Source organism: Streptomyces sp. NPDC101110, from assembly GCF_044759525.1.
Classification (GTDB): Bacteria; Actinomycetota; Actinomycetes; order Streptomycetales; family Streptomycetaceae; genus Streptomyces.
In genome coordinates this window covers 531095-646437 of the sequence record NZ_JBIVZM010000002.1, presented here as the reverse complement: position 1 = coordinate 646437, position 115343 = coordinate 531095, and the positions used below count along the sequence as shown (strand labels likewise).

General features: G+C 71.8%; 95 protein-coding genes, 4 pseudogenes and 1 riboswitch (1 of these 100 cut by a window edge). Of the genes and pseudogenes, 59 read left to right on the top strand and 40 right to left on the bottom strand.

Annotation, left to right across the window (positions count from 1 at the left end):
* A protein-coding gene (locus ACIQU3_RS06230; RefSeq protein ID WP_403923537.1) for an amino acid adenylation domain-containing protein crosses the window boundary here: on the top strand, window positions 1–3719 show its 3' portion. It extends 12064 nt beyond the left edge of the window; 3719 of the gene's 15783 nt are visible here — the last part of the coding sequence; the start codon falls outside the window, past its left edge; it ends in the stop codon at window positions 3717–3719.
* 170 nt (window positions 3720–3889) lie between these two features.
* Here ACIQU3_RS06230 and ACIQU3_RS06225 read toward each other — a convergent pair whose 3' ends face one another.
* The gene (locus ACIQU3_RS06225) at window positions 3890–6316 is read right to left on the bottom strand and encodes an ABC transporter permease (RefSeq protein WP_403923535.1); all 2427 of its coding nucleotides are present in this window, start codon (window positions 6314–6316) and stop codon (window positions 3890–3892) included.
* The gene (locus ACIQU3_RS06220; RefSeq protein WP_234850007.1) at window positions 6313–7005 is read right to left on the bottom strand and encodes an ABC transporter ATP-binding protein; all 693 of its coding nucleotides are present in this window, start codon (window positions 7003–7005) and stop codon (window positions 6313–6315) included. Before ACIQU3_RS06220 ends, ACIQU3_RS06225 begins: the two co-directional genes overlap by 4 nt.
* A gap of 221 nt (window positions 7006–7226) precedes the next feature.
* On the opposite strand from ACIQU3_RS06220, the gene ACIQU3_RS06215 reads away from it, so the two are divergent.
* From ACIQU3_RS06215 to ACIQU3_RS06195, 5 genes are all read left to right on the top strand, one after another.
* Complete coding sequence (locus ACIQU3_RS06215; RefSeq protein WP_403923533.1) at window positions 7227–8522, top strand: histidine kinase; 1296 nt, start codon at window positions 7227–7229, stop codon at window positions 8520–8522.
* On the top strand, window positions 8519–9205 hold the full coding sequence (locus tag ACIQU3_RS06210) for a response regulator (protein WP_403743054.1): 687 nt from the start codon (window positions 8519–8521) through the stop codon (window positions 9203–9205). The genes ACIQU3_RS06215 and ACIQU3_RS06210 overlap by 4 nt, the downstream gene beginning before the upstream one ends.
* A gap of 533 nt (window positions 9206–9738) precedes the next feature.
* Window positions 9739–10674, top strand: coding sequence for a transcriptional regulator (locus ACIQU3_RS06205; protein ID WP_403923531.1), 936 nt, complete (start codon window positions 9739–9741; stop codon window positions 10672–10674).
* Window positions 10675–10848: 174 nt separating this feature from the next.
* Window positions 10849–11277 carry a peptidoglycan-binding protein gene (locus tag ACIQU3_RS06200; protein WP_403743060.1) on the top strand — a complete coding sequence of 143 codons (429 nt, stop codon included), beginning with the start codon at window positions 10849–10851 and terminating at the stop codon, window positions 11275–11277.
* A gap of 296 nt (window positions 11278–11573) precedes the next feature.
* The gene (locus ACIQU3_RS06195; protein WP_403923567.1) at window positions 11574–12512 is read left to right on the top strand and encodes a hypothetical protein; all 939 of its coding nucleotides are present in this window, start codon (window positions 11574–11576) and stop codon (window positions 12510–12512) included.
* Here ACIQU3_RS06195 and ACIQU3_RS06190 read toward each other — a convergent pair.
* Entirely contained in the window at window positions 12491–13774 is a 1284-nt protein-coding gene (locus ACIQU3_RS06190) for an MFS transporter (RefSeq protein ID WP_403923530.1), read from the bottom strand. The two genes, ACIQU3_RS06195 and ACIQU3_RS06190, sit on opposite strands and share 22 nt — an antisense overlap.
* A gap of 169 nt (window positions 13775–13943) precedes the next feature.
* On the opposite strand from ACIQU3_RS06190, the gene ACIQU3_RS06185 reads away from it, so the two are divergent.
* Window positions 13944–15995, top strand: a complete 2052-nt coding sequence (locus ACIQU3_RS06185) for a phosphocholine-specific phospholipase C (protein ID WP_403743070.1) — start codon at window positions 13944–13946, stop codon at window positions 15993–15995.
* Here the strand turns inward: ACIQU3_RS06185 and ACIQU3_RS06180 are convergent.
* Window positions 15985–16965, bottom strand: a complete 981-nt coding sequence (locus ACIQU3_RS06180) for a hypothetical protein (RefSeq protein ID WP_403923527.1) — start codon at window positions 16963–16965, stop codon at window positions 15985–15987. The genes ACIQU3_RS06185 and ACIQU3_RS06180 overlap by 11 nt on opposite strands.
* Complete coding sequence (locus tag ACIQU3_RS06175; protein ID WP_403743076.1) at window positions 16962–17765, bottom strand: phosphatase PAP2 family protein; 804 nt, start codon at window positions 17763–17765, stop codon at window positions 16962–16964. Before ACIQU3_RS06175 ends, ACIQU3_RS06180 begins: the two co-directional genes overlap by 4 nt.
* 165 nt (window positions 17766–17930) lie before the next feature.
* Between ACIQU3_RS06175 and ACIQU3_RS06170 the strand changes: the two genes are divergently transcribed.
* The gene (locus ACIQU3_RS06170; protein WP_403743079.1) at window positions 17931–18539 is read left to right on the top strand and encodes a TetR/AcrR family transcriptional regulator; all 609 of its coding nucleotides are present in this window, start codon (window positions 17931–17933) and stop codon (window positions 18537–18539) included.
* 152 nt (window positions 18540–18691) lie between these two features.
* Here ACIQU3_RS06170 and ACIQU3_RS06165 read toward each other — a convergent pair whose 3' ends face one another.
* Window positions 18692–20026, bottom strand: coding sequence for a DUF2510 domain-containing protein (locus ACIQU3_RS06165; protein ID WP_403923525.1), 1335 nt, complete (start codon window positions 20024–20026; stop codon window positions 18692–18694).
* 484 nt (window positions 20027–20510) lie between these two features.
* On the opposite strand from ACIQU3_RS06165, the gene ACIQU3_RS06160 reads away from it, so the two are divergent.
* A complete protein-coding gene (locus ACIQU3_RS06160) occupies window positions 20511–23195 on the top strand; it encodes an ATP-binding protein (protein WP_403923523.1) in 2685 nt (894 codons plus the stop codon).
* Between the two features lie 105 nt (window positions 23196–23300).
* On the opposite strand, the gene pcaD is transcribed toward ACIQU3_RS06160, so the two are convergent.
* The 7 genes and pseudogenes from pcaD to ACIQU3_RS06125 form a co-directional block, all read right to left on the bottom strand.
* Entirely contained in the window at window positions 23301–24419 is a 1119-nt protein-coding gene (pcaD, locus tag ACIQU3_RS06155; RefSeq protein ID WP_403923521.1) for a 3-oxoadipate enol-lactonase, read from the bottom strand.
* Entirely contained in the window at window positions 24416–25711 is a 1296-nt protein-coding gene (gene pcaB / locus ACIQU3_RS06150; RefSeq protein ID WP_403923519.1) for a 3-carboxy-cis,cis-muconate cycloisomerase, read from the bottom strand. The genes pcaD and pcaB overlap by 4 nt, the downstream gene beginning before the upstream one ends.
* Complete coding sequence (gene pcaG, locus ACIQU3_RS06145; RefSeq protein WP_403743092.1) at window positions 25708–26313, bottom strand: protocatechuate 3,4-dioxygenase subunit alpha; 606 nt, start codon at window positions 26311–26313, stop codon at window positions 25708–25710. The genes pcaB and pcaG overlap by 4 nt, the downstream gene beginning before the upstream one ends.
* A gap of 6 nt (window positions 26314–26319) precedes the next feature.
* Window positions 26320–27093: a protocatechuate 3,4-dioxygenase subunit beta gene (gene pcaH / locus ACIQU3_RS06140; RefSeq protein WP_403743095.1), complete on the bottom strand. Its 774-nt coding sequence runs from the start codon at window positions 27091–27093 to the stop codon at window positions 26320–26322.
* A gap of 139 nt (window positions 27094–27232) precedes the next feature.
* Window positions 27233–27661 (bottom strand): annotated as a pseudogene (locus tag ACIQU3_RS06135) (3-oxoadipyl-CoA thiolase); the annotation flags it as partial.
* 51 nt (window positions 27662–27712) lie between these two features.
* On the bottom strand, window positions 27713–28357 hold the full coding sequence (locus ACIQU3_RS06130) for a CoA transferase subunit B (protein WP_403743097.1): 645 nt from the start codon (window positions 28355–28357) through the stop codon (window positions 27713–27715).
* Window positions 28357–29112 carry a CoA transferase subunit A gene (locus ACIQU3_RS06125; protein WP_403743100.1) on the bottom strand — a complete coding sequence of 252 codons (756 nt, stop codon included), beginning with the start codon at window positions 29110–29112 and terminating at the stop codon, window positions 28357–28359. The genes ACIQU3_RS06130 and ACIQU3_RS06125 overlap by 1 nt, the downstream gene beginning before the upstream one ends.
* Window positions 29113–29318: 206 nt before the next feature.
* Here ACIQU3_RS06125 and ACIQU3_RS06120 point away from each other — a divergent pair, with 206 nt between their 5' ends.
* A complete protein-coding gene (locus ACIQU3_RS06120; RefSeq protein ID WP_403743104.1) occupies window positions 29319–29783 on the top strand; it encodes a MarR family winged helix-turn-helix transcriptional regulator in 465 nt (154 codons plus the stop codon).
* 26 nt (window positions 29784–29809) lie between these two features.
* On the opposite strand, the gene ACIQU3_RS06115 is transcribed toward ACIQU3_RS06120, so the two are convergent.
* Window positions 29810–30772, bottom strand: coding sequence for a DUF3048 domain-containing protein (locus tag ACIQU3_RS06115; protein ID WP_403743107.1), 963 nt, complete (start codon window positions 30770–30772; stop codon window positions 29810–29812).
* Between the two features lie 205 nt (window positions 30773–30977).
* Here ACIQU3_RS06115 and ACIQU3_RS06110 point away from each other — a divergent pair, with 205 nt between their 5' ends.
* Window positions 30978–32168: a zinc-dependent alcohol dehydrogenase gene (locus tag ACIQU3_RS06110; protein ID WP_403743110.1), complete on the top strand. Its 1191-nt coding sequence runs from the start codon at window positions 30978–30980 to the stop codon at window positions 32166–32168.
* Window positions 32169–32172: 4 nt separating this feature from the next.
* Here the strand turns inward: ACIQU3_RS06110 and ACIQU3_RS06105 are convergent, their stop codons facing one another.
* Window positions 32173–33237 carry an ATP-dependent DNA ligase gene (locus tag ACIQU3_RS06105; RefSeq protein WP_403923517.1) on the bottom strand — a complete coding sequence of 355 codons (1065 nt, stop codon included), beginning with the start codon at window positions 33235–33237 and terminating at the stop codon, window positions 32173–32175.
* Window positions 33238–33311: 74 nt separating this feature from the next.
* Between ACIQU3_RS06105 and ligD the strand changes: the two genes are divergently transcribed.
* Window positions 33312–34343 carry a non-homologous end-joining DNA ligase gene (gene ligD, locus ACIQU3_RS06100; protein ID WP_403743117.1) on the top strand — a complete coding sequence of 344 codons (1032 nt, stop codon included), beginning with the start codon at window positions 33312–33314 and terminating at the stop codon, window positions 34341–34343.
* Here the strand turns inward: ligD and ACIQU3_RS06095 are convergent.
* Window positions 34330–36519, bottom strand: coding sequence for an OmpL47-type beta-barrel domain-containing protein (locus tag ACIQU3_RS06095; RefSeq protein WP_403923515.1), 2190 nt, complete (start codon window positions 36517–36519; stop codon window positions 34330–34332). The genes ligD and ACIQU3_RS06095 overlap by 14 nt on opposite strands.
* Window positions 36519–38999, bottom strand: a complete 2481-nt coding sequence (locus ACIQU3_RS06090) for a ThuA domain-containing protein (protein ID WP_403923513.1) — start codon at window positions 38997–38999, stop codon at window positions 36519–36521. The genes ACIQU3_RS06095 and ACIQU3_RS06090 overlap by 1 nt, the downstream gene beginning before the upstream one ends.
* A 187-nt stretch (window positions 39000–39186) precedes the next feature.
* On the opposite strand from ACIQU3_RS06090, the gene ACIQU3_RS06085 reads away from it, so the two are divergent.
* The gene (locus tag ACIQU3_RS06085; RefSeq protein ID WP_403743129.1) at window positions 39187–40230 is read left to right on the top strand and encodes a multicopper oxidase domain-containing protein; all 1044 of its coding nucleotides are present in this window, start codon (window positions 39187–39189) and stop codon (window positions 40228–40230) included.
* 89 nt (window positions 40231–40319) lie between these two features.
* Window positions 40320–41357: a LacI family DNA-binding transcriptional regulator gene (locus ACIQU3_RS06080; protein ID WP_403743134.1), complete on the top strand. Its 1038-nt coding sequence runs from the start codon at window positions 40320–40322 to the stop codon at window positions 41355–41357.
* Between the two features lie 71 nt (window positions 41358–41428).
* Here ACIQU3_RS06080 and ACIQU3_RS06075 read toward each other — a convergent pair whose 3' ends face one another.
* Window positions 41429–42214 (bottom strand): VOC family protein, encoded by a 786-nt coding sequence (locus ACIQU3_RS06075; RefSeq protein WP_403743138.1) that lies wholly within the window; start codon window positions 42212–42214, stop codon window positions 41429–41431.
* Between the two features lie 224 nt (window positions 42215–42438).
* On the opposite strand from ACIQU3_RS06075, the gene ACIQU3_RS06070 reads away from it, so the two are divergent.
* Complete coding sequence (locus ACIQU3_RS06070) at window positions 42439–42684, top strand: WhiB family transcriptional regulator (protein ID WP_366712892.1); 246 nt, start codon at window positions 42439–42441, stop codon at window positions 42682–42684.
* 177 nt (window positions 42685–42861) lie between these two features.
* Here ACIQU3_RS06070 and ACIQU3_RS06065 read toward each other — a convergent pair whose 3' ends face one another.
* From ACIQU3_RS06065 to ACIQU3_RS06050, 4 genes are all read right to left on the bottom strand, one after another.
* A complete protein-coding gene (locus tag ACIQU3_RS06065) occupies window positions 42862–43839 on the bottom strand; it encodes an acyl-ACP desaturase (protein ID WP_403743141.1) in 978 nt (325 codons plus the stop codon).
* A gap of 193 nt (window positions 43840–44032) precedes the next feature.
* Window positions 44033–44809 carry a dimethylargininase gene (gene ddaH / locus ACIQU3_RS06060; protein ID WP_403743144.1) on the bottom strand — a complete coding sequence of 259 codons (777 nt, stop codon included), beginning with the start codon at window positions 44807–44809 and terminating at the stop codon, window positions 44033–44035.
* Window positions 44810–45043: 234 nt separating this feature from the next.
* On the bottom strand, window positions 45044–47320 hold the full coding sequence (locus tag ACIQU3_RS06055; protein ID WP_403923511.1) for an ATP-binding cassette domain-containing protein: 2277 nt from the start codon (window positions 47318–47320) through the stop codon (window positions 45044–45046).
* A 10-nt stretch (window positions 47321–47330) separates the two neighbouring features.
* On the bottom strand, window positions 47331–48956 hold the full coding sequence (locus ACIQU3_RS06050) for an ABC-F family ATP-binding cassette domain-containing protein (RefSeq protein ID WP_403923509.1): 1626 nt from the start codon (window positions 48954–48956) through the stop codon (window positions 47331–47333).
* A gap of 308 nt (window positions 48957–49264) precedes the next feature.
* Between ACIQU3_RS06050 and ACIQU3_RS06045 the strand changes: the two genes are divergently transcribed.
* Window positions 49265–49951, top strand: coding sequence for a GPP34 family phosphoprotein (locus ACIQU3_RS06045; RefSeq protein ID WP_403923507.1), 687 nt, complete (start codon window positions 49265–49267; stop codon window positions 49949–49951).
* A gap of 53 nt (window positions 49952–50004) precedes the next feature.
* Here the strand turns inward: ACIQU3_RS06045 and ACIQU3_RS06040 are convergent, their stop codons facing one another.
* Window positions 50005–50421, bottom strand: a complete 417-nt coding sequence (locus tag ACIQU3_RS06040) for an SsgA family sporulation/cell division regulator (protein ID WP_234850588.1) — start codon at window positions 50419–50421, stop codon at window positions 50005–50007.
* A 297-nt stretch (window positions 50422–50718) separates the two neighbouring features.
* On the opposite strand from ACIQU3_RS06040, the gene ACIQU3_RS06035 reads away from it, so the two are divergent.
* The gene (locus tag ACIQU3_RS06035; RefSeq protein ID WP_403923505.1) at window positions 50719–51765 is read left to right on the top strand and encodes a WD40/YVTN/BNR-like repeat-containing protein; all 1047 of its coding nucleotides are present in this window, start codon (window positions 50719–50721) and stop codon (window positions 51763–51765) included.
* Window positions 51766–51835: 70 nt separating this feature from the next.
* Entirely contained in the window at window positions 51836–52159 is a 324-nt protein-coding gene (locus tag ACIQU3_RS06030) for a plasmid stabilization protein (protein WP_403923503.1), read from the top strand.
* Window positions 52160–52169: 10 nt separating this feature from the next.
* Here ACIQU3_RS06030 and ACIQU3_RS06025 read toward each other — a convergent pair whose 3' ends face one another.
* Window positions 52170–52463, bottom strand: a complete 294-nt coding sequence (locus ACIQU3_RS06025; protein ID WP_366712900.1) for a YciI family protein — start codon at window positions 52461–52463, stop codon at window positions 52170–52172.
* A 63-nt stretch (window positions 52464–52526) separates the two neighbouring features.
* Here ACIQU3_RS06025 and ACIQU3_RS06020 point away from each other — a divergent pair, with 63 nt between their 5' ends.
* On the top strand, window positions 52527–53219 hold the full coding sequence (locus tag ACIQU3_RS06020; RefSeq protein ID WP_403923501.1) for an endonuclease V: 693 nt from the start codon (window positions 52527–52529) through the stop codon (window positions 53217–53219).
* An 89-nt stretch (window positions 53220–53308) separates the two neighbouring features.
* Window positions 53309–53455, top strand: a complete 147-nt coding sequence (gene mmpA / locus ACIQU3_RS06015; protein ID WP_403923499.1) for a morphogenic membrane protein MmpA — start codon at window positions 53309–53311, stop codon at window positions 53453–53455.
* Between the two features lie 3 nt (window positions 53456–53458).
* Here the strand turns inward: mmpA and ACIQU3_RS06010 are convergent, their stop codons facing one another.
* The gene (locus ACIQU3_RS06010) at window positions 53459–54637 is read right to left on the bottom strand and encodes a saccharopine dehydrogenase family protein (protein WP_403923497.1); all 1179 of its coding nucleotides are present in this window, start codon (window positions 54635–54637) and stop codon (window positions 53459–53461) included.
* A gap of 91 nt (window positions 54638–54728) precedes the next feature.
* Between ACIQU3_RS06010 and ACIQU3_RS06005 the strand changes: the two genes are divergently transcribed.
* The 4 genes from ACIQU3_RS06005 to ACIQU3_RS05990 all read left to right on the top strand — a co-directional run bounded on the left by ACIQU3_RS06005 (window position 54729) and on the right by ACIQU3_RS05990 (window position 59811).
* Entirely contained in the window at window positions 54729–55109 is a 381-nt protein-coding gene (locus tag ACIQU3_RS06005) for an MmcQ/YjbR family DNA-binding protein (protein WP_403743179.1), read from the top strand.
* A 109-nt stretch (window positions 55110–55218) separates the two neighbouring features.
* Complete coding sequence (locus tag ACIQU3_RS06000) at window positions 55219–56364, top strand: CaiB/BaiF CoA transferase family protein (protein WP_403923495.1); 1146 nt, start codon at window positions 55219–55221, stop codon at window positions 56362–56364.
* A gap of 11 nt (window positions 56365–56375) precedes the next feature.
* Entirely contained in the window at window positions 56376–57590 is a 1215-nt protein-coding gene (locus ACIQU3_RS05995) for an acetyl-CoA C-acetyltransferase (RefSeq protein ID WP_403923493.1), read from the top strand.
* 34 nt (window positions 57591–57624) lie between these two features.
* Complete coding sequence (locus tag ACIQU3_RS05990; RefSeq protein WP_403923491.1) at window positions 57625–59811, top strand: 3-hydroxyacyl-CoA dehydrogenase NAD-binding domain-containing protein; 2187 nt, start codon at window positions 57625–57627, stop codon at window positions 59809–59811.
* On the opposite strand, the gene ACIQU3_RS05985 is transcribed toward ACIQU3_RS05990, so the two are convergent.
* Window positions 59797–60519, bottom strand: a complete 723-nt coding sequence (locus tag ACIQU3_RS05985; RefSeq protein ID WP_403923489.1) for a MerR family transcriptional regulator — start codon at window positions 60517–60519, stop codon at window positions 59797–59799. The two genes, ACIQU3_RS05990 and ACIQU3_RS05985, sit on opposite strands and share 15 nt — an antisense overlap.
* Before the next feature lie 218 nt (window positions 60520–60737).
* On the opposite strand from ACIQU3_RS05985, the gene ACIQU3_RS05980 reads away from it, so the two are divergent.
* Window positions 60738–62204 (top strand): amino acid permease, encoded by a 1467-nt coding sequence (locus ACIQU3_RS05980; RefSeq protein ID WP_403923487.1) that lies wholly within the window; start codon window positions 60738–60740, stop codon window positions 62202–62204.
* Between the two features lie 28 nt (window positions 62205–62232).
* On the opposite strand, the gene ACIQU3_RS05975 is transcribed toward ACIQU3_RS05980, so the two are convergent.
* Window positions 62233–63120, bottom strand: coding sequence for an arginase family protein (locus ACIQU3_RS05975; protein ID WP_403743204.1), 888 nt, complete (start codon window positions 63118–63120; stop codon window positions 62233–62235).
* A 149-nt stretch (window positions 63121–63269) separates the two neighbouring features.
* Complete coding sequence (locus ACIQU3_RS05970) at window positions 63270–64763, bottom strand: M1 family metallopeptidase (RefSeq protein WP_403743206.1); 1494 nt, start codon at window positions 64761–64763, stop codon at window positions 63270–63272.
* Window positions 64764–64974: 211 nt separating this feature from the next.
* Between ACIQU3_RS05970 and ACIQU3_RS05965 the strand changes: the two genes are divergently transcribed.
* The 4 genes from ACIQU3_RS05965 to ACIQU3_RS05950 all read left to right on the top strand — a co-directional run bounded on the left by ACIQU3_RS05965 (window position 64975) and on the right by ACIQU3_RS05950 (window position 70458).
* Entirely contained in the window at window positions 64975–66939 is a 1965-nt protein-coding gene (locus ACIQU3_RS05965; RefSeq protein WP_403743209.1) for a Xaa-Pro dipeptidyl-peptidase, read from the top strand.
* Window positions 66936–68210 carry a M14 family metallocarboxypeptidase gene (locus ACIQU3_RS05960; protein ID WP_403743212.1) on the top strand — a complete coding sequence of 425 codons (1275 nt, stop codon included), beginning with the start codon at window positions 66936–66938 and terminating at the stop codon, window positions 68208–68210. The genes ACIQU3_RS05965 and ACIQU3_RS05960 overlap by 4 nt, the downstream gene beginning before the upstream one ends.
* 83 nt (window positions 68211–68293) lie before the next feature.
* Entirely contained in the window at window positions 68294–70018 is a 1725-nt protein-coding gene (locus ACIQU3_RS05955; protein WP_403743215.1) for a BCCT family transporter, read from the top strand.
* 128 nt (window positions 70019–70146) lie between these two features.
* Window positions 70147–70458: a hypothetical protein gene (locus ACIQU3_RS05950; RefSeq protein ID WP_403923486.1), complete on the top strand. Its 312-nt coding sequence runs from the start codon at window positions 70147–70149 to the stop codon at window positions 70456–70458.
* Here ACIQU3_RS05950 and ACIQU3_RS05945 read toward each other — a convergent pair.
* Entirely contained in the window at window positions 70383–71333 is a 951-nt protein-coding gene (locus ACIQU3_RS05945; protein ID WP_403743218.1) for an NAD(P)/FAD-dependent oxidoreductase, read from the bottom strand. The genes ACIQU3_RS05950 and ACIQU3_RS05945 overlap by 76 nt on opposite strands.
* Window positions 71334–71399: 66 nt before the next feature.
* Here ACIQU3_RS05945 and ACIQU3_RS05940 point away from each other — a divergent pair, with 66 nt between their 5' ends.
* Both ACIQU3_RS05940 and ACIQU3_RS05935 read left to right on the top strand, forming a co-directional pair.
* Window positions 71400–72422 carry an oxidoreductase gene (locus tag ACIQU3_RS05940; protein WP_403743220.1) on the top strand — a complete coding sequence of 341 codons (1023 nt, stop codon included), beginning with the start codon at window positions 71400–71402 and terminating at the stop codon, window positions 72420–72422.
* Window positions 72423–72524: 102 nt separating this feature from the next.
* Entirely contained in the window at window positions 72525–74165 is a 1641-nt protein-coding gene (locus ACIQU3_RS05935) for an ABC-F family ATP-binding cassette domain-containing protein (protein ID WP_403743222.1), read from the top strand.
* Here ACIQU3_RS05935 and ACIQU3_RS05930 read toward each other — a convergent pair.
* From ACIQU3_RS05930 to ACIQU3_RS05915, 4 genes are all read right to left on the bottom strand, one after another.
* On the bottom strand, window positions 74162–74710 hold the full coding sequence (locus ACIQU3_RS05930) for a putative glycolipid-binding domain-containing protein (RefSeq protein WP_403743224.1): 549 nt from the start codon (window positions 74708–74710) through the stop codon (window positions 74162–74164). The genes ACIQU3_RS05935 and ACIQU3_RS05930 overlap by 4 nt on opposite strands.
* A gap of 138 nt (window positions 74711–74848) precedes the next feature.
* Window positions 74849–77251, bottom strand: a complete 2403-nt coding sequence (locus tag ACIQU3_RS05925) for a Tex family protein (protein WP_403743229.1) — start codon at window positions 77249–77251, stop codon at window positions 74849–74851.
* A 99-nt stretch (window positions 77252–77350) separates the two neighbouring features.
* Entirely contained in the window at window positions 77351–77476 is a 126-nt protein-coding gene (locus ACIQU3_RS05920) for an LPFR motif small protein (protein WP_267889763.1), read from the bottom strand.
* A 73-nt stretch (window positions 77477–77549) separates the two neighbouring features.
* Complete coding sequence (locus tag ACIQU3_RS05915) at window positions 77550–78419, bottom strand: hypothetical protein (RefSeq protein WP_403743232.1); 870 nt, start codon at window positions 78417–78419, stop codon at window positions 77550–77552.
* A 114-nt stretch (window positions 78420–78533) separates the two neighbouring features.
* Between ACIQU3_RS05915 and ACIQU3_RS05910 the strand changes: the two genes are divergently transcribed.
* Together ACIQU3_RS05910 and ACIQU3_RS05905 are read left to right on the top strand one after the other, a co-directional pair.
* Entirely contained in the window at window positions 78534–79493 is a 960-nt protein-coding gene (locus tag ACIQU3_RS05910; protein ID WP_403743235.1) for a GlxA family transcriptional regulator, read from the top strand.
* Between the two features lie 31 nt (window positions 79494–79524).
* Entirely contained in the window at window positions 79525–80160 is a 636-nt protein-coding gene (locus ACIQU3_RS05905) for a DJ-1/PfpI family protein (protein WP_403743238.1), read from the top strand.
* Here the strand turns inward: ACIQU3_RS05905 and ACIQU3_RS05900 are convergent.
* A complete protein-coding gene (locus tag ACIQU3_RS05900) occupies window positions 80147–80902 on the bottom strand; it encodes an enoyl-CoA hydratase/isomerase family protein (RefSeq protein WP_403743240.1) in 756 nt (251 codons plus the stop codon). The two genes, ACIQU3_RS05905 and ACIQU3_RS05900, sit on opposite strands and share 14 nt — an antisense overlap.
* Before the next feature lie 217 nt (window positions 80903–81119).
* Between ACIQU3_RS05900 and ACIQU3_RS05895 the strand changes: the two genes are divergently transcribed.
* The gene (locus tag ACIQU3_RS05895) at window positions 81120–81626 is read left to right on the top strand and encodes an ATP-binding protein (protein ID WP_403743308.1); all 507 of its coding nucleotides are present in this window, start codon (window positions 81120–81122) and stop codon (window positions 81624–81626) included.
* Between the two features lie 21 nt (window positions 81627–81647).
* Here the strand turns inward: ACIQU3_RS05895 and idi are convergent, their stop codons facing one another.
* From idi to galE, 3 genes are all read right to left on the bottom strand, one after another.
* Window positions 81648–82241 (bottom strand): isopentenyl-diphosphate Delta-isomerase, encoded by a 594-nt coding sequence (gene idi / locus ACIQU3_RS05890; RefSeq protein ID WP_403743243.1) that lies wholly within the window; start codon window positions 82239–82241, stop codon window positions 81648–81650.
* 326 nt (window positions 82242–82567) lie between these two features.
* Entirely contained in the window at window positions 82568–83503 is a 936-nt protein-coding gene (locus ACIQU3_RS05885; RefSeq protein ID WP_403743247.1) for a cation diffusion facilitator family transporter, read from the bottom strand.
* Window positions 83504–83632: 129 nt separating this feature from the next.
* Window positions 83633–84622: a UDP-glucose 4-epimerase GalE gene (galE, locus tag ACIQU3_RS05880; protein ID WP_403923484.1), complete on the bottom strand. Its 990-nt coding sequence runs from the start codon at window positions 84620–84622 to the stop codon at window positions 83633–83635.
* Window positions 84623–84900: 278 nt separating this feature from the next.
* Here galE and ACIQU3_RS05875 point away from each other — a divergent pair, with 278 nt between their 5' ends.
* The 20 genes and pseudogenes from ACIQU3_RS05875 (at window position 84901) to ACIQU3_RS05780 (ending at window position 105985) form a co-directional block, all read left to right on the top strand.
* Entirely contained in the window at window positions 84901–86715 is a 1815-nt protein-coding gene (locus ACIQU3_RS05875) for a DUF5941 domain-containing protein (RefSeq protein WP_403923482.1), read from the top strand.
* Window positions 86712–87464, top strand: a complete 753-nt coding sequence (locus ACIQU3_RS05870; protein ID WP_403743256.1) for a sugar phosphate nucleotidyltransferase — start codon at window positions 86712–86714, stop codon at window positions 87462–87464. The genes ACIQU3_RS05875 and ACIQU3_RS05870 overlap by 4 nt, the downstream gene beginning before the upstream one ends.
* The gene (locus ACIQU3_RS05865) at window positions 87452–88513 is read left to right on the top strand and encodes an iron-containing alcohol dehydrogenase family protein (RefSeq protein ID WP_403743259.1); all 1062 of its coding nucleotides are present in this window, start codon (window positions 87452–87454) and stop codon (window positions 88511–88513) included. Before ACIQU3_RS05870 ends, ACIQU3_RS05865 begins: the two co-directional genes overlap by 13 nt.
* Window positions 88491–89270, top strand: coding sequence for a CDP-alcohol phosphatidyltransferase family protein (locus tag ACIQU3_RS05860; RefSeq protein WP_403743262.1), 780 nt, complete (start codon window positions 88491–88493; stop codon window positions 89268–89270). The genes ACIQU3_RS05865 and ACIQU3_RS05860 overlap by 23 nt, the downstream gene beginning before the upstream one ends.
* Window positions 89271–89275: 5 nt before the next feature.
* Entirely contained in the window at window positions 89276–90148 is an 873-nt protein-coding gene (locus ACIQU3_RS05855) for a glycosyltransferase family 2 protein (protein WP_403923480.1), read from the top strand.
* 105 nt (window positions 90149–90253) lie between these two features.
* The gene (locus ACIQU3_RS05850) at window positions 90254–91183 is read left to right on the top strand and encodes an ABC transporter permease (protein ID WP_366712951.1); all 930 of its coding nucleotides are present in this window, start codon (window positions 90254–90256) and stop codon (window positions 91181–91183) included.
* The gene (locus ACIQU3_RS05845; RefSeq protein WP_403743265.1) at window positions 91176–91955 is read left to right on the top strand and encodes an ABC transporter ATP-binding protein; all 780 of its coding nucleotides are present in this window, start codon (window positions 91176–91178) and stop codon (window positions 91953–91955) included. The genes ACIQU3_RS05850 and ACIQU3_RS05845 overlap by 8 nt, the downstream gene beginning before the upstream one ends.
* A 360-nt stretch (window positions 91956–92315) precedes the next feature.
* On the top strand, window positions 92316–93218 hold the full coding sequence (gene hpnC / locus ACIQU3_RS05840) for a squalene synthase HpnC (protein WP_403923478.1): 903 nt from the start codon (window positions 92316–92318) through the stop codon (window positions 93216–93218).
* Complete coding sequence (gene hpnD, locus ACIQU3_RS05835; RefSeq protein WP_403743271.1) at window positions 93215–94165, top strand: presqualene diphosphate synthase HpnD; 951 nt, start codon at window positions 93215–93217, stop codon at window positions 94163–94165. The genes hpnC and hpnD overlap by 4 nt, the downstream gene beginning before the upstream one ends.
* Window positions 94162–94236 (top strand): annotated as a pseudogene (locus tag ACIQU3_RS05830) (DUF6380 family protein); the annotation flags it as partial. The gene hpnD and the pseudogene ACIQU3_RS05830, both read left to right, overlap by 4 nt.
* A pseudogene (hpnE, locus tag ACIQU3_RS05825) lies at window positions 94215–95705 on the top strand (hydroxysqualene dehydroxylase HpnE); the annotation flags it as partial. The pseudogenes ACIQU3_RS05830 and hpnE, both read left to right, overlap by 22 nt.
* A 65-nt stretch (window positions 95706–95770) precedes the next feature.
* Window positions 95771–96838 (top strand): polyprenyl synthetase family protein, encoded by a 1068-nt coding sequence (locus tag ACIQU3_RS05820; RefSeq protein WP_403923476.1) that lies wholly within the window; start codon window positions 95771–95773, stop codon window positions 96836–96838.
* Window positions 96839–96962: 124 nt separating this feature from the next.
* Window positions 96963–98993: a squalene--hopene cyclase gene (shc, locus tag ACIQU3_RS05815; protein ID WP_403923474.1), complete on the top strand. Its 2031-nt coding sequence runs from the start codon at window positions 96963–96965 to the stop codon at window positions 98991–98993.
* Window positions 98993–99634: a 1-hydroxy-2-methyl-2-butenyl 4-diphosphate reductase gene (locus tag ACIQU3_RS05810; RefSeq protein ID WP_403743280.1), complete on the top strand. Its 642-nt coding sequence runs from the start codon at window positions 98993–98995 to the stop codon at window positions 99632–99634. The genes shc and ACIQU3_RS05810 overlap by 1 nt, the downstream gene beginning before the upstream one ends.
* A gap of 5 nt (window positions 99635–99639) precedes the next feature.
* Entirely contained in the window at window positions 99640–100662 is a 1023-nt protein-coding gene (gene hpnH, locus ACIQU3_RS05805) for an adenosyl-hopene transferase HpnH (RefSeq protein ID WP_403743283.1), read from the top strand.
* 4 nt (window positions 100663–100666) lie between these two features.
* Window positions 100667–101824: a flavodoxin-dependent (E)-4-hydroxy-3-methylbut-2-enyl-diphosphate synthase gene (gene ispG, locus ACIQU3_RS05800; RefSeq protein WP_403923472.1), complete on the top strand. Its 1158-nt coding sequence runs from the start codon at window positions 100667–100669 to the stop codon at window positions 101822–101824.
* A gap of 28 nt (window positions 101825–101852) precedes the next feature.
* Complete coding sequence (gene dxs / locus ACIQU3_RS05795; RefSeq protein ID WP_403743288.1) at window positions 101853–103748, top strand: 1-deoxy-D-xylulose-5-phosphate synthase; 1896 nt, start codon at window positions 101853–101855, stop codon at window positions 103746–103748.
* Window positions 103745–105160 (top strand): aspartate aminotransferase family protein, encoded by a 1416-nt coding sequence (locus ACIQU3_RS05790; protein WP_403923470.1) that lies wholly within the window; start codon window positions 103745–103747, stop codon window positions 105158–105160. The genes dxs and ACIQU3_RS05790 overlap by 4 nt, the downstream gene beginning before the upstream one ends.
* A gap of 64 nt (window positions 105161–105224) precedes the next feature.
* Complete coding sequence (locus ACIQU3_RS05785; protein ID WP_403923468.1) at window positions 105225–105869, top strand: helix-turn-helix domain-containing protein; 645 nt, start codon at window positions 105225–105227, stop codon at window positions 105867–105869.
* Window positions 105866–105985 (top strand): DUF6126 family protein, encoded by a 120-nt coding sequence (locus ACIQU3_RS05780; protein WP_234846817.1) that lies wholly within the window; start codon window positions 105866–105868, stop codon window positions 105983–105985. Before ACIQU3_RS05785 ends, ACIQU3_RS05780 begins: the two co-directional genes overlap by 4 nt.
* A gap of 16 nt (window positions 105986–106001) precedes the next feature.
* On the opposite strand, the gene ACIQU3_RS05775 is transcribed toward ACIQU3_RS05780, so the two are convergent.
* A complete protein-coding gene (locus ACIQU3_RS05775; RefSeq protein WP_403923466.1) occupies window positions 106002–106799 on the bottom strand; it encodes a tyrosine-protein phosphatase in 798 nt (265 codons plus the stop codon).
* Between the two features lie 179 nt (window positions 106800–106978).
* On the opposite strand from ACIQU3_RS05775, the gene ACIQU3_RS05770 reads away from it, so the two are divergent.
* From ACIQU3_RS05770 to ACIQU3_RS05755, 4 genes and pseudogenes are all read left to right on the top strand, one after another.
* Entirely contained in the window at window positions 106979–109054 is a 2076-nt protein-coding gene (locus tag ACIQU3_RS05770; RefSeq protein ID WP_403923565.1) for an alpha-galactosidase, read from the top strand.
* 314 nt (window positions 109055–109368) lie between these two features.
* Window positions 109369–109523: riboswitch (cyclic di-AMP (ydaO/yuaA leader) on the top strand.
* A 4-nt stretch (window positions 109524–109527) separates the two neighbouring features.
* Complete coding sequence (locus ACIQU3_RS05765) at window positions 109528–110442, top strand: peptidoglycan DD-metalloendopeptidase family protein (protein WP_403923464.1); 915 nt, start codon at window positions 109528–109530, stop codon at window positions 110440–110442.
* A gap of 107 nt (window positions 110443–110549) precedes the next feature.
* Window positions 110550–110872, top strand: a pseudogene (locus ACIQU3_RS05760) (DUF6250 domain-containing protein); the annotation flags it as partial.
* Between the two features lie 163 nt (window positions 110873–111035).
* Window positions 111036–111821, top strand: a complete 786-nt coding sequence (locus ACIQU3_RS05755; RefSeq protein WP_403743317.1) for an SGNH/GDSL hydrolase family protein — start codon at window positions 111036–111038, stop codon at window positions 111819–111821.
* Window positions 111822–111906: 85 nt separating this feature from the next.
* Here the strand turns inward: ACIQU3_RS05755 and ACIQU3_RS05750 are convergent, their stop codons facing one another.
* On the bottom strand, window positions 111907–112542 hold the full coding sequence (locus tag ACIQU3_RS05750; protein WP_403743302.1) for a TetR/AcrR family transcriptional regulator: 636 nt from the start codon (window positions 112540–112542) through the stop codon (window positions 111907–111909).
* Window positions 112543–112640: 98 nt separating this feature from the next.
* Complete coding sequence (locus ACIQU3_RS05745; protein ID WP_403743304.1) at window positions 112641–113819, bottom strand: Glu/Leu/Phe/Val dehydrogenase dimerization domain-containing protein; 1179 nt, start codon at window positions 113817–113819, stop codon at window positions 112641–112643.
* A gap of 140 nt (window positions 113820–113959) precedes the next feature.
* On the opposite strand from ACIQU3_RS05745, the gene ACIQU3_RS05740 reads away from it, so the two are divergent.
* The gene (locus ACIQU3_RS05740) at window positions 113960–115225 is read left to right on the top strand and encodes an MBL fold metallo-hydrolase (protein WP_403923463.1); all 1266 of its coding nucleotides are present in this window, start codon (window positions 113960–113962) and stop codon (window positions 115223–115225) included.
* Window positions 115226–115343 lie beyond the last annotated feature (118 nt).

The window sequence follows — 115343 nt, the reverse complement described above, 5'->3', positions numbered from 1 at the left end:
TCGTCACCGACGAGACGGAAGAAGAAGATCTGCCCGCAGTCATAAGGGATTTCACTGCGACCCGTCTGCCCGAGTACTTGGTGCCCGCGGCCGTGGTGGTCCTCGATGCCCTGCCGTTGACCGGTAACGGGAAGCTGGACCGCAAGGCCCTGCCTGCCCCCGACTACGCGGCGGCGGCGACGGCCGGTACGGGACGGCCGCCGGCCACCGTGCAGGAGGAGATCCTCTGCCAGGCCTTCGCCCAGGTCCTGGGCCTGCCCGCGGTCGGCGTCGACGACGACTTCTTCACCCTGGGCGGGCACTCCCTGCTGGCCGTCTCGCTGGTCGAGCAGCTGCGCGGCCGGGGCGTGTCCATCTCCGTCCGCGCACTGTTCCAGACCCCCACCCCCGCAGGCCTGGCCGCCGTCGCGGCGCCGGACACGATCGACGTTCCGGAGAACCGCATCCCGCTCGGCGCCGAACACATCACCCCGGACATGCTCCCGCTCGTCGAGCTGTCCGAAGCGGAGCTGGCTCACATCGTCGAACAGATACCGGGCGGTGCGGCCAACATCGCTGATGTGTATCCCCTGGCGCCTCTGCAGGAAGGCATCCTCTTCCACCACCTGGTCGCCGATCAGGAGGGCGGCGACGTCTATGTGCTGCCGATCGTGCTCGAGTTGGAGTCACGCGAGCGGCTGGACGCGTTCCTCGGGGCGTTGCAGCGGGTGGTGGACCGGCACGACATCTACCGGACCGCGATCCTGTGGCGGGAACTGCGCGAGCCGGTCCAGGTGGTGCTGCGCGAAGTGGAGTTGCCCGTCGGGGAGCTCGTGGCCGATCCCGAAGACGGCGACATGGTAAGGCAGTTGCTGGCGCACGCCGGGGGCCGGATGGACCTGGGCAGCGCTCCGCTGATCCGTGCGCACATCACCTCCCGGCCGGGCAGCGACCGATGGGTGTGCCTCATCCGGATCCACCAGACCGTCCGGGACCACACGAGTCAGGAAGCCCTGCTGAGAGAGCTGGGCGCCTTCTTGTCGGGCCGGGGTGACACGCTTCCCGAAGCTCTTCCGTTCCGGGACTTCGTGGCGCAGGCCCGGCTGGGGGTGCCGAGGGAGGAGCACGAGCGGTACTTCAGCGACCTGCTCGGGGACGTCGAGGAGACCACGGCCCCGTACGGTCTGCTCGACGTCCACGGCGACGGCACCGACGCGGACCGCGCCCGGTGGTCCGTCGACGAGGAACTGGCGGGCCGGGTACGCGAGACGGCGAAGTCGCTCGGTGTCAGCCCGGCCACGGTGTTCCACCTCGCGTGGGCCCGGGTCCTCGCCACGGTCAGCGGCCGGGACGACGTGGTGTTCGGCACCGTCCTCTTCGGCCGAATGAACGCCGGAGCCGGAGCCGACCGCGTCCAGGGGCCCTTCATCAACACCCTGCCCGTGCGGGTACGCGTGGGATCGTCGAAGGTGACCGACGTACTGCTCGGACTGCGCGATCAGCTGGCCGAGTTGCTGGTGCACGAGCACGCTCCGCTGGCGCTGGCCCAGCGGGCCGGCGGTGTGCCCGGCGGCAGCCCGCTGTTCACCTCGATCTTCAACTACCGGCACCATCAGGCCGCCGCCCACGCAGCGGAACGGGGCAGCGGCACCATGCCGGACGGGGTGAGCCTGCTGCTCACCCGGGAACGCACCAACTACCCCGTCGCCGTGGCGGTGGACGACCTCGGCACGGGGTTCGCCCTCACCGTCGACGCGGTGGCCTCCGTGGACGCCGACGCCCTGTGCTCCATGCTGCACACCACCGTCGGCAACCTGGTGACCGCGCTGGAACAGGCCCCCGACACGCGGTTCGTCGCCGTCGAGGCGGTACCCGCGCACGAACTGCGGCGGGTGCTGACGGAGTGGAACGACACCGGCACGCCGGTCGTCGCGGTGACCGCGCCGGAACTGTTCGAGGCGCAGGCGGCCAGGACTCCCGACGCGGTGGCGGTCGTGGCCGGTACGACCGAGGTGTCGTACGCGGAACTCGACACGCGGGCCAACCGCCTGGCGCACCTCCTGCGGGACCACGGGGTGGGGCCGGAGTCCGTGGTGGGCCTGTGCCTGCCGCGGGGCGTGGAGGCGGTGGCCGCGATCCTCGGCGTGTGGAAGGCAGGGGCGGCGTATCTGCCCCTGGATCCGGAGTACCCGGGGGAGCGGCTGGCGTTCATGCTCTCGGACAGCGGGGCCGATGCCGTCGTCGGGCGGAGCGACCTGACGGGGCGCTTCTCCGCCCCGGGGCCTCGGGTGCTGAACCTGGACGATCCCGGGGTGGCGACCGCACTGGAGACAGCTCCGGTGACCGCTCCCCGGGTGGCCGCAACGCCCGAGCGGATGGCCTATGTGATCTATACGTCCGGTTCGACGGGGCGGCCCAAGGGAGTGGCCGTGTCGCATGCCGGACTGGCGAACCTGGCGGCCGCGCAGACGGACCGGTTCGCCGTGGACGGATCGAGCCGCCTGCTGCAGTTCGCGTCGATGAGCTTCGACGCGGCGGTGTCGGACGTGGTCGTGGCGTTGTCGTCCGGGGCCTGCCTCGTCGTGGCCGGGGCGGACGAACTGCTGCCCGGGCCGGGGCTGGCGCGAGTTCTGTCCCGGCACGCGGTGACGCACGTGACGCTGCCGCCGGCGGTGCTGGCCGAGATGACTCCCGAAGACCTGGCACCCGTGACGACCCTGGTCTCGGCCGGTGAGGCGCTAAGCAGGGAACTGGTGGGACGCTGGGCCCCGGGGCGGCGGCTCGTCAACGCGTACGGGCCGACCGAGACGACGGTGTGCGCGACCATGTCACGGCCGCTGGCGGTCGGCGACGCCCCGGACATCGGCGGCCCGATCAGCGGCGTGCGGGCGTTCGTCCTGGACGACCGGCTCGCCCCCGTGCCGGTCGGGGTGGCGGGCGAACTGTACGTCGCGGGCTCCAACCTGGCCCGCGGGTACGTGGGGCGGCCCGACCTGACGGCCGAGCGGTTCGTGGCCTCGCCGTACACCGGGCCCGGAGAGCGGATGTACCGGACGGGTGACCGGGTGCGCTGGACGGCCGACGGGCGGCTGGTGTTCGCCGGGCGGGCCGACGCGCAGGTGAAGGTCCGTGGCTTCCGGGTGGAGCCGGAGGAGATCGCGTCCGTACTGACCAGCCACCCAGCGCTGGCCCGCGCCGCGGTGACCCTGCGCGCGGACGCCGCGGGCGAAGGGCGTCTGGTGGCCTACGTCGTGCCCGCGGGCGACCGGTCGGACGCCGATGACGGCGTGCTCGGCCGGATGGCGCGCGAGCACGTCGCGCAGGCTCTGCCGCAGTACATGGTGCCCTCGGCGGTGGTGGTCCTCGACGCGCTTCCGCTGACGGTCAACGGCAAGCTGGACCGCGCGGCGTTGCCGGAGCCGGATGCCGCCGCGTCGGCCGGTGCCGACCGGGAACCGGCCTCGGAACAGGAGCGGATCCTCTGCGAGGCCTTCGCACGGGTGCTGGGCCTGCCGACGGTCGGTGCGGACGACGACTTCTTCGCCCTCGGCGGTCATTCGCTGCTGGCCACGCGTCTGGTCAGCCGCGTGCGTACGGTGCTGGGCGAGGAACTGCCGATCCGTACCGTCTTCACCTCGCCCACGCCGGCCGCGCTCGCGGGCTGGCTCGCCGAGCAGGGTGACCGGCGGCCCGGGGTCAGGCCCGCGCTGCGGCGCATGCGCAGGCCCGGCGGCGCGTGAGCCGTCGCAGGGCCACCCGGTGACGGCCGGGCCTGCGCCGATGAGCGCAGGCCCGGCCCGTTCGGTGGCGCATCCGGGCGACCGCGTACGGCTCCGGGTGGTGCGCATGAGGACAGCCCGGCCCTTCACCGGGCCGGGCTGTCCTTTCCTGCCGTGTGTCGCGTCCGGCGTCACTCGGTCCGCAGGGCCGTGGCCGTACGGGCCCTGGCCGCCCACCCGGCCGGGATCATCGCGCCCAGCATCGCCAGCACGACGCCGCCCAGCCCCAGCAGGAGCAGCTCGAGGGGCCCGTACACGTCGAGGACCGGCGACGGCATACCGGTGCCCACGGCGCGCCCCATCACCGGCATGACGACGCCGTGCAGCAGGTACCCGGCCGGCACGCCCAGCAGCCCGCCGACCACGCCGATCGCGGACACCGAGGCCAGCACGAGGGCCACCGTCTGCCGCGGCGACATGCCGATCGCCTTGCAGACGCCCAGGTCGTGGACGCGTTCGCGGGTGTCCAGGACGACGGAGTTGAGCACGCCGAGACCGGCCACGGCGATCAGCATGAGGGTGAGCAGCACGGCCATCGCGTCCATGATGAGGATGACGCCGCTCTGCTCCGACTCCACGACGGTCGTGGCGTCACCGCCCATCGGCTGCACCACCGCCGCGAGCTTCCGGGCGAACTCGTCTGCCGAGACACCGGACTTCACGTCGACGAGGAACGTCTCGGGCTGCGCCGACGGGAAGTTGGCCATGTCCGCGTGGACCTCCAGCTCATTGCCGGAGGTGTCGAAGGACTCGCCCACGATCCGCAGGTCGGCGCTCTCCTTCTCGAACGTCATCCGCACCGTGTCGCCGACCTTGGTGCTGGTCCGCTCCAGGAAGCGCGTGGGCACGACGACCTGGCCCTTCCCGGTGATCCAGTGCCCCGAGAGCATCTCGTAGCTGCCGGAGCGCGAGTCGCCCTCGTAGAGGCTGGCCTCCACCGCGCCGGAGACCCCGGCCACGGCGACCTCCGTCTGGAGCTTGCCGTAGTACGACTCCAGCCCCGCCTCGGACTTGACGGCGGCCCGCACCTTCGCCGGGTCGGCCACCTTGGGCTTGGACGAACCGGCCGCCGGGCTGGGGGCGACGGGAGACGGGCTCGCCGGGGCACCGCCCTCCACGGGAGGCGGTGGCGGCGGGGGAGCGACGTTGTTCAACTTGACCGTCGTGACCGTCACCGCGGCGCGGCTCTCGGGATCCTGCGACTTGCCGACCTCGTTGAGGGACGAGGTCAGCCCCACCGCGAACGTGGCCGCGACGGTGCCGAACGCCACCGCGAGCAGCATCGCGAGGGCACGCACAGGATGCGTGAAGGGAGTGGCGAGCCCGTACGTCACCGGCCGGGGCAGCGGCAGTCGTCCCATGGCCCGGTGCGCCCACTGCCCGCGGCCCGGGCGCGGCGCCCGGCCGACGGCGATGGCCTCGACCGTGTTCAGCCGTCCGGCCCGCCGTGCGGGGATCAGCGCCGCCAGCCCGACCACGAGCAGCGCGGCGGCCGGTACGGCGACGTCCACCCACCAGGCCACCGACAGTGAGACGTTGCCGTACACCGACTCCGTGTCCGCCAGCAGCGGGACCGCCAGCAGGTTGCCCAGCACGACACCCAGGGCGATACCGACCGTGGCCGGGATCAGCGCCTGGGCCACATACGCGCGGACGACCTCACGGGGCGTGAAGCCGATGGCCTTGAGAATGCCGATCCTGCGCAGACTCGTGCCGACCGCACCACTGATCACACTGCTGACGATGATCACCGACATGACGATGCCGAGCACGCCGAAGGCCATCACGAACGGGACGGTCGCCGCCGCGCCCTGATCCGCGGCGCGCTTGGTGTCCAGCCAGGACTGCGTGCCCAGCAGGGCCCCCGAGTCGACAGCGGAGGCGAGCTTCGCCCGGTCGGCGAGGATCTGCTGCTTCGTGCTCGCGGAGTCGAAGCGGTAGAGCATCTGGGTCGTGAGGGGGTTGCCCAGCGCCGCCAGCGCGTCGACCTGCGCCGAGGTCGCCCACGCGTCGGCGGACTTGCCGACCGACACGGCGAACCCGACGACCGACAGCGTCGGGGCGTTCGGGGTGTCCGACGCCTTGAGGGTGGAGCCGATGTCGACGGAGGGGCCCTGGAAGGACGCGTCGACCACGATCTCGCCGGGCTTCTGCGCCCACCGGCCGGACTTCAGCTCCACGCGGTCGACGTCGGCGTCCGCCCCGGACCGCCCGACCACGGTCAGCGTCGGCATCCGGAAGCCCGACCGGTCCACCGGGCGGAACGCCGTGGACGCGTAGGGCCCCGCGCTCGCCGTGACGCCGGACAGCTTCTTGGTGCGTTCCAGCTGCGCCGCACTCGCCCTGCTCGGATCGAACTGCGCGGTGATGTGCGCGCCCTGCTGTTTCTTGAAGGCGTCGTCGAAGGGGGCGGCCGCGGCGACCATCAGGGCCCCTGCCACCACGGCCGAGGCCACGGCCATCATCGTGGCCACGGCGATCACCAGGGTCTGCACCCGCCGCCGGCCGACGCCGGAGCGTACGACCCGGCCCAGCGCGCCGTTACCGAAGAGGCTCATCGGACGGCCTGCGCATACGTGTCGAGGGCGAGGTGACCGTCCACCAGGTGGATCGTGCGGCTGGCGCACGCCTCCGCCAGCGCCAGGTCGTGCGTCACCAGCACGATGGTCTGGCCGCCGCGGTGCAGATCGATCAGCAGCTTGCGGACCTCCGCGCCCGAGGCGGAGTCCAGCGCACCCGTGGGCTCGTCGGCCAGCAACAGCTCGGGACGGTTGATCAGCGCCCGGGCGACACCGACGCGCTGGCGCTCACCTCCGGACAGCCGGCCGGGGTAGGCGCGTGCGTGCTTCTGGATGCCCAGCATCTCCATGAGCTCACCCGCGCGGGCCGCTGCCGCGCGCCGGCTGGTCCCGGTCAGCTGGGCCGGGAGCTGGATGTTGTCGGTGACGGTGAGGTCGTCGAGGAGATTGAAGAACTGGAAGGCGATGCCGATGTGCTCGCGACGGAACTTGGCGAGGGCGTGCTCGCTCAACTGGTCGATCCGCCGCCCCGCGACGAGTACGGAACCCTCGGTCGGCTTGTCCAGGCCGGCGATGAGGTTCAGCAGCGTGGACTTGCCGCTGCCGGAAGGGCCCGTCACGGCAAGGGCCTCGCCCTTGGCGACGCTGAGCGTGAGCGGTCCGAGCGCCGGCGCACCGGCGGTGTCGTAGCGCTTCGCCACACCTTCCAGCTCGATCACTTGATTCATGCGGGTGGTCCGTCCTTACGATCGCGAGAGGCACATGCCGTTGCCGACTCTGTGAACCTAGAGGCTGCCGCCCTCGCGACGCGTCGGCCGCGGAACCAACATCGGCCCCTCCCAGCGGATGATTCGGCTCGGGAGTCCTACCTGAGGAGTAGGCCTCGAAGACAATGCCCTGATCAGACAGGTGGACGCGGACCGGGCGGCGAGCGCCCCACAATGGACGGATGGAGACGCAAGACCGGCGCCGCCGGCTTCACCAGCTCATCGACGCGCTGCGCCCCGAGGCGAAGTCCGCCCCGCAGTCGAAGCGGGCGGTGCGCGTGGACGTGGTGCTGGCGGTGGTGCTGACCGCCGTTGCTCTGTTCGTGGCGGTGCGGTACCCCGGCAACGGGCCGGTGGATGTGAACCCCCCAAAGATCGACACCGGGACCGGCGTGCCGGCGCCGCCCTCGCCCGGACCGGATCAGGCGCCCGCGGAGGAAGACGCTGCGCCCGTCCCCTGGGCCATGGTCATCCTGTCGACGCTGCCGCTCGGACTGAGGCGCCTGTACCCGCTGTCCACGTTCGTGACGGTGCTGGTCGCGGCGCTGGCCATCGGTGGCTCCGCCTCCTGGATCACCGTCCTGACCTGTGTCGTCGGTGCCTACAGCGCCGTCGTGTACAGCCGTTACCGGATACTGGCCATCGCCGTCCTGGTGATGGCCGCCGCACTGTCCGGTTACGCGTTCCGCAACGCCGATCCCCTGCTCCCCGGCTGGTCCAGCCCGGGATTCGTGCTGCTGGTGGCCGGGATGCTGGCCAGTCTCGTCCGGTTCCTGCAGCTGCGGCTGGCGTCCAGCCGGGACCGGGTCACCGAGTTGCAGCAGGAGCGGGAGGAGGCCATGCGCCGGGCCGTCGCGGAGGAGCGGGCGCGTATTGCCGCCGAACTGCACGACGTCGTGACCCACAATGTCAGCGTGATGGTGATCCAGGCGGGCGCGGCCCGCAAAGTGATGGACGTGGTCCCCGAGCAGTCCAAGGAGGCGTTGTTGGCCGTCGAGGCCGGCGGCAGGGCCGCCATGGCCGAACTGCGGCATGTGATGGGCCTGTTGGCGGCTCCGGACCACGAAAGACCCGACGGCCTGGAGCCGCAGCCGGGGCTGGCGCAGCTCGACGCGCTGGTCGCCCGGGTGCGTGCCGCCGGGACGCCCGTGAGCGTCGGCGTGTCGCTGCCGAAGGAACCGCTGCCCTCGGGGGTCGACCTGGCGGCGTACCGGGTCGTGCAGGAGGCCTTGACCAACACGATCAAGCACGCACGCGGCGCGGAGGCGTCCGTCGCCATCGGATACACCGACGACTGTCTGGAGATCGAGGTCACGGACACCGGAGGCGTGAAGGACGCCCCGCCGGTGGAGAGCAACGGCCGCGGCCACATGGGGCTGCGGGAGCGGCTGGCCGTGTACGACGGCGAACTGACGGCCGGTCCGACGCCGAGCGGCGGCTACCGGGTCGCCGCCCGCATCCCGCGGAGCGCGGCATGAGCGGGGAGCGGCCGCCGCTGCGCGCCGTCATCGCAGACGACCAGGCCCTCGTGCGCACCGGTTTCAAAATGATCCTCGCCGCGGACGGCATCGAGGTGGCGGCCGAGGCGGCGGACGGGGCAGAGGCCGTCTCAGCGGTGCGCCGCACACGGCCCGACGTCGTCCTCATGGACATCCGGATGCCGGTGATGGACGGCATCGAGGCCACCCGGCGCATCCTCGGCGGTGACGGTCCGCCGGAGACGCGGGTCATCATCCTCACCACGTACGACCTCGACCAGTACGTCTATGCCGCGCTCACGGCCGGGGCCAGTGGCTTCCTGCTCAAGGACGTCACCCCCGAACGCCTGGTGTCCGCCTTGCGCATGGTGCAGTCCGGTGACGCCCTCCTCGCGCCGACGATCACCCGCCGGCTGATCGAGCGCTTCGCCGTGCCCGAAGAACCCCAGACCGTCGCGCCGCACCGCGACCTGTCCGGTCTGACGCCGCGTGAACTGGAGGTGCTCCGCCTCCTGGCCACGGGACTCAGCAACGCAGAGTTGGCCGAGCGGCTGTTCCTGAGCCCCACCACCGTCAAGAGCCATGTCGGCCGCATCCTGTCCAAGCTCGACCTGCGCGATCGCGTCCAGGCCGTCGTCTTCGCCTACGAGACGGGCCTGATCGCCCCGGGCGGGGGCAACTAAGGCCCGTCGTTTGGATCATGCCGCTCGAGCGACAGGCGGCCCCGGCGCCGTGACCCGAGGCGCCCACGGGAACTGACGAGCTGTCATGAGCGTTGAGATGAACGGGTCATGACGGATCCTGTGAATGTCGCGTTCCTCTAACAGAGGGCTCGACAATGACCAGAGTGACGCGTGAGCATTGGTGGTGAAGGCGCGGGCGACATCTCAGAACGGGGGGAGATGCACGGAATTCCAGATTCCGCCGATGGGGTGTGCCCGGGCCCCGGGCCGGGCCGTATACCGGTCCGTTCCGGTCGTGCGGACCGGTGGTGCTGAGCCGACCGGTCGCGGCGTAAGTCAGATTCTGTGAGCTGTCAGTCAACGGGGTGGACAGAATGAATCAGATGATCGACGTCTCTCACTATTCCTCGGCCGCGGACTTAACCGGAGCGGCCGGAACCGGAGTCGTCGCCCGCGACGCCGGCCCGACGGCGTCCCCCGGGCCTGAGGAGGCGAGCCCGCCGGCGGTGCAGGACATTCCCATCACTTCGATCATGCCGGGCGTCTCCCTGCGCTCGTGCGGGCCGGACGCGGAACACGTGGCCCGCCTGGCGGAGGTGGAAGAGCCTCTGCCGCCCATCCTCGTCGACCGCCGCACGCTGCACGTCATCGACGGGATGCACCGCCTGATGGCCGCCTTCGTCAGAGGGCGGCGGACCATCAGAGTGGAGTTCTTCGAGGGCAGCGCCGACGAGGCGTTCCTGCGTGCCGTGCAGGCGAACGTGACCCACGGCCTGCCGCTCTCGCAGGCCGACCGGCGGGCCGCGGCGGCGAAGATCGTCAGGTCCCACCCGCACCTGTCGGACCGGGCGGTCGCGCGTGCCTCCGGCCTCGGGGCCAAGACCGTGGCCGCCATCCGCAGGCAGCACGACGGCGTGCTGCACCTGCACGCGCGAGTGGGCAGGGACGGCAAGGTCCGTCCGCTCAGCAGCGACGAGGGGCGCAGGCGTGCGGCGGAGCTGATCGGCGAGCGCCCGGACGCCTCGCTGCGGGAGATCGCGCGTCTGGCAGGGCTCTCACCGGCGACCGTGAGCGATGTCCGAAGACGGTTGCGGGCCGGCCAGGATCCGGTCGTCGGACGCGGACACAAGACCCGTCAGGCCAAGGCGGCCCAGCCCGCCGGCGTGGTGTGCCCACTGCCCGCCGGGCGGGCTGACGACCGGGATGACGGCGACCCCCAGGACGTCCTGGAGAAGCTGTTGCGCGACCCCTCCCTGCGTCACAAGGAGGAGGGGCGGAACCTGCTGCGCCTGCTGCACCAGAACGCCGTCGGCATGCAGCAGTGGACCGAGCTCACCGCGGCGGTCCCGCCGCACTGCGGTGCCCTGGTGATGAACCTGGCCCGCCAGTACGCCGAGACCTGGTCGCAGTTCGCGCGGAACCTCGATGCGCAGTTGCAGGAGCCGGGCAGGCGGAGCGTGGGCGGGTAAGGGGACGTCGAGCGGGTCCGTTCCGGACCCGGGTGGGTGTGTGCTGAGGGGCGCTGACGGGCTACGGCCTTGTTCAGGCGCCCCTCTGGTTTCCGCTGGTTTCCGCGTCAAAAAGTGAAAACGCAACGGAATTCTCGACTTCGCTATGGCAGCTGATGCATTTATCGTGGATGTATGGAAAAGACAACGGAGTTCTATACCGTCAAACGTGGTGACACCCTCATCAAGATCGCGTCCACGTTCCATGTGACGCTGGACCAGATTCTCGAATGGAATCCCCAGATCGAAAATCCGGACATCATCTTCCCCGGCCAGAAGATTCGCGTCTCGGCGCCGGAGATGCACGGAGAGTACGAACCGTTCCCGGGTGCCGACTTCTTCCAGTCCTCCGTGACCAGTCCCGTCATCGAGGCCATGGGCTACCGCCTCATCGAGGAGGGCTGCTCGGCGTACGCCGGCGGACCCGACTCGCAATGGAGCGAGGCCGACCGGAAGTCGTACTCGAAGTGGCAGCACAAGCTCGGCTTCTCGGGCCACGACGCCGATGGCACACCGGGTCGCAGATCCTGGGACCGGCTGCACGTACCCGCCGTGTACGAGTGACCGGCACCGAGAGCAGGACCGCCCGCCCGCGCCGGCGGATCACGAGGAGAGCGCACGCCGGCCCGCCCCGGACCGCTTGGCGCGCACGGGCCCGAGCACGTATCGCCTATCTCGAGGCGGAACTGGAACACGAGAACACCCGGCGGGCCCGCGGAGACCGGACCGCGCTCATCGAGGGAATGCGCGGGCATCTCGACAAAGCCCGCGCGGCCGCGGACGAGGATTTCGGATGGCGGAAACCGTGGTCGGGATCGGCGGCCCGTGAGGGGGTGTGCTCGAATATCCGCAACGCCGAGGTGTTGTTGATTCAACTGGTTTCCGCCCAAGAAGCCGCGGGCCGCGCCAGTGAGGTCATGGCGCTGGTCAAGGATCACCTGGCCGCTGACGACCCACGCCGGGTGCGGCTCGCCCTGAGGCTGCGTTCCATCATCTCCGGCGACGTGACCCCGAGTGACCGGGATCTGATGGGCCGGGCGCTCGACGCCGCGTACAGCAGCCTGGACGACGAACTGGCGCGGGTGCGCAGCCTGCGCAACACCCTCTGGGTCGCGACGGTCCTCGTGATGATCGGGGTGGTGAACCTGGCCCTCTACGGGTGGTTCTCGCCCAGTTCGCTGAGCCTGTGCTTCTCGCCCTCGGGCGGCTCCGGAGGCACGGTCACCGTCGTGTGCCCCACCGCCGAGTACCACAACGAGCCGGCCGACACGGACCCGAGCCGACTGGCCGGTGCCACGGACATCCTCACCGTCGAGATCGCCGGCCTCGCCGGTGCCGCCCTCACCGTCATCGCCTCGCTGCGCCGCATCCGGGGCACCGACTCGCCGTACATGCTGCCCCTGGCGTCGGCGGTGCTGAAGCTGCCCACCGGCGCCCTGTCGGCCTTCCTCGGGTTGCTGCTGATCCGCGGCGCCTTCGTCCCCGGGCTCAGCGACCTGGACAGCCGGGCGCAGGTCCTCGCCTGGGCCGCGGCCTTCGGCGCCGCACAGCACCTGGTGACCCGGCTCGTCGACGACCGCGCCCAGATGACGCTGTCGGAGGTGGGCAGGACCACCGACGCCGTGGTCGACCCCGAGCGGGTCGCCGTGAAGGAGGGTGTGCCGGCCTCCGCCGCCGGGTCACCCAACGGTGCGGGACCGCACGACGAGCCGCACGACGAACCGCACGAGGACGACGGCAAGGACGGTGAGCAGCCGGTCCCCGACGGCGTACCCCCTCACCGCCGCAGCGGTGCGTGAGCCGTCTCCGGCAGCCGCAGGTACACCACCGACGACACCAGACAGATCACCGCGACGTACCAGGGGAACAGCCCCGCGTGTCCCTGCTCCTTGAACAGCGTGCCCACGTACGGCGCCGTGCCGCCGAAGAGGGCCACCGTCAGCGAGTACGGGAAGCCGATGCCCGCCGCGCGGACCCGGGGTGGGAAGATCTCGGCGTTCACGGCCGCGCTGATCGAGGTGAAGCCGGTCAGCAGCACCATGCCCGCGCACTGCACGAGCAGCAGCACGGCGAACGACTCGCGCAGGGCGTGCAGCAGCGGCACCGTGAGCAGCGCGAAGCCCAAGCCGAAGAAGAGCAGCAGGGAGCGGCGGCCGAAGCGGTCCGAGAGCAGGCCGCCGAGCGGTTGCAGCAGGGCGAAGAAGGCCAGTGAGATCGTGCCCGCGAGCAGCGCGTCCGACTTCTCGATGCCCGCGTTGAGTTCGGCGTACGTCGGCAGGTACGACGTCCACGTGTAGTAGGCGATCGTGCCGCCCGCCGTGATGCCGCCGATGAGGAGCGACTCGCGCGGGTGCCGGCGCAGCGCCTCGAACAGGCCCGGGCGCGGGGCCTGCTGCTGTTCGGCGCTGCGGGTCTCCTGTGCGCCCTGCCGGATCCAGAAACCGACCAGGCTCAGTACGGCCCCGAGCGCGAACGGCACGCGCCAGCCCCAGCCGTTCATCTGCCCGTCGCTCAGCGTGTCCACCAGCAGGGTGGCGATGCCGGAGGCGACCAGCTGCCCCACCGTCGTCGACACGTACTGGAAGCTGGAGAACAGCCCCCGCCGGCCGGGACCCGCCGACTCCACCAGAAAGGTCGTCGAAGCCGCGAACTCGCCCCCCACGGACAGGCCCTGGAGCAGCCGCGCCAGCACCAGGATCACCGGCGCGAGCACGCCCACCGCGGCGTACGTCGGGGTCAGCCCGACCAGCAGACTGCTGCCGCCCATCAGCAGGATCGTGACCGTGAGGGCGGCTCGCCGCCCGTGCCGGTCCGCGACGGCGCCCATCAGCAGTCCGCCCACCGGCCGCATGAAGAAGCCGACCGCGAACACCGCGAACGTGGACAGCAGCGGTACCAGCGAGTTGTCCGCGCTCTTCGGGAAGACCTGGGCGGCTATGTAGGTGGCCAGAAACGTGTAGGCGTACCAGTCGTACCACTCGACCGCGTTGCCCACGGAGGCGGCGAGGAGCTGGCGAACGGGCCGTTTCGTCGGCGGGGAAACCGTCTGCGTCTCTGTCACGCCCCTCACCCTCCCCTGGCAACGCCCCGGCACACCCTCCGTACCGGCGACTTTCACATGAGTGTCACGCGCCCCTTCCTTGGTGTTTGGTGTCCCTGAAACACTCCTTCCGCGCAGATTCCGTCACGCTCCGGCCATCCCGCACCTCAGGATGAGAGGTCTGTCCTTCATGTCCGAAGTCAACCGGCGCCGCTTCCTCCAACTCGCGGGCGCCACCACGGCCTTCAGTGCCCTGTCCGCCAGCATCCAGCGCGCCGCCGCCCTGCCGGCGAACCACCGCACCGGGTCGATCGAGGACGTCGAGCACATCGTCGTCCTCATGCAGGAGAACCGTTCCTTCGACCACTACTTCGGCACCCTGAGAGGCGTCCGCGGCTTCGGCGACCCCCGGCCGGTCACCCTCGACAACGGCAAACCCGTCTGGCACCAGGAGAAGGACGGCAAGGAGATCCTGCCGTTCCACCCGGACGCCGACGACCTCGGCATGCAGTTCCTGGAGGGCCTGCCGCACTCCTGGCCCGACGGCCATCAGGCCTACGACGGCGGCAAGTACGACCGCTGGGTGCCCGCGAAGGGCACCACCACCATGGCGTACCTGACCCGTGAGGACATCCCCTTCCACTACGCCCTCGCCGACTCGTTCACCGTCTGCGACGCCTACCACTGCTCGTTCATCGGCTCCACCGACCCCAACCGCTACTACATGTGGTCGGGGTACACGGGCAACGACGGCACCGGCGGCGGCCCGGTCCTCGGCAACGACGAACTCGGCTACGGCTGGACGACGTACCCCGAACGCCTGGAGCAGGCCGGCATCTCCTGGAAGATCTACCAGGACATCGGCGACGGCCTCGACGCGAAGGGCTCGTGGGGCTGGATCCAGGACGCCTACCGCGGCAACTACGGCGACAACTCGCTGCTGTACTTCGACAAGTACCGCGACGCCAAGCCCGGCGACCCCTGGTACGACAAAGCCCGCACCGGCACGAACGCCAAGGCCGGCGACGGCTACTTCGACGTGCTGAAGGCGGACGTGAAGGCCGGCAAACTGCCCCAGATCTCCTGGATCGCCGCCCCCGAGGCCTTCTCCGAGCACTCCAACTGGCCGTCGAACTACGGCGCCTGGTACATCGCGCAGGTCCTGGACGCCCTCACCTCCAACCCGGAGGTCTGGTCGAAGACGGCCCTGTTCATCACCTACGACGAGAACGACGGCTTCTTCGACCACGTGGTGCCTCCGCTGCCCCCCAAGGACGCCTCCCGTGGCCTGTCCACCGTCGACGTCTCCCTCGACCTCTTCCCGGGCGACGCCAAGAACACGGCCGGCCCCTACGGACTCGGCCCCCGGGTCCCGATGCTGGTCGTCTCCCCGTGGAGCAGGGGCGGCTACGTCTGCTCCGAGACCCTCGACCACACGTCGATCCTGCGGTTCATGGAGCGCCGCTTCGGTGTGCGCGAGACCAACATCTCGCCGTGGCGCCGGGCCGTCTGCGGCGACCTGACCTCCGCGTTCGACTTCTCCCGCAAGGACACCCGCCCGGCCCCGCTGCCCGGCACCGAGGCCTACGAGCCGCAGGACCGCGAGCGCCACCCGGACTACAGGCCCGTCCCGCCGGCCGACCCGCGCATGCCGCGGCAGGAACGCGGACTGCGCCGTACCCGGCCGCTGAAGTACGCCCCGCACGTGGACGCCTCGGTCGACGCCGCGGCCGGGAAGCTCACCCTCACCCTCGCCTCCGGCGCGAAGTCCGGCGGCGCCTTCCACGTCACGTCGGGCAACCGCACCGACGGCCCCTGGACGTACACCACCGAGGCCGGCAAGACCCTCTCCGACACGTGGAACTCGGCGTACTCCGGGGGCTCCTACGACCTGACCGTGCACGGCCCGAACGGCTTCGTGCGCGTCTTCAAAGGCTCGAACAGGACGACCGGCTGCGAGGTCACGGCCCGCCACACCGGTGACGACATCGAGCTGACCTTCACCAACAAGGGATCCGGAACGGCCCGCCTGAAGATCTCCGACGGCTACGGCGGCCGGCCCTCGACGGTCACCGTCCGCCCCGGCGCCAAGGTGTGCCGGACCGTCGATCTCGCCGCCGGCCGCCGCTGGTACGACCTGACCGTCACCACCGAGGGCGACAAGGCGTTCCTGCGGCGGTTCGCGGGGCACGTGGAGAACGGGCAGCCGGGGGTCAGCGACCCGGCGATCGTCACCGGGTAGCGGGAGCGAGGTGCCCCGGATCGTGCGGCCGGGGCACCAGCACGGGTTCGGTCGTGGCCGAGCCGGGCTCCAGCGCCAGGACGGCGGCCACCGGATGGTCGTCCTCCACCGCACGGTGGTCGTCCACCGCATGGTCGTCGTTCATCGGGGCGGCCGTGGGTGCCCGGGTGAGCAGCACCACGCCCCAGGACGACAGGCCCGCCCCGGCGAGCGCGAGCAGCACGCCCGCCGGACCCCCCTGGAGGCGTTCGCCCAGCAACGACAGGCCGATCACCGCGGCGGCCAGGGGATTCGACAGGGTCACCATCGCGAGGGGACCGCCCAGCCCGCCCCGGTACGCGGTCTGCGACAGCAGCAGCCCGCCGGCCGCGAACGCCGCCACGAGCAGGGCCACAGCGACCACCTGGACGCTCAGCACCGGCCCGGACCGGTCCGTCGCGGCCACCGTCACCGTCTGCGTGAGGGCCGAGGCGACCCCGGAGGCGAGACCGGACGCGGACGCGTGCCGCAGCCCGGGGCGGGTGCCCGGCCGGGACAGCACGCCGATGAGCGCCGCCGCGGCACCCGCGACCGCCAGTGCCTCGGGAACGCTCAGCACGTCGTCCGGCTCCGGACCGGACGCCGTCACCAGGATGGCGCCCAGCCCCAGCAGCGTCAGCGCGGTGCCCCTCCACTCGACCGCGCCGACCCGGCGTCCCGCCAGCCGCGCCCCCATCGGCACCGCCGCGATCAGGGTGAGCGCGCCGAGCGGCTGGACCACGGTCAGCGGGCCGTACCGGAGGGCGACGACGTGCAGGAGCGCGGCCGACGCGTTCAGCCCGGCCGACCACCACCAGGCGCCGGTGCCCAGCAGCCGCAGCGTGCCCGCGCCCCGGGAACGGGACGCCAGCCGCTCCTGGGTGACCGCGGCGGCGGCGTAGGCGACGGCGGAGACCAGGGACAGGGCGGCGGCGATCACCACGGCGCTCATCGGCCGGCCCCTGCGAATGCCCGCTCGTCCCGCTGCGCCGGTACGAGGCTGCCCTGCGCAGGCGTGGCCGTGCTCGCGGTGCGGGGCGGCAGGTGAACGAGCGCGAGAGCGAGCCCGAGCAGGGCCGCCGCCACGAGTGCGTCGAGCCAGTAGTGGTTGGCGGTGCCGACGATCACCAGCAGGGTCAGCAGCGGATGCACCAGCCAGAGCCACCGCCATCGGGAGCGCGTCGCGACGATCAGCCCGACCGCCACCATCAGCGCCCAGCCGAAGTGCAGGGACGGCATCGCCGCGAACTGGTTCGACAGCGAGTCCGTCGCGGGGTCGCCGTACACCGACGGCCCGTACACCCGCGCCGTGTCGATCAGGCCGGTCGCGGCGAGCATGCGCGGCGGGGCGAGCGGGAACAGCAGGTGCAGCACCAGCGCGGCGGCCGTGACGGCGGCCAGCACGCGGCGCGCCCAGACGTAGTGGCCCGGCCGCCGCAGGTAGAGCCAGACCAGGAAGGCGACGGTGGCGGGGAAGTGAACGGCCGCGTAGTAGCTGTTCGCGACGTGCACCAGGCCGTCGCCGTGCAGCAGCAGGGACTGCACCGCCCCCTCGCCGGGCAGGTGGACCGCCCGCTCGAAGTCCCACACGCGGTGCGCGTCGCCAAGGGCCTCACCGGTGTGACCCGTGGCCAGTTGCCGGCCGAACTTGTAGACGAGGAAGAGCCCTGCGACGAGCAGGAGCTCCCGGACGAGCGGCGGTCGCGCTATCGCGTCGGACCCCGCCGGCGCAGGCTCGGTGCGGGCATTCATCCCCCGGCCCCTTCGGTGACGGTGGCGCTGTTATCGGTACGAGAGCGTACCGATACGCCAGTGTACCGATACGGCTGCGTACCGGTACACTGGTGTATCGATAGACGTACGACACACCGCCGGCCGGGAATTTTCCGGCCGCCGACCGAAGCCAGGAGCATCGCCATGACGTCGCAGGCCGCGGACCGGCCCGAGCCGGTCGGTGCCACGCGCCGCTCCAAGATCACGCCGGAGCGTGAGCAGGAGTTCTACGACGCCGTGCTGGAACAGCTGGGGGAGTGCGGCTACGACTCCGTCACCATGGAAGGCGTCGCCGCGAGCACCCGGTGCAGCAAGTCCACGCTCTACCGCCAGTGGAAGACCAAGCCCCAGCTGGTGGCGGCGGCGCTGCGCTCCCACCGGCGGACGCGCTGCATCGACACCGGCTCGCTCGCCGAGGACCTGCGCGAGGCGGCCCGGGCGGCGGGCGAGCTGTCCGGCCGGGACACCAAACTGCTCCAGGCGCTCGCCCATGCCGCGGGCCAGGACCCGGAGTTGCAGCGTGCGCTGCGCGAGGCGCTGGTCGAGCCGGAGATCGCCGCGCTGAAGGAGATCATCCGGCGTGGGGTCGAACGCGGAGAGGTCCCCGCCGACCACCCGGCACTGGAGTACATCCCGGCCCAGCTGCTCGGGGTCCTGCGGGTGCGGCCCCTCCTGGAGGGCGAGTGGGCCGACCCCGACTACCTGGTCCGTTTCGTGGAGGCCGCCGTACTGCCGGCACTGGACCTGACCTGAGACCCGGGCCGCCGTCCGCCGGATGAACGGACGGTGACCCGACCGCGCCGACCCGTGGGGACGGGGGCGGCGCGCACCCCCGGCCGGGTGGGGTGCCCCTGTGAGCGGCGGGGGCGCCCCACCCGGCCGACCGGCGTCCGTGGGCCGGGAGGTCAGACGTCCTGGCCGTTGCCGCTGCCCATCGACACCTTGATGCCCTTGGTGATCTCGTCCAGCACGGCCTCCTTCTGGTCCGCGTCGACGCCGAACCGTACGACGACCATCTGCTTGGCGTTCGCCGGTGAGGGGAACGCGAGCGACTCCACGATGCCGTCGGCGCCCTTCTTCGTGACGGCCTTCCAGCGGACCAGGTAGCCGCGCTGCCCGGCCACGGTCACGGCCTTGGAGTCGAGTACGTCGTGGGAGGTGATGCCGCCGTAGGACTTGCCGCCGTAGGACTCCTCGGCGTTCTTGGCGATGTCCGCCTTCGCGATCTCCTCGGCGGTGGCGCCCTTGGCACCGAGGAGAAGGGCCGGGGCGGAGTAGGCGCCGCCCTTCGTGCACGTCGAGGAGGTGTCGCCGGGGCACTTGTAGGAGTCGTCGGACGTCACCTGCGCACCGGCGTTGGCCTGCTGGCCGTACCAGCCCTTCGGGATCGGCAGGCTGATGCCGCTGACCGTGTCGGTCACCGACCCGCTCCTGATCTTCGGCGGCTGGGACTGCTCGGGCCGCGGACTCTGCCCGCCGGACCCGCCGGACCCGCCGTCGCCACCGGACCCGCCGGAGCCCCCCGACCCGCCCGGCCCGCCGAACGGCCCGCCCTGACCCCCGGGCGCGCCCGGCCCGCCGGGCGCCTGCGAGGTGGGCGCGTCGCCCTTGCCGCCGTCGTCCGCCAGCGCGTACACGCCCACGCCGATGCAGGTGAGGACCACCACGGCCGCGGCGACGGCGGCACCTATGCGCAGCCGCCGCCCCTGTCCGCCCGGAGGGGCGGCGGGATAAGCGGGATAGGCGGGATGGGCGGCGGGGTATCCGCCGCCTGCCGGATGCGAACCGCCGGGCTGCCCGCCGACTGCGGGCTGCGAAGCAGCCCCCGGGTACCCGTTCCCCCCCGGCCCCCAGCCGCTTGCCGCCTGCCCGGCACCACTTGGGTACTGCCCGGGGACTGCCGCCTGTCCGGCATCGCCCGGCTCACCGGCCCCGGGCGCGTCGGTCCCGGCCTGCCCCCCGGCTCCCGGCGTCTCACCGCTCGTCGGCGCCGCCGCGCCTGCCGGCTGTCCCGTCCCCGGCACCTCGGATTCGGCCGGAGCGGGCGGTGTGCCGCCAGGGGCCTGGCCGGAGGGTGCGGGGCCGGTGGGCGCCGGGCCTGTCGGGGGACCCCACGCGGGCGGCTGCGCCGGGCGGATGCGGTCCGTCCAGGCCTTGCCGTCCCACCAGCGCTCGGTGGCGGGCCCGTCACTTGTCTGTCCGGGATCGGCGTACCACCCGGGAGGAGTCTCCTGCGTCATGCCCCCACCGTATGAGGCGTCGGTGAAAGAGGCATGAGAGGCGTCGGAACCGGCTGTTCCACGACGGCTCGCGCCAGGCCCCGCGCCGGACGCCGCGCCCGCCCACTCGCTCCTCTCAGGGGGCCGAAAAGCACCCCTCCGCCGGGACGGAAGAAGAACGCGAGCGCGAAACGCGCGTACGGTTTCGCCGGAGCCTCGTCCCCTCGCCACCGGCCCACGACGTGACGAAGCGCGCTTCGGTGATCGCCACCCGGAAGCCGTGGACGCCGGACTCGTGCCCCGGAAAATGCTGAAAGGACGTCATCTCCCGCGGCCTCGACCGTCGTTGACTTCAGGACGGCTGGTGACGGGACAAGTGCGTCGACCGGCCGTACCCCGTGTCACCCATCACGGCAAGAGGTGCCCCGACCACCCTCCACTCGGGCAATCGGACGGCTACGCTCGACATCTGTACGTCGTTCGGGCGACTTGGGGAGGTAGCGGGATGACGGAGGTACGGCCCATGGCCGCCGCCTCGGCTTCCCTGTGGGAGCGCGACCAGGAGGTCGCCGCCGTCGAGCGGGCGGTCGACAACCTGTGCGCGGACCGTTCCTCGTCCGGCGGACTGCTGGTCTTCCGCGGCGAGGCCGGACTCGGCAAGACCGCGCTGCTGGCCGAAACCCGCCGCATCGCCGAAGCGCGCGGCTGCACGGTCTGGTCGGCGCGCGGCGGCGAGACCCTCAGGTCGGTCCCCTTCAACGTGGTACGGCAGCTGCTGCAGCCGGCGCTGGTGTCGATGCTGCCCGAGGAGGCCCGCGAGTACCTCGGCGACTGGTACGACATCGCCGGCCCCGCCCTCGGCATCGCGGACCCCGGAGACCGGCAGGCCGACCCGCAGGGCGTGTGCGACGGTCTGGTCGCGGCCGTACGCCGGCTCGCCCGCAGGGACTGGCCGCTGGTGCTGCTGATCGACGACGCCCACTGGGCGGACCACGAGACCCTGCACTGGCTCGCGGGACTCGCCGAGCGCCTCGACGAGATGTCCGTCCTGGTCGTCGTCACCCGCCGCCCCGAGGAAACCGCCGGCGCGAGCGCCCGCCACCTCGACGCCGTCGCCGCCGCCGCGGACGGCCCCGCCACCACCCTCAGCGCCCTCACCCCGGGCGCCACCGCGGGACTCACCCGCGCCACCCTGGGCGAACACGCCGACGCCGCCTTCTGCCGCGAGGTCTGGGCCGTCACCGCCGGCAACCCCTACGAAACCGTCGAACTCCTCGCCAAGGTGCAGGACAGCGAGCTCGAACCGGTCGAGGCCCGGGCCGGTGAACTGCGTGAACTGAACCGCTCCGCCCGCGGCGGCGGCCTCGTCGCCCGCCTGGAGGAACTCGGCATCGACGCCACCCGGTTCGCCTGGGCCGCCGCCATCCTCGGCACCGGCATCTCCGTCGGCCTGGTCGCCAAACTCGCCACCCTGCAGCCGGACGACGCCCGCCGCTGCGCCGAACTGCTGCGCACCGCCCGCATCCTCACCGCGCCCGACCCCGCGACCGGCCGCAGCGCCGACGGCGACCTGGAGTTCGTCCACCCGCTGATCGCGACCGCCGTCTACAACTCCATCCCCGACGCCCTGCGCACCGCCATGCACGGCATCGCCGCCCGGATCGTCTCCGACGAGGGACACGGCGCCGCGGCCGCCGCCCGTCACCTCCTGGAGGTCCACCCGGACGACGACGAGGAACTCGTCGGGCAACTGCGCGAGGCCGCCCGCGAGCACCTCGCCGTCGGCGCCCCCGACGCGGCCCGCCGCTGCCTGGAGCGTGCCCTGAAGGAACCACCGCGGCCCGAGTCCCACCCGCACGTCCTCTACGAACTCGCCGAGGCCACCTTCCTCACCGCTCCCGCCCGCACCATCGGCCATCTGCGGACCGCGCTCGGCATGCCCGGCCTCGACGGCGACCAGCGGGTGGACGCCGTCTTCCGGCTCTCCCAGGCACTCCTGCACAACAACCAGCTGGAGGAGGCGGTCCGCACGGTCGAGGCGGAGGCCGCCCGGCTTCAGCCGGGCCCCGCCCGGATGCGGCTGCAGGCCGCGCAGTTCATGTGGGAGGGGCTGCACGCCGGCGAGGCCGCCTCACCCGACCGCTCCCAGCGGCTCGCCGACCTGGCCCGCCCCTGCACCGGCCGGGACAACTCCGAACGCGCCCTGCTCATCCTGCGCGGCTTCGACGCCCTGATGCACGGCGAGAACGCCGAGGAGGTCGTCGAACTGTGCGACCGCGCCCTCGTCAACGGCCGGCTCGCCCCGGGATTCGGCTGGACCGACACCGAGTGGGGCATCGAACTGCTGCTGATGCTGGCCAACGCGTACGGCTTCACCGACCGCCTCGACCGCGCCGAAACCCTCTACAACGAAGCGCTGCGCGCTTACGAGACAGCCGGCTGGAGCGGCGGCCACCTCGCCCTGGCCCACGCCTACGTCGGGATCGGCCACCGCAGGCGGGGCCGGCTGAAGGAGGCGGAGGCGTCCCTGCGCGAAGCGCTGCGCCTCGCCGAGCGCGTCGGCCGCGGCCTGCCTCTGTACTGGTCCGCGACGTGCAGCCTGGTCGACACCCTGCTCGCCCGCGGCCAGGTCGAACAGGCCTGGGACGTCGCCGAACGGCACGGCTTCGCACCGCCCTACCCGTCCACCATCGTCCTGCCCGACCCGCGATCCGTGCGCGGCCGGCTGCTGCTGGCCGTCGGCCGCACCAAGGACGGCATCAACGAGCTGGAGGCCGCGGAGAAGGCGGCGGCGGCCCGCGGCCACCACAACCCGGTGCTCGTCCCCTGGGCGGCCGATCTCGCCCGGGCCCTGCGCACCGAGGACCCGGCGCGGGCCGCCCGGCTCGCCGTCGACGTACGCCGCCAGGCCGAGCGCTTCGGCACCGACACCGCGATAGGAGAAGCCCTGCGCTGCGCCGCCGACCTGGAGACGGGGCAGCGGGCGGTCCGGCTCTACGGCCAGGCCGTCACCTATCTGGAGGCCTCGCCCTGCCTGTACGAACACGCGGCCGCCCGCATCGAGTTCGGCATCGCCGCCCGTTCGGCCACCGACCTGCACCGCGGCCTCGACCTGGCGGTCTCGTGCGGCGCCGACGCGCTGGCGGAGCGGGCACGGGCCGCGCTCAGGGCCGGTACCGGCCCGGCCTGACGCGCACGCCGAGCAACCGGCCGACGGGCGCCCGGCTCCTGTCCGCCTGCGTGGCGCCGGTCACCACACTGCCCCACAGCCCTGCGCAGCCCTGTCCCGCGCCGCTCACGAGGTGCCGTCCTCCTCGGCCAGCACCCGCTGGGCCGTCGCGAACGCCGAGTTCGCCGCCGGCACACCGCAGTACACCGCCGTCTGCAGCAGCACCGCGCCGATCTCCTCCGGGGTGAGCCCGTTGCGGCGTGCCGCGCGGACATGCATGGCCAGCTCGTCGTAGTGGCCGTGCGCGACCAGCGCGGTGAGGGTGATCATGCTGCGTTCGCGGCGCGACAGGGTGGGGTCGGTCCAGATCTCGCCCCACGCGTAGCGCGAGATGAAGTCCTGGAAGCGCGCCGTGAACGGTGTCTGGCGGGCCTGGGCCCGGTCGACGTGCGCGTCGCCGAGCACTTCGCGCCGCACGGCCATGCCCCGCCGGGCACCCTGGCCGAAGTGGGCGCGCAGGGCGGTCAGCACCGCCTCCGGGCACTGCGCGGGTGCCAGGTGGGAGGCGCCCGGCAGCTCCACGAGCGTCGCGCCCGGCACGGCGTCGGCGATCTCCCTCAGGTGCGCGGGCGGGGTCGCGGGATCCTCCCGGCCGGCGACCAGCAGGGTCGGGACGGCGATCTCCGTGAGCCGCTCCCGCAGGTCGAACGCGGCGAGCGCGTCACAGCAGGCGGCGTAGGCCTCCGGGGCGGCGTCCCGGTGGTCCCGGACCAGGCGGGGCACGGTGAAGTCGCCGGCGAACCAGCGCGCTCCCGCGTTGTCCGCCAGCCCGGCCAGCCCCTCCCGCCGCACCAGCGCGGCTCGTTCCTCCCAGGGCCTGGATCCGTTGAAGTGCGCCGACGAACAGATCACGGCGAGCGACGACAGCCGCTGCGGATGGTGCACCGCGAGATGCAACCCCACGGCCCCGCCCAGCGACACACCCGCGTACGCGAACCGCTCGACGCCGAGCGAGTCGGCGAGCGTCAGCACCAGCCCGGCGAGGTCGCCGACCGTCGCGCCGGCCCGGACGAGACCCGCCGCCGAACCGCCGTGCCCGGGCAGGTCCCAGCGCACCACCCGGTGGGTGAGCGACAGTTCGGGCGCCACGTCGTCCCACAGGGCGTACGACGTGCCGAGCGAGGGGCCGAGGAACAGCGGGGGAGCGGAGGCGGGTCCTTCGGTGTGGTGGTTCAGGAGTGTCAACGTCGCTCCAGCGCACGGTCGGTGAGGGCTCCGGCGGAGCCCGTGTAATGAGCCGGGTCGAGATCCACCCCGGCCAGCTCGGGTGCCTCGGTGAGGGGTTGCCCGGCGGCGGCCAGCCGCGTGAGGAGCTCCTTGGCGCGGGCACGGCCCAGCACCGGGGCCAGCTCGGCGGCCAGCCGTTCGGAGACGATCAACCCGTGGGTGAGGTCCAGGTGTTCACGCATGACCTCCGGTCTGACCCGCAGCCCCTGCGCCAGTTCGGCCGCGTCCCGGGCGGCCCCGCCGACCAGCCGCAGCAGATCCCGCAGCGGTTCCCACTCGGCGTGCCAGGCCCCGGCCGGGCGTTCGTCCTCCGCTGCCATCGCCCCGTACAGGGTCGCCGCGAGCTGGGGTGCCCGCCGTGCGGCGGAGGCGATCAGCGTGGAACGTACCGGGTTGGACTTGTGCGGCATGGCGGACGAACCCCCGCCGCTGCCCTCCGCGAGCTCGGCGATCTCGGTACGCGACAGGGTGAGCACGTCCACGGCGAGCTTGCCGAGCGCGCCCGCCGTGAAGGCCAGACACCCGGCGAGGTCGGCGACCGGCGTCCGCAGGCTGTGCCACGGCAGGTCGGGTGCCCGCAGACCGAGTTCCCGGGCGTACGCCTCCGGCAGCCCGGCCGGATCGCTCGCACCGTACGCCCCGAAGGCCGCCAGCGTTCCCGCCGCGCCCCCGAGCTGGGCGGGCAGCGACTCCCGGGCGGCCCGCACCCGGTCCCGCGCGTCCAGCACCAGCGACCGCCACCCGGCCGCCTTCAGTCCGAACGTGATCGGTACCGCGTGCTGGGTGAGGGTCCGCCCCGGCATCGCGGTGTCGCGGTGCCCGGCGGCCAGCCGGGCCAGCGCCTGCTCGGTACGCCCGAGGTCGGCCAGCACCACGTCCAGGGTGCGCGCGGCCACCAGCATCGTCGCCGTGTCCATGATGTCCTGGCTGGTCGCGCCGCGGTGGACGTAGGCGCCGTACGCCTCGCCCACGGCCCGCGTCAGCTCCTCCACCAGGGGGATGACGGGGTTGCCGCCCGCCCGGGCGCGCTCGGCGAGGGAGCGGACGTCGAAGGCGGCGGCACCGGCCGCCTCGGTCACCGCCGTCGCCGCCTCGGCCGGGGCGAACCCGGTCGCGGCCTGGGCGCGGGTCAGCGCGGCCTCCGCGTCGAGCAGGGCCCGCAGATACGCCTCGTCGCCGGTGGCCGTGGAGGCCGCCGAGCCGGCCCAGCCGGGGGCGAGCAGGCCGGTGTCACCGGGGTGCGCCGTCACGTGAACTCCAGGAAGACCGTCTCGCCTTCGCCCTGAAGGCGGATGTCGAAACGGTACGTGCCGTTCGCCTCCTCCTTCGCGATCAGCGTGTCGCGGCGGGTGTCCGCCAGCGAGGACAGCAGCGGGTCGGCAGCGAGCACCGCCGCGTCGTCCGGCAGGTAGATCCGCGTGTACAGGTGCACGAGCAGCCCTCGGGCGAACACGCACACGCTGAGGTACGGGGCGTTGCGGCCCCGCGCACCGGGCCGCAGGGTGCGCGCGTACCAGTGGCCGTTCGCGTCGGTCTGGATGCGTCCCCAGCCCGTGAACTCCACGCCGTTGCGCCCGAGAAACCCCCCGGATGCCGCGTCGCGCCGCATCGAGCCGTCGGCCGTCGGGAGGTTGCCGTCGGGGTCCGGGCCCCACAGTTCGATCAGGGCGTCCGGCAGCGGGCCCCCCTCGCCGTCGGTGACGTGACCGTGCACGGTGACGGTGTCCGGATGCCCGAGGGGTGCGATGTCCTCGCCGCCGCGGAACGGCAGGGCGTGGCCGTAGAACGGGCCGACGGTGTGCGACGGGGTGGGCAGCACGCTGTCGGGTCGGCTGGTGTCGATCTTCGTCATGGCCGGTCAGCGCCCTTCTTCGATCCAGGTGGCCCGCGGGCCGTCCAGCACGATGTCCCAGTGGTAGCCCATCGAGAACTCCGGCACCGACAGGCCGTGGTCGTACGTGGCGACCAGCCGCTGCCGGGCCGCGTCGTCCGTCACGGACTGGATGATCGGGTCGTAGGGGAACAGCGGGTCGCTCGGGAAGTACATCTGCGTCACCAGCCGCTGGGTGAACGCCGTGCCGAAGAGCGAGAAGTGGATGTGCGCCGGCCGCCAGGCGTTGACGTGCTGGCGCCAGGGGTAGGGGCCCGGCTGGACGGTGGTGAAGCGGTAGTGGCCGTCGTCGTCGGTGAGGGTGCGGCCCACGCCGGTGAAGTTGGGGTCCAGGGGCGCGTCGTGCTGCTCGCGCTGGTGGGCGTACCGGCCCGCCGAGTTGGCCTGCCAGATCTCCACGAGTTGGCCGCGCACGGGGCGGCCGTCGCGGTCCAGCAGCCGTCCGGAGACGGTGATGCGCTCGCCGAGCGGTTCGCCGTCGTGCTGCCGGGTGAGGTCGTTGTCGATCTCGGTGACGTCCCGTTCGCCGAAGGCGGGGGAGGACAGCTCCACCAGCTCGGGGTCCTTGCTGACGTCGATGGTGACCGGCGGCTGTTTGGGGTGCCGCAGCACCGAGGACCGGTACGGCGCGTAGTCGCGGCGCGGCTGGTGCTCGACGGGCCCTCCGTCGGCGAGCCGCTTCTCGTACGCGGCCCGCTCAGCCGCGATCTCCTGGTCGATGTCGCGTTGCGTGATGGTCATGGGGAATCCCTGAGGGTTCTTACGGTTGTCGTCGACGGGGCAAGGAAACCTGCCCTGAAGGGGCGCGGGGCGGGATCGATATGCGGCTCCGCCGCGCGGGCGCGACCGGCCACCGACGGCCCGCAGCCGCGCGCATCGCTCAGCGTTCCAGGACGAGGGCGAGCCCTTGCCCCACCCCGACACACAGCGTGGCCACACCCACACCACTGCCCCGCCGGGCCAGTTGATGAGCGACCGTCCCGGCGAGCCGGGCCCCGGACGCACCCAGCGGATGCCCCAGCGCGATCGCGCCGCCCTGCGGATTGAGGATCGCGGGATCGAACTCGGGCCACTCGGCCACACACCCCAGCACCTGCGCGGCGAACGCCTCGTTCAGCTCCAGCACGGACAGGTCGCCGAACCTTTTGCCGGCCTTGGCGAGTGCCCGGTTCACCGCCTCCACGGGCGCGAGCCCGAAGCAATGCGGGTCGGTGGCGGAGACGCCCGTCGCGCTGAAGCGGGCCAGCGGCTCTCGGCCCGTCGCCCTCAGACCCTCCTCGTCGACGAGCAGCAGCGCCGCCGCACCGTCGATGGCTGCGCAGCGCGCACTCGTCCTGCTGTTCCCTGCCGACTGCTCCTTTCATTGCAGGCCCTCCGGCACGGTCAGTTCGGCGTCGGTCCGGGCGGCGATCTCCTCGGTGGTGACCCCCGGCGCGGTCTCCACCAGCACGAGCCCGTCGTCGGTGACGTCCAGGACGCCGAGGTCGGTGATGATCCGGTTCACGCACCCCTTTCCGGTCAGCGGCAGGGAGCATTCGGTGAGGATCTTCGGCGAGCCGTCCTTGGCGGTGTGCGTCATGACGACGACGACCGTGCGGGCCCCGTGTACCAGGTCCATCGCCCCGCCGATGCCGGTGACCAGCTTGCCGGGGACGGCCCAGTTGGCCAGGTCGCCCCGCTCGGACACCTGCATGGCACCGAGCACCGCCACATCGATGTGTCCGCCCCGGATCATCGAGAAGGACAGCGCCGAGTCGAAGAAGGAGGCGCCCGGCAGGACCGTCACCGTCTCCTTGCCGGCGTTGATCAGGTCCGGGTCGACGGCGTCCTCGGTGGGGTAGGGGCCGGTGCCCAGGATGCCGTTCTCCGATTCGAGGACGACCTCCACGCCCTCGGGGAGGAAGTTCGGAATGAGCGTGGGCAGGCCGATGCCGAGATTGACGTACTGGCCGTCCCGCAGCTCCCGTGCCGCGCGGGCCGCCATCTCCTCGCGTGTCCAGGCCATCAGGACCTCACCGTCCGCCGCTCGATCTTCTTGTCCGCCGCCTGCTCCGGGGTGAGCGCGAGCACCCGCTGCACGAAGACGCCCGGCAGGTGCACCGCGTCCGGGTCGATCTCGCCGGGCTCCACGAGTTCCTCCACCTCGGCGATCGTGACCTTCCCGGCCATCGCCGCCAGGGGGTTGAAGTTCCGGGAGGACTTGTTGAAGACGAGGTTGCCGTGCCGGTCGCCGCGCGCGGCCCGCACCAGGGCGAAGTCGGTGCGGATGCCCCGCTCCAGCACGTACTCGGTGCCGTCGAACTCCCGGACCTCCTTCGGCGGGGAGGCGAGCGCGACCTCGCCCCGACCGTCGTAGCGCCAGGGCAGTCCGCCGTCGGCGACCTGCGTGCCGACACCCGCCGGGGTGTAGAAGGCGGGGATCCCGGCGCCGCCGGCCCGCAGCCGCTCGGCCAGCGTGCCCTGCGGGATGAGCTCGACCTCCAGCTCCCCGGCCAGGTACTGCCGCGCGAACTCCTTGTTGGCGCCGATGTAGGAACCCGTGACCCGGGCGATCCGGCCGGCGGCCAGCAGCACCGCCAGCCCCGACTCCATCGCCCCGCAGTTGTTGGACACCACCGCCAGCCCGGCCACGCCGCGCTCGTGCAGCGCCTCGATCAGCACGTTCGGCACACCGCTCAGCCCGAAACCGCCCACCGCGAGCGACGCGCCGTCCGGCACGTCGGCCACCGCCCCCAGGGCCGTGGCGACCACCTTGTCCATCCGAGAAGCCCCATCTCTTCCGAGCGACCCGACCGAATTAATCAGGGCACTGAGTATTTCTGCGAGCTACCTCTCACGCTGTCACCGGGACAGGAAGGGCGTCAAGACCCCGTTGAGCGTGACGGTGAACCTCCGCGCGACCAGCAGACAGCGGTCGATGTGTTGAGTATTGTTCAGTGCACCAACGAATCGAGCGAGGAGTGTCCATGGCGGCCGCGGACCTCACCACCCACCCCGGGCACCTGGCCCGGCGGCTCCAGCAGGCGCACTACCTGCTGTGGAACGCGATGGTCTCCGAGGAGATCACCTCGCCGCAGTACGCGGTCCTCAACACCCTCGTGGCCGAGCCCGGCCTGGACCAGCGCACGGTGGGGGAGCGGGTGGGGCTCGACCGGTCCACGATCGCCGAGGTGATCAGCCGGCTGAGCCGACGCGGGCTGCTCGACAAGGTGCGTGACCCCCAGGACGGCCGCCGCTCGCTGCTGCACCTGACCGACGAGGGGGTGCGCACGCACCGCAGGCTGACCGTGCGCACCGCCCGGATGAACCAGGTGTTCCTCGCCCCGCTGACCGCAGACGAGCGGACGGTGTTCTTCGACCTCATCCGGCGGGTCGCCGACGCGGCCGAGGGCCTGCGCAATCCCGGGGAGCCCGTGGTGACGCCCCGCTGATGCGGGGCCCTCCCGGGCGGGGCCGGTCAGGGTGCCTCGGCGAACACCACCCATACCTGGCCCTTGGCGAAGTTCACCGGCGTGCCGTCGCCGGTGGTGAACGCCGTGCCGTCCGCGGCCTTCTCCCGCTTCCAGTTCACGTCCCAGGCCCGCCCGTCGCGCAGCACCTGCGCCCTCCCCGAGCCGACCGTCTCCGTGTACGGCGTGTTGTTGCCGAGGAAGTCCTGGAAGGCCGACGCGCGCACCTTCACGTACTGCACGACGACCGTCCCGGTCGTCAGCTGCTCGCCGTCGGCTGTCGTCGCGGGTGTGCCGTCCATGCCGACCAGCCAGCGCTCACGCGTGTCCGACCAGGTGAAGCTGAAGCGGGCCGCCGGGTAGCGCACGGTCCGGGACGCCGTGGCCGTGCCACCGGCGGGCGCCGCCCCGTAGTGGAAACCGGTGGTGAGGGCCGCCCGGCCCGGGGTCTCGGACACGATGCGCCCGGGCGTCAGGTAGAGATTGTGCGGGGCGGGCCTGCCGGGGCCGCGGAAGTAGGCATCGGCGGCGTTGCCCGGCGTCTTGGCCTTCAGCGGCGCCTTGTCGATCAGCGGCAGCAGCTTCTTCTGGGCCCCGGAGAAGGCGAGCGTGGGCCGGTCGAACTGGCGCAGCAGCTCCAGATCCGACTCGCGCGCGCTGCGCACCGGCCCGACCGCCTTCGGCAGCCGGGTGGCGTACACCGCGATCAGCCGGCTCAGTCCGCCCTCGACCTGCTCCGCGTAGACCACGTCCGCGGCGTCGACGCCCGTGTGCGGGCGGGCCGCGGCGGCGTTGTCGATCTTGACGACGAGTGGCGAGGGGGACGTGCCGTGTTTCGGGTCCTTCGGCGCTCGACCGTCGTCGCCCGGTCCGCTCCCGCCGGTGCATCCCGCCACCAGGACGGTCGTCACCGTGGCGGTCAGCAGCGCCGCCGTGCTCCTGGCGTGCCGTCCGCGCTTCCCTCGTCCCATGCTCACCCTGGCCACCGCGCCCCGCTGTCCTCGACGTGTCTTGATTGTGCGCTTATCTGAACATTGATGGCCATAGTCGATCGTTCCAGGCGGAGAGGTGTCTTGGCCGCGTCCGTCGTTCGGCTCAAGGTTCAGCGCGGGGCGTTCGGGTACCCGGACGCCGCCGTACGACCGACGCGCACGCTGACGGAGGGAGCGCGAGGCGATGAGGGCAGTGACCTGGCAGGGCAAGCGGGACGTCCGAGTGGAGAACGTGCCCGATCCGACGATCCAGGAGCCGACAGACGCGATCATCCGCATCACCTCCACCGGGCTGTGCGGATCCGACCTGCACCTGTATGAAGTGCTCACCCCGTTCATGACGCCGGGCGACATCCTCGGTCATGAACCCATGGGCATCGTCGAGGAGGTCGGCGCCGGCGTCCCGGACCTCCAGGTGGGGGACCGGGTCGTGGTGCCGTTCCAGATCGCCTGCGGCAACTGCTGGATGTGCCTCACCGGCCTTCCCACCCAGTGCGAGACCACCCAGGTGCAGGGCGAGGGCATGGGCGCCGCCCTGTTCGGCTACACCCGCCTGTACGGCGCGGTGCCGGGCGCGCAGGCGGAGTACCTGCGCGTTCCGCAGGCACAGTTCGGCCCGATCAAGGTCCCCGAGGGCCCGCCCGACGACCGGTTCGTCTACCTCTCCGACGTCCTGCCCACCGCCTGGCAGGCCGTTGCCTACGCCGACGTCCCGAAGGGCGGCAGCGTCGCCGTACTCGGGCTCGGCCCCATCGGCGACATGGCCTGCCGCGTCGCCCAGGTGCAGGGCGCCGGCCGGGTGTTCGGCGTGGACCTGGTCCCGGATCGGCTGCGCCGGGCGAAGGCACGGGGCGTGGAGACGTTCGACCTGAGGTCCTTCGACGACGAGAAGGAACTCGTCGCCGCGATCCAGGACCAGACCGACGGCCGCGGCCCCGACGCCGTGATCGACGCCGTCGGCTCCGAGGCCCACGGCAGCGCGGTCGCGCGCATGGTGCAGAATGCCGCCTCGATCCTGCCCCGCAAGCTGGGCGGCCCGATCGCCGAGCGCTTCAGCATCGACCGTCTCGCCGCCCTCTACACCGCCATCGACCTGGTCCGCCGCGGCGGCACCATCTCACTGTCGGGCATCTACGGTGGCACCGCGGACCCGATCCCGCTGCTCACCCTGTTCGACAAGCAGATCCAGATGCGGATGGGCCAGGCCAACGTCCGCCGCTGGAGCGACGACATCATCCCGTACCTCACCGACGAGGACCCCCTCGGTGTGGAGGACTTCGCCACCCACCGGGTGCCGCTCTCGGAGGCTCCGCACGCGTACGAGATGTTCCAGCGCAAGGAGGACGGCGCGGTCAAGGTCCTGATGCAGCCCTGACCGGCTAGACGCCGAGGATCTCCGCCAGGTCGTAGCGGACCGGCTCCTCCAGTTGCGCGTACGTGCAGCTCTCAGGGGTCCGGTCCGGGCGCCAGCGGCGGAAACGGGCAGTGTGCCGGAAGCGCTGCCCGTTCTCCATGTGGTCGTACGCCACCTCGGCCACCCGGTCCGGTCTGAGCGGCACCCACGACAGGTCCTTGCGGCCCGACCAGCGGCTCGGCGCCCCCGGCAGCCGGGCCTTCTCGTGGGCGGCCTCCTCCGACCAGGCCGCCCACGGATGCCCCGTCACGTCGTCCAGGCGCAGCGGCTCCAGCTCCTGAACCAGTTCGGCGCGCCGCTTCATCGTGAAGGCGGCGGAGACACCCACGTGCTGGAGGATCCCGCGGTCGTCGTACAGGCCGAGCAGCAGCGAACCGACGATCGGGCCGCTCTTGTGCAGCCGGTACCCGGCGACCACGACGTCCGCCGTCCGCTCGTGCTTGATCTTGAACATGGCGCGTTCGTCCGGCCGGTAGCGCACGGTCGGCGGCTTGGCGATGACCCCGTCCAGTCCCGCCCCCTCGTACTCCTCGAACCACTGCCGCGCCACCTCGATGTCGGTGGTCGCCGGTGCCAGGTGAACCGGCGGCCGCACCCCGGACAGCGTCTCGGTCAGCCGCTCCCGCCGCTCGGTCAGCGGCACGTCCATCAGTGACCGGTCGCCGAGTGCGAGCAGGTCGAACACGACCAGCGACGCCGGCGTCCGCTCCGCCAGCGTCCGCACCCGTGAGTCCGCCGGGTGGATCCGCTCCGTCAGCGCGTCGAAGTCCAGATGCCCCTCGCGCGCGATCACGATCTCCCCGTCCACCACGCACCGCTCGGGCAGCCTCTCCCGCACAGCCGTCACCAGCTCGGGAAAGTACCTGGTCAAAGGCTTCCCGGTACGGCTGCCCAGCTCGACCTCGTCCCCGTCGCGGAACACGATCGCCCGGAAGCCGTCCCACTTCGCCTCGTACTGCATGCCCTCGGGGATCGCCGCCACCGACTTGGCGAGCATCGGCAGGACAGGGGGCATCACCGGCAGGTCCATGGCTCGATTCTGCTCTGGTGCACCCCGGTCTGCCCGATATGCGAGGTGTGCGGGCTACGCCTACCGTGTCCAGCATGGGTGACGCGGTGGAACTGGAGGTGGACGGCCGGACCGTCCGGCTGTCCAGCCCGGACAAGATGTTCTTCCCGGAGCGCGGTTTCACCAAGCTGGACCTCGCCCGCTACTACATCGCCGTCGGCCCCGGCATCCTGCGCGCCCTGCGCGACCGGCCGACCACCCTGGAGCGCTACCCGGAAGGCATGAACGGCGAGAACTTCTTCCAGAAGCGGGCGCCGAAGAACATGCCCGACTGGATCCCGACCGCCCACATCACCTTCCCCAGCGGCCGCAGCGCCGACGAGATGTGCCCCACCGAGGCCGGAGCGGTGGTGTGGGCCGCGCAGTTCGGCACCCTCACCTTCCACCCCTGGCCGGTACGCCGCGACGACGTCGACCACCCGGACGAGCTCCGCATCGACCTCGACCCGCAGCCCGGCACCGACTACGACGACGCCGCCCGCGCCGCCCACGAACTACGGTCGGTGCTCGACGAGTTCGGCGGCCTGCGGGGCTTCCCCAAGACGTCCGGCGGCCGGGGACTGCACGTCTTCGTGCCCATCGAACCGCGCTGGACCTTCACCCAGGTCCGCCGCGCCGCCATCGCCGTCGGCCGGGAGATGGAACGGCGGATGCCCGGGCACGTGACCATCAAATGGTGGAAGGAGGAACGGGGCGAGCGCATCTTCCTGGACTACAACCAGACGGCACGCGACCGCACGATCGCGTCCGCCTACTCGGTACGCCCCCGCCCGCACGCTCCCGTCTCCGCCCCCCTGCGCTGGGAGGAGGTCGGGGTCGCGCACCCTCAGGACTTCGACCTCGCGACGATGCCCGCGCGCTTCGCCGAACTCGGCGACGTGCACGCGGACATGGACGACAAGCGCTATTCCCTCGAGGCCCTGCTCGACCTCGCCCGCCGCGACGAGCACGACCACGGGCTGGGCGACCTGCCGTACCCGCCCGAGTATCCGAAGATGCCGGGAGAGCCCAGGCGGGTACAGCCGAGCAGGGCCCGCAAGGAGAAGGAACCCCCTACAGCTCCTTGATCCGGATGTCGCGGTACGAGACCACGTCGGTCGTGCCGTGCACTTGGAGCCCGATGTAGCCGGAGGCGAAGCGCCGCCCGTCCGTGCCCGGGTCGTCCGAGCGCGGCGGGGTGAACTCCTGGCCGCCGGTGTTGTCGAACTCGTTGATCAGCGCGCCGTTGCGGAACACCGAGTAGTGCTGGCCCTGCACCCGGATCTCGTAGTCGTTCCAGGTGCCCTTCTGGGTGACACCGGCACCGGCGAGACCGACACGGTCGAACCCGTAGACCGAGCCCGTCTTGTACATGTCCCCGTCGGGCCGGTCGAACACCTGCACCTCGTGTCCGTACTTGATGGCGACCCACTCGGGCCGGGACTCCTCCGGATGGTCGTGGACCCACGGGAAGCGCACGAACACCCCGGAGTTGGCGTTGCCCGTGCCCGGGGCGTCATCACGCCACTGGAGCTTCAGCGAGAAGTCGCCGTACTTGCGCTCGGGGAACCACAGCATGCCCATCCCGGGCGTGGTGGTGCCGGAGGTGATCGTCCCGTCCGGGTTCAGCCCGAACGAACCGCCGCCCACCTGCTGCCACTTGGCCAGGGACCCGGCGGTGCCGTCGAAGAGCGCGCGGTAGCCCTCGGTCTGCCCCGGCTTGCCGATCCCGGACTGCCGGGCCGCCTTCCGGATCGCCTTGGACTCCCGCTGGTCGAGCACGCCTTCCTTCAGGAGCGCGTCCAGGACGGAGTCCACGTGCTTCAGGAACAGCGCCTGGGACGTCCACTCCTTCTCGTCCTCGATCAGCTCGCCGATCCGGCACCGGTTGTCCGTGACCCGGTTGCGCACACCCGAGTCGACCGTGCCGACGATCACCGTCAGCCGCTCGTCGTACTCGGGGCAGTCCGGAGCGGGCACCTGCCCCGAGACGACCGTGAAGGTCACCGTGCGGGCCGCCGCGGTGTTGCCCGCCTTGTCCGTCGCCCGGTACGCCACGGTGTGCGCACCCGCCCGGTCGACCACCACTGGCGCCGAGTACGCGAGGTAGGGCCCGCCGTCGAGCGAGTACTCGATCCTTTCGACGCCCGAGCCGTGTGCGTCCGTCGCCGTGACGGTCACCCGGGCGCTGTTGACGTACGCGCCGCTCGCGTTTTTCGTGCCCTCCACGCTCACGCCTGTCACCGGCGGGGTGGTGTCCTGCGGCGGCGCCCCGACGACCGTGAACGTCACGCTCTTCTCCGCAGCCACGTTGCCCGCCTTGTCGGTGGCCCGGTAGCGGACGGTGTGCTCACCCACCTGGTGGACCATCACGGGACCGGAGTACGGCTGCCAGGCGCCCGATCCGATCGCGTACTCGATCGTGTTGACCCCGGATCCCGTGTCGGAGGCCGAGACGGTGACCGTCGCCATGTCGATGTACGCGCCGTCGGCATTGCGCTCACCACTCACCGTCGCCGAGGTGTCCGGTGCGGTGGTGTCGTCCGACTGGGGAGCGACGACCGTGAACGTGGCCCTCTTCTCGGCGGACACGTTCCCCGCCTTGTCGAAGGCCCGGTAGCGGACCGTGTGGTTGCCGACCTGACTGACGACGACCTGCGCGGTGTACGGCTGCCAGGCACCCGCGTCCCCGATCGCGTACTCGATCCGCTCGACGCCGGAGCCGCCCTCGTCGGTGGCGTGCAGGGCCACGCTCGCCGAGCCGACGTACTCGCCCTGCGCGTTCTGGGTGCCGCTCACGTGCGCCGACGCCTCGGGCGCCGTGGTGTCCTCGCCGGTGCCCTCGGTCACGGTGAGGATGCCCTGCATCTGGCCGTGGCCGGGGATCGTGCAGTGGTAGAGGTACCGGCCGGGCGTGAGCGTCACTTGGGCGGTGTGCTTGCCGCCCTGGGCGTCGTTCGGGTTGGCCAGGATGTTGAGCTGTACGTCGCTGTTGAACTCGGGGTCGCTGGTCACGAACGTCAGCGTGTGCGGCATGCCTGTGGTGTTGCCGGTGGCCGCGCTGTTCTCGAAGACGATCGTGGCGGTGCCGGCGACCGCTGTCTTCGGCGACGTCAGGTACTTGTCTATGTCGTTGCCGGCCGTCCAGGTGAGCACCTGGGCGGCGGCCTCCTTCCCGGGCTGCCCGGCGGCGGGCAACGCCTGCATGCCGAGCATCATCAGCAGGGCGGCCAGCAGCGCGGCCCAGACTCTTCGTTGCCGCATCACTCGGCCCCCCTCGCCAACTGGCCGGCGGCCGGGGTGGGCCCGCCGCCCTTGTAGGTGACCCGCCACAGGGCCGACTTGGAGTCAGAGGTGAAGAAGCCGCGCCCGTAGTCCAAGACGTACAGTGCGCCGTCCGGACCGAACTTCCAGTCCATCAGGTTCTTGATGCCGTCGTTGCCGACCGGCACGATCTTCTTCAGCGACTCCGCGTGCACCGGCAGTCCGCCGTCGCCTTGCGTCTTCGGGTCCATGAGTACCGCGTTGCGCGGCTGGTCGGCGTCGTAGAAGTCACCGACGAACCACTTGCCGTCCCAGTACGCCGGCCACTTGACGGTGCTGTCGGCCGCGACCGTGCCGTAGCGGTAGACCGGCCCGTTCATGGCGGCCTGCCCGCCGCCCTTCAGCCAGGGCAGCCGGTAGGTGGCCTCCGCCGGCTTGTACGACGGCACGCCGCTCGCGTCCCGCGGGTAGTCCGGGCCGCCGCCCGAGGGCGAGTACCAGATGTTGTTGCCGGTCACCGGCGGCAGGTTGACCAGCCCGTCGTTGTTCGGCGACTCGTTCTTGGGGTGGTCGCAGTCGTACCAGCCCAGCGGCTTGGACGGATCCGGCAGGTTGCGGTCCCGGTAGGGCTGCTTGTTGCCCATGCAGTACGGCCAGCCGCGGTTGCCCGCCTCGGTGATGGCGGCGAACGTGTCGTACTTGGCCGGGCCCCAGGTCGTCGAGGGCGCACTCGCGTCCGGGCCGACCCAGCCCGCGTAGAGCACGTCGGTCGACTTGTCGATGGAGATGCGCGCCGGGTTGCGGACGCCCATCACATAGATCTCGCCGCGTGTCTTGCCGCCGCCCTCGTCGGTTTCCTTCCCGGTGAAGAGATTGCCCTGGGGGAGGGTGTACGTCCCGTCCTGCTCCGGGTGGATGCGCAGGATCTTGCCGTTGAGGTTGTTGGTGTTGCCCGCGGTGCGGCGTGCGTCCGCGAAGGAGACTCCCTTGTAGTTCGGCTCCGGGTTGTTGCCCGAGTAACCGGAGCTGAAGCCGCTGGAGTTGTTGTCACCGGTGGCGATGTACAGGTTGCCCTTGGAGTCCCAGGCCATCCCGCCGCCCGCGTGGCAGCAACTGTGGATCTGCACCGGCCACTTCAGCAGCACCTTCTCGCTGGCGAGGTCCAGCTTGTTCGTGGTCCGGTCGAGTGTGAACCGGGAGACCCGCCGCTCCGCCATCCGCGTCTCGCGGTTGATCCGCTCGTGTGGCGTGTAGTGCAGATACACCCAGCCGTTCTGCGCGAACCCCGGGTCCAGCTCGATGCCGAGCAGTCCCTCCTCGACCTTGATCAGCTCGTCGCCGCCGCCCTTGTTGCCGAAGACGGTGAGTGCTCCGGCCAGGGTGACCTGCTTGGTCCTGGGGTCGTAGACGTGGATCTCGCCCTTGCCCTTGCCGATGTCGGGGTTGTTCCAGTCGGTGATCACCGGCTGCGAGGAGTCGGCGCCGCCCCGGCCGATGTAGAAGACCCGGCCGTCGGGCGCGGTGACCATCCCGTGCGGCTCGCCGATCTGGTCGTTCTGCCCGGGCTGGTTGGGCCTGGTCAGCCGCTCCGCGGCGTAGTTGGCGTTGATGGTCGCCTTGCAGTCGGCCTGCTCCAGCCGGGTCGTCCACATCAGCGCGCCGCGCAGATGGTCGCGGAAGTCGGTCTCGTCGTACGACGACACCGTGCCGCCCATGCCCGTGTAGAAGGACCGTCCGCCGTCGTAGTCCCGGCACCAGCTGACCGGATGGTCCCAGCCGTTGGAGCCCGAGCCCGGCTGGTAGGTCGACTCGCGGACCCGGGCCACCGTGTGCACGTCGCCCGAGGGGTTCTTCACCCAGTTCAGCCACTGGTCCGGGCGCTTCCACTGCACCGGCAGATCCTTGGTGGCGGGGTGCCGGCGGTCGCCGACCTCGACGGTCGCGCGCTGGACCGCCGTCGGGCTGGAGGCGGTCGGGCGGGCACCCACCAGGCCGGTGAACCAGTCCGAGTACGGCTCCGCGCGCGCCGCGTCATGGATGCCGACGAACCCGCCGCCGGCCTCCATGTACGCCTCCAGGCCCGCCTCCTGCTCCGCGTCGAGGACATCGCCCCCGCCGGTCAGGAACACGATCGCGTTGAAGCGGCCGAGCCGCGTCTCGTCGGTGAAGACCGAGGCGTCGCCGGTGGCCTGCACCTTGAAGCGGCGGTTCGCGGGACCCGTGAGGCCGATGTCCTCGATGGCCTCGATCCCCGCGTTCACCACCGGTGACTCCTCCCCGGCCGCCGCGGAACCGTGGAAGATCAGCACCCGTACGTTCGCGCCGCCCGGTGGCGACTTGATCGACATCGTTGTCAGCGGGGGTTCGGGGAACGGGCGCGCGTTCGCGGTGGGGCCCGACAGCAGCCCGGCTGTCACGACCCCCGCGGCGACGGACGCCGCCCACACCCGTCTTCTCGTGCTCAACCCTCGTAAGTGCATGGGCACCTCCTCGGCCAGCAACACCGCCAAGGAAGCTAAACCCCTTTGCATGCCTCGCCAATACCTATGACCGGGATGACGCCAACTTTGTCTTGAGTGTGGATAAACGGGAGCGCGGCCGGTACCGTCTCACAGGTTCATCACAGGTACGCCTCCGTAAATGCCTTACCAGGGTGGGGAGTTCCGCATGGACAGACGCGGTTTCAACCGGCGGGTCCTGCTGGGCGGCGCGGCCGTCGCGACATCGCTGTCCGTGGCACCGGAGGCCGTGAGCGCCGCCGGACCGGCGAAGACGGCGCCCGCCGGGGGTGAGGTGAAGCGCATCAAGCTCTACGCCGAGAAGCTCCCGGACGGGCAGATGGGCTACGGCCTGGAGAAGGGCAAGGCGAGCATCCCGGGCCCGCTGATCGAACTCAACGAGGGCGACACGCTGCACGTCGAGTTCGAGAACACCATGGACGTGGCGGTCAGCCTGCATGTGCACGGCCTCGACTACGAGATCACCAGCGACGGCACGAAACTGAACCGCAGTCATGTCGAGCCGGGCGGCACCCGCACCTACACCTGGCGCACCCACGCCCCGGGCCGCCGCAAGGACGGCACCTGGCGCTCGGGCAGCGCGGGCTACTGGCACTACCACGACCATGTCGTCGGCACCGAGCACGGCACGGTGGGGCTACAGAAAGGCCTGTTCGGGCCCGTCATCGTCCGCCGCAAGGGCGATGTCCTGCCCGACCGGACCCACACGGTCGTCTTCAACGACATGCGGATCAACAACAAGCCGCCGCACTCGGGGCCGGACTTCGAAGCCACGGTGGGCGACCGCGTCGAGTTCGTCGTGATCACGCACGGCGAGTTCTACCACACGTTCCACATGCACGGTCACCGCTGGGCGGACAACCGCACCGGCATGCTGACCGGGCCCGAGGACCCCAGCCAGGTGATCGACAACAAGATCACGGGTCCTGCCGACTCCTTCGGCTTTCAGGTGATCGCGGGGGAGGGGGTCGGCGCCGGCGCCTGGATGTACCACTGCCACGTGCAGAGCCACTCCGACATGGGAATGGTGGGACTGTTCCTGGTGAAGAAGCCGGACGGGACCATCCCCGGGTACGACCCGCACGCGCACGGTGAGCAACCGGCCGGCGGCGGTCATGAGCACGGTGAGGAACCGGCGGGCGGCGGTCACGAGCCCGGTGCGGAACGGGCGGGCGGCGGTCACGCGCACTGAGGGGCGCTCCCCAGAGCGCGCGAGAGCGCTCTCACCACGCTGCGGACCGGGGCTATCCTGAGCGGCAGCCGCAGGTGAGGAGCCCCGAAGTGACCGACACAGCGCCGCGTCCCACGCTGGAGGCCGTGGCCGCCAGGGCCGGGGTCTCACGGGCCACCGTCTCCCGTGTGGTCAACGGCGGGGACGGCGTGCGCGACGTCCTGGTGGAGCGGGTCCGCAAGGCCGTGGAGGAACTGGGGTACGTGCCCAACCAGGCCGCCCGCTCCCTGGTGACCCGACGGCACGACGCGGTCGCGGTCGTCGTCGCCGAACCGGAGACCCGGGTTTTCGCCGACCCGTTCTTCGCACTCCAGCTGCGGGGTATCAGCAAGGAGCTCACCGCCCACGACAACCAGCTCGTGCTGCTGCTCACGGAGGGCCGGGACGACCACGCCCGGGTCGGCCGGTACCTCGCCGGCGGGCACGTCGACGGCGCCCTCGTCTTCTCGCTGCACCTCGACGACCCGCTGCCGGAGCTGACACAGCGGGCCGGTGTCCCCACGGTCTTCGGTGGCCGGCCCGGCTGGGGCGGCGGCCGGCGCGACGTCGTCTACGTCGACAGCGACAACCGCGGCGGCGCCCGTGACGCGGTCCGCCACCTCGCCGGCCTCGGCCGCACCCGTATCGCGCACATCACCGGCGCCCTCGACCAGACCTCCGCCGCGGACCGCCTCGACGGCTACCGGGACGTCATGGTGGACGCCGACCCACGGCTGATCGCGGAGTCCGACTTCACCCCGGCCGGCGGCGAGCGGGCGATGCGCGAGCTGCTCGACCGGTGCCCGGACGTGGACGCGGTGTTCGCCGCCAACGACCTCATGGCCTCCGGCGCGCTGCGCGTCCTGCGCGCAGCGGGCCGCCGCGTCCCCGACGACGTGGCCGTGATCGGCTTCGACGACATGCGGCCCGTCGCCGAGCAGACCGACCCGCCGCTGACGACGGTGCGTCAGGACATCGAGGAGATGGGCCGCCTGATGGCCCGCCTGCTGCTGCGCGGCCTCGACCGGGACGCCCCGCGGGAGGGCGTCGGGGCGCCCCCGTCCAGCGTCGTACTCCCGACGACGCTGGTGCGACGCGCATCGGCCTGAGGGCCTGTCGCGATAGCGGCGCCTGACGCATGACGCCCGGGACGACCCCGAGGGCGTGCGCCGGTGCGGCCTCAGCCCTGCCGCGGTGCGCTGTGGATCACCGCGAAGCGGGCGCCGTAGGGGTCGGCGAGTTTGGCGAGGCGGCCGACGGAGGGCACATCGGTGGCGGGCAGGCGGACCGTGCCGCCCAGCTCCGCGGCCCTGGCGACCGTGGCGTCCGTGTCGGCGACCTCGAAGTACGGCAGCCAGTGCGCCTCGTTTTCCGCGGGGTCGTCGGCCAGGGGCACGACCCCGCCGAACATGGCGTCCTCGCTCTGCCCGGCGGGGACGAACGTGGTGTACGCACCGCCGGCGAAGTCGGCGCCGAAGGTCTCCAGACCCAGCACGGAGTGGTAGAAGGCCGCCGCGGCCGGGACGTCCGCCGTGTACAGCTCGACCCAGCACAGCGAGCCGTGCTCCTGGACGGCCTCCAGCCCCTTGTTGCGGCCCGGCTGCCACAGGCCGAAGGTCACCCCGGCCCGGTCGGCGAGGATCGCCATCCGGCCCAGGTCCTGGACGTCCCTCGGCTGCACCGTCACCGCACCGCGCGCCTGCTCGGCCGCCCGCGCCGTGGCGTCCGCGTCCGGCGACTGGAAGTACACCGTCCAGGAGGGCGGGCCCTGCTCCGGCGTGGTCTGCATGCCGCCGGCGGCCGTCCTGCCGCCGAGCCGGAACAGGCCGTAGCCCCCGACCTCCGGGCCGCCCGGCTCGAACCGCCAGCCGAACAGCGCTCCGTAGAAGGCGGCGGCGCCGTCGATGTCGGGGGTGCCGACATCGATCCAGTTCGGAGCACCGGTGACGTAACGGGTGGTGAGCATCGTCGCCCTCCTCGGACAGGGGCCCGTCGTCTGCACTGCCGAGTCTGGCACCGCCCGGTGACGAACGCCGCCGGAGCGCCGCCGGGACGCGTCGCGGAGGTTTCCGCGCGCCGCCGTGCGCCGTCCCGTCCGGCGGGCGATCATCGAGCGGCCGGGAGGTCCGTGAACGCGGTGTTGATCTCGTGTTGATCGAACGTTTTTCGCCGCCCGCGACGCTCTCGGTCATGCACATCGACACCATCACCTCGCCCGAACTCGAATGGCAGCAAGAGGCGTTGTGCGCGCAGACGGGGGCGGACTTCTTCTTCCCCGAGCCGGGCAGTTCGGTGCGGGAGGCGAAGCGGATCTGCGGTATGTGCCCGATCCGCGCGGCCTGCCTGGCGTACGCGCTGGACAACGACGAGCGCTTCGGCGTCTGGGGCGGTCTCTCGGAGAAGGAACGGCTTCAGCTGCGGCGGGTTCCGCGGTAGCCGCAGCCGTCCCGCTGAGCGGATCGGCGCCGCCGCGGTCTCCTCCGCTGCCCGCGCCCGCTCCGCCGGTACGGCACCGGGCCCCGGACGCTCGTGGCGGCCGGGGTCCGGTTCGGTGTGCGGGCGGTCTCCGGTTTCGTGCGCGGGCCGGGCCCGGTTTTCGTGTGCCGGTCGGCGTCAGGCGCCGGCCCGGGCCGCCATGCGGGCCTTGCGGGCGGCCAGCTTCTCGTCGAACTTCGACGCCTCGGAGTCCAGGCCGCCCATGAACAGACCGAGTTCCTCCTGCGCCTTGCGGCCCTCGGGGCCCAGGCCGTCGATCTCCATGATCTTCAGGAAGCGCAGCACGGGCTGGAGCACGTCGTCGTGGTGGATGCGCATGTTGTAGATCTCGCCGATCGCCATTTGCGCGGCGGCCCGCTCGAAGCCGGGCATGCCGTGGCCGGGCATCCGGAAGTTCACGATGACGTCGCGCACCGCCATCATCGTCAGGTCGGGCGCGAGCTCGAATGCCGCCTTCAGCAGGTTCCGGTAGAACACCATGTGCAGGTTCTCGTCGGTGGCGATGCGCGCCAGCATGCGATCGCAGACCGGGTCCCCTGACTGGTGGCCCGTGTTGCGGTGCGAGACGCGCGTCGCCAGCTCCTGGAAGGCGACGTAGGCCACCGAGTGCAGCATCGAGTGCCGGTTGTCCGACTCGAAGCCCTCGCTCATGTGGGACATCCGGAACTCCTCCAGCTTGTCCGGGTCCACCGCGCGCGAGGTGAGCAGGTAGTCGCGCATCACGATGCCGTGCCGGCCCTCCTCCGCGGTCCAGCGGTGCACCCAGGTGCCCCAGGCGCCGTCGCGGCCGAACAGCGAGGCGATCTCATGGTGGTAGCTGGGCAGGTTGTCCTCGGTCAGAAGGTTGACGACGAGCGCGATGCGGCCGATCTCGGTGACCTTGGACTGCTCCTTCTCCCAGGCCTGACCGTCATCGAAGACACCGGGGAAGTTGCGACCGTCGGTCCACGGCACGTACTCGTGCGGCATCCAGTCCTTGGCGACCTTCAGATGCCGGTTGAGCTCCTTCTCGACCACTTCCTCCAGGGCGTACAGCAGCTGGGCGTCGGTCCAGGCGCCGGCCGGGCTGCCGAGGTGGGGAGTGGTGATCGTCATGGACTCTCCAGGGGACAAGCGTACGAGCGGTGAGCAGTAAACCTACGGCATCGTAGGCTACGTCTCCGTAGGTTACGAAGCCGTAGGTTAAGGGTGCTGTAAAGGTCGCTGATCAGCGGGGTCGCCCTGGGGAGGGTGCTGGCTCCCCCCGGACCCGCAGGTCGGCGGGCCGAAGGGGAGGGATGCGGTCCGCTCAGACGTACAGATCCCGCAGCCGCACCGAGAGGCACGTCACACATCCCTCGAGCTTCTCGAACTCGCTGATGTCCACGACGACCGGTTCGTACCCGAGGTCGGCGAACAGCTCGGCGGTCTTCGGCGCGCTCGCCGCCATCAGCAGCTTGTCGCCGCCGAGCAGCACCACGTGCGACCCGGCCTCCTCCGGGACCGGCAGGAAGCGCCCGAACAGCGACGGCGTGTCCATCTTCGGGATGTGTCCGACGACCGTGCCGTCCGGCAGCGCCGTGACCGCCGACTTCAGGTGCAGCACCTTGCTCACCGGCACCGAGACGACCCGCGCGCCGAGCGGCTCGAACGCGGCGCGCAGCTGCCGGACGCCGGCGGCGTTGGTGCGGCCGCCCCGGCCCACGTAGACCGTGTCGCCGATCTTCAGGACGTCCCCGCCCTCCAGGGTGCCCGGCTCCCAGATCCAGTTCACCGAGCAGCCGAGACCGGCCACGGCCTCCTCCACCCCGGCGGTCTCCTCCCGCCGGGAGTCGGCACCGGGGCGCGCGATGAGGGCCACGTTCTTGTACATCACGACCGTGTCCTCGACGAACACCGAGTCCGGGCAGTCGTCGACCGGGTCCACCTCGATGATGTCCCAGCCGTGCGTGCGCAGGGCCTCCACGTACGCCGACCACTGCTCGACGGCGAGGCCGGTGTCGACCTGCTCCCGCTCGATGTGCGTCACCAGCCCCTCGGCGAGGCGCGGGCTGGGGCGGCGGACGAGGGCCTTCTTGCTGGGCACGAGCGTGACTCCGTATCGGATGGGACGTGTCGGGAGCGCACCGGCGGAGCCCCCGGGATCGACCGGAGCCCGTCGGGGCGTCGGCCGACCATCATGCAGGGCGAACGGGGGAGAGGACAGCCCCGGGAAGGCCCGGAGCGGACGGGGGGCCGACCCACCGCCCTCCGGGTACCCCACGACCCGCCCCGGCAACTCACCCCGCCGGCCCCGCCCCGGCCTCGGCGCGTGGCCGGCTCATGGGCGGTGCCGCACCGCCCGCCGCAGGTGCTCCGCGGTGAACGACCCCTGCGCCTCCAGCAGCCGGCCCGGCGTCCCCTCGAAGACGATCTCACCGCCGTCCCGGCCACCGTCAGGGCCGAGGTCGATGACCCAGTCGGCCCGGGCGACCACGTCCAGGTTGTGCTCGACCACGACGACCGTGTTGCCCGCGTCGACCAGCCGGTCCAGGAGAGCGAGAAGTCCCTCCACGTCCGCCATGTGCAGGCCGGTCGTCGGTTCGTCGAGGACGTAGACCGCGCCGGTCCGGTGCAGTCGTGTGGCCAGCTTGATCCGCTGCCTCTCACCGCCGGAGAGGGTGGAGAGCGGCTGCCCCAGCGTCAGATACGTCAGTCCGACGTCCCGCAGGGCACGCAGCCGCCGCCGTACGCCCGAGTCGTCGAAGAAGCCGAGCGCCTGCTCGGCGGTCATCTCCAGGACGTCCGCGACGGAGTTGCCCCGCACGGTCAGCCGCAGCACCTCCTCCTTGAAGCGCCGCCCCTCGCAGGCGTGGCAGGTCGTCGTCACCGGGTCCATGAAGGCCAGGTCGGTGTAGAGGAGGCCCCGGCCCTCGCAGGTGCCGCAGGCCCCGCCGGAGTTGAAGCTGAACAGGCCCGCCTCGGTCCCCGTCTCGCGGGCGAAGATCTTGCGGACCGTGTCCATGATCCCCAGGTAGGTCGCCGGGGTGGAGCGGCCCGAGACGCCGATCGACGACTGGTCGACGACCACGGCCTCGTCGTGCGCCGCGGTGAACTCCCCGGCCAGGGTGCTCTTGCCGGACCCGGCGACCCCGGTCACCGCCGTGAGCACACCGATCGGGAACCGTACGGTCACATCACGCAGGTTGTGCCGGCGGGCGCCCTTCACCCACAACTCCCCGGTGGCCTCGCGCACGTCTTCCTTGACCGCCGTACGGCGGCGCAGGCACCGTCCGGTGAGCGTGCGGGACGCCGCCAGCTCCCGTGGCGTCCCCTCGAACACCACCGTGCCACCGCCGGCCCCGGCCCCCGGACCCATGTCGACGACGTGATCGGCCAGCGCGATCACGTCCGGGTCGTGCTCGACCACCAGCACGGTGTTGCCCTTGTCGCGCAGCCGCAGCAGCAGGTCGCCGAGGCGGCCCACGTCGCGCGGGTGCAGTCCGACGCTGGGCTCGTCGAAGATGTACGTCATCCCGGTCAGGCTGGAGCCCAGGTGCCGCACCGTCCTCAGACGCTGCCCCTCCCCGCCGCTCAGCGTGGCCGTCTCCCTGTCCAGGCTGAGGTAGCCGAGGCCGATCGCCTCGATGCGCTCCAGCGCGGTGACGGCGGCCGAGGCGATCGGCCCGGCCACCGGATCGTCGATCTCCTTCAGAACGGTGATCAGGTCCGTGACCTGCATGCGGGTGCAGTCGGCGATCGACCGGCCGCTGACGCGGGTCGCGAGCGCCGCCGCGTTCAGCCGGGCTCCGCGGCAGCCCGGGCAGGTGCCCTCCACCAGGTACGCGCCCACCAGGTCCCGGGTCTTCTGGCTCATGGCCGACAGGTCCCGTTTCAGATACAGCCGCTCGAAGCGGACGGCCAGCCCCTCGTAATCGGTGGTCCAGGTGCCGCCGGTGCCGGTGACGGTGACCTTGCTGCCCGGCCGCCCGCGCATCAGGAACTCCCGCTCGGCGGCCGTGAACCGCCCGACCGGCTTGTGCGGGTCCAGGTCGGTGCTGTTGGTGTACGCCTGCCCCTGCCAGGTCCCGGCGGCGAACGGCGGGAAGCGGACCGCCCCGTCGGCGAGGGAGCGGTCCGGATCCAGGATCCGGTCCCAGTCGGGCCGCACTGTCCGGCCGAGGCCGTCGCACTCGGGGCACATTCCCGACGGGTCGTTGAACGAGTACGCCGTCGCCGGCCCGGCGCTCGGCGTGCCGTGCCGGGAGAACAGCACCCGGATCACCGAGTAGACGTCCGTCATGGTGCCGACGGTCGACCGGGAATGGCCGCCGACCTGCCGCTGGTCGACGACGATCGCCGGGGTGAGGTGCTCCAGGCCGTCCGCGTGCGGCCGCTCGAACTTGGGCAGTCGGTTGCGGACGAACCAGGGGTACGTCTCGTTCAGCTGGCGCTGCGACTCCACCGCGATCGTGTCGAAGACGACGGACGACTTCCCCGATCCCGAAACGCCGGTGAACACGGTCAGCCGGCCTTTCGGGATGCGGAGGGTGACGTCCTTCAGGTTGTTCTCGCGTGCTCCGGTCAGGGTGATGGCATCGTGTGCGAAGTCGGTCATGCCACCGACGCTAGGAGGAAATCCCGACAGCCTCTGGCGTGATTTCCCTGAGTTCTCCCTCCTCCAGCAGCAGCCAGCGCGTGATGCCGACGGACTCCAGGAACGGCAGGTCGTGACTGGCCACGACCAGCGCTCCCTCGTAGGACTCCAGTGCCGTGGTGAGCTGCCGGACGCTCGCCATGTCGAGGTTGTTGGTCGGCTCGTCCAGCATGAGCAGCTGCGGGGCGGGCTCGGCCAGCATCAGCGCGGCCAGCGCGGCCCGGAAGCGCTCACCGCCGGACAGCGTCGCCGCCTTCTGGTCGGCGCGGGCGCCCCGGAAGAGGAAGCGTGCCAGCCGCGCCCGGACCCGGTTGTTGGTCGCGTCCGGCGCGTACCGGGCCACGTTCTCGGCGACGGACAGCTCCCCGTCGAGGACGTCGAGCCGCTGTGGCAGGAACCGCAGCGGCACGTGCGCCACCACCTCGCCCGCCTCCGGGGCGAGCTCGCCGGTGATCGTGCGCAGCAGCGTGGTCTTGCCCGCGCCGTTGCGCCCGATCAACGCGACCCGCTCCGGTCCGCGCAGCTCGACACCGCCCTTCACCCGGGCGCCGTACCGGAGCCCGAGATCCTGGATGGTGAGGACCGTCCGCCCCGGCGGCACGGCCGTGTACGGCAGATCGACGCGGATCTCGTCGTCGTCCCGTACGGCCTCCACCGCCTCGTCGAGCCGCTCCCGGGCCTCGGCGAGCTTCTCCTCGTGCATGATGCGGTGCTTGCCCGCGGACTCCTGCGCCGCGCGCTTGCGCGCCCCCATGACGATCTTAGGTTCGCGCTTGCTGTCCCACATCTTCTGCCCGTACCGCTTGCGGCGGGCCAGTTTGACCTGGGCGTCGGCGAGTTCGCGCTTCTGCTTGCGGAAGTCGGACTCGGCGACGCGCACCATGCGTTCGGCCGCCTCCTGCTCGATCTCCAATGACTCCTCGTAGTCGGTGTAGTTGCCGCCGTACCAGGTGATCCCGCCGGAGCGCAGATCGGCGATCTGGTCGACGAGGTCCAGCAGTTCGCGGTCGTGGCTGACCACGACCAGCACGCCCGGCCAGGACTGGACGGCCGCGTACAGCCGCCTGCGGGCGTACAGGTCGAGGTTGTTGGTCGGTTCGTCCAGCAGCAGCACGTCGGGGCGGCGCAGCAGCAGTGCGGCCAGCCGCAGCAGGACCGACTCGCCACCGGACACCTCACCGATGGTGCGGTCCAACTCCAGCTTTGCCAGGCCGAGTTCGCCCAGGGTGGCGAGGGCCCGCTCCTCGACGTCCCAGTCGTCGCCGACGGTCTCGAAATGCGCCTCGCAGGCGTCGCCCGACTCGATGGCGTGCAGGGCGGCGCGCCGCGCGGCGATGCCGAGGGCTTCGTCGACGCGCAGGGTGGTGTCGAGCGTGACGTTCTGCGGGAGGTATCCGACCTCGCCGGCCACGCGGACGGTGCCGTCGGCCGGTGCGAGTTCACCGGCGATCAGCTTGAGCAGGGTGGACTTTCCCGACCCGTTGACGCCTACCAGGCCGGTCCGGCCGGGGCCGAACGCGACGTCCAGGCCATCGAAGACGGGACTGCCGTCGGGCCAGGCGAACGCAAGGGACGTGACGGTGATGGAAGCAGACATGGGGGCCTCACTCGCGGTTGCTTGAAGCGGTCAGGGCAAACGCGTGTCGAGACACCTGCGACCAGGGTGCGGAGGCTCCGTGGGTACGTCACGGGCATGAAAAATGCCCTGCACCGGGAGGACGGCTCTGACGCCGAGGTCGCACGCAACGCACACATCAAGGGGTGTGACGCGGTGTCTCAGGACCTCAGACGAGCAACGTCCTTCTCCAATCGGCGGCAACAGGACGTTGTACACCGTATGAAGGCGCTGTGAGCCTGTCAACGCTTTTACGGGGAACTCGATCTTTCTGCTCGAAGGAGGCTCCCGTGCCGAACGAACCGCTCTCACTGCCTGCCCGGCTCTGTCTGCTGGCCTGGGACACCGGGCGGCCGGCGGCCGGCGGCACCGCGCCGCGAACCGACCTGGTGCGGGCCGGCGCCCTCGTCGAGCTGGCCCGGCGCGGGCTGCTGACCGACGTGGACGGCATCGCCACACCGGTGGACCTGGACGCGAGCGCCGGTGATCCGGTCCTCGACGGGCTGCTGGACCTCGTCCGCGAGTCCTGCCCTCACCCCTGGCGCACCTGGGTGACGCTGCGGGCGCGGGTGACCTCCGACGCCGTGCGGGAGCAACTGGTGGCCGAGGGGTACGTGCGCGCGGAGAAGAGACGGGTGCTCGGCGTGTTCCCGTCCGTGGAGTACGCGCTGGAACGGACGGTCGTCGTGGAGACGCTGCGGGAGGAGACACGGCAGGTGCTTCAGGAGCCGCGCGAGGGGACGGGCCAGGTGTCTCGCGGCCCGCTGCCGGCCGCCGGAATCTCCGGTCGCGACGCGGCGGTCGCCGTCCTCGCCGCGGCCGCGCGCCTCTTCGGTGAAAGCCCTTCGGAACAGCGCACCCGCGAACTGGCCGAGCGGGCCGGGGAGGCGAGGCCAGGACTGGTCGGCATCGTCCGCGAGGTGAGTGCGGCGGTGGCCGAGCGGACGGCGAAAAGCGCGGTGACCGCCTCGCACTGAGACCCCCTTGGCCGAGTGCGGGGACAACGCCCTGCCGGAGCGGCCCCGTCAGCTCAGCACGCGTCGCGCATCAGCTCGGCCAGACCGTGGTCCAGATCGAGCTGGAGGTGCTCCAGACCGACGGGCACGAGCTCACTCGTGGCCTCGAGGAACCGGCGGATCTCGCTCGAGCGGACGTGGACCACGGCGGTGCCCTCGGGCGCGTGGAACTCCAGCACCGTGCGGTCGTAGCCGTAGGGCCGCACCCGCACGTCGCCGTGCCCCTCGGCGCTCTTCTGGCCCGCGGCGAGCAGCTCGCGGGAGAAGGTCCAGCAGACGTCGACGCCCTCCAGCGTGGCCGGGGCGGGGAAGGTCATGCGGACCGCGAAAGGATCACGCCGGTCGTAGTGCAGCGTCGCGGGAATGCTCGGCATACGCGGCGCGGCGGCGACGAGGCGGGCCTCAACGGGCTGCTCGATGACGATGGACAACGCCTTTGCTCCCTTGTGACGGCTGGACGGACACTTCCGGGCGGATGAGGCCGGGCACTGGAAGAGACGACGGAATCAGCCAATCCGTGCACACGAAATGCGAGTGACCTCTGTCACCGCGTTCATGCACCAGAGTGACGTGACTCTCCTCGTGTGTCCCCGAGGACACGTGTGGTGCCGGACGCGCGAGCGGAGAGGCCGTCTGGACGGCGCCCGGGGTGTGGGCTAGCTTCGCCCGCCATGAGGCGCTTGGGGAGCACGCGGCGGGCGGGACGAACACGGGGCAGGGCGACCGCGATGGCGGCCTGCGCGGCGGCACTGGCGGCCCTGACCGCCGTACCGGCGCAGGCGCACGAGCCGGAGCACCGGCCGCCGCACTGGGAACTCAAGGACACCGGCGCCCCGCAGGCACGCTTCCGGGGCCTCGCCGCCGTCAGCCGGAACACCGCCTGGGTCGCCGGCACCGGCGGCACCGTCCTGCGCACCACCGACGGCGGCGCGAGCTGGCGCGACGTGTCGCCGCCCGGCGCGGGGGAGTTGCAGTTCCGGGACGTGGAGGCGTTCGACGCGCGCCGGGCCGTGGTGCTGGCCATCGGCGAGGGGGAGGCGTCCCGGATCTACCGCACCGACGACGGCGGAACGACATGGACGGAGTCCTTCCGCAACCCCGACCCGAGGGCGTTCTACGACTGCCTCGCCTTCTTCGACCGCCGCCACGGTCTCGCGATGAGCGACCCGGTGGACGGGAAGTTCCGCATCCTGTCGACCGGCGACGGCGGCCGGACCTGGACGGTGCTGCCGGACCGGGGGATGCCGGACGCGCAGGAGGGCGAGGCCGGGTTCGCGGCGAGCGGCCAGTGCCTGGTGACGTCCGGGGCGAAGGACGTCTGGCTCGCCACGGGCGGAGCGGCCCGTGCGCGCGTCCTGCACTCCGCAGACCGCGGACTCACCTGGACGGCCGCCGACGCGCCCCTTCCCGCGGGAGATCCCGCCCGGGGCGTCTTCGCGCTGGCCTTCCGCGACCGCGCCCGGGGTCTCGCCGTCGGCGGCGACTACCGCCCCGACCAGTCCTCGCCGCGCGCCGCCGCCCGCACCGCCGACGGCGGACGCACCTGGCGTCGGGCGGCCACGCCCGTGCCCGCCTACCGCTCCGGCGTGGCCTGGCTCCCGCACAGCCGGTCCGCCGCCCTCGCCGTCGGCCCCACCGGCACCGACCTCACCACGGACGCGGGCCGGACCTGGCGGACCGTGGACACGGGCTCCTACGACACCGTCGACTGCACGCCGTCCCAAGGGTGCTGGGCCGCGGGCGAGAAGGGCCGGGTTGCCCGCCTGGAGCAGTGAGCATGCGGCATGCCCTGATCGTTGGCAGTGTGGGTACTCGTTCACTGATCGTGAAAGGAAGTGAGCGAGAATGCCACGCGGTTCGAGCTCCAAGCGGGAGCGTCAGTACGAGCACATCAAGGAGAGCGCGAAGGACCGGGGCGAAAGCACCGGCCGCGCCAAGGAGATCGCCGCCCGGACGGTGAACAAGGAACGCGCCCGTTCCGGCGAGTCCAAGACGGCCAGCCGCACGTCCACCAAGGACATGTCCTCGGGCAAGCGGGGCGGTCAGCGTTCGGGGCAGGGCTCCCAGGGCCCCACCTATGACCAGCTGTACCAGGAGGCCAAGCGCAAGGGCGTCGAGGGCCGTTCCGCCATGAACAAGAGCCAGCTGCAGCGCGCACTGGGCAAGTGAGGCTGGCGCCTCAGAGGGTCTCGCGGTAGGCCTCCAGCGCGGGTGCCGTCTTCGTGGCCGTGAACTCGGTGACGCGGTACGCGCACACGCCCGCGACGACGAACGGATCCTCCGCGGTGATCTCCTCGATCCGCGCGCGATCCCCCGCGACGGCGATGATCACCCCGCCGTCGCGGGGGTTCTTGCGCCCGGACGCCAGGAAGACCCCCTGCCGGTACTGCTCGTCGAGCCAGACCACATGCTCCTCCAGCACGGCGTCGACGGCTTCCAGCGGGGCGGTGTAGGTCAGTTCCAGCACGAACATGATCGGGAGCCTACCCCCGGGCATGCGCCCGGTCGCCGGGCAGCCCGTAGGCTCGGGCGCACCATGACGACCGTACGCATTCCACAGGACTGGCCCGCCACCGATGAGCAGGCCCGTGCCGTGCAGGACGCTCTGCGCACCCGTGTGATCCTCGGCGAACCGGGGCCGCCGCCCGGTACGGGCCGCGTGACGGGCGTCGACGTCGCATACGACGACGAACGCGATGTCGTCGCGGCGGCGGCGGTCGTGCTGGACGCGTCGACTCTCGACGTCGTCGCCGAGGCCACCGCCGTGGGCCGGGTCTCCTTCCCCTATGTGCCGGGGCTGCTCGCCTTCCGTGAGATCCCCACGGTCCTCGCCGCCCTCGACGCCCTGCCCTGCCCGCCCGGCCTGGTCGTCTGCGACGGCTACGGCCTGGCCCACCCCCGCCGCTTCGGCCTCGCCAGCCACCTCGGCGTCCTGACCGGCCTGCCCACGATCGGCGTGGCGAAGAACCCGTTCACCTTCTCCTACGACGACCCGGACATCCCGCGCGGCAGCACCGCGCCCCTGCTCGCCGGCCCGGAAGAGGTCGGCCGGGCCTTGCGCACCCGGGACGCCGTCAAGCCGGTCTTCGTCTCCGTCGGCCACCGGGTGACCTTGGACAACGCCTGCGCGCACACCCTCGCGCTGACCCCCGCCTACCGCATCCCGGAGACCACCCGCAGGGCGGACGCCCTGTGCCGCGAGGCGCTGCGGGGGACGTACCCGGCCTGATCGCCCGCACGGCGACCGGACGATCTGAGTACCGGCCCTGAGTACCCGAACGGATGCCCGGCCGCGGCGCCGTCGGCAGGCTGGGGCGCATGACAACGCACCGCGCCCCCAAGCCAGTTGCCGGCCCGACCCAGACCGTCGAGCGGGCCGTCACCATAGGACTGATCCTCGCCGTCCTGGCCGGGCTCGCCTGGATCGCCGGGATGATCTACACCGTTGCCGAGTGGCCGCTGTAGGCCTCAGCGGGCCGCCGCGACGCGGAAGCGGATGCCCGCCGCGCGCAGCCGGTCGATCAGCGCGTTGCCCATCGCCACCGCCGTGGTGACCTGGCCCGCCGTCTCCGGAAGGTCGTCGAAGGCCAGGCACAGCGCCGACTCGGCGAACATCTTCGCCGTCTCGTCGTAGCCGGGATCGCCGCCGGATACCTCCGTGTACACCCGCGAGCCGCCGCCTTCGCCCACGAAGCGCACCGAGAACCAGCTCTTCGCCCGCTTCTCGGGGCTCGGCCCGTCCCCGGGCTTCAGCCGGTCCGACAACCAGCGCCGCGCGGGCGCCACCTGAGCCGCCGCGACCAGCGCGCCGAGCGCCGCGACCCCGCCCACGGCTACCGGCAGACGCCGGACGGCCGCGTACTGCCGGTAGCGGAAGTCGGGCCCGTACCGGTCGAGGGCCGACGCCGAGCGCCGCACGATCTGCGGGTCGATGGTCGGCATCGGCAGCGCCCACGCGCCGACCTCCTTGGCGAACCGCGGCCCGCCCAACGGCGCCGACGTCCGCCGGCCCACCAGCCGCGGCTCGTGCCGCCGCCGGTCACGCGCGGCCGCCGCCATCTCCCGCTGCCGTGCGAACTGGCCCAGCGCGGAGGCGAAGGTGCCGCCGGAGAACGCCGCGTCCGCGGTGACGAAGCCCTCCACGGCCAGGGGCACGTCCTCGGGCAGCTGCTGCACGGTGAAGTACACGCCCAGGTCGTGCGGGATCGAGTCGAACCCGGCGGCGTGCACCAGCCGCGCCCCGGTCTCCCGCGCGCGTGCGTCGTGCCGGACGTACATCAGGTCCACGAACTCCGGCTCACCGCACAGGTCGAGGTAGTCGGTCCCGGCGTCCGCGCAGGCCGCGACGAGCTCCTCGCCGTACGTCACGTACGGGCCGACGGTCGTGGCCACCACGCGCGCCTGCCCGGCGAGGTCGCGCAGCGAGGCCGGATCGGAGACGTCCGCCCGCACCACCCCGACCTTCGTGTCGGCGGGCAGCTGCTCCCGCAGCCGCTCCAGCTTCCCGGCGTTACGCCCCGCGATCGCCCAGCGCAGCCCCTCGGGCGCGTGGGAGGCCAGGTACTCCGCGGTGAGCGCCCCGGCGAAACTGGTCGCTCCGAAGAGCACGATGTCGTACGGACGGTCCGTCCTGCTTTGCCTGCTCATGACACCCCTCGGTCGTGCAGCCCGTGCCGCTGTCGGTGGCCGAGGCTAGCGTGAGGTGTGCGGAGCCCGACGACGAGCCCGGAGGACGACGATGGCCCTGCCCAGGAATGCCCTGAAGAAGTGGGAGAAAGTGCGTGCCTTCGCACTGGGGCTGCCGGACGCCGTCGAGGAGTTCCCCTGGGGCGAGTCCGTCGTCAAGGTCAACAGCAAGGTCTTCGTCTTCCTCGGGGTACAGGACGGCAGTTACCCGCTGGGGGTGACGGTGAAGCTCAAGGACGAGACGGCGCACGCCCACGCACTGGCCTGCCCGGGCGCCGAGCCCGCCGGGTACGGCCTGGGCAAGGCGGGCTGGGTGAGCGTTCCCCTCGAACTGCGGGGCGCCCCGTCCGCCGAGGTGATCTGCGACTGGGTGGAGGAGAGCTACCGGGTGATCGCCCCGAAGCGGCTGATAGTGGAGCTGGACGCAAGCTGACCCGTCCGGCAGATTGCTAAGCGCTTGCTCGGTCGGGTCTTGTGCCGAGTGGAACACGTTCTTAGCATCACTGGTGTTACATCACATGTGTCACAGCACTGGGGGCTGGATGACCACGGCAAGGACGCCAGGACACGGCCCGCTCACCGGCGTGCGCGTCGTCGAGCTGGCCGGTATCGGACCCGGTCCGTTCGCCGCCATGCTCCTGGCCGACCTCGGCGCCGACGTCGTGCGGGTGGACCGGCCCGGCGGCCCCGGGCTCGCGATCGACCCGGCGTACGACATCACCAACCGCAACAAGCGCTCGGTCGTCGTCGATCTGAAGGCCCCGGACGGCCCTGAGCGGGTGCTCGATCTCGTGGCCCGCGCCGACGTCCTGGTCGAGGGCTACCGCCCCGGCGTCGCCGAGCGCCTCGGTGTCGGCCCCGGCGACTGCCACGCCCGCAACCCTCGCCTCGTCTACGGCCGGATGACCGGCTGGGGCCAGGACGGCCCGCTCGCCCGGCGCGCCGGGCACGACATCGCGTACATCGCCCCCACCGGCGCCCTCGGCATGATCGGCCGGCCGGGAGAGGCGCCGCCCGCCCCGGCCAACCTGCTCGGCGACTACGCGGGCGGCTCCCTCTACCTCGTCGTCGGCGTCCTCGCCGCCCTGCACCACGCCAGGGCGGGCGGCACCGGCCAGGTCGTCGACGCCGCCATCGTCGACGGCACCGCCCACCTCGCCACGATGATCCACGGCATGCTCGCCGCCGGCGGCTGGCAGGACCGGCGCGGCGCCAACCTCCTGGACGGCGGCTGCCCCTACTACGGAACCTACGAGACGGCCGACGGCCGGTACATGGCCGTCGGCGCCCTGGAACCGCAGTTCTACGCCGAGTTCCTCGGCCTCCTCGGCGTCGGCCACCGGGCCGACGCCCGCAAGGACGTCACCCGCTGGGACGAACTGCGCGAAGAGATCGCCGCCCGCTTCAAGACCCGGACGAGGGACGAGTGGACGGCCGTCTTCGACGGCTCCGACGCCTGCGTGGCGCCCGTGCTGTCCCTGCGCGAGGCCCCGCACCACCCGCACCTGGCCGCCCGCGGCACGTTCACCGACCACGGCGGCATCACCCAGCCCGCCCCGGCCCCCCGCTTCTCCGCGACCCCGACCACCGTCCGCACCGGCCCGGCGCGGCCGGGCGCCGACACGGCGGACGTCGCCCGGGACTGGGACGTCCCCGGGCTCCTCCCGTCGTCCCGAAACCCTCAGTGAAAGGCCCCCTCGTGACCACCGAAGCGTATGTCTACGACGCGATCCGCACTCCGCGCGGCCGCGGCAAGGCAAGCGGCGCCCTGCACGGCACCAAGCCCATCGACCTGGTCGTCGGACTCATCCACGAGATCCGCGCCCGGTTCCCGGACCTCGACCCGGCTGCCGTCGACGACATCGTCCTCGGCGTCGTCGGCCCGGTCGGCGACCAGGGCTCCGACATCGCCCGGATCGCCGCCATCGCCGCGGGTCTGCCCGACACGGTCGCCGGTGTGCAGGAGAACCGCTTCTGCGCCTCTGGCCTGGAGGCCGTCAACCTGGCCGCCGCCAAGGTGCGTTCCGGCTGGGAGGACCTCGTCCTCGCGGGCGGTGTCGAGTCGATGTCCCGGGTGCCGATGGCCTCCGACGGCGGCGCCTGGTTCAACGACCCGATGACCAACCTCGAGGTCAACTTCGTGCCGCAGGGCATCGGCGCCGACCTCATCGCCACCATCGAGGGCTTCTCCCGGCGCGACGTCGACGAGTACGCGGCCCTCTCCCAGGAGCGGGCCGCCACCGCGATGAAGGACGGCCGCTTCGAGCGGTCCGTCGTCCCGGTCAAGGACCGCAGCGGCCTCGTCGTCCTCGACCACGACGAGTTCCCCCGCCCCGGCACCACCGCCGACTCCCTCGCCAAGCTCAAGCCGTCGTTCGCGGACGTCGGCGAACTCGGCGGCTTCGACGCGGTCGCGCTCCAGCAGTACCACTGGGTGGAGAAGATCGACCACGTCCACCACGCGGGCAACTCCTCCGGCATCGTCGACGGCGCCTCGCTCGTCGCGATCGGCTCCAAGGAGGTCGGCGAGCGCTACGGCCTCACGCCCCGTGCGCGGATCGTCTCCGCCGCCGTCTCCGGCTCCGAGCCGACCATCATGCTCACCGGCCCCGCCCCCGCCACCCGCAAGGCCCTCGCCAAGGCCGGACTGACCATCGACGACATCGACCTCGTCGAGATCAACGAGGCGTTCGCGGCGGTCGTGCTGCGCTTCGTCAAGGACATGGGCCTGTCCCTGGACAAGGTCAACGTCAACGGCGGCGCGATCGCGCTCGGCCATCCCCTCGGCGCCACCGGCGCGATGATCCTCGGCACCCTCGTCGACGAACTCGAGCGCCAGGACAAGCGCTTCGGCCTCGCCACGCTGTGCGTCGGCGGCGGCATGGGCGTCGCCACCATCGTCGAGCGCATCTGACCTCCTCCCGACGGATCACACGGAGCACCTCCACATGAGCACTGAATCCACCACCATCCGCTGGGAACAGGACCGCACCGGCCTCGTCACCCTCGTCATCGACGACCCCGACCAGTCCGCGAACACCATGAACCAGGCGTTCCGCGACTCGCTGGCCGCCGTCACCGACCGCCTGGAGGCCGAGAAGGACTCCATCCGGGGCGTCATCATCACCTCCGCGAAGAAGACCTTCTTCGCCGGCGGCGACCTGCGCGACCTCATCCGCGTCACGCCCGAGACGGCCCAGGAGCTGTTCGACGGCGGCATGGCGATCAAGCGGAACCTGCGCCGCATCGAGACCCTCGGCAAGCCGGTCGTCGCGGCCCTCAACGGCGCGGCCCTCGGCGGCGGTTACGAGATCGCCCTGGCCTGCCACCACCGCGTCGCCCTCGACGCACCCGGCTCCAAGATCGGCTGCCCCGAGGTCACCCTCGGCCTGCTTCCCGGAGGCGGCGGCGTCGTCCGCACCGTCCGGATGCTCGGCATCGCCGACGCCCTGCTGAAGGTCCTCCTCCAGGGCACCCAGTACAACCCGCGCCGCGCCCTGGACAACGGCCTCGTCGACGAGGTGGCCGACAGCCACGAGGACATGCTCGCCAAGGCCCGGGCCTTCATCGACGCCAACCCCGAGTCTCAGCAGCCCTGGGACAAGCCGGGCTACCGCATCCCGGGCGGCACGCCGGCCAACCCCAAGTTCGCCGCGAACCTGCCCGCCTTCCCCGCCAGCCTGCGCAAGCAGACGGGCGGCGCCCCCTACCCGGCCCCGCGCAACATCCTGGCCGCCGCCGTCGAGGGCTCCCAGGTCGACTTCGAGACCGCCCAGGTCATCGAGGCCCGCTACTTCGTGGACCTCGCGGCCGGCCAGACCTCGAAGAACATGATCCAGGCGTTCTTCTTCGACCTCCAGGCCGTCAACTCCGGCGCGAACCGCCCCAGGGGCGTCGAGCCCCGCAAGGTCCGCAAGGCCGCCGTCCTCGGCGCCGGGATGATGGGCGCCGGCATCGCCTACTCCTGCGCCCGCGCCGGCATCGACGTCGTCCTGAAGGACGTCTCCCTGGAAGCCGCTCTCAAGGGCAAGGCCTACTCCGAGAAGCTGTGCGCCAAGGCCGTCTCCAAGGGCCGTACCACCCAGGAGAAGGCCGACGCGCTGCTCGCCCGCATCACCCCCACCGCCGAGGTCCAGGACCTGGCCGGCTGTGACGCCGTGATCGAGGCCGTCTTCGAGGACACCTCCCTCAAGCACAAGGTGTTCCAGGAGATCCAGCACGTCGTCGCCCCCGACGCGCTGCTGTGCTCCAACACCTCCACCCTGCCCATCACCGCCCTCGCCGAAGGCGTCGAGCGCCAGGCCGACTTCATCGGCCTGCACTTCTTCTCACCCGTCGACAAGATGCCGCTCGTCGAGATCATCAAGGGCGAGCGCACCGGCGAGGAGGCCCTCGCCCGGGCCTTCGACCTGGTCCGGCAGATCAACAAGACACCGATCGTCGTCAACGACTCGCGCGGCTTCTTCACCTCCCGCGTCATCGGCCACTTCATCAACGAGGGCGTCGCCATGGTCGGCGAGGGCATCGAGCCCGCCTCCGTCGAACAGGCCGCGGCCCAGGCCGGCTACCCGGCCAAGGTGCTGTCCCTCATGGACGAACTGACGCTGACCCTGCCCCGCAAGATCCGGGCCGAGTCGAAGCGGGCGGTCGAGGAGGCGGGCGGCACCTGGACGGCCCACCCGGCGGAAGCCGTCATCGACCGCATGGTCGACGAGTTCGGCCGCACCGGCCGCAGCGGCGGCGGCGGTTTCTACGACTACGGCGACGACGGCAAGCGCACCGGCCTGTGGCCCGGCCTGCGCGAGCACTACACCAAGCCCGGCCATCGGATCCCGTTCCGGGACATGCAGGAGCGCATGCTGTTCTCCGAGGCGCTGGACACCGTCCGGCTGCTGGAGGAGGGCGTGCTGACCTCCGTCGCCGACGCCAACATCGGCTCCATCTTCGGCATCGGCTTCCCGGGCTGGACCGGCGGCGTGCTCCAGTACATCAACGGCTACGAGGGGGGCCTGCCCGGCTTCGTGGCCCGAGCGCGGGAACTCGCCGCGCAGTACGGCGAGCGCTTCGCCCCGCCCGCGCTGCTGGTGGAGAAGGCGGAGAAGGGGGAGCGGTTCAGCGACTCAGCCCGCGTCTGACCCGCCGGAACACGAAGGCCCGGTGAGCCACTCGCCCAGCTCTTCCTTCAGCGACCGCTGGAAGGCGGTGAGGAGCGCCTGCACCACCAGCGGGTGCATGTGCGCGGACAGGGACCGCACGTCCTGCGCGTCACGCTCCGCCACCTCACCGCGGAAGAGCCGCGACAGCTCCCGGGCCGCGGCGTGCGCGTGCTCGAGGAGCACCGTGCGCGCCGCGAAGATCGCCTCCTGGGAGAGCGGCACGTCCAGCAGCCCGGCGCCGAGCCGGAGCAGGCCGAGGTCGGCCTCGTACCCCTCGTCCGCGGGCCGGATCACGCCCATCGCGACGAGCCGCTCGACGTCCTCGTCGCCGAGCGGCCGTCCGGCCCGCCGCTCCAGCTCCGCCCGGGTGACCGTCTCGACGGTCTCCGGCGCCCAGGAGGCCACCACGGCCCGGTGGATGGCGAGGTCGTGCGCGCTCAGGTCCGGCGGCAGCTGCCGCAGATAGCGCTCGATGCCGGACAGCGTCATGCCCCGCTGCTGCAGTTCCTCGATGAGTGCCAGCCGGGCCAGGTGCTCGCGCCCGTAGTGCCCCACCCGCCGCGGACCGAGCACCGGCGGAGGCAGCAGTCCCTTCGTGCCGTAGAAGCGGACGGTGCGCACGGTGACACCGGCCCGGGCCGCCAGCTCGTCGATCGTGAGGGTCGGCTCCTCGGTGTCGGTCGTCATGTGCAGCAGTATCGCTGTCTCACCACTGCTGTGAAACCACCGCGACCCGGGGGGACGACAGTGTGAGAAGTCGCGCTCTGTGACGTACGCCACCGCGTGATCCACGGGGCGTGGGGGAAGGTGGCCCCTTGGTCTGTGCCTTTACCGAGGGCACGGACCTTATGTACGTCCGGAAGCCGAGCGTGACCCGCTCGGGCGCACCAGAGAGTGGATCCACCGTGAGCAAGGACGCCGTGAACACGGCTGCGGCCACGCCGCGTACCGATGCGGCCGCAGTGCCCGCGGACGCGGGCGACGCCGGCTACAGCAAGGACCTCAAGGCCCGCCACGTCAACATGATCGCCATCGGAGGCGCGATCGGCACGGGGCTCTTCCTGGGCGCGGGCGGCCGCCTCCACAACGCGGGCCCGGCCCTGGCGATCGCCTACCTGGTCTGCGGCATCTTCGCCTTCTTCGTGGTCAAGGCCCTCGGTGAGCTCGTGCTCTACCGCCCCTCCTCGGGTTCCTTCGTGTCGTACGCGCGTGAGTTCCTCGGCGAGAAGGGCGCGTACGTCGCCGGCTGGATGTACTTCCTGAACTGGTCGACCACCGGCATCGCCGACATCACCGCGATCGCGCTCTACACGCACTACTGGAGCCTGTTCACCGACATCCCGCAGTGGGTGCTCGCGCTGATCGCCCTCGCGGTGGTCCTGGCCGTGAACCTCATCTCGGTGAAGATCTTCGGCGAGATGGAGTTCTGGTTCGCGATCATCAAGGTGGCGACGCTCGTCGGCTTCATGCTCGTCGGCATCTTCCTGCTCGCCACACAGCACGAGGTGGGCGGGCAGACCCCGGGCCTGAGCGTCATCACCGACAACGGCGGCGTCTTCCCGCACGGCATGATGCCCGTCGTCCTGGTCATGCAGGGCGTGATCTTCGCGTACGCGGCGCTGGAGCTGGTCGGTGTCGCCGCGGGCGAGACCGCCGAGCCGGAGAAGGTCGTCCCGCGCGCGGTGAACTCGATCATGTGGCGGGTGGGCCTCTTCTACGTGGGCTCGGTCGTCCTGCTGGCCCTGCTGCTGCCGGGTTCGGTCTACTCGGCCGACCAGAGCCCCTTCGTCACCGTGCTGTCGAAGATCGGCGTCCCGGCCGCGGGCGACGTGATGAACCTGGTGGTCCTGACGGCCGCCATGTCCTCCCTCAACTCGGGCCTGTACTCCACGGGCCGGATCCTGCGCTCCATGGCGATGGCGGGCTCCGCCCCGAAGTTCACCGCACGCATGAACCGCAGCCAGGTCCCCTACGGCGGCATCCTGCTGACCTGCGGAGTGTGCGTGCTCGGCGTCGGCCTGAACTTCCTGGTGCCGGCCCAGGCCTTCGAGATCGTGCTGAACGTGGCCTCCCTCGGCATCATCAGCACCTGGGTGATCATCATGGTGTGCCACCTGGTCTTCGTCCGCCGGGCCAAGGCGGGTCTGATCAGCCGCCCCTCCTTCCGCCTCCCGGGCACCCCGGTCACGGAGATCGCCACGATCGTCTTCCTGCTGGCCTGCCTCGGCATGATGTGGAACGACCCCGAGGTCGGCCGCAAGACCCTCCTGCTCATCCCGCTGATCGCAGCGATGCTGGTCGCAGGCTGGTTCGGCGTCCGCCGCAGGGTGTCCCGGACGGCGGACCAGGAACTGTCACAGCTGACGAAGTAGCGGGCCGCGGCCATCGGCGGCCATGGGCTCAGCCCTGGCTGTCGAAGGCCGCTGTCAGGCAGGCGGTGAGGCGGTGCGCGAGAGTGCCGTCGGGGTCCAGACGGGGGTTGAAGATCGCCACGGTGAGGCCCGCCGCCCCGCCGCCCGTCAGCGCCGTGCGCAGGACGGTCTCCAGCTCCTGCCAGGTCAGGCCGTCCGGCTGCCGGTGGTCGACGGCCGGCATGATCGCGTCGTCCAGCACGTCGACGTCGAGATGGATCCAGTACCCGGCGCCCGTGCCGTCCCCGGTCAGCACCCGGACGGAGCGCCGGGCCGCTTCGGCCGCCCCCAAGGCGCGCACGGTGTCCAGTTCCATCGCGTGCAGCGCGGGCGGCAGCGGCTGCATCCCGTACCCCGCGGACTCCTCCGCGTCCCGGAACCCCAGGGCGACGACGTCCTCGTCCCGCACGAGCGGGCCCCGGCCCTCCAGGTCGGCGAGCACGCGCGGTCCGCGCCCGGTGGCCAGGGCGAGTTCCATGGAAGCCACCTCGCCGGCCGGCTCGGCCGCGGGCTGGTAGAAGTCGCTGTGCCCGTCCAGGAACAGCAGACCGTGCCGTTCGCGGCGACGCAGCGCGAGCAGGGTGCCGAGCAGCACACTGCAGTCGCCGCCGAGCACGACGGGGAACCGGCCGGCGTCGAGGACCTCGCCCACGGCGTCGGCCAGCGCGACGGAGTACGCGGCGATGCCACCGGCGTTCAGAACCCCGGTGTCCGGGTCCCGCTCCGGGTTGTACGGGGGCGGCTCGACCCGGCCCGCGCGCACCGCCCCGAGACCCTCGGCCAGCCCCGCCCCGAGCAGCGCCTCCGGCAGGTCCTGCACGCCGGTGGGGCGCAGCCCGAGCACGGAAGGGGCCTCGACGATCACCACGTTCCGCACGTCCGGCTCCTCGGTCAGCCGCCCTGTCCAGCCGCCGGGCCCGTACGACCGGCGCGTATGGGCCCACCGTAGAGCGAAAGCCGAGACCGGCACGTCAGGCCGCGCCCCACGGCCCGGACCGCGCCCCACGCGTCAGCCCGAGCCCCGCGTCAGTGCCCGTGCACCCCGTTCGTCGCGGCGATCCGCTTCCACGACCTGGGCTGGGACACGCCCTTCGCCCCCTCGGCCACCGCCGCGGCCCGGGCCGCCGGCACCCCCGGCTTCGACGGCTGGAACAGCCAGGTGTCGAAGAGCGCGGCCAGCGGCTTGCCCGAGACCTCCTCCGCGTACCGCCGGAAGTCCGCCACCGAGGCGTTGCCATGGGCGTACTCCGACGGCCAGCCCTTGAGGATCGCGAAGAACGCCTCGTCGCCGACCTTGTTGCGCAGCGCCTGGACGGCCAGTGCGCCACGGTCGTAGACCGCGATGTCGAACTGGTTCTCCGGGCCCGGATCCCCGGGCTTCACCGTCCAGAACGGGTCGTCCGCGGGGTGCGACGCGTACACGTGGTCCGCGAGTTCCTGCGCCGTGCCCTCGCCCTCGTGCTGGGACCACAGCCACTGCGCGTACCGCGCGAACCCCTCGTTGATCCAGATGTCCTTCCAGCCCTTGAGCGACACCACGTCGCCGTACCACTGGTGGGCCAGCTCGTGGACGACCACCGACACGTTCGACCCGTTCGCGAACTGCCGCGGGCTGTAGAACGGCCGGGTCTGGGTCTCCAGCGCGTACCCGGTGTTCGTGTTGGGCACGTATCCGCCGAGCGCGCTGTACGGATACGGCCCGAAGTACCCGGCCAGCCAGTCCGCGATCTCGCCGGTGCGTTCGATGCTCGCCCGCGCCGCCCCGGCGTTCGCCCCGAGATCCTCGCTGTAGGCGTTGAGGACCGGGATGCCGCCCTCGGTCGTGCCGGTCGTGATGTCGAACTTCCCGACGGCGAGCGTGGCGAGATACGTCGCCTGCGGCTTGTCGGACCGCCAGTTCCAGCGCGTCCAGCCGAGCTTCGAACTCTTCGACTGGAGCGTGCCGTTGGAGATGGCCTGGGTGCCGTCCGGGACCAGCACGGAGACGTCGTAGGTCGCCTTGTCCAGCGGATGGTCGTTGGCGGGGAACCACCACGCCGCCGCCTCCGGCTCGTTCGCCGCGACACCCCCGTCCGGTGTGCGGTGCCAGCTGGTGAAGCCGAAGGCCTGCTTCGACGACGGCACCCCGCGGTAGCGCACGACGACCGTGACGGACGCACCCTTGGTCAGCGGCGTCTTCGGCGTGATCTCCAGCTCCTGCTCGCCCGAGGTCCGGAATGAGGCCTTGGCCCCGTTGACGCGCACCTCGCCGACGTCCAGCAGGAAGTCCAGGTTGAAGCTCGTCAGGTCCTGCGTGGCGCGGGCCACGAGTGTCGCCGTGCCCTCCAGTTCGTCCGTGGCCGGCTGGTACTTCAGCCGGAGGTCGTAGTGCGAGACGTCGTATCCGCCGTTGCCGTGGGCCGGGTAGTAGGGGTCGCCGATACCCGGCGCGCCGGGGGAGAGGGGGGTGGCCGATGCCGGGATCGCCAGCAGGAGAGAGGCCGCCGCAAGGGCTCCCGGCGCGATGATTCTGCGGTGCACGCAAGGCTCCAAGTCGTAGGGTCCCGAGGTCTTCCGGGGTCTGTCCGGAGCCTATTGACTCCCTGTGCCCCTGATCATGTCCATGGCCACCGCTGTCACACGATCGCCATTCGGCCGACATGAGGCGCCCGCCCCGCCCGCCCATCCCGGACACGCCGGTCCGTCAGCTGCCCTCTTCTGCACAGGAGTTCACCGATGTACCGTCCGGCGCATGCCGAAACGCACGCGCTTCACGACCTGGAGACCGCTCGCGACGGCGGCCACCGCCGCCCTCTTGGCCACGCTTCTCACCCCGGCGGCCGCACAGGCCGCACCGGCCGCCCCGCGCGGAAGCGAACCCGTCCACTCCTACGAGAACGCCATCCGCCAGGCCGTCTGGGTGGACACCGGGCTCGACGGCGACCGGGACGGAAAGACCGACCGGGTCGCCGTCGACATCGTCCGCCCCCGCGAAACCGCCCGGCAGGGCCGCAAGGTCCCCGTCATCATGGACGCCAGCCCGTACTACTCCTGCTGCGGGCGCGGCAACGAGAGCCAGAAGAAGGCGTACGACGCGCAGGGCCGTGTCGCACAGATGCCGCTCTACTACGACAACTACTTCGTGCCGCGCGGTTACGCCTTCGTCGGCGTGGACCTGGCCGGAACCAATCGCTCCGACGGCTGCGTCGACGTCGGCGGCCGCTCCGACATCCGGTCCGCGAAGGCCGTCGTCGACTGGCTGAACGGCCGCGCGAAGGCCTACACGACCCGCACCGGTGCCACCCGTGCCCGGGCCGCCTGGACCAACGGCCGCACCGGCATGATCGGCAAGAGCTGGGACGGCACCATCGCCAACGGCGTCGCCGCCACGGGCGTCAAGGGCCTGAAGACCATCGTCCCGATCAGTGCCATCTCCTCCTGGTACGACTACTACTTCCAGCAGGGCGCGCCGCTGTACGACTCCGGCCCCGAGTGGCTGTCGGACTACGTCGACAGCCCCGACGCCCGTGCCAAGTGCCGGGCCGTCCAGCGGAAGCTCGTCGACGGCGCACCGCGCACCGGCGACTGGACCCCGCTGTGGACCGAGCGCGACTACGTGAAGGCCGCGCGCAAGGTCACGGCCAGCGTCTTTCTGATCCACGGCATGCAGGACCTCAACGTCCGCATGAAGCACGTCGGCCAGTGGTGGGACGCCCTCGCGAAGAACGGCGTCGAGCGCAAGATCTGGCTGTCCCAGACCGGTCACGTCGACCCCTTCGACTTCCGGCGCGGCGCATGGGTCGAGACACTGCACCGCTGGTTCGACCACGAACTCATGGGCATCGACAACGGCATCGACCGCGAGCCCATGGCCGACGTCGAGCGCGCCCCCGGCCGGTGGGACACCTCCCGGGTCTGGCCGCCGAGCGGCACCCGCACCGCCACCCTGCGCCCCGACCGGGGCACGCAGGCCGGCGTCGGCACCCTCGGCCTGCGCCGCGGCCACGGCACCGAGACCTTCACCGACGACCCGAGGCTGAGCGAGACCGACTGGGCCGCGCAGGTCGACCAGCCCACACCGGGGAAGGCCGGTTTCACCACCCGGCCGCTCACCCGGGACCTGCGCCTGGCCGGCTCCTCCCGGGTCACCGTCACCGCCACGCCCTCCACCCCGACGGCCCACCTCTCCGCCGTCCTGGTGGACCTCGGCCCCGCCACCATCCGCGACTACGCCGACGCGGGCGAGGGCGTCACGACCCTAACGAACCGCACCTGCTGGGGCCCGAGCACCGCCGGCGACAGCTCCTGCTTCAAGGAGACGAAGGCGAAGACCGCCGACGTCGGCCACACGGTCGTCAGCCGCGGCTGGGCCGACCTCGGCAACCACGCCTCCGACCACAAGGGCTCCCCGCTCACCCCGGGCAAGCGGTACACGATCACCCTCGACCTCGCGGCGACCGACCACGTCGTCCCGAAGGGCCACCGCCTCGCACTGATCGTCGGAGGCACGGACCAGGGCCTCGTCGATCCTCCCGCCGACAAGCCGAAGCTCACGCTCGACCTCTCCCGCACCTCGGCGCGCGTCCCGTTCGCAGGCGGCGCCGCGGCCTTCGCCCGTGCCACCACGGGCACCGTCTCCGCAATCCCCGACGCGACACTCCTGGACGGCGTTCGGGAGCCCCGCACCACCCACCGCGTCCCGGAGGCGAGCCGGTGACCCGTGCAGGCGCCCTCGTCCTGACCACCGCGGCCCTCACGGCCTCCTTGGTCACCGCCCCGGCCCAGGCGGCCCCCGACTCCCCGCCGCGCACCGGTTTCGAGCAGTCGAACGGCGCACGCTGGACCACCCAGGCCGAGGAGCAGGACTTCCTCGGGGCCGTCGACCGGTCGAGCGGCCGCGTCTCGGTGACCCGCCTCGGCACGACGAAACAGGACCGCCCGCTCCGGCTCGTGCGGATCGGCAACCGCCCGAGCACCAACAAGGTGCTGCTCGTCTGCAGCCAGCACGGCGACGAACCCTCCGGCCGCGAGGCCTGTCTGACCACCGTCCGCGACCTCGCCCACGCCCGCGACAGCCGCACCCGGCGCTTCCTGGACCGCACCACGGTCCTGGTCGTACCCACCGCCAACCCGGACGGCCGGGCCGCGAACACGCGCGGCAACGGCGACGGCGTCGACATCAACCGCGACCACCTCGCCCTGAAGACCGCCGAGGGCCGCGCCCTGGCCGCAGTCATCCGCGACCAGCGCCCCGACATCGTCTACGACCTGCACGAGTACGGCGCCACACCCCGGTTCTACGACAAGGACCTCTTCGACCTGTGGCCGCGCAACCTCAACACCCACGAGGCCGTCCACGACGAGGCCAGGACCCTGTCCGAGGCGTACGTCCGGCCCGCCGCCGAGCGGGCCGGCCACTCGACGGGCACCTACGGCATCTGGACCGACCCGGAGACCGGTGAGCCGGTCAAACAGGTCGCCGGAGACGGGCAGGAGCGCATTCTGCGCAACATGTCCGGTGTGAAGCACTCCGTCGGGCTGCTCATCGAGAGCCGCGTCGACCCGCTCACCGAGGCGGAGCAGGCGGACGAGGCGCTCAACAACCGGCGCCGGGTCACCTCCCAACTGGACGCGCTGAAGGGCATGTTCGGATACACCGACCAGCGCCGGGCGCGCATCGAGGCGACGACGGCGCGGGCCCGGCTCGAGGGCTACGCCGACACCGGTCCCGTCTACGTCGGCGGTGCCGACAACGATGCCCCCGAACCGGACGAAATCATCCCGAAACCGCCCTGTGGCTACCGGCTCACCGCGGCCCAGTACGCCGAGGTCGGCGACGAACTCGCACTGCACGGCGTACGCGTGCGCAAGGACGGCGAGGGCGTGCTCGTACCCCTGCGTCAGCCCCAGCGGGCGCTCGTGCCCCTGCTGCTCGACGACCGGGCCGAGTACCACCTGACCGGAGGTTCATCCGAAACCGCATGCTGAGAGGGGTGAAATTCCGCCACACGTGGTAGCAGCGTTACGAGGACCCACGTCCTCACCTGCTGTCCCGATGAAAGGTGCCGCCCGTGACGCAAGAACGACCAAGCGACAAGGACTCCCCGGAGGGAGCCGCGCTGCCGGGGTCGGAAGCGGGACTGCCCGGTCAGGACCGGCCGCAGACCGACCGCATCGTCTTCGGCGTCACGGCGGTCCTCACCCTCGCCTTCGTGATCTGGGGCGCGACGGCGACCGACTCGCTCGAAGACGTCTCCACCAGCATGCTCGGCGGGCTGATGCACAACGGCGGCTGGGCGTTCATGCTCGCCGCCTCCGGCTTCGTCGTGTTCGCCCTCTGGCTCGCGATCAGCCGTTACGGCCGTATCCACCTCGGTGCGGAGGGCGAGGAGCCCGAGTTCCGCACCGTGTCGTGGGTCGCGATGATGTTCAGTGCCGGCATGGGCATCGGCCTGATGTTCTACGGCGTGAGCGAGCCGCTCTCCCACTACGGCACGCCTCCGCCGGGCACGAACCCGGCCGACTCCGGCGAACGCATGGAGACGGCCATGGCCACCACCCTGTTCCACTGGACGCTCCACCCCTGGGCGATCTACGCGGTGGTCGGCCTCGCCATCGCCTACAGCACCTTCCGCAGGCGCCGACGGCAGACCATCAGCGCCGTGTTCACCCCGCTCATCGGCAAGAAGAACGCCAACGGCGGCATCGGCCGGGCCATCGACGTCCTCGCGATCATCGCGACCGTCTTCGGCTCCGCCGCCTCCCTGGGCCTGGGAGCGCTCCAGATCGGCTCCGGTGTGCAGGAGCTGAAGTGGATGGACAAGGTGAGCACCGGGCTGCTCGTCACGATCATCGCGGTGCTGACCCTGGCCTTCGTCGCGTCCGCCATCTCCGGTGTGGAGAAGGGCATCCAGTGGCTGTCCAACACCAACATGGTGCTGGCGCTGGTCCTCGCCCTGTTCGTGTTCGTGGCCGGCCCGACCATCATCGTCCTGGACCTGCTGCCCACCTCGGTGTTCGCCTACCTCGGCGACCTTCCCCAGCTGGCCGGCCGGACCGAGGCGAGCGGCGGCGAGGGCGTCGCCGACTGGCTGGGCAGCTGGACGGTCTTCTACTGGGCGTGGTGGATCTCCTGGACGCCGTTCGTCGGCATGTTCATCGCCCGCATCAGCCGGGGCCGCACGATCCGCCAGTTCGTCGGCGGTGTCATCCTCGTGCCCAGCACGGTCAGCCTGATCTGGTTCGCGATCTTCGGCGGCTCGGCCATGAAGATGCAGGAGGAGGGCCAGCTCGGCAAGGAGGCGACCCCGGAGGGGCAGCTCTTCGACGTGCTCCAGCAGTTCCCCGTCGCCACCGTCACGAGCCTGCTCGTGATGATCCTCGTCGGCATCTTCTTCGTCTCGGGCGCCGACGCGGCCTCCATCGTCATGGGCACCCTGTCGCAGAAGGGCGCGCTCGAACCCGGCCGCTTCGTGGTCGTGTTCTGGGGCGTGGTCACCGGCGCGGTGGCCGCGATCATGCTGCTGGTCGGCAGCGGTCAGGGCGACGCCCTGACCGGTCTGCAGAACCTCACGATCCTCGCGGCGGCGCCGTTCGTCATCGTGATGATCTTCATGTGTGTCGCCCTCATGCGCGACCTGCGCCGTGACCCGGTGATCGTGCGCGAGCAGATGGGCTCCGAGGCCGTCGAGATGGCCGTGATGGAAGGCCACAAGAAGTACGACGGAGAGTTCGAGCTCCGCGTCGGCCCGGGCCGCGGTCCGGACGTCGAAGGAGACCCGATCGGCAAGCACTGACCCGCACGGCGAGGGCGGCCCGGGTGCTGGACACCCGGGCCGCCCGCTGCCGTCCGAACCGCGCCCGAGCACCACGGCCGGCCCGCGGATCCCCCCCCGCCCGGCCGGAGCCGGACCAGCCGGACCTGGTGCCGCGCGTCTCAGCCGGTGACCGGCCAGGGCAGCCGGACGAGGTGCCCGCGTCCCAGCCGGTGACCTGGCCGGGGCAGCCGGACCTGGTGCCCGCGTCCCAGTCGGTGACCTGGCCGGGGCAGCCGGACCTGGTGCCCGCGTCCCAGCCGGTGACCTGGCCGGGGCAGCCGGACCTGGTGCCCGCGTCCCAGTCGGTGACCTGGCCGGGGCAGCCGGACCTGGTGCCCGCTTCTCAGCCGGTGACCAGCCGGGCCGCCTCCTCCGCGCACCCCCAGGCCACGGTGACGCCCGCGCCGCCGTGGCCGTAGTTGTGCACCAGGAGCCGCCCGTCCGGGAGGGTGTCACGCTCCAGCCGCACCGCGGGCCGGGTGGGCCGCAGACCCACCCGGTGCCCCAGCACCCGGGCCCCGGCGATCTCCGGCCGGAGAGCCGCGCAGCGGCGGACGATCGCCTCCGCCGTCGCGGGGTCGGGCTCCGGCGACCACGCGTCCTCCTCGGAGGTACCGCCGAGGACGAGCCCGCCCGGCTGCGGGAACAGGTACGCGTGGTCCCCGGCCGCGTCGGAGGAGACCAGCCAGGTGTCGATCCCGGGGTTCTCCACGACGACCAACTGCCCGCGCACCGGCCGCACGGAGGGGTCCGGCACGAGCTCCCGCGCGGCCAGTCCCGTGCAGTTGACCACGACCGGCGCGTCCGCCTCCGCGAAGCCGGACACCGTACGCGTCTCGACCACACCGCCGGCCGCGACGAACCGCTCCCGCAGCCACGGCAGATGGACCGGCATGTCGATGAGCGGCAGCCGCGCCCACAGGCCCGTGCCCGCGTACTCGTCGGGTGTGGCCGCGCGCAGCCCCGGCACCCGGCCCGCCAACCATGCGTCGGCCTCGTCGAGGAGGGTCTCGCCCTGTACCCCTTCGACCATCCGTACGCCGGCCGGTTCGGTCCCCGCGGCCAGCTCCTCGTACACCTCCAGCGACCGCAGCGCCCACGCGCGTGCCGTCGCGACCGGCTCGATCCGGTACGGCCACCACAGCGCGCCCGCAACGGCGGAGGTGGTCGCCCCGACGGCGTCCCGCGTCCACACCCGCACCCGCCGGCCCCGCTCCGCCAGGGCCAGGGCGGTCGTCAGCCCGATCACCCCGCCGCCGACCACCACGATCTCGCCACTCAGCTCACTCGACATGCCGGGACCGTAGCGGAATCCGCCATGCCGTGCTCACATCACGCGCAGTGTGGGGATACTCACCGTATGTGTGCCGAGTACGCGACCTTCGGCCTGGCGCCCGCGATGCGGGCCGGGGGAGTCCGCAGCGACGGTGGTTACCGGGTCCACCGGGATTTCGTCGACTTCATCGTCGACGGACGCCCCCTGTTGTTCCGCCTCTCCGACCTCGACGCGGTCTCCCCGCTCGCCGCCGACGTCCCACCCGCGATCTTCACGGCGCAGGTCCGCAGCCTGCTCCTGGAGAGCCCGGCCCCGCTGCCCGACGGCCGCTACGTCGTCTACGGCTGCCCCGAGTGCGAGGACCTGGCCTGCGGCGCCGTCACCGCCGTGATCCGCAGCGACGGCGAGGACTTCGTGTGGCAGGACTTCGCCTGGCAGACCGACGACCACGCCGACCTGGAGCTCAACGGCTACCACGGCATAGGTCCGTTCCGTTTCCGCGGCCCCGAGTACCGGACGGCGCTCGGCGCCCTGCTGAACGGCTCCGCGCCCGACTCCCGGCGCCGCGTCCTGCTGATCGGCGCCCGCGTCGCCGTCCTCGCCCGGCTGGCCGCCGCGTTGCGCACCATCGGCGTCGGCGCCGACATCGCCCAGGACGCCGACGGCGTACCCGCCGACGAACTCCGCGGCTACGGCGCCGTCGTCCTCGGCCACGCGGCCGGGGAGCAGGAACGTGCCGCCGTCCGCCGCGCCTTCGAACAGGCCGGGGTCCCCGTCGCACACGTCGACGGCCTCGCCCCGATCGTTCCGCTCCTCGTCGCCCAGGTCGAACACGCCCTGGACCGCAGCCCGGCCGGCCGGCGCCGCCTCACCGGCCTCACCGCGGCCGACGGCGCCGCCGACGTCGAGGTCACCTCCCCGTGCCGGGTCACCCTGACCGCGTACCGCCTCGACCGGCTCTCCCGCACGCACACCCACGAGATCTTCGACGGCGTCCTCGAAGCGGGCCGCCACCGCCTCACCCTCGACCCGAAGACCGCCAGGGGCCGCTCGTACGTCGTGGCGCGCACCTCCACCGGCGTCCTGGCGACGGCGGTGCGGCAGTGAGCGGCCCGACGGCCAGTGCCGCGGCAGGCGGCGTCCGCCCGTAAGGGAAGGGCGCCGCGACGGGGCGAGCGCCGCCCGCCGCGGGCTAGGATCGGCGCCCTGATGACTGCCACCCTCGTCGCCAAGAACCTCGCCGCCGGCCACGGTGACCGCTCCCTGTTCACCGGGCTCGACCTGGTCGTCGCCCCCGGCGATGTGATCGGCCTGGTCGGGGCCAACGGAGCGGGCAAGTCCACCCTGTTGCGGATGCTCGCCGGGCTCACCACCCCCGAGCAGGGCGAGCTGCGCCTGTCCCCGCCGACCGCCACCGTGGGCCACCTCCCTCAGGAACCGGACCGCAGGCCCGGCGAAACCGTCCGGGCGTTCCTGGCACGCCGCACCGGCGTCGACGAGGCCCAGCGGGCCATGGACGAGGCCACCCAGGCCCTGGTCGACGGGGCGCCCGGCGCCGACGACGCCTACGCCGCCGGCCTGGAGCGCTGGCTCGGCCTGGGCGGCGCCGACCTCGACGAACGCGCCGAGGAGGTCGCCGACGGCCTCGGTCTGGCGGTCGGCCTGGACCAGCCGATGACGTCCCTGTCCGGCGGTCAGGCGGCCCGCGCCGGACTCGCCTCCCTGCTTCTGTCCCGCTACGACGTCTTCCTCCTGGACGAGCCGACCAACGACCTCGACCTGGACGGCCTGGAGCGCCTGGAACGCTTCGTGCGCGGTCTGCGCGCCGGAACGGTGGTCGTCAGCCACGACCGCGAGTTCCTCACCCGCACCGTCACCAAGGTGCTCGAACTCGACCTCGCCCAACGGGAGATCAACCTCTTCGGCGGCGGCTACGAGGCCTATCTGGAGGAGCGGGAGGTCGCCCGGCGCCACGCCCGCGACGAGTACGAGGAGTACGCCGACAAGAAGGCCGCCCTCCAGGACCGCGCACAGATGCAGCGCTCCTGGATGGACAAGGGCGTGAGGAACGCACGCCGAAAGGCGGGCAACGACAACGACAAGATCGGCCGCAAGTTCCGCAGCGAGGCCAGCGAGAAGCAGGCCGCGAAGGCCCGCCAGACCCAGCGCATGATCGAGCGCCTGGACGTCGTGGAGGAGCCCCGCAAGGAGTGGGAACTGCGGATGGAGATCGCGTCCGCCCCGCGCTCCGGAGCGGTCGTCGCGACCCTGCGGGACGCCGAGGTGCGCCGCGGCGACTTCGTCCTCGGCCCGGTGTCCCTGCAGATCGACTGGGCGGACCGGGTAGCGGTGACGGGAGCGAACGGCGCCGGCAAGTCCACGCTGCTCGCCGCCCTCCTCGGCCGTGCCCCGCTGGACGCCGGGCACGCGGCGCTCGGCTCGGGCGTCCTGCTCGGCGAGGTCGACCAGGCCCGCAAGCTGTTCCACGGCGAGGAGTCCCTGCTCGACGCCTTCCGCACGGCCGTCCCGGACACCGAACCGGTCGAGATCCGCACCCTCCTGGCCAAGTTCGGCCTCAGGACGGACCACGTCCTGCGCCCCGCGGCGAGCCTCTCCCCGGGGGAGCGCACCCGGGCCGCGCTGGCACTGCTCCAGGGCCGGGGCGTCAACCTCCTGGTCCTCGACGAGCCGACCAACCACCTGGACCTGCCGGCCATCGAGCAGCTGGAATCCGCGCTCGACGCCTACGAGGGCACGCTCCTGCTGGTCACCCATGACCGGCGCATGCTGGACGCCGTGCACGTGAACCGCCGCCTGGAGGTGGCGGACGGCAAGGTGACCGAGCGCTAGCGGGCCGTCAGACGCGTGGCCAGCTGCGGGTACTCGACGACGAACCCCTCCTCGTCGAAATCCAGATCGCTGCGGAAGTCGCCGGAGGAGAAGCGGACCCGCCCTGCCCCGAGGTGGGTGTAGGTCTGCCGCGACGGCCGCACGGCCAGGTCCGGCACCGACACCCAGGCCATCAGGAACTCCCGCTCTCCGGGCGCCCGGTGGAGCCCGTGCCGGAGCACCGGCATGGTGTTGGTGAGCGGGCACAGCCCGAGGTCGCAGTCGAGTGCTCCGTCAACCGCGGGCAGCGGCTCGCCGTCCGCGGTCCACCGGCCGTGACCGTCGTGCCGCAGGTCGAGCGTGCGCAGGCCGCCCGCGGTCTCGGCCGTCACCCGCAGGCTACGGGTCACGAACCCGTCGGCCGTGTCGAGTCGGTACGTGACCCAGTACGGCTCGGGTTCGACACCGACGGCCCGCCCGCGGGCACGCAACACGCCTTCCCCTTGCTCGGGCCAGGCGGTCTCGAACCCCCTGCTCGCGAACACTTCCCAGGTGATGGCAGACATGCCCTCACCTTAGGTCTGAAAGGGAGCGAGGCTCCCCTTTCAGGGGCGCGGGGCTGCGTTCCCTGTGCGGCTGCCGCCGCGTGGGCGCGACCAGCCACAACGGACCCGCAGCTCCCCACGATCTCCCCGGCGGAACCGTCAGCGCTTGCCCCCCTTGGGATCCACCAGCCCTGCCCGACGCAACGCGTCAGCCATCGCGCTGTTGGCCGGCGGCGCAGCCTGCCGCTGCTGACCACCGCGACCGCCCTGGCCTCCACGGCCACCGCCCTGCCGCTGCTGCGGCGGACGTCCGCCGCGCTGCCGGCGCTCACCCGCGCCGCCGCCCTGCCCCTGCGGGGCCGCCGCCTCGTCCTCCAGACGCAGCGTCAGCGAGATCCGCTTGCGCGGGATGTCGACGTCGAGGACCTTCACCTTGACGATGTCGCCGGGCTTCACCACGTCCCGCGGGTCCTTCACGAACGTCTTCGACATGGCGGAGACATGCACCAGGCCGTCCTGGTGGACGCCGACGTCGACGAACGCCCCGAACGCGGCGACGTTCGTCACGACGCCCTCCAGGATCATCCCGGAGGACAGGTCGGAGATCTTCTCCACGCCCTCCTTGAAGACGGCCGTCTGGAAGGCCGGGCGCGGGTCCCGGCCCGGCTTCTCCAGCTCCTTGAGGATGTCGGTCACCGTCGGCAGACCGAACGACTCGTCCACGAAGTCCTGCGGCTTCAGCGAGCGCAGCACCGCCGTGTTGCCGATCAGCGCGCCGACCTCCTGCCCGGCGGTCTTCACCATGCGCCGGACCACCGGATAGGCCTCCGGGTGCACGCTCGACGCGTCCAGCGGGTCGTCACCGCCGCGGATCCGCAGGAAGCCCGCGCACTGCTCGTACGCCTTCGGGCCGAGCCGCGCCACCTTCTTCAGCTCACCGCGGGCCTTGAACGGCCCGTTCTGGTCCCGGTGCGCCACGATGTTCTCGGCGAGCCCGGAGGTGATGCCGGAGACCCGGGCGAGGAGCGGGGCCGACGCCGTGTTGACGTCCACGCCCACGCCGTTCACACAGTCCTCCACCACCGCGTCCAGCGAACGCGACAGCTTCACCTCGGACAGGTCGTGCTGGTACTGGCCGACGCCGATCGACTTCGGATCGATCTTCACCAGCTCGGCCAGCGGGTCCTGGAGCCGCCGGGCGATCGACACGGCGCCGCGCAGCGACACGTCCATGTCGGGCAGTTCCTGCGAGGCGAACGCGGACGCCGAGTACACGGACGCGCCGGCCTCGGACACCATGACCTTGGTGAGGTTCAGCTCGGGGTGCTTGGTGATCAATTCGCCGGCGAGCTTGTCGGTCTCGCGGGAGGCGGTGCCGTTGCCGATGGCGATCAGGTCGACCGCGTGCTCCTTCGCCAGCCGGGCCAGCTTGGCGATGGCCTCGTCCCACCGGTTGGCCGGGACGTGGGGGTGGATGACGTCCGTGGCGACGACCTTGCCGGTCGCGTCGACCACGGCGACCTTCACGCCGGTACGGAATCCGGGGTCGAGGCCGAGCGTGGCGCGGGTGCCCGCCGGGGCGGCGAGCAGCAGGTCGCGCAGGTTCGCCGCGAAGACCCGCACGGCCTCGTCCTCGGCGGCGGTGCGCAGCCGCAGCCGCAGGTCGATGCCGAGGTGGACGAGGATGCGGGTGCGCCACGCCCAGCGGACGGTGTCCTTCAGCCACTTGTCGCCGGGGCGGCCCCGGTCGGCGATCCCGAACCTGTGGGCGACGATGCCCTCGTACGAGGAGGGGCCGTCGGTCTGCTCCTCGGGCTCCAGGACGAGGTCGAGGATCTCTTCCTTCTCCCCGCGCAGCATCGCGAGGACACGGTGCGAGGGCAGCTCCGTGAACGGCTCGGCGAAGTCGAAGTAGTCGGCGAACTTCGCCCCCGCCTCCTCCTTGCCCTCCCGCACCTTGGCGACCAGCCGCCCGCGCACCCACATGCGCTCGCGCAACTCGCCGATGAGGTCGGCGTCCTCCGAGAACCGCTCCGTGAGGACGGCCCGGGCGCCGTCGAGGGCCGCCTGCGGATCGGCCACGCCCTTGTCGGCGTCGACGAACGCGGCGGCCGCGGCGAGGGGGTCGACGGACGGATCGCCCAGCAGTCCCTCCGCCAGCGGCTCCAGTCCCGCCTCACGGGCGATCTGCGCCTTGGTGCGCCGCTTGGGCTTGTACGGGAGGTAGATGTCCTCCAGGCGCGCCTTCGTCTCGGCGCCCCGGATGCTCGCCTCCAGCTCCTCGGTGAGCTTGCCCTGCTCGCGCACCGAGTCCAGGATCGCCGTCCGCCGGTCCTCCAGCTCCCGGAGATAGCGCAGCCGCTCCTCGACGCTGCGCAGTTGCGCATCGTCGAGCATCTCGGTCGCTTCCTTGCGGTAGCGGGCGATGAAGGGCACCGTGGAACCGCCGTCGAGCAGTTCCACGGCGGCCCTGACCTGCCGCTCCCGTACGCCGAGCTCCTCGGCGATCCTGCCTTCGATGGACACTGCGTTGATGGACCCGTTGGACCCGGGTGTCGTCACGATCCCGTACCGCCTTCTCCACTGAGGTTGCGCGGCAATTGTGGCAGGTGACGACGACACCCGGGGATCAGGGCGGTACCCGGCAGGTCGCGGTCCGGATCAGGCCCTGCGGGTGGAGGACGAGGCTCCACCGAACAGGCGGGCCAGGGCCCGGAAGGGCAGCGTCACGACGGTGGCGATGGCACCGCCGATCTGGCGCAGCACGTCTGCGATGGCACGGAACACGGAATTCCCCTTTCTCCACTGCCGGCCGCGCGGCCGGTGGAATGCGGGTACCTCACAGACGCGTCACTATGCGTCACCCCTTGCCGATGAGATCCGCGGGGAAGGCCCCCGCCCCGAGCGCCGCCTGCGCGAACACCCCGCCCAGCTCGGTCAGCCGGGCCACTCCCGCCGGGCCCAGATGCTCGTACGGGGCGCGGTCCAGGCGGTCCGTCTCGTCCTCGATCTCCCGGCGCAGGGACGCGCCCTGCTCGGTGAGGTCGCCGGAAGCATCCAGCAGCCCGCGTCCCCGCAGCCGTTCGCTCGCCGCGTTCCACTCGTCCCGGCTCCAGCCCCGGGTGGCGCACACCCACTTCGGGGCCGTGCCCCTGCCCGTCGCGGTGTGGGTCACCATCGCCTCCAGCCCGTCGAGGCCCGCGGACATCAGGGCTGCCAGGTGCCCGTCGCCCCGGTGCTCGCGCAGCAGGGTCGCCGCGTGCCAGTAGGCGAGGTGCGGCTCCTCGGGGACGGGCAGATCGGCGTGCGCCGAGTACAGCGGCCGGGCCGCGCGCGAGCAGGCCTCGGCCGCGCACAGGGCGAGCCGTGCCGCCTCGGCCATCTCCGCCGACACCAGGGCCTCTGCGCCGAGCAGGCGCCGCAGGGTCGCGTCGACGGCGCGTACGCGTGCCGCCAGGACCTGCGCGGGTGCAGCGGTCTCCCACACGGCCGGCACGTACCGGGCGACGAGCTCGTACTTGTAGTTGTAGAAGGCGGCCGCCACGGCCCCGGCCCCGACCGGTCCGAAGGCGGCGGCCCGTACGGCGAAGTTCACGGCACGCGGGTCGGTGAGCCCGACGGCGCCCAGCTCCCGCCCGAGGTCGGGGGAGAAGTAGTGCGTCGCGTGCAGGGGGTTGAGCACGGCGTGGCAGCGCCGGCCGGCGCGCGGCTCCAGAGCGGTGGTCGTCATGCCCGGCAGGTTACCAACCGCTTGGTATGTAGCTCGCGGCCGTGGGTCCGGTGGCAGGAAAGGTGGGGTACTCGTCCTTGCGGCCATGCTCGGGCGCCGCGAAGAATCGACGGCATGGCCCCCCGCACGGTTCTCGCTGTCCTCTTCGACGGTCTGCAGAGTCTCGACGTCACCGGGCCCGTGGAGGTCTTCGCGGGCGCGGAGCTGCTCGCCCCGGGTGCGTACCGGATCCGCACCGCCTCCCTCGACGGTGCGCCCGTGCGGACCACCAGCGGCCTGACCCTCGTGCCCGACGGCTCGCTGGCGACCGCACCGGACCCGGACATCCTCCTCGTCCCGGGCGGCACGGGCAGTCTGCGGCCCGACCCGCGCCTGGTGGCCTGGGTGCGCGAGCGGGGCCCACGGGCCGGCCGTCTGGTCTCCGTGTGCACCGGCGCGGCCGTGCTGGCCGCGGCGGGCCTGCTGGACGGCCGCCGCGCCACGACCCACTGGGCGTACTGCGACCGGCTCGCCCGCGAGCACCCGTCCGTCACGATCGACCCCGACCCCGTCTACGTACGCGACGGACACATCGCCACCTCCGCCGGAGTCACCGCCGGGATCGACCTCGCCCTCGCCCTGGTCGAGGAGGACCTGGGCCGGGACGCCGCTCTCACCATCGCCCGCCACCTGGTGGTGTTCCTGCGCAGGCCCGGCAGCCAGGCCCAGTTCAGTGCCCAGCTCGCGGCCCAGACCGCACAGCGCGAGCCACTGCGGGACGTCCAGCGCTGGATCACCGACCACCCCGGCGCCGATCTCTGCGTCGAGACCCTGGCCGCCCGCGCCCGCCTCTCCCCCCGCCACTTCGCCCGCGCCTTCCGCGCCGAGACCGGTATGACACCGGGCCGCTACGTCGACCGCGTCCGCCTCGAACACGCCCGGCGCCTCCTGGAGGACACCGCAGACGGCGTCGAGGAGATCGCCCGCGCCAGTGGCTACGGCACGCCCGAGGCCATGCGCCGCGCCTTCGTCAGGACGCTGGGCACGCCACCGGCCGAGTACCGCCGCCGCTTCCGCCCCGCGACCACGCCCTGAACCCACTCGTTCCGCCTGCTGAAGGGACCCCATGCAGATCGCCGTCGTCCTCTACGACCGCTTCACCGCCCTCGACGCCGTCGGCCCCTACGAGACCCTCGGCCGGCTCCCGGACGCGGAGACCGTCTTCGTCGCCGAGCAAGCCGGCCCCGTGCGCAACGACGCGGGGAACCTCGCGCTGATCGCCGACCGGGCCCTCGCCGACGTACCCCACCCCGACATCATCGTGGTCCCCGGCGGCCCGGGCCCGCTCCCCCTCGCGGCGGACGGCCCCCTGCTCACCTGGCTGCGCACCGCCGACGCCACCAGTACCTGGACGACGTCCGTGTGCACCGGCTCCCTGCTGCTCGCCGCGGCCGGTCTGCTCCGGGGCCGCCGCGCGACATCCCACTGGCTGGCCCTGGAGGAACTGAAGCGCCACGGCGCCGACCCGACGGGGGAGCGGGTCGTCACCGACGGCAAGTACGTCACGGCGGCCGGTGTCTCCTCCGGCATCGACATGGGGCTGACCCTGCTCGGCCGGATCGCGGGCGACGACCACGCGCGGCTCGTCCAGCTCGGCACCGAGTACGACCCGCAGCCGCCCTACGACGCCGGATCACCCGAGAAGGCTCCCGCGCACCTCGTCGAACTGTTCCGCGAGCACTCCGGGATCATCCTGACGTAGGCACGCTCCAGTTGAACCGCGGCTGCCGGCGCTCCAGGAACGCGGCGACACCCTCCGCGGTGTCGCCGCTCGAGCGGGCCTGCCCGGCCCAGTGCGCGTCCCGGTCCGTGCGCCCGTCCGCGAACTCCTTGGCCGCTGCCTGCGTCAGCTGCGCACGGGACACCAGGATCCGGGCGAACTCGTCGACCCGCTTGCCGAGTTCGCCCCCGGGCAGCACCTCGTCCACCAGCCCGGTGCGCAGCGCCCGCGGCGCGTCGATCAACTCGCCGGAGAACAGCAGGTACTTGGCGGTGGCCGGCCCCACCAGGGACACCAGCCGCCGGGTCGAGGACGCCGGGTACACGATGCCGAGCTTCGCGGGCGTCACACCGAACAGCGCTCCCTCCTCGGCGAACCGCAGATCACAGGCCGCGGCCAGTTGCGACCCGCCGCCCACGCAGTGGCCCCGGATCGCGGCCAGCGTCGGCTTCGGGAACGCGGCCAGCGCCTCCTCGGCCCGCACGGCCAGCCCCTGCGCCTCCTCCGGCGAGCCCCGCAGCGTCGAGATGTCGGCCCCGGCGCAGAACGTCCCGCCCTCCCCGGTCAGCACCAGCGCCCGCACGGCCGCATCGCCCGAGAGCTCCTCCAGCAGCGGTGGGAGGGAGCGCCACATGGCGGCCGTCATGGCGTTGCGCTTCTCGGGATGACGTATGACGACCGTCGCGACCGGCCCGGTCACACGGCACTGCAGCTGCGGTTCCATGTGCCGGATGCTATCCGGACGCCAAACCCGTACAACCCGAATAGTTCGCCAAGACGGCACAACAGGGACAGGACCAGTCCCACAACTGACCGTGTCATACGCCAACGGTCGGAAGCGTTCGATACATGCTCACTTGTGTTCAGTCACGGGTGCGAGGCGCATCGTTCCCAACACTCGATGTGTGGCGACAATCGAGCGCGAGGGTGGCGACCGGACTATGGACGACCAGGGGCGTGGGTTCGGTCCGCGCCCGGAGGGCGGTGTGGCGCCCCTCGGCCCGGCGCCCGCGGATCCGCTGCCGTACGAAGGGGTCTGGAGGTTCACCGCACCGGCGGTCGAAGCCTCTGTCCCGCAGGCACGGCACGCCGTACGGGACCTGCTGCGGCGTCAGGGAGTACCGGTCTCGGACGACCTGGCCCAAGGGCTGCTGCTGATCGTCTCGGAGCTGGTGACGAACGCGGTGAAGCACGCGGCGGTGCTGTCGCCGACGATCGCCGTCGAACTGGCCGTCGGCGCCGACTGGCTCCGGGTGTCCGTGGAGGACAACCACCCCTACCGGCCCACCGCTCTGGAGACCGACCACGGCCGGACCGGGGGGCGGGGACTGCTCCTGGTGCGCGAGGTCACCCGGGAGGCGGGCGGCGTGTGCGAGGTCGATCACACGACGAGCGGCGGCAAGGTGATCTGGGCCGCCCTGCCGCTCAAACCCGCGCGCTTCGCGTAGGGCCCGTCGCCGGGCCCCCGGTCACCAGCCGGCCGAGGGGCCCGTCAGCTCCCTGATCGCCGGCCGGGCCGCGTCCAGCACGGTCATGAACCAGGACGAGAACGTGTCCTTGGCGTGCCGCTCCGCCAGCTCCGGAGGGGTCACGAACGCCGTCGACGCCACCTCCTGCGGGTCCGGCCGCACCACGGCCTGCACCATGCCGACGAAGAGGTGGTTGTACTCCTGCTCCACCAGACCGGACTCCGGGTCCGGGTGGTTGTAGCGGACCGTGCCCGCCTCGGCCAGCAGGGACGGGGAGGCGCCGAGCTCCTCGAACGTGCGCCGCGCCGCCGCCGCGAAGGGCGCCTCGCCGGGGTAGGGGTGGCCGCAGCACGTGTTGGACCACACACCGGGGGAGTGGTACTTGCCCAGCGCGCGCTGCTGGAGGAGCAGCCGGCCGTACTCGTCGAAGAGGAACACGGAGAACGCGCGGTGCAGCTGTCCGGGCGGCTGGTGGGCGGCGAGCTTCTCCGCGGTGCCGATCGTCACGCCGTCCTCGTCGACCAGTTCCAGCAAAATCGCGTCTGCGGTGCCGTTCGACGGGTTGTGCGTCGCGGTGGCAGGTGTGATCGGCATACCCATCCTTCACATCGGTCTTCGCGCCCCAAGTCTGCCGTACGAATCCGGCACTCCCGGCACTTCGCGGCCCGCCCGCATGTCCCGCGCGGCGACGCGGACCGTGGCCGGCACCGGTCGGACACCGGAAAGGGACCCGGTAGGGGATCGTGCCCGGCCAGGCAGGCGGAAAATCGTCCCCACCGGCCCTGTGGGGCTCAGGACGCGGGCGCGCGGCGCAGGGTTGCGTTCCCCGGCGCACGGGCGGCGGAGTGCGCCCCACCTGTCCCACGCATCTCCGGTCACCGCGTCAGTGACAGAGCCGCGCCCGGTGACAGAGTCGCGCGTCAGTGACAGAGCCGCGCCTCGTGCTCCGCGTGCCCGCTCGGTTCCAGCTGGAAGGTGCAGTGCTCCACATCGAAGTGATCACCCAGGCAGCCCTGGAGCTCGTGCAGCATCTTCTCGTGCCCTATCGCGTTCAAGGTCTCCGGGCTGACGACGACGTGCGCCGACAGCACCGGCATCCCGGAGGTGATCGTCCAGGCGTGCAGGTCGTGGACGTCCTCCACACCGTCCGTGGCGAGGATGTGCGACCGCACCTCCGCCATGTCGACGTTCTTGGGAGCTGCCTCCAGCAGCACGGACAGCGTCTCGCTCAGCAACTTCCACGTGCGCGGCGCGATCATCAGCGCGATGACGAGCGAGGCGATCGGGTCGGCGGCCTGCCAGCCCGTGAGCATGATCACCACGGACGAGACGATCACCGTCACCGAGCCCAGGGCGTCGGCCGCCACCTCCAGAAACGCGCCGCGCACGTTCAGGCTCTCCTTCTGGCCCCGCATCAGCAGCGACAGCGACACCAGGTTCGCCACCAGGCCGATCGCGCCGAACAGCAGCGCCAGCCGGCCCTCGGTCTCCGCAGGCGTGATGAAGCGCTGGACCGACTCGTACACGACGTAGCCACCGGCCCCGAGCAGCAGCAGGCAGTTGGCCAGGGCGGCGAGGATCTCGGCCCGGGCGTAGCCGAAGGTCGCCCGCTCGCTGGGCGGCCGGTTCGCGAAGTGGATCGCGAGCAGCGCCATGCCGAGACCCAGGGCGTCCGTCGCCATGTGCGCGGAGTCCGCGACGAGTGCCAGGGAGTCGGCCAGGGCACCGCCGACGATCTGCACGACCACGATCCCGAGCGTGATGGCCAGCGCGACGCGCAGCCTGCCGCGGTACGCCGAGGTCGCCGTACCGCCGGCCGCGCCGTGCGCGTGCCCGTGATCGTGCCCAGCCCCCATGAGAAGTCAGCCTCCCTGTGTCCGCCTGATCGTGCTCGGGCACCCCAGTGAACTACGGGGAGGGGGTATCTGCAACGCGGCACTGAACACCGTTGTCATGTGCTCTGACCTGCGGAAACGAAGCGCAGGTCAGGACGCGTCCGCAGGGCGGGAGCCGTGGTGCAGCAGCCAGCCCCGCCAGGCCGACTCGGTCATCTCGCGCACCCCGCGCCGGGCGGTCCAGCCGAGCTCTGCGGCCGCCCGGGCGGCCGAGGCCACCGCTCGCGGCGCGTCACCGGGGCGGCGCTCCTCGACGAGCGGGGGCCGGCGGTCGCCGGTGACCTCGCCGATGACCGTGACCAGTTCACGGACCGAGACGCCCTCGCCCCGGCCGATGTTGACCGTCAGATCACCCTTGCCACCGCCTCCGGCCAGTCGCCGGGCCGCCGCCAGATGGGCCTCGGCCAGGTCGGCCACGTGAATGTAGTCACGGACGCAGGTGCCGTCCGGGGTCGGGTAGTCGTCGCCGAAGATCCGGGGCGCCTCGTCGCGGGTCAGCCGGTCGAAGACCATCGGGACGATGTTGAAGACGCCCGTGTCCGCCAGCTCCGGCACGGCGGCGCCCGCCACGTTGAAATAGCGCAGACATACGGTGGAGATCCCGTGCGCCTCTCCCGCCGCCCGTACCAGCCACTCCCCGGCCAGCTTGGTCTCGCCGTACGGGTTCACCGGCGCGCAGGGCGTGTCCTCCGTGATGAGGTCCACACCCGGGTCGCCGTACACGGCGGCCGACGAGGAGAACACGAAGCGCTCGATCCCGGCTCCGGCGACCGCGTCCAGCAGGGTCGCCAGACCGCCGACGTTCTCCCGGTAGTACCGCGTGGGCTGCGCGACGGACTCGGCGACCTGCTTGCGCGCCGCGAGGTGCACCACCCCCGTCACACCGTGCTCGGCGAAGACCCGCCGCAGCAGGTCCCCGTCCAGCGAGGACCCGCGCACGAGCGGAACCTCGGCGGGGAGCCGCGCGGGCACCCCGGCCGACAGGTCGTCCAGGGCGAGGACGCTTTCCCCGGCCTCGGTCATGGCCTTGGCCACATGTGCTCCGATATAGCCGGCACCGCCGGTGATCAGCCACGTCATGGTCGCCCACCCTATGCGGCCGCGGACACCGCCCACGCAATGTCCTCGTTGTCCGCTTAAGGGCGCGCGGTTTGTGGGGCGGGCCCCGGATCCACGATGATGATCGCGGCAAGGGCTCGTGCGAACCACGTCGATCCAGCCGCCGAACGGGCGGTGAACGTGGCCCTCCCGGCATCCGATAGCCTCTGCCGACATGCCGCCCGGGAGCCACCGGAGAAGGCGCCCCCATCATGTACGTCACCAGCGCGGAAGCGCCGGTACCCAGGGAGTGAATTCGGTTGTCGACCGCCATCCTCACCGGCAAGCCGGTCCCCGGATCGTCGATCGAGGCCGACCTGCGGTCCCTCGGGTTCGACCTCCGGACTGCGACCGATGCCGCCGAGGCCGAGACCCTCCTGGCCGAGGTGCCGGGCGACGAGCGGGTCGCCCTGGTCGACGCCCGTTTCGTGGGGCACGTGCATGCGCTGCGCCTCGGCCTCACCGACCCCCGGTTCCCGCTCGCCGCGATCCCCGGTGCCGTCACCGCCCTGCCCGCCGGGCGCCAGGCGCTGACCCGGGCGATGGCGCGTGAGAACTCCGCGGGCGGCGGCACCACCCTGGTCGACAGCCTCGCCGACCGCATCCTCACCGCCCTGGACGCCGACGGCACCGCCGTGCACCGCCCCGAGCTGGGCAGTCTCGTCGCCGCCGTTCCCGCCGACCCCCAGGCGCGCAACGAGGCACGGCAGGCGGTCACGGACGTCGACGACGAGGCCGTACGCCTGAAGTCCGCCGTGAAGGCCCGCGACGGCTTCTTCACCACCTACTGCATCAGCCCGTACTCCCGCTACATCGCCCGCTGGTGCGCCCGCCGCGGACTGACCCCGAACCAGGTCACCACCGCCTCGCTGATCACCGCGCTCATAGCGGCGGCCTGCGCGGCCACCGGCACCCGCGGCGGTTTCGTCGCGGCCGGCGTCCTGCTGATCGCGTCCTTCGTACTGGACTGCACCGACGGCCAGCTCGCGCGCTACTCCCTGCAGTACTCCACGCTCGGCGCCTGGCTGGACGCCACCTTCGACCGGGCCAAGGAGTACGCCTACTACGCGGGCCTCGCGCTCGGTGCGGCCCGCGGCGGTGACGACATCTGGGCCCTCGCCCTCGGTGCCATGGTCCTGCAGACCTGCCGGCACGTCGTGGACTTCTCCTTCAACGAGGCCAACCACGACGCCACCGCCAACACCAGCCCCACCGCCGCCCTCTCCGACAAGCTCGACAGCGTCGGCTGGACGGTCTGGGTCCGGCGGATGATCGTCCTGCCCATCGGCGAGCGCTGGGCCATGATCGCCGTCCTGACGGCGGCCACCACGCCCCGCATCACCTTCTACGCGCTGCTCGTCGGCTGCGCCTTCGCCGCCACCTACACCACGGCCGGGCGGGTGCTGCGCTCCCTGACCCGCAAGGCCAGGCGGACCGACCGGGCGGCCGCCGCCCTGGCCGACCTCGCCGACAGCGGCCCCCTCGCCCAGGGCTTCGCCGAGGCGCTGAGGAAGCCCGCCCGCAGGCTGCCGGGCTTCGCCGCCCCCGTCGTCGCCCTGCTCGGCGGTCTCACCGTCGTCCTCACCGCGGCGCTGACGGACTTCGGCGGCCCCTGGCCCCTCGTCGCGGCCCTCGCCTACGCCCTGACCTCCGGCCTCGCCGTCGCCCGTCCCCTCAAGGGCGCCCTCGACTGGCTCGTCCCCCCGTTCCTGCGCGCCGCCGAGTACGGCACCGTCCTGGTCCTGGCGGCCAAGGCGGACGTGGACGGAGCCCTTCCGGCGGCCTTCGGGCTGGTGGCCGCGGTCGCCTACCATCACTACGACACCGTCTACCGCATCCGCGGCGACGCCGGAGCGCCCCCGGCCTGGCTGGTGCGCTCCATCGGAGGGCAGGAAGGGCGGACGCTGCTCGTCACCGTCCTCGCCGCGCTGCTCACCGCCTCGCAGTTCAAGGTCGCGCTCACGGCACTGGCCGTGGCCGTGGGCCTCGTGGTGCTCGTCGAGAGCATCCGCTTCTGGGTGGCCGCCCACCAGGGCGGCGCATCCGCCGTACACGATGAAGGAGAAACCGCATGATCGGCCTCGTGCTCGCGGCCGGCGCCGGCCGGCGTCTGCGTCCCTACACCGACACCCTTCCCAAGGCACTGGTGCCGGTCGGCCCCGCGGGCATAGACGGCGAACCCACGGTCCTCGACCTGACCCTCGGCAACTTCGCCGAGATCGGTCTCACCGAGGTCGCGATCATCGTCGGCTACCGCAAGGAGGCCGTGTACGCGCGCAAGGAGGCCCTGGAGCAGAAGTACGGCCTCAAGCTCACGCTCATCGACAACGACAAGGCCGAGGAGTGGAACAACGCCTACTCCCTGTGGTGCGGGCGTGACGCGCTCAAGGACGGTGTGATCCTCGCCAACGGCGACACGGTCCACCCGGTCTCCGTCGAGAAGACGCTGCTCGCCGCCCGCGGCGACGGCAAGAAGATCATCCTCGCGCTCGACACGGTCAAGGACCTGGCCGACGAGGAGATGAAGGTCGTCGTCGACCCCGCCAAGGGCATGACGAAGATCACCAAGCTGATGGACCCCGCCGAGGCGACCGGCGAGTACATCGGCGTCACCCTGATCGAGGGCGACGCCGCCCCCGAGCTGGCCGACGCCCTCAAGGCCGTGTGGGAGACCGACCCGCAGCAGTTCTACGAGCACGGCTACCAGGAGCTGGTCGACCGCGGCTTCCGCATCGACGTGGCGCCGATCGGCGACGTCAAGTGGGTGGAGATCGACAACCACGACGACCTCGCCCGGGGGCGGGAGATCGCATGCCAGTACTGACACGGCTCATCCCCTCGCCGCTCGTCGTGGACATCCGCGCGGGTGCCCTCGACGACCTGGCGTGCGTCCTCGCCGACGAGCGCATCTCGCACTCCGGCCGCCTCGCCGTCGCCGTCAGCGGCGGCTCCGGCGCCAGGCTGCGCGAGCGCATCTCGCCGAGCATGCCCGGCGCCACCTGGTACGAGGTCGGCGGCGGCACCCTCGACGACGCGGTCCGGCTGGCGAGCGACATAAAGGCCGGCCACTTCGACGCCGTCGTCGGCCTCGGCGGCGGCAAGATCATCGACTGCGCGAAGTTCGCCGCGGCACGCGTCGGCCTGCCCTTGGTCGCCGTGCCCACGAACCTCGCGCACGACGGCCTGTGCTCGCCGGTCGCCACCCTCGACAACGACGCGGGCCGCGGCTCCTACGGCGTGCCGAACCCGATCGCCGTCGTCATCGACCTGGACGTCATCCGTGACGCCCCGGTCCGCTACGTCCGCGCCGGAATCGGTGACGCGATCTCCAACATCAACGCGGTCGCGGACTGGGAGCTGTCCAACCGCGTCAAGGGCGAGAAGATCGACGGACTCGCCGCCGCCATGGCTCGCCAGGCGGGCGAGGCGGTGCTCCGGCACCCGGGCGGGATCGGCGACAACGACTTCCTCCAGGTACTCGCCGAGGCGCTCGTCCTCACCGGCATCGCGATGTCGATCTCGGGCGACTCACGGCCGGCCTCGGGGTCGTGCCACGAGATCAATCACGCCTTCGACCTGCTGTTCCCCAAGCGTGCCGCTTCCCACGGCGAGCAGTGCGGTCTCGGCGCGGCCTTCGCGATGTGGCTGCGCGGGGCGCACGAGGAGTCGGCGTACATGGCGGAGGTCCTGCGCCGGCACGGCCTGCCCGTGCTGCCGGACGAGATCGGCTTCACGACGGACGAGTTCGTCAAGGCCGTCGAGTTCGCCCCGGAGACCCGGCCGGGCCGCTACACCATCCTCGAACACCTCGACCTGAACACCGAACAGATCAAGGACACCTACACCGACTATGTCAAGGCCATCGGTAGCTGAACTACGCCCCGTCGTTCACCCCGCCGGGGTGAAGGACCGGCGCAGCGGTGAGCACTGGATGGGACGCCTCTACATGCGTGAGGTGTCCCTGCGGGTCGACCGCTACCTGGTGAACACCAGGGTCACGCCCAACCAGCTCACGTACCTGATGACCGTCTTCGGTGTGCTCGCGGCCCCGGCACTGCTGGTGCCGGGGATCCCGGGCGCCGTCCTCGGCGTGGTGTGCGTCCAGATGTACCTGCTGCTGGACTGCGTCGACGGCGAGATCGCGCGCTGGAGGAAGCAGTACTCGCTGAGCGGTGTCTACTTGGACCGCGTCGGCGCCTACCTCACCGACGCCGCCGTGCTCACCGGCTTCGGCCTGCGCGCCGCCGACCTGTGGGGCAGCGGCCGCATCGACTGGCTGTGGGCCTTCCTCGGCACGCTGGCCGCCCTCGGCGCCATCCTGATCAAGGCGGAGACCGACCTCGTCGGCGTCGCCCGGCACCAGGCCGGAAAGCCGCCGGTCCAGGAGACAGCCGCCGAGATGCGCTCCTCCGGCATGGCGCTGGCCCGCAAGGCCGCCGCCGCCCTGAAGTTCCACCGCCTCATCCTCGGCATCGAGGCGTCCCTGCTGATCCTGGTCCTGGCGATAGCCGACCAGGCCCGCGGCGACCTGTTCTTCTCCAGGCTCGGCGTGGCGGTGCTGGCCGGCATCGCGCTCGTGCAGACCCTGCTGCACCTGGTGTCCATCCTCGCCTCCAGCAGGCTGAAGTGAGCGGCATGAAGGTCGGCGCCGTCATCATCACCATGGGCAACCGGCCCGAGGAGCTGCGCGCCCTGCTCGACTCCGTCGCCAAGCAGGACGGCGACCCGGTCGAGGTGGTCGTCGTCGGCAACGGCTCGCCCGTCCCGGACGTCCCCGAGGGCGTCCGCACCATCGAACTGCCCGAGAACCTCGGCATCCCCGGCGGCCGCAACGTCGGCATCGAGGCCTTCGGCCCCTCCGGCCGGGACGTCGACATCCTGCTGTTCCTCGACGACGACGGCCTGCTCGCGGGCCACGACACCGCCGAGCTGTGCCGGAAGGCGTTCGAGGCGGACCCGAAGCTCGGCATCGTGAGTTTCCGCATAGCCGACCCGGAGACCGGCGTCACCCAGCGCCGCCACGTCCCCCGGCTGCGCGCCGCCGACCCGATGCGCTCCTCGCGCGTCACCACCTTCCTCGGCGGTGCCAACGCCGTCCGCACCCGTGTCTTCGCCGACGTCGGCGGACTCCCGGACGAGTTCTTCTACGCCCACGAGGAAACCGACCTGGCATGGCGGGCCCTCGACGCGGGCTGGATGATCGACTACCGGTCCGACATGGTGCTCCACCACCCGACGACCGCTCCCTCGCGGCACGCCGTCTACCACCGCATGGTCGCCCGCAACCGCGTCTGGCTGGCCCGCCGCAACCTCCCCGCGCCGCTCGTCCCGGTCTACCTCGGCGTGTGGCTGCTGCTCACTCTGGTGCGCCGTCCCTCCCGCAGTGCGCTGCGGGCCTGGTTCGGCGGATTCCGCGAGGGCTGGACCACTTCGTGCGGGCCCCGCAGGCCCATGAAGTGGCGTACGGTGTGGCGGCTGACCCGGCTGGGCCGGCCCCCCGTCATCTGACAAGCTCGTATCCGGGAGCGCCCGGGAACCCCCGGGCCGTACCCCGGCCCCGGCTCCTGCCGGACCGGCACAGGCCGAGCATCTCGAAGACGAAAGTTTCCACTAGTGAGTGAGACAACGCACGACGCCACGGTCGCGGTGACCCCGCCCGCGGCGCCCGACGAGGGCCTCACGGCGAGGGAACTCGCCGCCAAGCACGGGCTGACCGTGAGCGGCGCCCGTCCGTCCCTCATCGAGTACGTCCGTCAGCTCTGGGACCGGCGGCACTTCATCCTCGCCTTCTCCCGGGCGAAGCTGACCGCCCAGTACAGCCAGGCCAAGCTGGGCCAGCTGTGGCAGGTGGCCACGCCGCTGCTGAACGCGGCCGTGTACTTCTTCATCTTCGGTCTGCTCCTGGAGGCCGACCGGGGGCTGCCCCGCGAGGTGTACATCCCGTTCCTCGTCACGGGTGTGTTCGTGTTCACCTTCACGCAGAGCTCGGTCATGGCGGGGGTGCGCGCGATCTCCGGCAACCTCGGCCTGGTCCGCGCCCTGCACTTCCCGCGTGCCTCCCTGCCGATCTCCTTCGCGCTCCAGCAGCTTCAGCAGCTGCTGTTCTCGATGATCGTGCTGTTCGCCGTCACGATCGGCTTCGGCCACTACCCGGACCTGTCCTGGCTGCTGATCGTGCCGGTGCTGGTGCTGCAGTTCTGCTTCAACACCGGCCTCGCGCTGATCATGGCCCGGGCGGGCGCCAAGACCCCCGACCTCGCGCAGCTGATGCCGTTCGTGATGCGGACCTGGATGTACGCGTCGGGAGTGATGTTCTCCATCCCGATCTTCCTGGCGGACAAGCCGGCCTGGATCGCGAACCTCCTGCAGTGGAACCCGGCCGCGATCTACATGGACCTGATGCGCTTCGCGCTGATCGACGACTACGGCGCGAAGTTCCTGCCCGACCACGTCTGGGCGGCCGCGGGCGCCTGGGCCGTGCTCTTCGCCGTGGGCGGCTTCGTGTACTTCTGGAAGGCGGAGGAGAGGTACGGCCGTGGCTGAGCAGAAGCAGGACGCACGCGTCCCCACCGTCGTCGCGGACGACCTGCACATCGTCTACCGCGTCAACGGCGCCAAGACCGGCAAGGGCAGCGCCACCGCCGCCCTCAGCCGCATCCTCAAGCGCGGCGAGGAGCGGGGTGTGCGCAAGGTGCACGCCGTGCGGGGCGTCTCCTTCGTGGCGTACCGCGGCGAGGCCATCGGCCTGATCGGCTCCAACGGTTCCGGCAAGTCGACCCTGCTGCGGGCCATCGCCGGACTGCTCCCCGCCGAGCAGGGCAAGGTCTACACCGACGGCCAGCCCTCGCTGCTCGGCGTCAACGCGGCCCTGATGAACGACCTCACCGGCGAACGCAACGTCATATTGGGCGGGCTCGCCATGGGCATGTCCCGGGAGCAGATCAAGGAGCGCTACCAGGACATCGTCGACTTCTCCGGCATCAACGAGAAGGGCGACTTCATCACGCTGCCCATGCGCACCTACTCCTCCGGCATGGCGGCCCGGCTCCGCTTCTCCATCGCGGCGGCCAAGGACCACGACGTCCTGATGATCGACGAGGCCCTGGCGACCGGCGACCGCAAGTTCCAGAAGCGCTCCGAGGAACGCATCCGGGAGCTGCGCAAGGAGGCCGGCACGGTGTTTCTGGTCAGCCACAACAACAAGTCCATCCGCGACACCTGCAACCGCGTCCTGTGGCTGGAACGCGGCGAGCTGCGCATGGACGGCCCCACCGACGAGGTGCTCAAGGAGTACGAGAAGTTCACGGGCAAGTAGTCGGCATCAGGCCAGGGCCCCGACGGAACTGCTCCGGCGGGGCCCGGCGTCTGCAAAGGAAACGTCAACTCCGGCCCATCTCAGGAATCTTGGGGCCAATCGGTGTGTTCTCGTGATGCGCGGGACACCCTGACGAACCGTTTCGCGTTGTACAACGTAAGCTGTACCGGTCCCGAAACACGGCAATCAGGGCGATAATGCGCGACACCGCCCGTCGGACCGTCGTGCGGACGGCCGGGCGGCGTGTCCGAAATAGTGCGTATTGGGTCGGCAGTGTAGAACGGGAGATGTGACGGCGATGGCTACGGAAACTCCCCAGCTCCACGCAGCACGTGCCGTCCCCGCCCCGGGCAGTCGGCGGTGACGGGAACCGGCACGGCGCGCCCCCTCGATCCGGAGCGCGGCACGCTCGACAAGGCCGCCGGTGAGAACTTCCCGGTGGCCCCCTTCTTCCTGCCCCGGGCCTGGCGCACCGACCTCATGGCCGTCTACGGCTTCGCCCGCCTGGTCGACGACATCGGCGACGGCGACCTCGCCCCCGGCGGCGCCGACGCCCGGCTGCTCGGTGTCTCCCCGCAGGAGGCCGAGGACCGGCTGGTGCTGCTCGACGCCTTCGAGGCGGACCTGCGGCGGGTCTTCGACTCGACCCCGCTCCACCCCCTGCTGTGCCGCCTCCAGCCGACCGTGCGCCGGTGCGCGCTCAGCCCCGAGCCGTTCCTCGGCCTGATCGCCGCCAACCGCCAGGACCAGCTGATCGGCCGCTACGAGACCTACGACGACCTGCTCGCCTACTGCGAGCTGTCCGCCAACCCCGTCGGCCGTCTCGTCCTCGCGGTGACCGGCGCCTCGACGCCCGAGCGGATCCGCCGATCCGACATGATCTGCACGGCCCTCCAGATCGTCGAGCACCTCCAGGACGTCGCCGAGGACCTCGCCCGCGACCGCATCTACCTGCCCGCCACGGACATGAAGCGTTTCCACGTGCGGGAAGCGGATCTCGCCACGCGATCCGCCGGAGCGTCGGTCCGTGCGCTGGTCGCGTACGAAGCGCAAAGGGCCCGGGAACTGCTGAATGAAGGCGCCCCCCTGGTGGGTAGCGTCCACGGCAGGCTGAAGCTGCTGCTCGCAGGGTTCGTGGCGGGGGGAAGGGCGGCGGTCCACGCGATCGCCGCCGCCGGATACGACGTACTTCCCGGCCCGCCCAAGCCCGGCAAGGTCCGGCTGCTGCGTGAGGTGGGCGTGACTCTGCGAGGAGAGGGGTGATCCGGGCCGTGGAGTCGGAACCACACGCATCCCCGCCGGTACTCGCCGCCTACAGCTACTGCGAGGCCGTCACCGGACGCCAGGCGCGGAACTTCGCCTACGGCATCCGGCTGCTGCCGACGCCGCAGCGCCGGGCGATGTCGGCGCTGTACGCGTTCTCGCGGCGGGTCGACGACATCGGTGACGGCGCACTCGCCGACGACGTCAAGGTGGCCCGGCTGGAGGAGACCCGTGCGCTGCTCACCCGGATCCGCGAGGGCCGGGTCGACGAGGACGACACCGACCCCGTCGCCGTCGCCCTCGCGCACGCCGCCGGGGCCTTCCCGATCCCGCTCGGCGGCCTGGACGAGCTCATCGACGGTGTCCTCATGGACGTACGTGGCGAGACGTACGAGACCTGGGACGACCTGAAGGTCTACTGCCGCTGCGTCGCGGGCGCGATCGGGCGGCTCTCGCTCGGCGTCTTCGGCACCGAACCGGGGGCGCGCGGGGTGGACCGCGCGCCGGAGTACGCCGACACGCTCGGGCTCGCGCTCCAGCTCACCAACATCCTCAGAGACGTCCGCGAGGACGCCGTCGGCGGGCGGACCTACCTGCCCGCCGACGATCTCGCCAAGTTCGGCTGCTCGGCCGGCTTCAGCGGCCCACGGCCACCGGAGGGCTCCGACTTCGCGGGTCTCGTGCACTTCGAAGTGCGACGGGCCCGCGCCCTGTTCGCCGAGGGCTACCGCCTGCTGCCCATGCTCGACCGGCGCAGCGGCGCCTGCGTCGCCGCCATGGCGGGCATCTACCGCCGCCTGCTCGACCGCATCGAGCGCGACCCGGAAGCCGTGCTGCGCGGCCGCGTCTCGCTGCCCGGTCGCGAGAAGGCCTACGTCGCGGTGCGCGGTCTGTCGGGTCTCGACGCCCGGCACGTGACCCGGCGAACCGTCAGGAGGCGAGCGTGAGGACCACAGGTGCCGCCATCGGCGGAAAGCGGCGGGCAACCCTCCGGCACGGGGCGGCGTCCCTGACGGAGACGGCCGGTCGTGCACCGTTCGAGCAGCACGCCCGGGCCGCGGGGGAGGGCGCGCGATGACCCAGGGCACACGGTCGGCACGACCGGCCGCACCGGCGCGGCACACCGTCGTGGTGGGCGGCGGGCTCGCCGGTGTCACCACCGCGCTCGCGCTCGCCGACGCCGGTGTGCGCGTCACCCTGCTGGAGGGCAGGCCGCGACTCGGCGGGCTCGCCTTCTCCTTCCGGCGGGGCGACCTCACCGTCGACAACGGCCAGCACGTCTACCTGCGTTGCTGCACCGCCTACCGCTGGTTCCTCGACCGCATCGAGGGCGCGGAACTCGCCCCGCTGCAGGACCGGCTCGACGTGCCCGTCCTGGACCTCGCCCGGCCCGAGGGGCGACGGCTCGGCCGGCTGCGGCGGGACGCCCTGCCCGTGCCGCTGCACCTGGGGCGCAGCCTCGCCGCCTATCCGCACCTGTCGCTCGCCGACCGCGCCAGGGTGGGCCGGGCCGCCCTCGCGCTCAAGGGGCTCGATCTGACCGACCCGGCACTGGACACCCGTGACTTCGGCAGCTGGCTCGCCGCGCACGGCCAGTCGGCACGTGCCGTGGAGGCCCTGTGGGACCTGGTCGGGGTCGCCACCCTCAACGCGGTCGCCTCCGACGCCTCCCTGGCCCTCGCCGCGATGGTGTTCAAGACCGGTCTGCTCTCCGACCCGGGCGCGGCCGACATCGGCTGGGCGCGCGTCCCCCTGGGCGACCTGCACGACCGGCTGGCCCGCAAGGCGCTCGACTCCGCCGGGGTGCGCACCGAGCTCCGTGCCCGCGTCACCTCCGTCTCGCCGACCGGGGACGGGACGTGGACCGTCGAGGTACCCGGCGAGACGCTGGAGGCCGACGCCGTGGTCCTCGCCGTACCGCAGCGCGAGGCGCACGACCTGCTGCCCGCGGGCGCCCTCGACGCACCCGAACAGCTGCTGCGGATCGGCACCGCGCCCATCCTCAACGTCCATGTCGTGTACGACCGCAAGGTCCTCGGCCGGCCGTTCTTCACCGCCCTCGGCAGCCCCGTGCAGTGGGTCTTCGACCGCACCGAGGCGTCCGGGCTGCGCGAGGGGCAGTACCTCGCCGTGTCCCAGTCCGTCGCCCAGGACGAGATCGACGAACCCGTGGCTTTGCTGCGCGAGCGGTACCTGCCCGAGCTGGAGCGGCTGCTGCCCCTGGCCCGCGGCGCCGCCGTGCGGGACTTCTTCGTCACCCGGGAGCGCACCGCGACGTTCGCTCCCACCCCCGGCGTCGGGAGCCTCAGGCCCGGCGCCCGCACCAAGGCATCCGGCCTCTACCTGGCCGGAGCGTGGACCGCCACCGGGTGGCCCGCGACCATGGAGAGTGCGGTCCGCAGTGGTGTGAGCGCGGCGGACGCCGTGCTGGGCGCCCTGGGCCGGCCCCGTCCGCACGCCCTCTTCGAGTTCGAGGAGGCGGCATGATGCCGGCCCAGGCCGGTGCGGCAGGCGGCCCCCGCACCCCCGGTACCGCAACAAGAGGAGAGACTGTGCCCACTGTGCCCCCGGCCTCGAGGACTGCCGAGGCGGTGGACGTGACCGCGCTGCTGGAGCGCGGCCGGACCCTGGCCACTCCGGTACTGCGGGCGGCCGTCGACCGCCTGGCACCTCCCATGGACACTGTTGCCGCCTACCACTTCGGCTGGATCGACGCCCAGGGCAGGCCCGCGGAGGGGGACGGCGGCAAGGCCGTGCGCCCCGCCCTCGCGGTGCTGTCCGCCGAGGTCATGTCGGCCGCCCCCGAGACCGGTGTCCCCGGCGCCGTCGCCGTGGAACTCGTCCACAACTTCTCCCTCCTCCACGACGACCTCATGGACGGTGACGAGCAGCGCCGCCACCGCGACACGGTGTGGAAGGTGCACGGTCCCGCCCAGGCCATCCTGGTCGGCGACGCCCTGTTCGCCCTGGCCAACGAGATGCTCCTGGAACTCGGCACCGTCGAGGCCGGCCGCGCCACCCGCCGCCTGACCACCGCCAGCCGCGCCCTGATCGACGGTCAGGCCCAGGACATCTCCTACGAGCACCGCGACCGCGTCAGCGTCGAGGAGTGCCTGGAGATGGAGGGCAACAAGACCGGCGCCCTGCTCGCCTGCGCCAGCTCCATCGGCGCCGTCCTCGGCGGTGCCGACGACCACACCGCCGACACCCTCGAGAAGTACGGCTACCACCTGGGCCTCGCCTTCCAGGCCGTCGACGACCTGCTCGGCATCTGGGGCGACCCGGTCTCCACCGGCAAGCAGACCTGGAGCGACCTGCGCCAGCGCAAGAAGTCCCTGCCGGTCGTCGCGGCGCTCGCCGCGGGCGGCGCCGCCTCGGAGCGGCTCGGCGAGATTCTCGCCGCCGACGCCAAGGCCAGCGACTTCGAGAACTTCTCCGAGGAGGAGTTCGCGGCCCGCGCCGCGCTCATCGAGGAGGCCGGCGGCCGGGAATGGACCGCCGACGAGGCCCGCCGTCAGCACACCATCGCCATCGAGGCCCTCGACGCCGTCGACATGCCCGACCGGGTGCGGGAACAGTTCACGGCGCTCGCGGACTTCGTCGTCGTACGGAAGAGATGATCACTATCGGCCGAATAGCCCTCGCGTAGTCGCCGGCCGGTGCCGTGAGCCATCACGCAGCACCGGCCGACGGCGGACCCACAGCAGATGCACACACCATGCAGGACTGCACGAAGGGGAAGCCATGACAGCGACGACCGACGGAAGCACCGGGGCCCTGCCACCCCGAGCCGCCGCGGCCAGCGACACCGACACGCACACCCCCGGGGCGGCCGGGGTACCGGAAGCCGCCGCACGCGCCGCCCGGCGTGCCACCGACTTCCTGCTCTCGCTCCAGGACGCCGAGGGCTGGTGGAAGGGCGACCTCGAGACCAACGTCACGATGGACGCGGAAGACCTGCTGCTCCGTCAGTTCCTCGGCATCCGCGACGAGAGAACCACGCAGGCCGCCGCCCTCTTCATCCGCGGCGAGCAGCACGAGGACGGCACCTGGGCCACCTTCTACGGCGGACCGGCCGACCTGTCCGCCACCGTCGAGGCGTACGTCGCCCTCCGCCTCGCCGGTGACGCCCCCGACGCCCCGCACATGGCGAAGGCCTCCGCGTGGATCCGCGCGCAGGGCGGCATCGCCGCCGCCCGCGTCTTCACCAGGATCTGGCTGGCCCTGTTCGGCTGGTGGAAGTGGGAGGACCTGCCCGAACTCCCGCCGGAGCTCGTCTTCTTCCCGAAGTGGGTGCCGCTCAACATCTACGACTTCGGCTGCTGGGCGCGGCAGACCATCGTCCCGCTGACGATCGTCTCCGCGAAGCGGCCGGTACGCCCCGCACCCTTCCCGCTCGACGAGCTGCACACCGACCCGGACCGGCCCAACCCCCCCAAGCCCCTTGCCTCGCCGTTCAGTTGGGACGGCGCGTTCCAGCGGATGGACAAGGGCCTGCACGCCCTGCGGAAGGTCGCCCCGCGCCGGCTGCGCAGAGCCGCCATGAACAGCGCCGCCCGCTGGATCATCGAGCGGCAGGAGAACGACGGCTGCTGGGGCGGCATCCAGCCCCCGGCCGTGTACTCGGTCATCGCCCTGCACCTGCTCGGGTACGACCTCGAACACCCCGTGATGCGCGAGGGATTGGCGTCCCTGGACCGGTTCGCCGTGTGGCGCGAGGACGGGGCCCGGATGATCGAGGCCTGCCAGTCACCCGTGTGGGACACCTGTCTGGCGGCCATCGCCCTCGTCGACGCCGGACTGCCCCCCGACCACCCGCAGTTGGTGAAGGCGGCCGACTGGATGCTGGGCGAGGAGATCGTCCGGCCCGGGGACTGGTCGGTGAAGCGGCCCGGGCTGCCGCCCGGTGGCTGGGCGTTCGAGTTCCACAACGACAACTACCCCGACATCGACGACACCGCCGAAGTGATCCTCGCGCTGCGCCGGATCACCCACCACGACCCGGAGCGGCTGGACCGGGCCGTCGTGCGGGGACTGCGCTGGACGCTCGGCATGCAGTCGAGGAACGGCGCCTGGGCCGCGTTCGACGTCGACAACACCAGCCCCTTCCCGAACCGGCTGCCGTTCTGCGACTTCGGGGAGGTCATCGACCCGCCCTCCGCCGACGTCACCGCGCACGTCGTCGAGATGCTCGCGGTGGAGGGGCTCGCCCACGACCCGCGCACCCGGCGCGGCATCGAGTGGCTGCTGGCCGAGCAGGAACCGGACGGCTCGTGGTTCGGGCGCTGGGGCGTCAACTACGTCTACGGCACCGGGTCCGTCGTGCCCGCCCTGACCGCCGCGGGCCTCCCCGCCGCGCACCCGGCGATCCGGCGGGCCGTCGTCTGGCTGGAGTCGGTCCAGAACGACGACGGCGGCTGGGGCGAGGACCTGCGCTCCTACAAGTACGTCAAGGAGTGGAGCGGCAGGGGTGCCTCGACCGCCTCGCAGACGGCGTGGGCGCTGATGGCGCTGCTGGCGGCGGGGGAGCGGGACTCCAAGGCCGTCGCACGCGGCGTCGAGTGGCTCGCCGCCACCCAGCGGGAGGACGGCTCCTGGGACGAGCCGTACTTCACGGGGACGGGCTTCCCGTGGGACTTCTCGATCAACTACCACCTCTACCGGCAGGTCTTCCCGCTGACCGCGCTCGGCCGCTATCTGCACGGAGAGCCCTTCGCCGATCGGCTCCGGGGCAGCGGGACCGGCAAGCAGCTCACCAAGGCCAAGGGGAGCTGATGCGCGCACAGACCGCCCCGGTCCCGCTGCTGATCGCCTGCGCGCTCGGCATCGAGCAGTTCGCCCTGCGCGCGGGCGGCCGGGGCGGGGCCGGCGGACCGGTCACGGTGCTGCGGACGGGCATGGGGCCGGCGGCCGCCGAGCGGGCCGTCACCCGTGTGCTGGGCGACCCGGCCCTGCACGACGCCGCCGTCCTGGCCACCGGCTTCTGCGCGGGACTCGCGCCGGACATGCACCCCGGCGATCTGGTCGTCGCCGAGGAGACCCGGGACCCGCGCGGCACGACGCCCTGCGTCGGGACCGAACTGCTGGTGAAGGAACTGGGCCGCGCGCTGCCCGGGCGGACCGTGCACACCGGCCCGCTGACCGGCTCCGACCACGTCGTGCGCGGCTCCGAACGGTCCGCTCTGCGGGCCACCGGCGCGATCGCCGTCGACATGGAGTCCGCCGTCACGCTCCTGAGCGCCGTGCGCGCCGGCGAGCGCCCGGTTGCGGCCGTCCGGGTGGTCGTGGACGCTCCTGAACATGAACTCGTCCGGATCGGCACGGTGCGCGGTGGAATATCAGCTTTCCGTGTTCTTCGTTCCGTCCTACCCGCTTTCTTCGAATGGCACCGTTCCTTGCTGCTCCCCAGGAGGTGAGCCAGATGGCCATGCCGCTCCGACAGTCCATCAAGGTCGCTACATACTTGGCTGAACAGAAGATCCGCCGCCGGGACAAGTTCCCGCTGATCGTCGAGCTGGAGCCGCTGTTCGCCTGCAACCTCAAGTGCGAAGGCTGCGGCAAGATCCAGCATCCGGCCGGAGTGCTCAAGCAGCGGATGCCGGTCGCCCAGGCCGTGGGAGCGGTCATGGAGTCCGGCGCCCCGATGGTGTCCATCGCCGGTGGCGAGCCGCTGATGCACCCGCAGATCGACGAGATCGTCCGCCAGCTGGTGGCCAAGCGGAAGTACGTCTTCCTCTGCACCAACGCGATGCTGCTCCGCAAGAAGATGGACAAGTTCACGCCGTCGCCCTACTTCGCCTTCGCGGTGCACATCGACGGCCTGCGCGAGCGGCACGACGAGTCGGTCGCCAAGGAGGGCGTGTTCGACGAGGCCGTGGAGGCGATCAGGGAAGCCAAGCGGCGCGGCTTCCGGGTCACCACCAACTCGACCTTCTTCAACACCGACACCCCGCAGACCATCATCGAGGTGCTGAACTTCCTCAACGACGACCTCCAGGTCGACGAGATGATGATCTCGCCCGCCTACGCCTACGAGAAGGCCCCCGACCAGGAGCACTTCCTGGGCGTGGAGCAGACCCGCGAGCTGTTCAAGAAGGCCTTCTCCGGCGGCAACCGGCGGCGCTGGCGGCTCAACCACTCGCCGCTCTTCCTGGACTTCCTGGAGGGCAAGGTCGACTTCCCGTGCACGGCGTGGGCGATCCCGAACTACTCGCTCTTCGGCTGGCAGCGCCCCTGCTACCTGATGAGCGACGGCTACGTGCCGACGTACCGGGAGCTGGTCGAGGACACCGACTGGGACAAGTACGGCCGCGGGAAGGACCCGCGCTGCGCCAACTGCATGGCGCACTGCGGCTACGAGCCGACCGCCGTCCTCGCCACCATGGGTTCGCTCAAGGAGTCCCTGCGCGCCATGCGCGAGACGGTCTCCGGGAACCGGGAGTGATGTCATGACGGCCGTCCCGCTGGGTGTCCCCGAGGTGCCGGTCCGGCCGGTCGCGCGGCGGCGCGTCTCGCGCCGCATCCAGGTCGGTCCGGTGGCGGTCGGCGGCGGGGCCCCGGTGTCGGTGCAGTCGATGACGACGACCCGCACGTCGGACGTCGGCGCCACGTTGCAGCAGATCGCGGAGCTGACCGCGTCAGGCTGCCAGATCGTCCGGGTCGCCTGCCCCACGCAGGACGACGCGGACGCCCTCGCGACCATCGCGCGCAAGTCGCAGATCCCCGTGATCGCGGACATCCACTTCCAGCCGAAGTACGTGTTCGCCGCGATCGAGGCGGGCTGCGCGGCCGTCCGCGTCAACCCCGGCAACATCAAGCAGTTCGACGACCGGGTCAAGGAGATCGCCCAGGCGGCCAAGGACCACGGCACGCCGATCCGCATCGGCGTCAACGCCGGTTCGCTGGACCGGCGCCTGCTCCAGAAGTACGGCAGGGCCACCCCGGAGGCGCTCGTGGAGAGCGCGCTGTGGGAGGCGTCCCTGTTCGAGGAGCACGGCTTCCGGGACATCAAGATCTCCGTGAAGCACAACGACCCGGTCGTGATGATCGAGGCGTACCGGCAGCTGGCCGAGCAGTGCGACTACCCGCTGCACCTGGGTGTGACGGAGGCCGGACCGGCGTTCCAGGGCACGATCAAGTCGGCGGTGGCGTTCGGTGCGCTGCTCTCACGGGGCATCGGCGACACGATCCGGGTGTCGCTGTCCGCTCCGCCGGCCGAGGAGGTCAAGGTCGGCATCCAGATCCTGCAGTCCCTCGGGCTCAGGGAACGCCGGCTGGAGATCGTGTCGTGCCCGTCCTGCGGGCGCGCCCAGGTCGACGTCTACAAGCTGGCCGAGGAGGTCACGGCCGGGCTCGACGGCATGGAGGTGCCGCTGCGGGTCGCCGTCATGGGGTGTGTGGTCAACGGGCCCGGCGAGGCGCGGGAAGCCGATCTGGGGGTCGCCTCCGGCAACGGCAAGGGGCAGATCTTCGTCAAGGGCGAGGTCATCAAGACGGTCCCCGAGTCCAAGATCGTCGAGACGCTGATCGAAGAGGCGATGAAGATCGCCGAGCAGATGGAGCAGGACGGCGTGGGGTCGGGGGAGCCGGCCGTCACCGTGAGCTGAACAGCACGGAACCGAAGGGGGCCCGAGCGTGACGATACTGGAGAGCATCCGGGGACCACGCGACCTGAAGGCGCTGTCCGAGGCGGAACTGGGGGAACTGGCCGGCGAGATCCGGGAGTTCCTGGTGCACGCGGTCGCCAGGACCGGTGGTCACCTGGGACCCAACCTGGGCGTGGTGGAGCTGGCCATCGCCCTGCACCGGGTCTTCGAGTCACCCGCCGACCGCATCCTCTGGGACACCGGTCACCAGAGCTACGTCCACAAACTGCTCACCGGCCGCCAGGACTTCTCCAAGCTGCGCGGCAAGGGCGGCCTGTCCGGCTACCCCTCGCGCGAGGAGTCCGAACACGACGTCATCGAGAACAGCCACGCCTCCACCGCCCTCGGCTGGGCCGACGGACTCGCCAAGGCCCGCCAGGTGCAGGGCGAGAAGGGCCATGTCGTCGCGGTCATCGGCGACGGGGCCCTCACCGGCGGAATGGCCTGGGAGGCCCTGAACAACATCGCCGCCGCCAAGAACCGCCCGCTGATCATCGTCGTCAACGACAACGAACGCTCCTACGCCCCCACCATCGGCGGCCTCGCCAACCACCTCGCGACGCTGCGCACGACCGACGGCTACGAGCGGGTCCTCGCCTGGGGCAAGGACGTGCTGCAGGGCACGCCACTGGTGGGCAACACGCTCTACGAGGCCCTGCACGGCGCGAAGAAGGGCTTCAAGGACGCCTTCGCCCCGCAGGGCCTCTTCGAGGACCTGGGCCTGAAGTACGTGGGGCCGATCGACGGGCACGACACCGGGGCCGTGGAATCCGCGCTGCGGCGCGCGAAACGCTTCCACGGGCCGGTCCTCGTCCACTGCCTCACGGAGAAGGGCCGCGGCTACGAGCCGGCCCTCGCCCACGAGGAGGACCACTTCCACACCGTCGGCGCGATGGACCCGCTGACCTGCGCACCGCTCTCCCCGTCGGGCGGACCCTCCTGGACCTCGGTGTTCGGCGAGGAGATCGTCAGGATCGGCGAGGAGCGCGAGGACGTGGTGGCGATCACCGCCGCCATGCTGCACCCGGTCGGTCTCGGGTCCTTCGCCGAGCGGTTCCCGGACCGGGTGTGGGACGTCGGCATCGCCGAGCAGCACGCGACCGTGTCCGCGGCGGGCCTGGCGACGGGCGGCCTGCATCCCGTCGTCGCCGTCTACGCCACCTTCCTCAACCGCGCCTTCGACCAGCTCCTGATGGACGTGGCCCTGCACCGCTGCGGGGTGACCTTCGTGCTCGACCGGGCCGGGGTCACCGGCGTCGACGGGGCCTCCCACAACGGCATGTGGGACATGTCCGTCCTCCAGGTCGTGCCCGGACTGCGCATCGCCGCGCCGCGCGACGCGGACCAGCTGCGGGCGCAGCTGCGCGAGGCCGTCGCCGTGGACGACGCACCGACCCTCGTGCGCTTCCCGAAGGAGTCCGTCGGCCCGGCGGTCCCGGCGGTCGACCGGATGGGCGGCCTGGACGTGCTGCACCGTTCTCCCGACCCGCAGGTGCTCCTCGTGGCGGTCGGCGTGATGGCGCCGGTCTGCCTCCAGGCCGCCGAGCTGCTCGAAGCCCGCGGCATCGGCTGCACCGTCGTCGACCCGCGCTGGGTCAAGCCCGTCGACCCGGCCCTCCCGGGCCTCGCCGCCGAGCACCGGCTTCTCGCCGTCGTCGAGGACAACAGCCGCGCCGCCGGGGTCGGCTCGGCCGTGGCGCTCGCCCTGGGCGACGCCGAGGTCGACGTACCGGTGCGGCGGTTCGGCATCCCCGAGCAGTTCCTCGCGCACGCCAAGCGGGCCGAGGTGCTCGCCGACATCGGCCTGACACCCGTCGAGATCGCCGGACGCATCAGCGCGAGCCTGGCCGTCAAGGAAGAGCTGTCCAAGGAGCCACAGGAATGACCACCGCCGAGTCCGCGTCGGAGTCGTCGCAGGCCGAGGAGTTCGACCTCGGCAAGCTGCTGGCCGAGCGCGGAGCCGAGCGCTACGAGCTGCACACCCGGTACCTCAACCATCAGCTCCCGCGCATGCTGCACACCATCGGCTTCGACAAGGTCTACGAGCGCGCCGAGGGCGCCTACTTCTACGACGCGCACGGCAACGACTACCTGGACATGCTCGCCGGGTTCGGGGTGATGGGCCTCGGCCGCCACCATCCGGTGATCCGCAAGGCGCTGCACGACGTCCTGGACGCCGGGCTCGCCGATCTCACCCGGTTCGACTGCCAGCCACTGCCCGGCCTGCTCGCCGAGAAGCTGCTCGCGCACAGCCCGCACCTGGACCGGGTGTTCTTCGGCAACAGCGGCACCGAGGCCGTCGAGGGCGCGCTGAAGTTCGCCCGGTTCGCCACGGGCAGGCCCAGGGTCCTGTACTGCGCGCACGCCTTCCACGGTCTGACCACCGGCTCCCTCTCCGTCAACGGCGAATCCGGCTTCCGTGACGGCTTCGCCCCGCTACTGCCCGACACGGCCGTACCGCTCGGCGACCTCGACGCGCTGGAGCGGGAGCTCAGGAAGGGCGACGTCGCCGCGCTGATCGTGGAGCCGATCCAGGGCAAGGGTGTGCTCGAGGGCCCGCCCGGCTGGCTGCGGGCCGCCCAGGAGCTGCTGCACCGCCACAAGGCGCTGCTCATCGCCGACGAGGTGCAGACGGGCCTCGGACGGACCGGCGACTTCTACGCCTACCAGCACGAGGACGGAGTGGAGCCCGACCTGGTGTGCGTGGCCAAGGCGCTCTCCGGCGGCTATGTGCCGGTCGGCGCCACCATCGGCCGGGACTGGATCTTCAAGAAGGTCTACTCGTCGATGGACCGGGTGCTGGTCCACTCGGCGAGCTTCGGGTCCAACGCGCAGGCCATGGCGGCCGGCCTCGCGGTGCTGTCGGTGATGGAGAGCGAGCAGGTCGTCGCAGGCGTCCGGGCCACCGGGGAGCGGCTCAGATCCCGGCTCGAGGAGCTGACGGACCGGTACGAGATGCTCGCGGACGTCCGCGGCCGGGGCCTGATGATCGGCATCGAGTTCGGACGGCCCCGGTCGCTCAAGCTGCGCAGCCGCTGGGCCATGCTCCAGGCCGCCCGCAAGGGGCTGTTCGCTCAGATGGTCGTCGTGCCGCTGCTCCAGCGGCACCGGATCCTCACCCAGGTGTCCGGGGACCACATGGAGGTGATCAAGCTGATCCCGCCGCTGATCATCGGCGAGCGCGAGGTGGACCGGTTCGTCGACGCCTTCACGGCCGTGATGGACGACGCGCACAACGGCGGACTGGTGTGGGACTTCGGCAAGACACTCGTCAAACAGGCGGTGGCCAACCGATAGGCCATGGTTTTGCCCGTGAGGCAAGAAATTTGCCGGTGAGGCAAAGGTCCGGCTGAATGGGGGCATGAGTCCCTCCGAGACCGAGCGGCCCTCCGGGGCCGGCTCGCCGGCCGACCCCGCGCCCGGTGCGCTGCCCGCCGTCGCGCCCCAGCTGCGGGCCCTGCGGCGCCAGGCCGCCCTCACGCTGGAGGCCGCGGCCCGCTCCGCCGGACTGTCGCCCGCCCACCTCTCCCGGCTGGAAACCGGGCAGCGCCAGCCCTCGCTGCCGGTGCTGCTGGCACTCGCCCGCATCTACGGTACGACGGTCTCCGAACTGCTCGGTGAGACGGTCGCCGAACGGGACGCCGTCATCCGCGCCGCCGACATGGAACCCACTGCGGCAGGCGGCTGGACCTACTGGCAGGCGGGCGCCCCCGGCCGCGGGATGCAGGCCCTGCGCGTCCACGTCCCACACGGCTCCCAGGGCGACATCGTGCGCGTCCATCCCGGCGAGGAGTGGCTCCACGTGCTGCGCGGCCGGCTGCGGCTGCGCCTTGGGGACACCACCCACCGGCTGGCGGCCGGCGACAGCGCCCACTTCGACTCGCTCACCCCGCACCGGATCGCCGCCGAGGACCACGACGGCGTCGACCTGCTCTTCGTCCACACCCTGCTGCAGAGCCCCACGGCCGCCCTGTGCCTGGGCTCCAACCCTGGAGACATGACATGAGCAACCTGGAGGAGAAGTTCCCCCGAGCCCTGTGGGTGAGGCTGTTCGTCTACCTCATCGCCGGCCACATCTTCGCCGCCTTCGTGTACCTGCTGTTCGAGGTCGGGGCCAAGTAGCCCCCACCCGGGCACCTCAGTCGAGGAGCCGCTCGCGCAGCCGCTCCCGGGCCTCCGCGGAGAGACCGAGCCCCTTCTCCAGGTAGGTGCCGACGCCGCCCCACGTCTCCTCGATGGTGTCGAAGGCGGCCGTCAGGTACTCGGCGCGCGCGTCGAAGAGGGGGCTGAGCAGCTCCATGACCTCGGGGGAGTAGGCCGAGGCGGCGGAGCTGGAGCGGTGCACCTTGTAGCGGCGGTGCTTGGCGTTCGACTTCAGGTAGTCCTCGACGATCGCCTCGCGCTCCACGCCCACGGCGAGCAGCGTCACCGCGATGGACAGACCCGCGCGGTCCTTGCCCGCCGCGCAGTGCATCAGGGCGGGGACGCTGTCCTGCGCGAGCGCGTGCAGCACCCGGGAGTGCTCGCCGGTGCGGTGCTTGATGATCGTGCGGTACGAGGCGATCATGCGGCCCGCACCCTTGCCGTCGGCGAGGATCTCGCGGAGCTGGTCCAGGTCGCCGTCGCGGACCATCTTCCAGAACTCGGCGCCGTCGGCGGGATCGCTCAGCGGCAGGTTCACATTGCGCACGCCGGGCAGCTCGACGTCCGGCCCCTCGAGCTTCTGGTCGGCCGCGTTGCGGAAGTCGAAGATCGTGTGCAGGCCCAGACCGCTCAGGAAGGCGGCGTCCTCCCCGGTCGCGTGGGCGAGGTGGCCGCTGCGGAACAGCACGCCCTGCCGCACCCGCCGCCCGTCGACGGTCGGAAGTCCGCCCACGTCGCGGAAGTTGCGCACTGCGGCCAGCTCGGGCTCGGTCGACGGGACCTGCTGTGTCACGAGGGCTCCTCCCCTTCGGCGCCGCCGGCGCGGCTCGTCGACGGGCGTCACTCGACGATACGACATGCCTGCCTGGGGCAATGAGTTGTCCACAGGCGTTGCCCGGAAGCACCGCGGCACTCGATGATGTTGCCGCCTGGTCGGACCTGGTCGGGCTTGTTCGAATCTGTGAGGGCATGATGCTGGACATCTCCGAAGACGGTCGTACATGGGTGCTCTCCGGGCCGGCCAGCAGCTACGCCGTCCACGTCAGCGACCGGGACGAGCTGCTGCACCTGCATTGGGGCCCCCGCATCGGCCTGGCCGACGCCGAGGCCCTCTCCCTCCGGCCGCTCCCGGACTTCTGGCCCTTCGAGTCCACACTCGACGGGCGCGAGGAGTACCCGGTCGAAGGCGGCCCCCGCTTCGTCCGCCCCGCCCTGTCCGTGCGCACGTCCGAGCGGCGGGGCACCGAGTGGGCCTACCAGGGGTACGACGCCGACACCGGCGAACTGCGGCTGCGGTTTCGCGACGGCGACCTGGACATCACGCTGCACTACCGGATGCGCCCCTCGGCGGATGTCGTCGAGCGCTGGGCGACCCTGGACAACCGGGGGCCGGCCGTCGAGCTGCTGCGCGCCGACTCCGCCACCTGGACCCTGCCCGACCGCGACGCCTGGCGCCTCTCCCAGCTGCACGGCCGCTGGGGCGCCGAGTCCCGGCTGACCCGCTGCGGCCTCACGCACGGCGAGAAGGTCATCGGCAGCCGCCGTGGCCACACCTCCCACCAGCACCTGCCATGGGTCGCCCTCGACACCGAGGCCACCGAGGAGCACGGTGAGGTCTACAGCTGCGCGCTGGGCTGGTCCGGGTCCTGGCGTATCGCCGTGGCCCAGCTCCCGGACGCGCGCGTGCAGATCACCGGCGGCGCCGGCCACGACGACTCCGGCCTGCTGATGCTCGGCACGGGAGAGTCGTACACGACCCCCGTCTTCGCCGGGCTCTGGAGCGACGGCGGATTCGGCGGGGCGAGCCGCGCCTGGCACGCCTACCAGCGCGCGCATGTGATCCCGGACGCCGACCGGGACCGGCCGGTGCTGTTCAACTCCTGGGAGGCCACCGAGTTCGACATCTCCGAGGAGCAGCAGCGGGCGCTCGCCGAGCGGGCCGCGGCCATGGGTGTCGAGCTGTTCGTGGTCGACGACGGCTGGTTCGGGGCACGCACCAGCGACCGGGCCGGCCTCGGCGACTGGAGCCCGAACCCCGATCGCTTCCCGGGCGGGCTGAAGCCGCTCGCCGACCATGTGCACGGCCTCGGCATGCAGTTCGGGATCTGGGTGGAGCCCGAGATGGTCAACCCGGACAGCGACCTGTACCGGGCGCATCCAGACTGGGTTCAGCATCAAACAGGACGAAAGCGGACGGAGTTCCGCAATCAGCTCGTACTGAACCTCGCCCGCGAGGACGTCCGGGAGTACCTGTGGGAGCGGCTGGACGTGCTCCTCTCGGGTGCGCCGATCGACTACGTCAAGTGGGACTTCAACCGCTGCTTCACCGACGCCGGATGGCCGGACGACGCCTACCCGCAGCGTCTGTGGGTCGACCACGTCCGCGGCCTGTACGGCCTGCTGGACCGCCTGCGGGCCGCGCATCCGGGGGTGGCCTTCGAATCCTGCTCGGGCGGTGGCGGGCGGATCGACCTCGGTGTGCTGAGCCGCACGGACCAGGTGTGGACCTCCGACAACACCGACCCCCTCGACCGGCTCGCCATCCAGCACGGCTTCAGTCAGATCCATCCGGCCCGGGTCATGGCCGCCTGGGTCACGGACAGCCCGAACGCCATGCTCAACCACCGGGCCAGCTCGCTGCGGTTCCGGTTCGTCAGTGCCATGGCCGGGGTGCTCGGGGTCGGCGGTGACCTCACGAAGTGGACGCCCGGGGAACTCGCCGAGGCGGGCCGGTGGGTGGGGCTGTACAAGGAGATCCGGCCCCTGGTGCAGCGCGGTGACCTCTACCGGCTGCGGCCCCCGCAGGGCGGGCTGAGCGCCGTGCAGTACGTCCTCGGCGACGAGACCGTCGTCCTCGCCTGGCTCCAGGCGCAGCGCTACGGCGAGCCCGTTCCGGCGCTCCGGCTGCGCGGACTCGAACCGGAGGCAACGTACGAATGCCTCGAAACGGGCGAAGTTCACCGTGGGGCGCTCCTGCTGCACCACGGGTTGCGGGTCGGTCTGCGCGGAGACCTGGACGCCGCGGTCGTCCGGCTTAAGCGGAAGTAGCCGTTCTGTCCGAATGGGGAATTTCGGCCGCTAAGGCATAACGTGCCCCGATCGTAAAGGAGATGGGGTCGGGGCGCGTGACCATCGTCATATTCGTGACGATCCGCTGTCGTCATGTTCACGTAATCCCCGTATTGTTCAGGGATATTGAGCAAAGCGGGAGATCGGTAATCCACGCTCGGTGACAGCGCACGTGCCGACGTGTCGGGAAAAACGGCGTCACGCGCAACCGCAAGCTTGTCCCATTGCGTCTCGGTCGCTTACGTTCCACACCAATCCGGACGGACGCCTAATCCTGCCGCCGCCCGGAGCCCGCACACACTGACCCGAAGCACGGCAGGAGCGGGGGACCCACAGGTAAGACGCCTGTTCCGGTTCCCGGAACGGCTTGGGGTTCAGCCGCGCCCCCGCGGCCGGGCATCTCCAGCCCGCACCCGACAGCTCACCTCGCAGGCGACGGAGAGGAATTCGCCATGCCCGCGAAGGGTAAGCACCGCCGTCCCAAGACCCAGCGTTTCACCCGCTCCATCGCCGTCGCCGGAACCGGTGGGGCCGCCCTCGCCCTGCCGCTCATGGGGGCCGCCGGTGCCCATGCCGCAACGCCGCAGTCGGCTCCGGAAAAAGCCGTCCAGTCCGCTCCGGCCGCCGGGAAAAAGGGCGCCGAAAAGACCGATGGCGCCCACACGTACACCGTGAAGGCCGGTGATTATCTCGCCAGGATCGCCGACCGGCAGAACGTCAGCGGCGGTTGGAAGAAGCTCTACGCGGACAACCGTGAGGCCGTGGGCTCCGACCCCTCGCTGATCCACCCGGGCCTGAAGCTCTCGATCGGCAAGAATGCGGCGACCGCGCCGAAGGACCCGGCCCCCTCCGCCCCGAAGGCCTCGGCTCCGAAGCCCTCCGCCGCCGAGTCGGCCCCGAAGGCCCAGAGCGCCGCGAAGCCGGCCACCGCCGAGCCCGCCGCCGAGAGCAACTCCACCGGCTACACCCTGCCGGTGGCCGGTGCCGCCGTCGGCACCCCGTACCACATGTCCGGCAGCATGTGGTCCAGCGGCTACCACACCGGTGTCGACTTCGTCGTCCCGACCGGCACGTCCCTCAAGGCCGTCGGCGCCGGCACGGTCGTCTCCGCCGGCTGGGGCGGCGCCTACGGCAACCAGGTCGTCATCAAGCTGAACGACGGCCACTACGCCCAGTACGCCCACCTGTCCCAGCTCTCCGTGTCGGCCGGCCAGACCGTGACCGCCGGACAGCAGGTCGGCCTCTCCGGAGCGACCGGCAACGTCACCGGACCGCACCTGCACTTCGAGATCCGCACCACCCCGGACTACGGCTCGGACGTGGACCCGGTCGCCTTCCTGCGCTCGCACGGCGTCTCCGTCGGCTGACCCACCGCACGACCACCTGCCTGACACGCCTCCGAAGGCCGGACCCCGATCCCCGGGTCCGGCCTTCGGTGTGCGCGCGTGGGGTCGCCCGCCCCAAGGGATCGACACGCGGCGGGTCCCTCGACGAGTACGACCAACTCACGACGTATTACGCGGGCTACGGCGCCGACTACGACACCACGACCCGGCTGCGCCGTTACGTCGGCGAGCCCGGCGTCCGCCCCTGCTCCTCGACTGCACCGAGCCGCTGCTGGTGCCGAACGAGCCCAACCGGGTCCGGATCGTCTCCGACGGCTCGACGGCCCGGTGGTGGCACAACGGGCGGCTCGTCTTCGACCACACCGACCAGCAGCCCTGCACGAGCGGCCACTTCGCCTTCCGGACCGTCTGGAGCCATTTCCGGATCAGTGGGTTCCGGGTCTGGCGACTCCCCCCGAAACATCCCTGGGAAGCAGGGTATTCCGGAGTTGGCGAACACTTTAGGAGTGGCTTATCTCACCGTCCGTCAACCCTTTCCTACGGTCGCGTAAGTCACATTCGAAGGTGAATCATGAGCTGCTGTGGCAGACGATTCGAAGAGTGACAGCAGAGCAGTGATCGGGTCGTACGTGGCGCTGGGGGACAGCTTCACCGAGGGGGTCGGCGATCCCGGCCCCGACGGGGCTTTCGTCGGCTGGGCCGACCGGTTCGCCGTCCTGCTCGCCGACCGCAGGCCCGAGGGCGACTTCCGGTACACCAATCTCGCCGTACGCGGAAAGCTTCTCGACCAGATCGTGGCGGACCAGGTTCCGCGGGCCGTCGACATGGCCCCCGACCTCGTCTCGTTCTGCGCCGGGGGCAACGACATCATCCGGCCCGGCACCGACCCGGACGAGGTGGCCGAGCGCTTCGAGCGGGCGCTGGCCCAGCTCACCGCCGTGTCCGGCACGGTCATGGTGACGACCGGTTTCGACACCCGTGGCGTGCCCGTGCTCAAACACCTGCGCGGCAAGATCGCCACGTACAACGGACACGTGAGGGCCATCGCCGACCGGTACGGCTGCCCGGTGCTCGACCTGTGGTCCCTGCGCAGCGTGCAGGACCGCCGGGCCTGGGACGCCGACCGGCTGCACCTGTCGCCCGAGGGGCACACACGCGTGGCGCTCCGCGCGGGCCAGGTGCTCGACCTCGACGTGCCGGCCGACCCCGAGCAGGCGTGGCCCCCGCTGCCCCCGCGCGGCGCGCTCGACATGCGGCGGGACAACGTCGCCTGGGCGCGCGAGTTCCTGGTGCCGTGGATCGGGCGCCGGCTGCGCGGGGAGTCGTCGGGGGACCATGTGACGGCCAAGGGCGCGCTGTCGCCGGACGACATCAGGATGCGGATCGCGTCGGTGGCGTGAGAGCGGCTCCCGCGCGTGCGGGCTGTGCCGGGTGGGACCCCGGCGCGGCCCGCACGCGCAGGGATCCTGGCTTCTGGGGTGCCGGTCACTCCTCCTGGAGTGTTGCCTCCTGGGGCGCCGGCCGCTCCTCCGTCAAGCCCAGCTCGCGGGCCAGTGCCTCCTCCACCCACTGCTGGGCCCGCGCGCGCGGTACCGCGCCGGCGTAGGACGTCAGCTGGACGGCGAGACCGTCGAGGAGAGCGGTCAGACGCAGGGCCGTCCCGGCCGGGTCCGGACAGCGGAACTCACCCGCCGCCACACCCTCCGCGATGACCTCGGCCAGGGCCGCCTTCCACTGCCGGTCGAGATCCTGGGTGACCTCCCGCAGCGCCGGGTCGCGCAACGCGGCCGCCCAGCCCTCGATCCACAGCCGCCAGCCCTTGGCCTGCCCCGTCGGGGCGTACCACCGTACGGCCGACCGCAGCCTGCGCAGCGCCGGCGAGCGGCGGCCCAGCAGCCTGCGCAGATGGGCCAGATCGCTCTCCGCCGCGTGCCGGAACGCGGCGGCGACCAACTGCTCCTTCGTCGAGAAGTGGTAGAGGACCAGCGCGTTGCTCACGCCGAGCGCCGAGGCCACGTCGGCGATCCTGACCGCCGCCACACCACGCGCCTCGATCTGCTCGATGGCGGCCCGCAGCAGATCCCCGCGTCGCTCGGCCACACTCAACCGGACTCTCGTCACGCCGTCACCCTACCCACGTGCGTGCGGCTCCTCGACGGGGTGTTCCGGCCGGTCCGGCAGGGCCCGCGACGGCTGTCGCCGAGGGCGCGGCGGGTACCTCACCGGTACCAGCCGAAGCGTTCCGCGATCAGCGGCAGCCGGTCGGCCGCGATCGCGTGGGCGGCGGCCCGCGGTGTCGTACCGTCGGCCTGCGCGCGGTCCAGCATGAGCTCGACCAGGGCCCGCATCGCCCGGCGGGTGTGGGCGAACGCCTCCTCGGCATCGGCGCCGACGTCCCCGAACAGCGTCCACCACCACCAGGCATTGGTACCCGAGTTGACCACGACGTCCGGCAGGACGGTCACCCCGCGCGCGGCCAGCGGCAGCTCCGCCTCCGGGCGCACGGGCATGTTGGCGGCCTCCACGACCCAACGGGCGCTGATCCGCTCCTGGTTGACGGCGTCGACCGCGTACGACACGGCGGCCGGTACCAGCACGTCCGCGTCAGCCGACAGCCAGGCCCCGCCGGGCAGTTCGCGGTCGCCGGGACGCAGTGCGCAGCGGTCGACCGTGCCGTGGGTGTCCCTGGCCGCGAGCAGGGTCTCGACGTCGAGTCCCGCCGGGTTGGCGATGGTGCCCTTGACGTCGGCGACGGCCACGACCGTGAGCCCCGCGCGGGTGAGGAAGCGCGCGGTGGCCCCGCCCATGGTGCCGAACCCCTGGAGAGCGACCCGCGTCCCGGTGCGCGGCTCACCTGCCCGGTCCAGGGCGGCCAGGGCCGCCTCGGCCACACCACAGCCGCCGACCAGCTCGTCCAGACCGATGCCGTCGACCTCGACCGCGAACGCGTCCCGCAACCGCCCCCGGGCCTCGGCCTCGTCGTCCAGCAGCGGATACACGGCCTGGATCGAGGAGACCAGCCCCGCTTCGGCCGCGGCCCGGTCGACCAGGTCCTGGGTGAGCCCCAGGTCCTCGCCCGTCGTCCAGCAGCTCTGTATGTACGGCCGCATCGCGCGCAGGTAGCGCACCAGCAGCGGGTACGCCTCGGGGTCCCGGGGGTCGCAGTCGATACCGCCCTTGGCGCCGCCGAGGGGGACGTAGCGGCTCGCCGGGTCGTAGTGCAGGGCCTCCTTGAGGGTCATGCCGCGGGCCAGTCCGGTGACCTCGTCCAGGGTGCAGCCGGTGCGCATCCGCAGACCGCCGCTGGCGACCCCGCGCACCAGCCGGTCCACGACCAGGAAGCCCTGCCGTCCCGTGAGGTGGTCGGTCCAGGTCAGAGACAGCAGGGGGGCGGCCATACGAGCTCCTTCGCCACACGGGTAACTGAATCACCGGTCAGTATCGCCTTCGGGCGGCCTCCGGTGTGACCCCTGTGATCCCGTGGTGTGGGAGGGGCCGACCATAATGGAAAGCCTGACCGACTCCACCTGGAGGTACCGTGGCCGGTTTCCGCACTCTGAGCTCCGGGCTCCGCGCGCTGCAGCCCGGGGCGTTCGGCGCCGACCCGAGCGGTGAGCGCATGGCGCGCATCCGCAGATCACCCCACTTCAAGGACGGGGTCTTCCAGAACCCCGGCGGCCCCGCGCGGACCCGTCCCTCGGGCTCGACCCTGGACTTCGCGAAGGTCTTCTTCGACAAGGAGACCCGGCCCCGCCGCGCCCCGAGGGGCACCGTTCCGGTGCACTCCACCACCCTCGCCGACATCGCCCGGCCCCCGGCCACCGGCCTCCGGCTGACGTGGATGGGGCACTCGAGCGTGCTCGCGGAGATCGACGGCCGGCGCGTCCTGTTCGACCCGGTGTGGGGTGAGCGGTGTTCCCCCTTCCCCTTCGCGGGTCCCAAGCGGCTGCACCCCGTCCCCCTGCCGCTGGCCGCCCTCGGACCGGTCGACGTCGTGGTCATCTCGCACGACCACTACGACCACCTGGACATGCCCACCATCAAGGCGCTCGCGGGCACGGACACGCTGTTCGCCGTGCCCCTCGGTGTCGGCGCGCACCTGGAGCACTGGGGCGTGTCCGCCGGCCGGCTGCGCGAGCTGGACTGGCACGAGTCCACCGGGATCGGCGGCCTCACCCTGACCGCCACCCCCGCCCGGCACTTCTGCGGTCGCGGACTGCGCAACACCCAGCACACCCTGTGGGCATCCTGGGTCGTCACCGGTGAGGAGCACCGGATCTACCACAGCGGTGACACCGGCTACTTCGACGGCTTCAAGGAGATCGGCGCCGAGCACGGGCCGTTCGACGCCACGATGATCCAGATCGGCGCGTACTCCGACTTCTGGCCCGACATCCACATGACCCCCGAGGAGGGCATGCGCGCCCACCTCGACCTCCAGGGCGGACCGGAACACGGCCCGATGCTGCCGATCCACTGGGCCACCTTCAACCTCGCGACGCACCCGTGGGCGGATCCCGGCGAGGGGACGCTCGCGGCCGCCCGCGCGCAGGGTGCCGGTGTCGCCCTGCCGCGCCCCGGGGAGCCCTTCGAACCCACGGCCGAGACCGTCCCGTCCGAGCCGTGGTGGCGTGGCGTGGCACTCGCCCCGAAGGGTGGCTTCCCGGCCGGGGAGGTCCTCGCCGACGCCACGATCAAGACCGCGTCGGACGCGGCAGCCTTGGCCCAGGCCGACACGGTGAGTGACCGTGGTCGTGAAGTGGACAAGGACACCGAGGATCCCGAAACGCTCCCGGCGGGCTGACCCGGGGGGCGTAGGGCAGAGCAGCGGGGGGGGGGGGGGGGGGGGGGGCGCCCCCCCCCCCCCGCGCGGGGGGGGCGCGGCGGTGCCCGTAGGGGGCGCAAACCCACCCTTGGGGTGT

Bases quoted from the DNA above. Each gene is read 5' to 3' on its own strand.
- ACIQU3_RS06000 (WP_403923495.1), top strand. From the start codon at position 55,219: ATGACCACGGCAAGGACGCCAGGACACGGCCCGCTCACCGGCGTGCGC.
- ACIQU3_RS05915 (WP_403743232.1), bottom strand. From the start codon at position 78,419: ATGACGACCACCGCTCTGGAGCCGCGCGCCGGCCGGCGCTGCCACGCC.
- ACIQU3_RS05895 (WP_403743308.1), top strand. From the start codon at position 81,120: ATGGACGACCAGGGGCGTGGGTTCGGTCCGCGCCCGGAGGGCGGTGTG.
- ACIQU3_RS06030 (WP_403923503.1), top strand. From the start codon at position 51,836: ATGCCACGCGGTTCGAGCTCCAAGCGGGAGCGTCAGTACGAGCACATC.
- ACIQU3_RS05965 (WP_403743209.1), top strand. From the start codon at position 64,975: ATGCCGAAACGCACGCGCTTCACGACCTGGAGACCGCTCGCGACGGCG.
- ispG (WP_403923472.1), top strand. From the start codon at position 100,667: ATGACGGCCGTCCCGCTGGGTGTCCCCGAGGTGCCGGTCCGGCCGGTC.
- shc (WP_403923474.1), top strand. From the start codon at position 96,963: ATGACAGCGACGACCGACGGAAGCACCGGGGCCCTGCCACCCCGAGCC.
- ACIQU3_RS05990 (WP_403923491.1), top strand. From the start codon at position 57,625: ATGAGCACTGAATCCACCACCATCCGCTGGGAACAGGACCGCACCGGC.
- ACIQU3_RS05785 (WP_403923468.1), top strand. From the start codon at position 105,225: ATGAGTCCCTCCGAGACCGAGCGGCCCTCCGGGGCCGGCTCGCCGGCC.
- pcaG (WP_403743092.1), bottom strand. From the start codon at position 26,313: ATGACGAAGATCGACACCAGCCGACCCGACAGCGTGCTGCCCACCCCG.
- ACIQU3_RS05855 (WP_403923480.1), top strand. From the start codon at position 89,276: ATGAAGGTCGGCGCCGTCATCATCACCATGGGCAACCGGCCCGAGGAG.
- ACIQU3_RS05905 (WP_403743238.1), top strand. From the start codon at position 79,525: ATGCAGATCGCCGTCGTCCTCTACGACCGCTTCACCGCCCTCGACGCC.
- ACIQU3_RS06225 (WP_403923535.1), bottom strand. From the start codon at position 6,316: ATGAGCCTCTTCGGTAACGGCGCGCTGGGCCGGGTCGTACGCTCCGGC.
- ACIQU3_RS06220 (WP_234850007.1), bottom strand. From the start codon at position 7,005: ATGAATCAAGTGATCGAGCTGGAAGGTGTGGCGAAGCGCTACGACACC.
- ACIQU3_RS06070 (WP_366712892.1), top strand. From the start codon at position 42,439: ATGCACATCGACACCATCACCTCGCCCGAACTCGAATGGCAGCAAGAG.
- ACIQU3_RS06170 (WP_403743079.1), top strand. From the start codon at position 17,931: ATGACGTCGCAGGCCGCGGACCGGCCCGAGCCGGTCGGTGCCACGCGC.
- ACIQU3_RS05945 (WP_403743218.1), bottom strand. From the start codon at position 71,333: ATGTCGAGTGAGCTGAGTGGCGAGATCGTGGTGGTCGGCGGCGGGGTG.
- idi (WP_403743243.1), bottom strand. From the start codon at position 82,241: ATGCCGATCACACCTGCCACCGCGACGCACAACCCGTCGAACGGCACC.
- mmpA (WP_403923499.1), top strand. From the start codon at position 53,309: ATGACAACGCACCGCGCCCCCAAGCCAGTTGCCGGCCCGACCCAGACC.
- pcaH (WP_403743095.1), bottom strand. From the start codon at position 27,093: ATGACCATCACGCAACGCGACATCGACCAGGAGATCGCGGCTGAGCGG.
- ACIQU3_RS05765 (WP_403923464.1), top strand. From the start codon at position 109,528: ATGCCCGCGAAGGGTAAGCACCGCCGTCCCAAGACCCAGCGTTTCACC.
- ACIQU3_RS06090 (WP_403923513.1), bottom strand. From the start codon at position 38,999: ATGCACTTACGAGGGTTGAGCACGAGAAGACGGGTGTGGGCGGCGTCC.
- ACIQU3_RS05940 (WP_403743220.1), top strand. From the start codon at position 71,400: ATGTGTGCCGAGTACGCGACCTTCGGCCTGGCGCCCGCGATGCGGGCC.
- ACIQU3_RS05810 (WP_403743280.1), top strand. From the start codon at position 98,993: ATGCGCGCACAGACCGCCCCGGTCCCGCTGCTGATCGCCTGCGCGCTC.
- ACIQU3_RS06160 (WP_403923523.1), top strand. From the start codon at position 20,511: ATGACGGAGGTACGGCCCATGGCCGCCGCCTCGGCTTCCCTGTGGGAG.
- ACIQU3_RS06065 (WP_403743141.1), bottom strand. From the start codon at position 43,839: ATGACGATCACCACTCCCCACCTCGGCAGCCCGGCCGGCGCCTGGACC.
- ACIQU3_RS06010 (WP_403923497.1), bottom strand. From the start codon at position 54,637: ATGAGCAGGCAAAGCAGGACGGACCGTCCGTACGACATCGTGCTCTTC.
- ACIQU3_RS06210 (WP_403743054.1), top strand. From the start codon at position 8,519: ATGAGCGGGGAGCGGCCGCCGCTGCGCGCCGTCATCGCAGACGACCAG.
- ACIQU3_RS05745 (WP_403743304.1), bottom strand. From the start codon at position 113,819: ATGGCCGCCCCCCTGCTGTCTCTGACCTGGACCGACCACCTCACGGGA.
- ACIQU3_RS06050 (WP_403923509.1), bottom strand. From the start codon at position 48,956: ATGTCTGCTTCCATCACCGTCACGTCCCTTGCGTTCGCCTGGCCCGAC.
- ACIQU3_RS05870 (WP_403743256.1), top strand. From the start codon at position 86,712: ATGATCGGCCTCGTGCTCGCGGCCGGCGCCGGCCGGCGTCTGCGTCCC.
- ACIQU3_RS06020 (WP_403923501.1), top strand. From the start codon at position 52,527: ATGACGACCGTACGCATTCCACAGGACTGGCCCGCCACCGATGAGCAG.
- ACIQU3_RS05930 (WP_403743224.1), bottom strand. From the start codon at position 74,710: ATGTCTGCCATCACCTGGGAAGTGTTCGCGAGCAGGGGGTTCGAGACC.
- ACIQU3_RS06035 (WP_403923505.1), top strand. From the start codon at position 50,719: ATGGCGGCCTGCGCGGCGGCACTGGCGGCCCTGACCGCCGTACCGGCG.
- ACIQU3_RS05885 (WP_403743247.1), bottom strand. From the start codon at position 83,503: ATGGGGGCTGGGCACGATCACGGGCACGCGCACGGCGCGGCCGGCGGT.
- ACIQU3_RS05900 (WP_403743240.1), bottom strand. From the start codon at position 80,902: ATGGAACCGCAGCTGCAGTGCCGTGTGACCGGGCCGGTCGCGACGGTC.
- ACIQU3_RS05790 (WP_403923470.1), top strand. From the start codon at position 103,745: ATGACCACCGCCGAGTCCGCGTCGGAGTCGTCGCAGGCCGAGGAGTTC.
- ACIQU3_RS06120 (WP_403743104.1), top strand. From the start codon at position 29,319: ATGGCGGCCGCGGACCTCACCACCCACCCCGGGCACCTGGCCCGGCGG.
- ACIQU3_RS05985 (WP_403923489.1), bottom strand. From the start codon at position 60,519: ATGACGACCGACACCGAGGAGCCGACCCTCACGATCGACGAGCTGGCG.
- ACIQU3_RS06180 (WP_403923527.1), bottom strand. From the start codon at position 16,965: ATGAGCGCCGTGGTGATCGCCGCCGCCCTGTCCCTGGTCTCCGCCGTC.
- hpnH (WP_403743283.1), top strand. From the start codon at position 99,640: ATGGCCATGCCGCTCCGACAGTCCATCAAGGTCGCTACATACTTGGCT.
- ACIQU3_RS05770 (WP_403923565.1), top strand. From the start codon at position 106,979: ATGCTGGACATCTCCGAAGACGGTCGTACATGGGTGCTCTCCGGGCCG.
- ACIQU3_RS06075 (WP_403743138.1), bottom strand. From the start codon at position 42,214: ATGCTCACCACCCGTTACGTCACCGGTGCTCCGAACTGGATCGATGTC.
- ACIQU3_RS05860 (WP_403743262.1), top strand. From the start codon at position 88,491: ATGTCAAGGCCATCGGTAGCTGAACTACGCCCCGTCGTTCACCCCGCC.
- ACIQU3_RS06205 (WP_403923531.1), top strand. From the start codon at position 9,739: ATGCCGGGCGTCTCCCTGCGCTCGTGCGGGCCGGACGCGGAACACGTG.
- ACIQU3_RS06085 (WP_403743129.1), top strand. From the start codon at position 39,187: ATGGACAGACGCGGTTTCAACCGGCGGGTCCTGCTGGGCGGCGCGGCC.
- ACIQU3_RS06175 (WP_403743076.1), bottom strand. From the start codon at position 17,765: ATGAATGCCCGCACCGAGCCTGCGCCGGCGGGGTCCGACGCGATAGCG.
- ACIQU3_RS05865 (WP_403743259.1), top strand. From the start codon at position 87,452: ATGCCAGTACTGACACGGCTCATCCCCTCGCCGCTCGTCGTGGACATC.
- ACIQU3_RS05935 (WP_403743222.1), top strand. From the start codon at position 72,525: ATGACTGCCACCCTCGTCGCCAAGAACCTCGCCGCCGGCCACGGTGAC.
- ACIQU3_RS06025 (WP_366712900.1), bottom strand. From the start codon at position 52,463: ATGTTCGTGCTGGAACTGACCTACACCGCCCCGCTGGAAGCCGTCGAC.
- ACIQU3_RS05780 (WP_234846817.1), top strand. From the start codon at position 105,866: ATGAGCAACCTGGAGGAGAAGTTCCCCCGAGCCCTGTGGGTGAGGCTG.
- ACIQU3_RS06110 (WP_403743110.1), top strand. From the start codon at position 30,978: ATGAGGGCAGTGACCTGGCAGGGCAAGCGGGACGTCCGAGTGGAGAAC.
- ACIQU3_RS06105 (WP_403923517.1), bottom strand. From the start codon at position 33,237: ATGGACCTGCCGGTGATGCCCCCTGTCCTGCCGATGCTCGCCAAGTCG.
- ACIQU3_RS06200 (WP_403743060.1), top strand. From the start codon at position 10,849: ATGGAAAAGACAACGGAGTTCTATACCGTCAAACGTGGTGACACCCTC.
- galE (WP_403923484.1), bottom strand. From the start codon at position 84,622: ATGACGTGGCTGATCACCGGCGGTGCCGGCTATATCGGAGCACATGTG.
- ligD (WP_403743117.1), top strand. From the start codon at position 33,312: ATGGGTGACGCGGTGGAACTGGAGGTGGACGGCCGGACCGTCCGGCTG.
- ACIQU3_RS06095 (WP_403923515.1), bottom strand. From the start codon at position 36,519: ATGCGGCAACGAAGAGTCTGGGCCGCGCTGCTGGCCGCCCTGCTGATG.
- ACIQU3_RS06165 (WP_403923525.1), bottom strand. From the start codon at position 20,026: ATGACGCAGGAGACTCCTCCCGGGTGGTACGCCGATCCCGGACAGACA.
- ACIQU3_RS06130 (WP_403743097.1), bottom strand. From the start codon at position 28,357: ATGGCCTGGACACGCGAGGAGATGGCGGCCCGCGCGGCACGGGAGCTG.
- ACIQU3_RS06125 (WP_403743100.1), bottom strand. From the start codon at position 29,112: ATGGACAAGGTGGTCGCCACGGCCCTGGGGGCGGTGGCCGACGTGCCG.
- ACIQU3_RS06055 (WP_403923511.1), bottom strand. From the start codon at position 47,320: ATGACCGACTTCGCACACGATGCCATCACCCTGACCGGAGCACGCGAG.
- ACIQU3_RS06185 (WP_403743070.1), top strand. From the start codon at position 13,944: ATGTCCGAAGTCAACCGGCGCCGCTTCCTCCAACTCGCGGGCGCCACC.
- ACIQU3_RS05910 (WP_403743235.1), top strand. From the start codon at position 78,534: ATGGCCCCCCGCACGGTTCTCGCTGTCCTCTTCGACGGTCTGCAGAGT.
- ACIQU3_RS06005 (WP_403743179.1), top strand. From the start codon at position 54,729: ATGGCCCTGCCCAGGAATGCCCTGAAGAAGTGGGAGAAAGTGCGTGCC.
- ACIQU3_RS06115 (WP_403743107.1), bottom strand. From the start codon at position 30,772: ATGGGACGAGGGAAGCGCGGACGGCACGCCAGGAGCACGGCGGCGCTG.
- ACIQU3_RS06215 (WP_403923533.1), top strand. From the start codon at position 7,227: ATGGAGACGCAAGACCGGCGCCGCCGGCTTCACCAGCTCATCGACGCG.